A 113,632-nucleotide genomic window follows, 5' to 3' on the forward strand; every position below is an offset into this window, starting at 1 on the left:
CGACGGGGGCGGGCAGAGGAAGCTCGGCACCACCCCGGACAGCACCGGCACCAGGTCGGCGAGGAGCCGCCAGTCCACCCCGGCCAGTCGCGGCCGGGCCCGCTCGGCCCACGGCAGGTGCTCCGGGAACCGGTGCGGTTGCCGGATGACCCGGACGCTGGCCACCACCTCCCACAGCGGCGACACCGCGAACCGGGTGGTCGCCAGGTCACGCGCGCCCAACCCGACCAGCATCATCGGCGCCTCCGTCGGCAGGGCGGAGCCGGCGGCCCCGTGGATTTGGCGAGGACCAAATCTATCGCCCCGCGGCGCGAGCCGCCGGCACGGTGGTCGGCATGCTCACCGCTCCTCCCGTACCGCCCGCCGGCCAGCACCGGACCGGCCGCTGGCCCCGCCCGTTCCGGCTGCTCTACGCCGCCGCGCTCGTCCACGACCTCGGCTTCCACGTCGGCCAGTTGGCCGTACCCGTGCTCGCCGTCTCGCTGCTGGCGGCCACCCCCGGCCAGGTTGGGCTGCTCGGCGCCCTGAGCACCGCCGCGTTCCTGCTGATCGGCCTGCCGGCCGGCGTCTGGGTCGACCGGTTGCCCCGGCGCACCGTGCTGGTCAGCGCGGACCTGGCCCGGGCCGCGCTGGTGGGTTCCGTGCCGCTGGCCTGGTGGGCCGGCTGGCTGAGCATCGAACAGCTCTACCTGGTGGTGCTGCTGACCGGCGTCGGCACGGTCTTCGCCGACGTCGCCGCGCAGAGCTACCTGCCGGAGCTGGTCGGCCGGGAGCGCCTGGTCGCGGCGAACTCGCTGCTGATGGGCACCAGCGCGACCCTGCAGATCGCCGGCCGAGGGCTCGGCGGGCTGGCCGTGCAGGCGCTCACCGCCCCGGTCGCGATCGTGGTGGACGCGGTCGCCTTCGCGCTCTCCGCGGTGATCCTGCGACGGATCCCGGCTGGCCCGCCCCGCGCACCCTCCCGGCAGCCGGCCGGCGGCTTCGGCCGGCAGCTCGGCGCGGGCGTCCGGCACGTGCTCGGCAACCCGCTGCTGCGCCCGCTCGCCGTCTCGACCGCGGGCATCAACCTGACCATGCAGCTGACCACCACGATGCTCCCGGTGGTGTTCCTCCGCGAGCTGGGCCTGGGTGCCGCCGCCCTCGGCCTGTTCCTCGGCGCGGGCGGGGTCGGCGCGCTGCTCGGTGCGCTCACCGCCCGACCGCTGGCCGAGCGGATCGGCCACGGCCGCGCGCTGTGGCTGCCCGGCCTGCTCGTCGCCCCGCTCGGCGGGCTGGTCCCGCTGATCGACGGCGGGGCGATGCTGTGGCTGGCCGGCGTCGGGTGGCTGGCCCTGGCCTGGCGGACCGGGGTGGGCAACGTCATCGGGGTGAGCCTGCGCCAGGGCAGCACCCCGGACCGGCTGCTCGGGCGGATGAACGCGACCTTCCGCTTCCTGCTCACCGGGGCGCTCACCGTCGGCGCGGTCGTCGCCGGCCTGCTCGGCCAGTACGCCGACGTGCGCACCTCGCTGATCGTCGGCGCCGTCGCCAACGGCCTGACCTGGCTGCCGGTCTACTGCTCGCCGCTGCGCACGCTGCGCCGGCCGCCGGAGTCCGACCCGAACGCCTGACCCCGGCACCTGTTACCCCGGCGTTACGCCACGGCGAAGTCGCTGTGGCGGACCCGACCGACGGTGGACGCCGAGGCCACCGGCGACGAGGCCGACGAGGTGGCCCGAACGGGAACGACCCGAGGGGGAAGACGATGAGGATCAGGAGCGCGCTCACGGCGCTGGTGGTCGTGCTTGCCGGCCTGGTCGCCGGCGCGGGCACCGGCACCGCGGCGACCACCACCACCGCGGCGGCGACCGGGTCGCCGTACTGCGGGATCACCTGGGGCAGCGGGGCGAAGTCGGCCGGCACGCTGAGCACCGCCCCGCTGGTCGAGGTACGCACCGGCCGGCACGACTGCTACGACCGGGTGGTGTTCGAGTTCGACGGTGCGGTGACCGGCTACACGGTCACCTACGGCGAGACCTGGACCGAGGGCGAGGGGCTGCCGCTGTCGCCGTACACCGCCGGGGACGAGCTGCTGCGGGTCTCCCTGCAGGCCCCGGCGTACGACGACGAGCACCTGGCCACCGTGCCGTACCGGGTCGGCGAGCACGCGGCGAACGTGCTGCGCTACCGGACCCTGCGGGACGTGGTCTTCGGGGGCAGCTTCGAGGGCTACACCACATTCGCCGTCGGCGTGCGGGCCCGGCTGCCGTTCCGGGTGTTCGTGCTCAGCGGCCCCGGCACGCACAGCCGGATCGTGCTCGACGTCGCCCACCAGTGGCAGCAGTGAGCGAGCCGCACGGTGGAGGGCCCGGCGCCGCCCGGGCCCTCCACACCGTCCGTTGTGGCAGGTCGGCGCCGCCTCACGGCGGGACTAGTCTCGGATGATGGAGGGCCACGTGCTGGTGGTCGAGGACGACGCCTCCATCCGGGAGGTCACCGCCCTGGGGCTGCGCCGTGCCGGTTTCCGGGTCAGCACCGCCGTCGACGGCCGGGAGGCACTCGCGGCGTGGCGGGCCCGGCCGGTCGACCTGATCGTGCTCGACGTCATGCTCCCCGGCCTGGACGGCTTCGAGGTGTGCCGGGAGATCCGGCGCACCAGCCAGGTGCCCGTCCTGATGCTGACCGCCCGCACCGACACCATCGACGTGGTGGTCGGCCTGGAGTCCGGCGCCGACGACTACCTGCGCAAGCCGTTCGACCTGCCGGAGCTGGTGGCCCGGGTCCGCTCGGTGCTGCGCCGGGCCACCGCGCCGGCCGCGCCCGAGGTGTTCACCGTCGGCGGGCTGGAGATCGACCCGGCCAGCTTCGTCGCCCGCAAGGACGGCCGGGACCTGCCGCTGACCGCCACCGAGTTCCGGCTACTGCTGGAGCTGGCCCGCCGACCCGGGCAGGTCTTCACCCGGGAGCTGCTGCTGGAGCGGGTGTGGAACCACAGCTACCTCGGCGACAGCCGACTGGTCGACGTGGCGGTGCAGCGGCTGCGGGCCAAGGTCGAGGACGACCCGGCCCACCCCCGGCTGGTCCGCACCGTGCGCGGCGCCGGCTACAAGCTGTCCACGGCGTGAGGGAGGAGGCAGCGATGGCTCGCGACGCCGTCGCACCGGGCCGCCTGCGGCGCCGCCTGATGATCGCGTTCGTACTGGTCGCCGGGGTCTCCGCCGGCGTGCTCGCGAGCGGCTCCTACCTGCTGCTGCGGCAGGCCCGCCTCGACGGGTCGCTGCACCAGGCCGCCGCCGACGCCCGCTACCAACTGGTGCTCGCCGGGCAGTTCCTGCCGCTGACCGACCAGCGCCGCGCCGACCTGCTGACCAGCTTCGAGAGCAGCGGCCGGCACGTGGTGCTGGTGACCGGCGAGGCGCAGCCGTCCAACCCGGCGTACGCGCCGACGCTCGGCGGGCAGCTGCGGGCCACCGTCGCGGCCGGCCAACTCGGCTACGAACGCTCCGCGCCCGACGCCCGCCCCCGGCTGCTGGTGGTCGGCGGCCGGATCCCCGGCTCCACCGCCGAGCTGTACGTGGTCACCGTCGAGGACGCGGTCGTCGCCGACCTCGACCAGCTCCGCACCGCGCTGCTGGCCGGCTGGGTGCTGGTGGTGCTGCTCGCCGCCGGGGTGGGGCACGGCCTGGCCCGCCGCACCCTGGAACCGGTGGGCCGGGCCAGCCGCGCCGCCCGAGCGATCACCGAGGGGCTGCTCGCCACCCGGCTGCCGGTACGCGGCCGCGACGAGTTCAGCGCCTGGGCCGCCTCGTTCAACGAGATGGCCGAGGCGCTGGAGTCGAAGATCGAGGCGCTGTCCCGCGCCCAGGCCCGGGAGCGGCGGTTCACCGCCGACGTCGCGCACGAACTGCGTACCCCGGTCACCGCCCTGGTGGCCGCGGCCTCGCTGCTGCGCGACCACCTGGACCAGCTCCCGGGCGACGCCCGGCGCGCGGCCGAACTGCTGGTCACCGACGTGGTCCGGCTGCGCCGGCTGGTGGAGGACCTGATGGAGATCTCCCGGCTGGACGCCGGCCAGGAGCCGGTCGCCATCCGGCCGGTCGACCCACCCGCCCTGCTCGACGCCATCGTCGCCGCCCGCGGCTGGCGGGACCGGGTCACCGTCGACGCCGAACCGGTCGAGCTGCGCACCGACCCGCGACGGCTGGAACGGGTGCTGGCCAACCTGATCGCCAACGCGGTCGAGCACGGCGACGGCGACATCCGCGCCGCCGTCCGGCCGGCCGGGCCGATGGTCGTCTTCGAGGTCACCGACCGGGGGCCGGGCATCCCCGCCGAGCATCTGCCCCGGCTCTTCGACCGCTTCTACAAGGTCGACCCGGCCCGCTCCGGCCGGGGCAGCGGCCTCGGCCTGGCCATCGCCCGGGAGAACGCCCGCCTGCTCGGCGGGCGGCTGTCCGTACACAGTGAACCCGGCCGCGGCACCCGGTTCCGGCTGGAACTGCCCGCCACCGACCCGGCGCCGCCCCGCGACCCCGCCGACGCCGGCACCCGGCCGGCACCGCAGCCCGGGGGTGCCCGATGACCCGCCCCCCGACCCGGCACCCGGCCGGCCGCGCCCCGCTGGCCCGCAGCGGCGCCGCGCTGGCGGTCGTCCTGCTCCTGGCCGCCGGCTGCGCCGACCCGCGCGGCGGCTCGCTCGGCCCGGCGCCCACCGCGGCGTCGCCAGTCGCCACCGCGCCCACCGGCCCGACACCGCCACCCACCCCGGCGGGCACCGGCCCGCCGCCGGCCCCGCCGGCGACCAGCACCGCACCCCCGAGCACCGGCGCCACTCCCCGCCCGCAGAACCTGACCATCGAGCTGTGGTACGTCCGCGACGGGCGGATCACCCCGACCCGCCGCACCCGGCCAGCCACCCCGGCCACCTCCCGGCTGGCGCTGACCGAACTCGCCGCCGGGCCGACCACGGCGGAGGCCGCCACCGGCATGACCACCCTGCTGCCGGCCGGCGTCGAGGTCACCCGGATCGCCGACGGCGTCGCCACCCTCCCGCCGCTGCCGGCCGCGTCGGCAACCTCCCGACGACTGCGCGAGGCCCAGGTCGTCTACACCCTCACCCAGTTCCCCACCGTGCGGCGGGTCCGGTTCGGCACCGGCGACCCGGTCAACCGCGCCGACTACGCCGACCTGCTCCCACCGATCGTGGTGACCAGCCCCGTCGTCGGCCAGCGGGTCACCTCCCCGGTCACCGTCACCGGCACCGCCGACGTGTTCGAGGCGACCGTCAACGTCCGGATCCTCGACGCCGCCGGCCGGGAACTCGCCACCACCTTCACCACCGCCACCTGCGGCACCGGCTGCCGCGGTGACTACCGGGTCGGCGTCCGCTACCGGCTGACCCGGGAACAACGCGGCACCGTGGAGGTGTACGAGGTCTCCCCCGCCGACGGAAGCCGCACCAAGCTGGTCGCCGTGCCGGTGACGCTCGCCGCCACCGGCCGCTGACAGCAGGGACGCGGAGTCCGGGTGGTGCCCCACGGTTGACCATGGAAAGGCGTCGTGTCGGGCTGGATTCAAACCGGCGAACCCAGGATCTGGCGGCGGTGAGCGCATGTCGGCCGCGGTCACCCGGTCTACTGGCGTTCATACCGATCGGGCGCGGCTGATTTACTTCGTCGCTGCACTGCTTGCGCTGGCCGCGCCGTCTGTCTTATCCATCCGACGAAGCGGCGGTGCAGCGCGCCGGCCGGCGTCCAGGGCATGTCCTCGGCGGCTTGAACGAGGTAGGAACCGAGGTAGAGGGCCAGCGACACCGGGGCGCCGGCGTACTCCGCCCGTAGCTCCCGCTTGCGGGTCGGGCAGGGCCAGGGCAGGTCGCAGCCGCCACAGTTCCAGATCGGCATGACCGGGCCATGTGTGGTCACCCGACACCGCCCAGAAACCGGGTGGTGGTCGTCCGGGCCTGCCAGCTGGTCGCCCAGTCGACCTGCCAGTACGGGTACGGCACCAGTTGCGACCACCACGCCCGACAGCCGACGCACATGCCGTCGAGTCCGCGGACGTGCACCGCGAGGACCATGCGCTCCTGCCCGGCGCTCACCGCTCACCCTCCTGCGGCCAGTGGCCACGATTGATCGGAAGACGATGCCGCCGACGGCAGGGAAGGTCGGCTCCGCACCGGCAGACACGCCGCCACTTCCGCCAGGACCACACCGGACGATGCCGCCGCGCGAGGGTCAGCGCGGTGGCCGAGAGGTATTCGTCGTACGAGACGCGCCAGCCACCGGGTGTGAGCCGGCCAGGAGGCTCGTTCGCGAATCCGCTCATCGCAAACTCCCGGGCCCGGACCCGGCGCGTAGCTGCTTCGCATGGTCGAGAAGCCGTTGCCGCGCCACTGCCTGCTCGGCGTCCTGATGTCGCTGCCCGATTCCCCGCGGTGGCGGCTCGGGCTGCCGCCGCAGCCACCGCGACAGCGCTCGGACCAGGCCTCGGAGCAGCCGGTGCCGACGGAGCTCGGGCGGCCCGAGTGGCAAATTCTCGGCATCGAAGAGCATGCGGAGACCATCGCGCCGGCCGGGGCCTGGCGGCCATGTCGGCTGGTCATGTCACGGTGACATGGGCGGGCTCGACCTGCCCGGACCCCGCCCCTAGGCTCCAGGCTGAGCACCATGGGTAATCACGTGACGACGCCGGGAGCCGCTGTGCTGCTCGATCATCTTCGGATCCCCGACGACCTCTGGTCGCACGAGAACATGCGCACCGCACTCGGTACCCGCGACATCGGTGCTGTGTTCCGGCTGCTCGCCCGGCACACCGGCGCGAGCCAGACCCGCATCGGGGCAGCTGTCGGGCTGGAGCAGGGCTACATCAGTCGAATCATCGCCGGCCGGAAGGTCACCTCCATCGACGTGCTGGAGCGCATCGCCGACGGGTGCGGCATGCCTGACGAGGCCCGGATGACCCTAGGCCTAGCACCGCGCCGACAGGCATATCGCCCAGTCATGGCCAGCCGTCCGCCTGGCGGGCAGAGTGACGTGCCGGCCAACCGGTCCTGGCATGATGACGTCCGAGCCGCCGCGCAGCTATGGAAAGGCGACGTGAACCGTCGAGACATGCTTCGTCAGGCCGCGTTCGGCTCGGCCGGGTACACGCTGCCGGCCCTACGCTGGTTCACCGCCGCCACTCCGCAACCCGTAGCACAGGAGGGACGCCGGACGGTCGGTCAACCCGACATTGACACGATCCGCGAGGTGACCGCCACCTACCGGCGGCTTGACAACCAGTACGGCGGCGGCCACGCCCGCGACAACGTCGTCCGATATCTCCACCACGAGGTCACTCCGCTGGTGACCGAGGGCCGCTACGAGCCGGCGACCGGCAGCAGGCTATTGGCAGCCGTCGCCGAGCTGACGCAGCTCGCCGGCTGGCAGGCGTACGACATGGCCGAACATGGCCGCGCCCAGCGCTACCTCACTCACGCTCTCGATCTGGCCCGAGCTGCCGACGATGCCGGCCTGGGTGCCGAAATCCTCGCGGCGATGAGCCACCAAGTCACCTACCTGGGCCACACCGCCGCCGGCGTCGACCTCGCCCGCGCCGCCCGACAGACGGCACAGCGCGCCGGACTCACCGTGCTGACCGCCGAGGCACTGGTCATGGAAGCCCACGCCCACGCCGCCGCTCGCGACGAACGCGCCTGCGCCACCGCACTGCACCGGGCAGAACAAGCCCTCGACAGGGCCGACCGCAGCAGCGACCCACAGTGGCTCGGCTACTTCGATGAGGCGTACCTGTCAGCCAAGTTCGGCCACTGCTTCCACGCCCTCGGCCAACACCAACAGGCCGAGCGGTTTGCTGTCCGCTCCCTGCGCATGGACGAACGATACGTACGCGGCAAAGCGTTCAACCTCGCCCTTCTCGCCACGATCCACGCTCGCCGCGGCGAGGCCGATCGGGCCAGCGCCATCGGCGCGCAGGCCCTCACCCTGACCACACAGCTACGGTCAGCCCGAGCCGTCCGCTACCTACGCGATTTGCAAACACACCTCACCGCACACCGCCACCGACCCGCAGTACGACACTTCATCACGCGCGTTGACGCGGCCCTCGGTCGACGCCGCTGACTACAGCTCGCCCCGGGCCTTGCGTGCGACCAGTTCCAACACCGCGATCACCGTGCCGGCGCCCACGATCTCTCCCCTGGAGACCAGACGTCGCGCCTCCTCCAGCGGGATCCAGGCCACCCGCTCGGCCTCGTTGACATCCACCGGAGCACCGATGTACTCCGCTTTCCGGGCAAGGAACAACAGATTCTCCGCGTCCGCGGTCGCCACCCACGGCTGGAACGACAGCAACGGCACGACTGCACCCGGACGCCAACCGGTCTCCTCCTCAACCTCCCGGACCGCACACTTCGCCGGCTGCTCCTCGCCATCGACGTAGCCGCCCGGCAGCTCCCACACCCACCGATCGAACACGAACCGGTGCCGTCGCATCAGCAACAGGCGCTCCTGATCGTCAAGCACGGCCACCATGGCCGACCGGGGCGCCCGGATCACGTACTGCTCGAAGCGGACCCCGTCCGGCAGTTCCACATCGGCGATGCTCAACCGGGCCCGCCGGCTGCCGTCCACCACCCGCTCACGATGGATCGTCCACCGCGTCGACTCAGTAACCTGCTCCTCCGCCACCGGGCCAGTATCGGACCAACGCCGAGGCAGTGCCACGCCTCATCACGACCTTTCAAACCGAAGCGGCACTGAACCCCCCGCCCGGGATGCGTATACAGCGTGCCTGCCACTGCACCTGCTACCGACCTACGACGGGACTCGACGGTCTGTGAGGCGCGCGGCCAACGGCAGATCCGTGCACGCGAGCGTGGACTCTACGAGGCGACCCTGAACTAAGGATCAGCGCTCAAGCGATGTTTCCCCTTCAGCTACCGTCGCCAGATGCCCGGTGCCCGCACCGCCGTGACCGCCCTTGTCGCCCTCACGGTCGTTGACGTCTTCCACACCATCGTCGTCCTCGCAGCGTACGAGCACCGGATCGGCGTAGTGACCCACGACGGGTCCGGCACGGTGGACATGCTCGACACCGTCGTGCCGCTTCGCGAGCTGTCCGCAGCGATGTCTTGTCTGCTGTTTCTCACGCTGCTTACCGCATGGGCCGGCGTCGCCAACTGGGTCATCCTGGCCCGGCGCACCGGACCACCGGTCGCACCCACAGAGCCAGTGGCGTGGTGGTGGATGAGCGCCATCGTCGCCGTACCCCTCAACCTGATCGCAGCCGTGCAGTACCTGTACGCCACCGCGAACGGGGCCGAGTACATGCGCACTGTCCTGGCCGAGACCACCCTGCTACTGGTCGCCGCATCCGTGGCACTCGTGACCACCACGATCGCCGTTATCCAGGTCGTCCGGCACACCGCAGCAAACCAGCAGCGCACCGCCGGTGCCCGAGCCACAACGGCTTAGTCGTCCACGTGACGCACGGTCGGCGGCAAATCAGTATCCTGATCGAGGGACCACGGTCGAAAGGCTGTCCATTAGCCTAGGTTAGGCCGGGAATCGGACTTGGGAGAAGCTTGGCGATTCTTAGAAGGGCCTCGACGCTCTCTTGAAGGTTGTCGTCGGACAGAGTGTTGTGTGGGTTCTCTGGGTGATGAATCATGTTACGGACGGCACTGGGCAGGGTCGTCATCTGGTGAGTCACCGTGCCGTCCTGATTCATCCGCGAGTAGGGCGTCGATCGGTGAAGTCCGTGGTTTACGATAGTACCGGGTCCGAAGTAACCTCTCGCACCGCGGTAAGGCCGCGTACACCGACTTCAGGCTCATAGAACGAAGCATCGTTGGCCTCCACGACACCCTGCGCCGGTTACTTGCCAGCCAACTACCTCTGACTGACGCGGCGCGGCAGAGATTCGCGAGCGACGATCGAATGCTGGGGCCGATTTATGCGCAATTCCGAGAGCCGAAGTGATAGACCCGGCAGCCGATCACTAGGTTGGTAATCGCTCAGGCTCGGTGTAAAGACATCCCTGTACAGCCTTCTCGTCGGCCTCCGTGATAGGGACTGCTTTCGGAGGCCGTGTCGTCGAGTGCACCGACGAGGCGCGCAGACTAAGGGATGTCTCGTAACTCGGATTCCGACGGATCCCTGGGTCAACCACTGAGAAGATCCGTCCAGGCGCTCGTGCCACGCCAAGGGTCCCCAAGTAGTCTCAGTACTCTGAGCCGATGACCGCTTCGCCGCGTGGCTCCCGTCCTGAACCCTTGGCGGGGCTGGACTCGGTCGACTGGGCGAAGTTTCGACCGCGCAATCGCAGAGACGCCGAACGCGACGCGTGCGAGATTCCCGACCTGATCCGCGGCCTGGCAAGGGCGGAAGGCCGGGCGGTACACGAGTGGGGCGAGGCACTGAAGGGCGCCCTGATCCACGGCCACTCGGGTCTGTACTTCCGCACCGTCGAACCGGCCGCCCCGTTCCTGATCGAACTATGCCGCTCCGAACGGCCCGAGGTAGCCGCCGAAGCGCTCAGCATCCTGCTGAGCTGTATCGGCGACGGCCCATTCCACCCCGAGCCCCTGCGCCCCGATGACACGGAGCTGTCCGAGGTCGAAACCCGCACCTGGGCGATCATCCACGCCGGCCGGGCGGCCTACTACCCCTGGCTGCGTTCATCACATTGGGGCGCCAGGATCGGTGCGTTGGAACTCCTGGGCGTCCTCGAGCCCAAGGCACCAGAGTTCCAGCGAGAGCTCGCGCGGTTGGAAGCATCCGACGGAAACGTTGGAATTCAGCAGGCGATCCGAGAGATCCGGCTCGACCTCTAGCGGTGCCGCTATGAGAGGTTTCGCAACCCTGCGCCCGTCTGATGAGGACGATCGTCGAGGATGCCTGGGTGCAGGTGATGTCCACAGCGCGCTCCGAGTGGATCTTTCCGTTCACAGGACTGCAGCCGGCCCAGTTCCGCAGGCTGGTCCGCCTGGTCGCCGAGCGTGGCGGGGACACGATCGCCGACGGCCGGCCGGGGCGGCAGTGGCCCTCGACCTACCGGATCGGGTGCTGCTTGTAGCCGCGTACTGGCGAACCAACCTGACCATGCGTCAGATCGGCCCACTGTTCGGGGTCTCGCACTCGGCCGCGCACCGGGTCATCGACACCCTCGGACCACTGCTGGCCATGGCGCCTGTGCGCCGGCGCCCGGTCGACCAGATCGCCATCGTCGACGGCACGCTCATCCCCACCCGAGACCACCGCCTCGCGGCGCCGAGCAAGAACTACCGCTACTCGACCAACCTGCAGGTCGCTATCGACGCGAACACCCGCCTGGTCATCGCCGTCAGCGACCCGCAGCCCGGCAACCGCAACGACACGATCGTCTACCGCACCAGCGGGATCGACCAGAAGCTGGCAGGACGGCCGATCATGGCCGACGGCGGCTACCGTGGCAACCCCGAGGTGATCATCCCGTACCGCAAGAACCGCGACGGCGGTCCGCTTCCGGACTGGAAGGAGGACCTGAATGCCCAGCACCGCACCGTCCGCGCTCAGGTCGAACACGCCCTGGCCAGGATGAAGTGCTGGAAGATCCTGCGCGACTACCGGCGAGCCGCCAACACACTGGCCGACACCGCTTCCGGCATCGCTCACCTGCACAACATTACCCTTGCTCGCTGAGCACCAACCCGGTCACAGGCAACGCCTTCACGGAGTTGCGAGACGTCCCTTAAACACACGGTCGAGCAGCCGGGCACATCTGTAGGTGACAGCGGCGTGATCGCGGGCAGATGTCCCGTAAATAAGGCCACGGGACACGGTCGGCGCACTCAACTCGGCATGTCCGGGCACCGATCAGCGCAGCCCCTCGTGGCGCGCGCATCGCGGCAGTTGAGGATGACCTGGCTGGGGAGGTGTGGCAATCAGTCGTAACCGTCTTCTCGTGATCGGCGGAAGTAGGAAACCGTCGTTACGGCTAGCAGCACCGCGCCTATAAAGAAATAGCTGTTGACCCCAATGCCGGCCCAGAGCTCAGCCGTGGAGATGTCTTGCGCCCCCACAAAGCCGCCTCGGCGGATGCCTGTAGCCATCAGCAGGTTTTCGACCATCCCGGGAACCCCTCGGACGACGAGTAGCGTGCTGCCAAACCACAGTGGCGTGAGCAGTATCCATCGAGGGACGCGTCGTCCCCATGGCCGGACGGTGGCTACAACGACAGCTGCCCCGACGGCCGACATGAGGATGAGAGTGATGTTGAAGATCACGTATGCCCTTAGGCCCCAAGGTCCGTCGCCGGTCGGATCGTCACCGGGGAGGAACACCGCTACCACGTGGGACGCGACGAAGAAGATCAGCCACGCGAACGTGCCGTACGCCCAACGAGGGCTGCCCTGAACTCTCACACCATCAACATCGTCGACTCGGGCGCCATGACGCCTCCCACCCTGAGGGGACTCATCTCCCTCACTGGAGGGAGGCTCGAATTCTCGGGCACACGCAACTTCCGCATGACCGCGACGAGCGGCATGCGCCCGAACTGATGGCTAGTGCCTCGCGGGCGGCGGAGTCGGATTGCGGTTGGGCGTCGACCACGGTGGACATACTCAATTCGGCAGATCCGCGCACACTCAGCGGCAAAGCCGTGCACGCGATCTCATTAAGTGCCGGGTCGGTGGGCGAGCGGCCGGTGGCACCGTTATGTGGTCAGCGGTCCTCGATGTTGAGAGCCGCGATCAGCTCGGCAGCCGGGGTGCTGCGTGGCCGGTCGCTAACCTGGCCGTCGCCGATCTCGACGATTCGCCACCGACCATCGTCACGCAGTGCGAAATCCGCCGTCACGAACGGCAGGTCCAAGGCCCGCACCGAAGCTTCCACGGCCGTCAGGTCGAACTCCGCGGCTGGCTGGTGCTCCGGGGTATCCGGGTGCGCGGTGACCAGGCGGCAGGAACCCTCGACCCACCAGGTCCGCACCTCCGCCCCGACGAACGACTCGAACCGGCGCAGCACAAAGCCGCCGGCGTAGTCGTCACCACGCAACTGCCGAAACCGGCTGGCCACCCGCCATGCCGCGTCGCGATCAGCCACGTCCGGGATGAATGACGCCTTATGCCAATAATGCTTCATCGACTTGCTGTAGTCACGAAGCACCGCCGGGCCGGCGCCGAGGGCCGTGCACGCTTGGAGGAAGTCGCGGCGATCGTCGCCGGAAGTCCACACCGACTCGGGAGTGTGGCCCTCAATCGCGGAGTACCAACCAGGAAGCTCATGTGCCCGCCGGTACTGCTCGGGGCTGGTCCGCAGACTCACACCGCGACCCGCGACGGCACGCACCAATGCTGCGTACTGCTCACTCCGCAGCATCCACCCCCGATAAACCGCATCCGCACCCTCGGGGACCCTGCCGACCGCCGTCCCGTCCGCCTGCCCGCGAACAAAGGCGTCGTGATCGATCACCGCGACACCGATCCCGGCCTGCCGGGCCGCTTCGGCCTCGTCGGCGAAGTGCTCGTCCGGGCGGCGGGGACGCAACACATCGGCGGGCACCAACAACATCATGCAACAACGATCAGCTAAACAGCCGACCAACGCATCCGAGTATCCACCCGGGCTTGCTCAGCCGTTGGCGCCCGGCATCACTGCCTACCCACGGTAACGGTGCGCCGGCGGCAACCCCACCTCACCGCGGCATGAGCGTGCACATGGCTTGGGCGCCGCCAGGCGGCTTGACAGCGCCCCTGGCGCTTACGTCGCGGTTGGTCGATGCCGACAGTGTGGCCAGCGCCTAACGTACGGTTCATGACCGAAGACGGTTGGGCACCGGACCCCGAGTACGCGAAGCACCCGGACCATGATCTTCACGATGTTCCGCTAGTGGTGTTGGAGGCCGCGCGCACGTACATGCGGCAGGTGGCGAGTCTGGGAGACGTCGCCGAGGACGATGTTAAACCCTTGGCCGACGCGGTGATCGCAGCCGCCACGCCGGTGGTCCGGCAATGGCTGCGAAGTCATTACGCACAGTGAGGCGGCGCGCCTCGCGGCAGATCAGCGCACCGGCGGCGACAAACGATCTGGCTCTTGGTCAATTGAGCGATTTACGCATCTGTTGTGTCACGACGCGATAGCCGGAAGTCTCATACAGCCGGATCGCCCGGACGTTGTCGCGGAAGACGTTGAGCTCCAGGCGACCCACGCCACGGGAGCGCACCGCGTCCTCGGCAGCAGCCAGGAGCGCACGTCCGTAGCCGGCTCCGCGGTACGCCTCATCGATCTCGATGTCGTAGATGAACGCGCAGTCGGGCGCACCGCGCGGGTGCGTCAAGCCCAGCCACGACACGCCAACATAGGTGCCGTCGGGAAGCACGGCCCTCAAGAACAGCATTCCGGCAGTCGCAAAGCCATCCGGCAACAGGACGTCGTTTGCCTTGGTGGCCAACTCGAGGGCCTCGTCCGCGGACCAATTACCGGCTGCTACCTGCTCATCAGCGAATGATCGGATGGTACCGTCGCGCCACTCCTCGAACTCGTTCCTCGTCATGTCCCGTACGATCAACTCAGGCACGGCGTGATGGTCCCACACCGATCGGTGGACGGCTGCCCCCGTTGTCCGCGAGCCTCACGTCGGCCGCATGTGCTCATGACGGCGCACGGCGCTAGGCGCTACTAGCGCGCGGACAGCGGCCAGATCCGGAAACGAAGAAGCGGACTGCTATGTCGGTCCTCTAGGCTCGCTCGGATGACGAACCCGGCGCGTTATCGATCTTCGGAGGAAGACAGCGGCAGGTGGCTCGCTTTCCCGTTCCGGCGCGGCGATATCGTCATCAGCACCCGCTCGAAGAGCGGCACCACCTGGATGCAGATGATCTGCGCGCTGCTGATCTTCCAGACCGCCGACCTGCCGGCACCGTTGGCGCTACTGTCCCCCTGGCTCGACTGGCTGACCGCCCCACAGCGGCAGGTGTACGACCATCTCGCCGCGCAACAGCATCGGCGCTTCATCAAGACGCACACGCCACTGGACGGGGTACCGATCAAGCCCGACGTGTCGTACATCGTGGTGGCGCGGCACCCACTGGACATGGCGGTGTCCTTGTACCACCAGAGCGACAACATCGACCGGGAACGAGTGCGCCAGCTCACCGGCGACCCGCAGCCCAGCAGTGCGCCGCCGGCACGCCCTTCCCTGCGCTCCTGGTTGGTGCGGTGGACCGAGCGCGATCGCGATCCGCAGGAGGCGTTGGACTCGCTGCCCGGTGTGCTCTGGCATCTGACTGATGCCTGGCGACGCCGGGGGGAGCCGAATGTGCTGCTGGTGCACTATGACGATCTCTTGGCTGACCTCGGAGGACAGATGCGGCGGATCGCCGCCTGGCTAGGTATCGAGGTGCCAGCCGAGCGGTGGGCGACGTTGGTGGAGGCCGCCACGTTCGCCGCGATGCGTGAGCGGGCCCAGGTCCTGGTGCCCGATGCCCTCGGCGTGCTGAAAGACCATCAAGTCTTCTTCCGAGAGGGCCGGTCGGGTGCTGGACAAGCGCTCCTGAGCACCGAGGAACTCAGCCGTTACCACCGGCGCGCGGCTGAGATGGCCCCACCGGATCTGTTGGCCTGGCTGCACCGAGGACGTTAGCCCACCGGACCAGCCTCGGGAATCGGCTTGCTGTAGCCCAAGGCCGGGGCACCCTGGCGCCAACAATCCGACGCACTGTTTTCGGCTGACTGCGCATCGAGCGGCGAGAACGAACGCGCGGTTTGCGGCAAAAATGAGTACGGCTGGCCCGGCTGCGCCGGAGAGCCCCGGCAGCGCTGCACTGCGACCCTGGGCTACCGCACCCTGGCCACAGCTCAGGTAGGGGTAGCGGGTGCGTTTGATCGTGGTGACGGGCGTTGCCGGTGACGTGTGCTGGCGAACTTCTCGACGACGCCGTTGGCGTTGAGGCACGCAGTACTGCGGCTCTCCCGGGCCTGGTGACTGGCCGGGTGGTCGAGCAGCCTGCAGCGACCGTCGCACGCTACCTCGGCTGCGGTCTCACCTGAGCCCGTGCGCGATAGTGTCGGCGTATGGAACGCGGCGAGCTCTGGTGGGCCCAGTTCGACGACAAGCGGCCCGTCGTGCTGCTGTCGGGTGGTGCGGGGCCGGAGTTCCGGGCGGTGCAGATCGTCGCCCCGGCCACGCAGGTCGAGAAGCAGGGGTTTCTGCTGATGTCCGGTGAGCAGGCGGTCGACGCGGATGAGCGGCGCCGCGTCGTCGAGGCGGCCGGGCCGGACGTACGGGCGATCGGCATCGAAGTCTTCTTCGGGGCGCAGGAGGGTCTCGCCGAGGAAGGTGTCGTGCGGGTGGCGCTGCCCATGGATGGGAAGATTTTCTGCACTTGGATGCTGTCCCTCGGCGGGGAGTACCTGATCGAGCGGATCGGGGTCCTCTCTGCGGCGAAGCGGCGCGAGCTCGACGTCGCGATGGAGCTGTCCGGCGCCGAGTGACGGCGGCCCGGCTCACCGGGCCAGTGCGTCCCGTGCGGCGAGCATCGCGCGGTGTGGGAGGACCGGTCGCCGAGCCGGCGGGTAGTACCTGCGCGGAAGACTGACCCGGCCAGGCCAGTAAGGACAGCTAACGGGTGACCTCGTCGATATGTCCAGGGGCCAGGGGCCGCGCAGCCTTTTCGATCGCCGTGACGGCCCACGGCGTACGGCCGGGGAAGCCGGACCGCAGCTGGTAGACGTGCGGGTCATGGTCAAGTGCCCGCTCATCGGCAGATCAGGTCGCCGGACGGGCGCGCGGTCGGCGGCCAGAAGCGGATGCCGGAACATGTGCCGGGCGATCCGGCGGGTGGTTCGTCTAGACCGATGCACGCCGGCCGTGGACGTTCTCGACACGCCGCGCGACAGTGGCTGCTGCGGCTATGCCCGCTAGGTTCAGCGGTCCAGCTCCATCACAGTGAGTTCGCCGCCGCATCGGAGGCACGGCACGTTGAACGCCGAGTCGGCGTCGCCGAGCAGGCAGGGAACGCAGAACACCTCGTCGCAGGTCGTGCACTGCATGCCGACCTTGGGTGAGATCACGTTGACGTCGAAGGTCCCCGGCTCCGTCCGGTGCAGGGGCCGGTGGCACTCCCGGCAGTAGTCGATACCCCGCCGCCGCATGGTGGTCGCCGCTTGTGGGTGGCCGAGGCGCGCGGCGTGCACGATGTGCTCGTCGGCCTCCGCGAAGCGGCCGAGCTTGCCGAGGGCCATGCCGAGTGCGTTGTGCGCCTCGGAGTACTCCGGCCGCAGATCGAGGCACGCGCGCAGCGGCTCGAGTGCCTCCTCCCACCGACCGGCGTTGGTTAGCGAGACCCCGAGGAACAGTCGGCAGCTCGACGAGCCCGGATCGGCGTCGGCTGCCTCGGCGAACCCGTCGGCTGCCTCCGACCAGCGCTTCTGGTCGAACAGCGCCAGAGCGCGCTGGTACGTCGCCCGCGACTGCTCGACGTCGGAGCGATTGTCTCTGCTCTTGCGCGAGAACAAACCCACCGGGACCTCCTTCGACGACCGTCTGATCGTAGGCGTGGTGCCCGCGACGCTGGTTGATCTCCGGAAGCCCCAGAGCTGAGTTAGCTCCACTTCGGAGAACCCGTCCTGAACACCACGAATCCACCGCCCGAGCATCGACCGTCACCCTACGGACGGCGCGCTAGGTGTAGTGGGTGGACGGGTTCGGCGAAGCTTGCGGACTAGCATCCGTCGGCCACGGCATTCCGGGCCACGTTGCCCACCGTTCAGACCCGAACGCACTCAACTCGGCAGAAGCGGTTAGGCCAGCCCTCTCCGGCCGCCCCGGGTTGACACGGGGTAGCCAACGAGCCAGGGACCGCGTCACGCGTCAAGTGAAGCCACGACGTGTCGCATCAAGTGGAGGCCGACAGCTGGGCAACCGTCGACAGCCGACCGCCGGCACCGGTGCCCGTCGTTGCCATGGACGGCTACTCCGCTGGGGGCGGAGGGCTCGAACCTCCATCTACCGCTCCAGAGGCGGGTCGTGCTGCCGTTTGCACCAGCCCCCATCAGCCGCCCGACGCGATAGCGCCGGGCGGCGTACCACGTGCCCCGGCCAGGATTCGAACCTAGACCCTCCGGATTCGTAGACCGGCGCGCTCTCCGTTGCGCCACCGGGGCGTGCGGACCGGGCGCCCCAACCCCCCGGGGCGCCGGTCAGCGGTCATCCCTTCACGCAGACCACCTGCTTGAGGTGTGCCACCACCTCGACCAGGTCCTGCTGCTGGGCCATCACCTCGGTGATGTCCTTGTACGCGCCGGGGATCTCGTCGACCACCCCGGCGTCCTTGCGGCACTCCACCCCCGCGGTCTGCGCCGCCAGGTCGTCCGTGCTGAACGTCCGCTTGGCCTGCGCCCGGGACATCCGCCGCCCGGCCCCGTGCGAGGCCGAGCAGTACGCGTCCGGGTTGCCCTTGCCACGCACGATGTACGACCCGGTGCCCATCGACCCCGGGATGATGCCCAGGTCCCCCCGACCGGCCCGGATCGCCCCCTTGCGGGTCACCAGCACGTCCAAACCGCCGTAGCTCTCCTCCGCCACGTAGTTGTGGTGGCAGTTCCCGGTGAGGATGTTGCCCTCCAAGGCGAAGGAGTGCGTGCCGTCCACAACCGCGCAGTACACCTCCTCCACCACGTCGGTCTCCTGCACTTTCCGCACGGTCCAACCCCTCCGCTCGATAGCCTGGCGATTCGCTGACCAGCGTTCGCGATGGTTTTCGTGGACAAAGAACTCGGGAGTGAGATCAGCTCTGGAGATTCCCATCACGTAGATCGGTGAAGCAGGTTCCCCGAAGCCGCTGCGCATTCTCTGCCGAATCGGCAGCGTCCAGATACCAAGGACATCACAGGCGGCCTTGACGAACTCCAAGTCACGCCGATCGGCAGACCAGATCGACGGCCGCCCCGTCTTTCCCACGTCACCGTCCGCGGCGAAGTAGCCAGCGATCCAGCCGTACAGAACGGCTACGGGGCTCTCAAGCGACGGATACTCGCGCTTCCATTGCCGGGGAAGCCCACCCAGTCGCCGGTACGACGAGATCTCCCCGCTCGCAAGAGCGTGCTCCGTCACCTCGTGTTGAGGGACATGGCGCTTGCGGTTGGGCGACCGACGATCGTATGCGTAGTAGTAGGTGCGCAAACGGCCCATATCTTCGAAGAACGGAAGGAGGGCATCGTCCTTACACCCATAGAAGGTAGCGTGAGCCAGGCTGTCACCGGAGATCGAACCATCACCGTAAACGAACCCACGAGCGATGCCCTCACGCGACGGCCGAAGGCCTGGCAGCGGTCGTGGAAATGTGTATTCGAGACGGTCGCCGACTCGAAGGCCTACAGTGGTCGCTTCGGTCCGATTGTGTGCCACTTTCGGCCGGAGCAACCAGCGGTGCTCAGCGGTCGCTCGAATCACCTTCTCCTCGCCAAACCGACCAACGGTCACCTCGTAGATCCGTTGGCGACCGAATGAAGCCACTGGAGCCTTCACCCACTGACCGCCTGCCGTGAGTAGCGTGTGCCATCCGCCAGCGAGGTCACGAATGGGTCGGCAGCCCTGATCTGTAATGACCCGGGTTTCACCGGCGAAGCAGGAGATCGGCTCGTCGTAGCCGACCTGCGGGAACTGGTCGCGGACCACCTGGCAGAGCAGCGCGAGCATCACGGCCCGGTTGCGCCGCGCGTACTCCTGTGCCCAGAACAGGTCCCGCCGGTAGGCCGCCATCTCCGGCGTTCCGGCGAGGAAGACCGCGAGGTCCCGGTCGGGCAGGTCGGCGTTGTGCGGCAGCCGGCGGGCCACCCCGATGTGCCGCTCCGCCAGTTCCTTGCCGATGTTGCGGGAACCGGAGTGCAGCATCAGCCAGACCCGGCCGTCGTCGGCGCCGCCCTGCTCCAGGCAGACCTCGATGAAGTGGTTGCCGCCGCCGAGGGTGCCCAGCTGCCGCTGGGCCCGGGTCTCCAGCTGCGCCACCCGCTTGTCGAGGTCGGCGAAGCCACGCCAGAACACGTCCCAGCCGCCCTGCTCCAGGCCCCGCACCCGCCGCGGGTCGACCGCGGTGTCCCGCTGGGCGAAGCCGATCGGGATCGTCGCCTCGATCGCCGAACGCAGCCCGGCCAGGTCGTCGGGCAGGTCGGCCGCGGTGAGCGAGGTGCGCACCGCGGACATCCCGCAGCCGATGTCCACGCCGACCGCGGCCGGCGAGACGGCCTGCCGCATCGCGATCACCGAGCCGACGGTGGCGCCCTTGCCGAAGTGCACGTCCGGCATGACCGCGACGCCCTCCACCCAGGGGAGCGCGCCGATGTTGCGCAGCTGCCGCGCGGCCTGCGGCTCGATGCCGTACGGGTCGGTCCAGACCCGGACCGGCGCACGGGTGCCCGCGAGCGGGGTGAATGCCATCGTCGTCTCCTCGTTCGTCGGCTGGTCGCCGCCATCCTCGGCGGGACCGGAAGGATCGTGGACCGCCCGAGAATCGAACCCGGCGGGAGTGACGTGCAAAGCCTCTCTGCGCCCAGCGCCCAGCGCGCAGCCCGTGCCGGGCGCGGTGCCCGGTGGTCGAGCGGTTGGCCGGATTCGAACCGGCGATCTTCACCGTGGCGAGGTGACGCGCTGCCTGACTGCGCTACAACCGCGGGGTAATGCGCGACGCCGTCCGACGTCGCCACGCAGGCCGTACGGGGTTCGAACCCGTGACCTCCCGGCTGAGAACCGGGTGAGCTTCCAATTGCTCCAACGGCCCGTGCCGGGACGGGTCCGCTGCCCGTCCCGCCGTCCGGGACCGGGGAATCGAACCCCGTGTCTCTCGCGCCCAAAGCGAGCGGGTCAGCCAGCTCCCTCGTCCCGGTGGTGTGCCACCGCCCGGCCGGACCGGGGGTGGCGACTCATGCCGTCCACTATGGAGTTGAGAAGGATCGACGTCGCCGGCGCCCGGGACGCGGAAGTACGGAAAGGGAAACGAAAAAGCCGCCCGGCCCCGGTGGGGTGGGCGGCTGCGCGTACGCGCCGGCGCTAGTCGCGCCACCACCCCGGTCGCCGGCCCTGCTCGGCTCGGCACAGACCCCGGGCGGGTTCGCCCGCGGGCAGCAGGGCACCACCGCGCGGCATCAGCCACATGGCGTTGGTGCGGTTGCGCTGCGACACGGCGTACTCCAAAGGGGATCTGCTCGGTTGACCTTGCGACGAGGACGTTAGCGGGCCCGGCCGGGCACGGCAATGGATATTCCGTGGCCGGCCGGGCCGGTCGCTAACCCTCCCGGCGCCCGGCGACCCGTCGGACCACCGCCAGCAGGTACTTCCGGCGGTCCGTCGGGTCGTGGTCCCAGCGTTCCCGCACCGGGGCCGCGCCGCGTACCGGGCGGTGATGGTCGAAAGTAGACTCCAGCAGCCCCTCGCCGCGGGTCAGCGAGGGCAGCCGCTGCTCCAGCGCGTGCACCCGCCCGGCGGGGATGTCGCCCGCCACCACGTACGCCGCGCCCTGGGCGGTGGTCTGCCGGGGCACCGCGTCCAGGCCGGCCAGCACCGGCAGCACCGCGCCGAGCGCGTCGGCCGGCACCTCCAGCCGGAAGTGGTGCATCGGCTCCGCCACCCGGGTGCCGGCCTGCTGCAACGCCGCCATCAGCACCAGCGGGGTGAGGTTGCGGAAGTCCCCGGCGGTGCTGGACATGCTCTTGTCGAAGGTGCCGTGCGAGTGGCTCTGCCGCGCCCAGTAGCCGGAGTGGGTCATGGTGACCACGCAGTCGAGGACCTGCCACCCGTGCGGACCCTGGCGCAGCGTCTCGTGCACGGTCTCCTCGACGGCGGCGAAGAACGCCGGCGGCATGGAGCCGAGTTCCACGCCGAGCCGGAAGGTGGGCCCGCTGCCCGGCGGGCCGGGCTCGACCCGCAGCCCGACGGTGGCGAGGAACGGATTGGGCGGCACGCCGATGAACTCGACCGCCGCGCCGACCCCGACCACCCGCTCCACGTGCACGGTGGTGGTCTCCCGGAAGGTGACGGCCACGCCGTGGTCGTCGGCGAGGACCGCCTGGATGACCTCCTTCTGCACCTCGCCGTAGAGCGACACGGAGATCTCGCGGCGGATCGGGTCCTGCCGGACGTTGATCAGCGGATCCTGCTCGGCGAGCTGGGTGAGCGCCGCGTGCAGCGCCCCACGGTCGCCGGGCCGCTGCGGCAGCACGACGGTCTCCAGGGTGGGCGGCGGGAAGTGCCGGCGGCCACCCGGCGGCGGCGCGCCGACCGGATCGCCGACCCGGAGGTGGTCCAGCCCGCGCAGGATGGCGATCCGGCCGGCGGTCACCGCCTCGGCGCGGACGGCGGCGCCCTGGTCGAAGAGTTCGATGCCGGTCACCTTCGGCTGGTGGGCCGGGCCGGCGGGCACCCGATCGCGGGTGCGCAGCGTCCCGCCGAACAGCCGGACGTAGGCGAGCTTCTCGCCGGCCGGGCCGCGCTCGACCTTGAAGACCGTGCCGGAGACCGGCGCGTCGGCGGCACCGCTGGTCGCGGGCAGCAGCTCGGTCAGGGCGGCGACCAGCGCCTCGACGCCGGCGCCGGTGACCGCCGAGCCGGCGAGCACCGGGTGGACCAGCGCGCGGCGGGACTGCGCGGCGAGCGCCGTCCGCAGTCGCGGTGCGTCCACCGCCGCCTCGTCCTCGACGTACGCGGTCAGCAGCGCCTCGTCGTGCGCGGTGAGCACGTCGACCAGCCGGCCGGTGAGGGCCGGATCGGTGTCGGCGTACGGCACGAAGCGAGCGTCGGGGGTGCCGGGCCGCTCGACGGCGCCCATCGGCACGACGGCGGCGCAGAGCCGGGCGGCGATGTCCCGCAGGGTGCGGTCGGCGTCCGCGCCGGCCCGGTCGATCTTGTTGACGAAGATCAGGGTGGGCAGGCCCAGGCGCTGGAGCGTGCGCATCAGCACCCGGGTCTGCGCCTGTACGCCCTCGACGGCCGAGACCACCAGCACGGCGCCGTCGAGCACGCCGAGCGCGCGCTCCACCTCGGCGATGAAGTCCGGGTGGCCGGGGGTGTCGATCAGGTTGACCGTCACGTCGCCGATCTGGAACGACACGACGGCGGAGCGGATGGTGATGCCCCGCTGCCGCTCCAACGGCAACGAGTCGGTACGGGTGGTGCCCGCGTCCACGCTGCCGGGCTCGTCGATCACGCCGACGGCGTGCAGCAGACGTTCGGTCAGGCTGGTCTTTCCGGCGTCAACATGCGCCAGGATCCCTACGTTGAGCGTCTTCACGCCGCGTCATGTCCTTCGGGTCGAGAACGATTCCGAGCTGGTTGGACATGAACGTCGCGCGCATTCCGGGGATCCCTTCCGTTGTCGGCCGTGGTGACCAGTGCAGCAGCGCACCCGCCGGCCGGGCAACCGAATAACCCGAACGTGCGATCGGGGCGGAACCGGGTACCCCGGCGGGATGAGGCCGAACGCCGAGGGCGTGGACGTCGACGAGCCGCTCGCCGTCGACGTACCCCCCGCGCCGCACGACGCCAGCGGAGAGCGGGTGCCGATCCGTCAGCTGGCCGGGCTGGCGCCGGTGGCCCGCCCGGCGCGGCGCTGGACGCCCCGGCGGGTGGTCGCCACCCCGGCGGCGCTGGACCAGCCGCACGGACGGCGGATCGTGGAGCGGTTGGCGACCCTGGGCATCGAGGTCGAGCGGCTGCGCTCCAACCGGCTGGCCGGGGTGCGCGGCGACACCGAGCGGGAGACGTACGCCCGGGCGAAGTCGACCCTGGCGATCGTGGTGAGCCCGCCGTCGCGCCGGAAGCTGCAACCGATCGCGCCGAGCGCGGACTGGCGGTTCGACCTGGCCGAGGGCTGCCCGGCGCACTGCCAGTACTGCTACCTGGCCGGCTCGCTCTCCGGCCCTCCGGTGACCCGGGTCTACGCCGACCTCGACGAGATCCTGGCCGGGCTCGCCGGCTACGCCGGGCAGGGGACGGTGACCAGCCGCAACCCGCGCCGGGCCGGGGAGGGCACCACGTTCGAGGCGTCGTGCTACACCGACCCGCTCGCCCTGGAGCACCTGACCGGCAGTTGGCGGCGGGCGGTGGAGCACTTCGCCGGCTGGGACGCGCCGGTGCAGCTGCGCTGGACCACCAAGTACGCCGACGTGGACAGCTTCGTCGGGCTGCCACACGCCGGGCACACCCGGGTGCGGTTCAGCGTCAACTGCCGGCCGGTGAGCGAGCGGATGGAGGGCGGTACGGCCCGGGTCCCGGACCGACTGGCCGCGCTGCGCCGGCTCGCCCTGGACGGCTACCCGGTCGGCCTCACCATCGCCCCGATCATGCCGCTGCCCGACTGGCGGGCGCACTACGGCGAGCTGCTCGGCGCGGTCGCGGCGGCGGTCGACGGGGTGCCCGACCTGGACCTGACCGCCGAACTGATCACGCACCGGTTCACCCCGGGCAGCAAGGAGGTGCTGCTCGGCTGGTATCCGCGCACGAAGCTGGAGATGGACGAGACGCTGCGCAGCCGCCGGCACGGCCGGTTCGGCGCGGTCAAGTACGTCTACCCGCGCGACACGATGACCGAGTTGCGCTCCTGGTTCGAGCGCGAGCTGGCCGACCGGCTGCCGGCCTGCCGGATCCTCTACTGGACCTGATCGCCGCGTCGACTACGGTCGGGCACCGTGGCCCTGATGCGTGTCGACTTCTACTCCGAGGTGCTCACCCTCAGCACCTCGATGACGGTGATCCTGCCGCAGCGCACCACCTCGCAGATCGGCATGGCCGGCGGCGTCACCGCCGGCGATCCGCCGGTGCTGTACCTGCTGCACGGCCTGACCGACGACGACACCATCTGGCTGCGCCGCACTTCGATCGAGCGGTACGTCGCCCCGCTCGGCCTGGCCGTGGTGATGCCCCAGGTGTCCCGCAGCTTCTACAGCGACGAGGAGCACGGCAACCGGTACTGGACCTTCCTCAGCTCCGAGCTGCCGCAGGTCTGCTCGTCGTTCTTCCGGCTGTCCCAACGGCGCGAGGACACCTTCGTCGCCGGGCTGTCGATGGGCGGCTACGGCGCGGTGAAGTGGGCGCTGCGCGAGCCCGACCGGTTCGCCGCCGCGGCCAGCCTCTCCGGCGCGCTGGACGTGGCCACCCGCCGGCACCACCCGACCAGCCCGCTGGACCCGGCGGTCTGGCACACCGTGTTCGGCGAGCGCCGGGTGACCGGCACCGAGGACGACACGATCGCCCTGCTCGACCGGTACGGCGACGGCGGCGCCGACGCACCCGCGCTCTACGTCGCCTGCGGCACCGAGGACTTCCTGTACGAGGACAACGTCCACTTCGTCGAGACGGCCCGGCTTCGCGGGATCCCGCTCACCGTGGACTTCTCCCCCGGCACGCACGACTGGGCGTACTGGGACGCCAAGATCCAGGACGTGCTGGCCTGGTTGCCGCTGCGTGGGTGACCGCGCCGGCCGCCGTTGACGGCGTGCGCCGGCGGGGCGGTCGCCCCACCGGCGCACGTCCCCCGGTCAGCGGCTCAGCACCACCTTGAGCGCACCCGTCTCCGCCGGCCGGGCGAAGACGTCGTACGCGGCGAGGATCTCGTCGAGCGGGAACCGGTGGGTGACCAGGTGGCCGGTGTCCAGCTGCCCGGCGACCAGCATGTCGAGCAGCTTGGCGGTGGAGTGGGTGTCCACCAGGCCGGTGGTGATGGTGACGTTGCGGATCCACAGGTCTTCCAGGTGCAGCGTCACCGGCTTGCCGTGCACGCCGACGTTGGCCACGTGCCCGCCGGGGCGGACCAGGGTGGTGCAGAGTTCGAACGCGGCCGGGGTGCCGACGGCCTCGATCACCACGTCGGCCCCGAGGCCGCCGGTGACCTCACGGACCGCCGCCAGCGGGTCGGCGTCGGCGAGCACGGTGACGTCCGCGCCGAACTGCTTGGCCGCGTCCAGCCGGCTCTGCGCCCGGTCCACGGCCACCACCTGGGCCGGGGAGAACAGCTTCGCGGTGAGGATCGCGGCCAGCCCGATCGGGCCGGTGCCGACCACCACCACGGTGTCACCCGGGCGGACCCGCCCGTTGAGCACGCCCACCTCGTAGGACGTGGGCAGGATGTCGGCCAGCAGCACGGCCGCCTCGTCGGAGACCGTCGCCGGCAGCCGGTAGGTGGACAGGTCGGCGAACGGGATCCGGGCGTACTCGGCCTGGACGCCGTCGACGGTGTGGCCGAGCACCCAGCCACCGCCGCCGAGGCACTGGCCGTAGCTGCCCTCCCGGCAGTAGCGGCACACGCCGCAGGCGGAGATGCAGGACGCGAGCACCCGGTCGCCCACGGCCAGGTTGGTCACGCCGTCGCCGACCGACACCACGGTGCCGACCGCCTCGTGGCCCAGCACCCGGCCGGGCTGTACCGCGGGCACGTCGCCGCCCAGGATGTGCAGGTCGGTGCCGCAGATGGTCACCGCGTCGACCCGGATGATCGCGTCGCGCGGCGCCTCGATCGTGGGATCGGGAACGTCCTTCCAGGACTTCTTGCCCGGTCCGCCGTAGACGAGCGCCTTCATGGTGTCCTCCTCACGCCGTCGTCACCTCCCACGCTGCTCTGCGGGAGGCGCGGCGGGCAGGGTCGGACGGCCCGCCGGACGGGTCCCGAGGTCCCGGCTCCGGCGGGCGGCGTGGTCAGGCGCCGACGGTGCCGTCGATGCCCTCGCGGAGGAAGTCGGCGTGCCCGTTGTGCCGGGCGTACTCGTGGATCAGGTGCAGCATCACCAGCCGCAGCGAGACCCTCTGGTCCCAGCGGGCGTTGTAGCCGGTCACGTCCAGCGACTCCGCCTCCCGCTCGATCCGCTGGGAGTGCTCCACCTCCCGCTGCCAGGCGTCGAACGCCTCCGCCCGGGTGGACCCGGTGGGGTCGTACGCCTGCTGGTAGTCGCCGGAGTCCGACCAGACCAGCGGGATGTCCTCGCCGTTGATGACCCGACGGAACCAGGTGCGCTCCACCTCGGCCATGTGTCGCACCAACCCGAGCAGGGTGAGCGTCGACGGCGGCATGGAGCGCAGTCGCAACTGCTCGTCGGTGAGCCCGTCGCACTTCATGGCCAGGGTCGCCCGGTGGTAGTCGAGGAAGGCGCGGAGCATGGTGCGCTCGTCCCCGGTGACCGGTGGGCCGATCCGTTCGGTGGTCACTGTCGTCTCCCTCGTCCGGCGGGCACCCGCCGGTCCGAGGCTGATCATGCCCGGTGGTGGTCGGGCCGCCGCCGACCGGGTCAGCCGACCGACGCGCGGGCCACCGGTGCGTCGAAGTAGGTGTCCGGATACGGCTCGTCCCGGTAGCGGTAGTGCCACCACTCGCGGTCGTAGTTGACGAATCCCGCGTCGGTCATCAGCCGCCGGAGCAGCCGCCGGTTCTCCCGGGCGGGGTCGGTGACCCGGGGGTCGTCGGTGTGCGCGAGCGAGTCGAAGCAGTCGAACCCGGTGCCCATGTCGATGCTGTTGTCGGCGAACCGCTGTCCCACCGGCGCGGTGCAGGGGACCAGCGGCCGGCCCGGCGCGTACGGGGGTTGGCTGGGGGCGGGGACGTCGACCAGGGTCAGGTCGAGCGTGCTGCCCCGGCTGTGCGAGGTGGGCGTCCCGATGTAGCCCTGGTCGAACAGCGCCGACTTCGCCACCCGGGGGTAGAACTCCCCCTTCATCTGCTGCTCGCCCGGCCGCTTCGCCCAGGCGAGGAAGTCGTCGGCGGCCGGCTGAGGGCGGTAGCAGTCGTACACCTTGAGGCTGTGCCCGCCGGCCAGCGCGGCGTCCTGGACCTGGCGCAGCGCTTCCGCCGCCTCGCGGGTGAGCAGGCAGAGCGGTTCCCGGTAGCCGGCGATCGGCCGGCCGACGAAGTTGTGCGCCCCGGCGTACCGGATGTCGGTCAGGATGCGCGGGTCGACGTCGGCGAGCACCACGAAGCCCGGCAGGCGCGGCGCCGCGGCCGGCGCCGAGGTCGGGGCCGGCGGTGTGCTCGGCGCCGGTTCGGGCGAGGAGCGTCCGCAGCCTCCGGCGGACGCCGCGAGCACCCCGAGCGCCGCGACCACCGCGGCCGCCACGGCCGCCCGCCGTCCGGCCGGTGGCCCCGGGCGGACCGTGCCTGACCTGGTCACCCCTCCTGTGTATCAGGCCGCACGGCGGCCGGGACCCGGTCCGGCGACAGGTGGTCGCGCAGGAAGCGCAGCGCGGCCTCGTCGTCGTCGATTCCGCCGGCCTCGTGGCCGTTGTACCGCCAGACCGACAGCTCGGCCGGCCCCCGGTAGGCGTTGACCGCCGCGAAGACGGTCGACGGCGGCACGATCTCGTCCATCAGCGCGACGGAGAATCGGGCCGGCACCTCGGCGCGACGGGCGAAGTTGACGCCGTCGACGTAGCCGAGGGTGGTCAGCACCCGCTCCTCGGCGTGCCGGTGGATGGCCAGGTAGTCGCGGATCTCCCGGTACGGGTGGGCGTCGGTGACCAGCACGGCACGCGGGATGTCGCACAGGAACGGCACCCCCGCCACCAGGGCCGCCAGGTCGGGCGCCAGTGCGGCGACGGCCAGCGCGACCCCGCCGCCCTGGCTGTGCCCGAGGACCGCGATCCGCGCCGGGTCCACCGCCGGCAGGGTCCGGACGGCGTCGACCGCCCGGACCCCGTCGGCGATCAACCGCCGGTAGTAGTAGGTGCGCGGGTCCTCGATCCCCCGGGTGGTCACGCCCGGCGCCTCCGGTCCGGCGGCCGCCGGATCCGGGGTCTCCCCTCGACTCCAGCCCGACCCCTGCCCTCGGGTGTCCATCTGCAGGTGCGCGAAGCCGGCCGACGCCCACAACAGGTTCTCCAGCGGGTGCCCCCGGCCGCCGCCGTATCCGGCGTACTGCACCACTGCCGGCAGCGGCCGTGGGGCGTGGCGGGGCAGCCGCAGCCAGGCCCGCACCGGCTGCCCCGCGTACCCGGCGAAGGTGACGTCGAGGACGTCGACGGTGGCCAGGCGGGTCTCCGCCGGCGCGGTCCGCGTCGGCCACCCACAGCCGCGGGCCTCGGCGAGGGTGTCGGCCCAGAACCGGTCGAAGTCGTCCGGCGCCCGCACCTCGCTGCGGTACGCCCGCAGTTGCGCCTCGGGCAGGTCGGTGAGGACCATCGGCTACCGGGGCGCGGCGAGGACCGCCGCACCGGCCGAGACGGTACGGGTCAGGGGCACGTGACATCCTCTCGACGGTGTGGGAAACGACCGCCCGATGGGTCGAACGGCCGAAATGGTCCGATAAACTTCCGGAAGATCCCCGCAACTCGTCGAAACGCTAGGACCGACCTGCCATGTCGTCAACCCCCGTCGGTGGGGCAAGATGACCGTGCGGCGGACACGCCGTTCCGGGATTTTCGGTGGCGACGGTCGGCCCCGGCCCGACCGGTGAAGGAGACGCGGGTGGACGCGGACGAGGGACGCAGGGTGACCATCACCGCGATCGCGCGGGAGGCGGGTGTCTCGGTGCCCACCGTGTCGCGGGTGCTCAACGGGCGCTCGGACGTGGCCCCGGACACCCGGGAGCGAGTCGAGGAACTGCTGCGCCACCACGGCTACCGGCGCCGGGGCAGCCGCACCGTACGCCGCGCGGGCCTGGTCGACCTGGTCTTCAACGACCTCGACAGCCCCTGGGCGGTGGAGATCATCCGAGGGGTGGAGGACGTCGCGCACGGCGCCGGAGTGGGCACCGTGGTCTCCGCGATCCACCGGCAGTCGACCGCGGCCCGGCTGTGGCTGCAGAACCTGCGCGCCCGGGCCACCGACGGCGTCATCTTCGTGACCTCGCACCTGAGCCCGCCGCTGCACGCGCAGCTGCGCCGGCTCAACGTGCCCGTGGTGGTGGTCGACCCGGCCGGCGTGCCGGCCATCGACGTGCCGACGATCGGGGCCACCAACTGGGCCGGCGGGCTGGCCGCGACCGAGCACCTGCTCTCGCTCGGGCACCGGCGGATCGGGTTCGTGGCCGGGCCGAGCCAGCTGCTGTGCAGCCGCGCCCGGCTGGACGGCTACCGGGCGGCGCTGGAGGCCGCCGGGGTGCCGGTGGACGACCGGCTGGTGCAACCGGGCGACTTCTACCACGCCTCCGGCTTCGCCGGCGGAACCGCGCTGCTCGACCTGGACGAACCGCCGACGGCCATCTTCGCGGCCAGCGACCAGATGGCGTTCGGCGTCTACGAGGCGATCCGCCGCCGCGGTCTGCGGGTCGCCGACGACGTCAGCGTGGTCGGCTTCGACGACCTGCCGGAGGCCCGGTGGGCCTCACCGCCGCTGACCACCGTCCGGCAGCCGCTGGTGGAGATGGGCCGGCTGGCCGCCCGTACCGTGCTGCGGCTGGCGCAGGGCGAGGCGATCGACTCCCCCCGGGTGGAACTCGCCACCGATCTGGTGGTGCGGGACAGCTCCGCCGCCCCGCCGGCCCGGTAGCCCGGCCGGCCACACCTTTCTCGGCCGGCCGGCGACTCCGCTTCCGGTATCGACCCGATAGTTGCGGACCGCTCTCCGGCCCAGGTGCCGGCACGGAGAGCGGGCCGTCGGCGGTCAGCGGTGGTGGTGCCGCACCGCCCGGCAGATCTCCACCGGCAGTGCCGGTGCACCGTCCACCGGCGCCGGATCCTCGGCCGTCGGGGCGATGCCACCGGCTGCGATGCGGTCCAGCGTGGCCAGGCCCGCGGCGTCCACCGAGCCGAAGATTGTGTAGTGCGGCCGCAGCGCCGAGTTCGACTGCACCAGGAAGAACTGGCTGCCGTTGGTGTCCGGCCCGGCGTTGGCCATGGCGAGCACGCCGCGGGCGTAGACCTTGCGCTCCCCGGTCGGGTCGGTCGGCGCCGGCGGCAGGTCGGTGGGCAGTTCGTCGCGGTACCGGTAGCCGGGGCCGCCGGAACCGGTGCCGGACGGGTCGCCGCACTGCAACACCTTCAGCGTCGGGTACGCGGTCAGCCGGTGGCACGAGGTGCGGTCGTAGAAGCGGTGCCGCACCAGGTGCAGGAAGCTCTGCACGGTGCACGGCGCGGCGGCCCGGTCCAGGGTCAGGCCGATCGGCCCCTGGTTGGTGCGCAGGGTGACCCGGACCGTGCCACGGTCGGGGGTACGCCGCGGGTCGGGCGGCAGCGGGACGGGCCGGGCCGCCGGGTCCTCCGGCGTCTCGGTGTACGCGCACGGCCCGGGGGTGGTCCGCGGCCGCTCGCCCCCGGCGGTGGCGGTCGGCGTCGCGCCGCCCGGCGCGGCGGGGGCGGCCACCGCGGCGGTGCCGCCGGCGCCGACCAGCGCCCCGGCCAGCAGGGCCGCACCGGCGAGGCGGGCCAGCGTACGGGACGATCGGCCGGGCGTCGCGGTGCCGGACGGGACGGACTGCGGGCGGGGTTCGCTCGACACGGGCATCCTCCTGGGACTCGTGGTGCCAGAAAGACCGCAGTCTATGAAGCTGATAGCCGGTTGTCGATCGTCGACACACCGCCCGTCAGCGGACGCGGCGCCGAACCCCCGTCAGCGGACGCGGCGGCGGATCGCCCGTTGCCAGAGCAGTCCGCCGAGCAGCAGCACCCCGGCCCCGCCGAGCGCGACGCCCCACCACCGGCCCACCGACCCGTCGTCGACCGGGCCGCTCACCGCGGCCGGGCGCGGGTCGCCGGTGCCCGCCGGGGCGGGCGACGCCAGGTCGTCCAGCTCCCCCGGCTCGACCAGCCGACCGACCGCCGCGTCGCGGGGCAGCGAGAAGCCCCAGTCGAGCAGCGCCGCACCCTGCTCCCAGCCCCGGGCCGGCCGTGGCTCCGCGCCGAGCAGCGTCACCACCAGCCGACGCCCGTTCCGCTCGGCGGCCCCGACGTACGTGTGCCGGGCCAGGTCGGTGAAGCCGGTCTTGCCGCCCAGCGCACCCGGGTAGTGGTAGATCAGCTGGTTCTCGTTCTGGATCTCGAAGCCCCTGGCCTTGCGCGCGGGCTGGGCCGGGATCCGGGTCCGCTCGGTCAGCGCGTACCGGCGGAAGGTGGCGTCGGCGAAGCAGACCCGGGCGATCAGCGCCAGGTCGTACGCGCTGGTGAACTGGCCCGCGCCGTCCAGCCCGGACGGGGTGACCGCGTGCGTCTGGCGGGCGCCGAGGCGGCGCGCGTACTCGTTCATCGCGCGTACCCCGCCGGCCCGTCCCTCCGCGCCGCCGCCGAGGCGGGCCAGCAGGTTGGCCGCCTCGTTGCCGGACTGCAGCAGCAGCCCCAGCCAGACCGTCTCGATCGGATAGCGACCGCCCGGCACCAGGCCGACGGCGGACGATCCCGGCTCGATGTCCAGGTCCTCGTCGACGACCGTGACGACCTGTTTCGGGTCGAGCCGGGGCAGCATGGTCGCCGCCAGCAGCAGCTTCTGCACGCTCGCCGGGGTGCCGTACTCGTGCGGGCCGCAGCCACCGAGCACCTGCCCGGTGTCCAGGTCGGCGACCAGCCACGAGGTCGCGGTGAGCGCGGGCGGGGCCGCGACCCCGGCCGGGACGACCAGCCCGGCGGTGGCCAGCGCCGGGCCGCCCACCATCCGGTCCTCGGTCACCGCCGGCGGTGGCGACGGCCGCGGCGGTCGGGACACCTTCGGCGCCGGCGCCCGCGGGCAGGGCTGCGCCGGCGCGCCGGCCGCCGTGGCGGGCGCGGTGGGCGGTGTGGTCGCGGTGGGCGCGGCGGCCGCCGCCGGAGCGACCGCGCCGGCGGGCAGGAGTACGGCGGCCGCGGTGGCCGCCAGCAGCCGAACCTTCACGCCCGTCACCCTAACGGGCGGGATTTCCGGCGGCGCCGACCCGCGGGGACCGAGCCGCCGGCGCTGGTGCCGGAGGCCACCCGCCGTCCGGGACCATCGGCCCTGCCCGCCGGGCCACCCGTGGACGACGCTGGTGACCGGGTGCGGCAGCCGCCCGCCGGCGGGCGCACCCGCCCGAGCCCGTCCGCCCGAGTCCACGGAGGTCGACCATGGAGGTCCTGTCGCTGTCCCAGCTCGCCGAGGAGCACCTGACATCGGCACGCGAGGCGAGCAGCGGACGCAGCGGACGTTCCCTGCACCCCGGTGCGCACCACCGGCTGCGGCAGACCCTGGTGGCCCTGGTCGGCGGCCGGTCCCTGGACGAGCACGAGAGCCCGGGCGAGGCCACCCTGCAGGTGCTGCGGGGGCGGGTCCGGCTCACCGCCGGGGAGCAGTCGTGCGCGGGCGGACCGGGCGACCTGCTGGTCATCCCGCCGCGCCGGCACGCCCTGCACGCCGAGGAGGACGCGGTGGTGCTGTTGACCGTCACTCCCCGCCCCTGACCGGCACGCCCGGGCCCGGCGGCCCGGGACCCGCGGCGCGGTGACGCGATCACCGGTTCGGTACGGGCGGCCCGTCCGCGCGTACCGGCCGGTGGTCGTTTGGCTCACAAGCCGTTGCCCGCGGTGGCCGCGACCGACTAGAACCGGGTGACGATCGCCCGGACCGGCCGGCGACGGTGGCGAGGTGATGGCGTGGCTCTGATCTCCTTCGACGACACCGACGCGGCCGCCTTCGCCGCGACCCGCGAGCTGCCCCGCAACGGGCTGGACCGCTGGCGGCACGCGGTGGGCCAGCACCTGCGCCCCCGGGCCGGGATGACCGTGCTCGACCTCGGCGCCGGCACCGGCGCCTGGGCTGCCGCCTTCACCGACTGGTTCGGCGCCCGGGTGGTGGGGGTGGAGCCGGCCGAGGCGATGCGCGCCCGCACCACCCACCGCCCGCTGCTCGCCGGCGACGCGGTCGCGGTGCCGCTGCGCGACGCCACAGTGGACGCCGCCTGGCTGTCCACGATGATCCACCACGTCCCCGACCTGGATGCGGCGGCCCGCGAGCTGCGCCGGGTGCTCCGGCCGGGCGCGCCGGTGCTGATCCGCTCGCCGTTTCCCGGCCGGCACCACCGGATCGCCCTGTTCCACTGGTTCCCCGAGGCGGTCCGGGTCCTGGAGCGCTACCCCGACCTGGCCCGGGTGCGCTCGGCGTTCGCGGCGGCCGGGTTCCCGGTGAGCAGCGTCGAACCGGTCGCGCAGACCACCGCCGCCTCGCTGGCGCACTACGCGCAGCGGCTCGACCGCCGGGCGCACACCCCACTCCAGCTGATCAGCGACGACGAGTACGCGGCCGGGGTGGCCCGGCTGGCCGCCGCCGCCCGGGACGACAGCGGACCGGTCGTCGACCACCTCGACCTGCTCGTGCTGCGCTGAGCCGGGTCGCCACGCTGGCCGCTCGCGCCGCGACGCGGTCTGCTCCGGCGGCCGATGGCCACCCCCGCCGCCCGGCACCCCGGTCGCCTGCTGGCCGGCTGCGCCGCTCGCCAGCCGGGTCGCTCGCCGATTGGGTCAGCCGATCAGGCCCCGGTGGCGCAGGTAGTCGTGCAGCGCGGCGGAGCCGCCCAGCCGCCGCAGGCTGCGCCGGTGCAGGTCCTGCTCGCGCCGGGCGAGTTCGGCCCGGACCCGCTGCGGGCTGCCGGTGCTGCGCAGTTCGTCGAGGACGGCGGCGATGATGTCGAACGGATAGGCGCCCCGGCGCAGCAGCGCGACCACCTGCGCCGCCCGTAGTTCCGCCTCGTCGTACACCCGGTAGCGGGTGCCGCGCTCGCGTACCGGCCGGAGCAGTCCCCGCCCCTCCCAGAGCCGCAGCTGCGAGGTGCGGACCCCGACCAGCCTGGCGACCACGCCGATCCGCAGACCCCGCCGGGGGGCCGGCGCGGCGGTGGGCGGGGCGGCGGTGGGCGGGGCGGCGGTGGGCGGGGCGGCGACCACGGTCTCGAAAGCGCCGAGCACCCGCCGGATCTCGGCCCGCTCCCGGTCCAGCTCGGCATGCCCGGCGTCCAGCGTGGCCAGCGCCGCCGGCAGGTCACCGCGGTGCACCGCGGCCATGATCTCCCGGGTACGCGTCCAGCCGTGCCCCTCGGCCAGCCGCCGGGCCACGGCCAGCGCTCGGGCGTGCCCGGCGGTGAAGATCCGGTAGCCGGCCGGGGTGCGCTCGACCGGTGGCAGCACGCCGAGGTCGACGTAGTTGCGGACCTGCTGCACCGAGATGCCGGCGGTCGCCGCGAGGTCGACCGCCCGCAGCCGCCCGCTCCGATCGCCCACCGGCTCACCCTACCGCTTACATGCTGTTTGAGACTTTGCCGGCCTTTCTGGCGGGCCTCCCGCTGTGCTTCGCGGAAAACCCTCTACGTAGGCGTGAATGGGACAATTGAAGGCTGCCAGACCCGTAGAAGCTCGGGCGGGATTCATCCTGCCCACGATCTCGCGAAGGGTTCGCATGCCGCAGCCAGCACGGTCCGCCGCCGACAGCCACGACATGATCGAGGTACGCGGAGCGCGGGAGAACAACCTCGCCTCCGTCTCGGTCGACATCCCCAAGCGCCGACTGACCGTCTTCACCGGAGTGTCCGGGTCGGGGAAGTCCTCGCTGGTCTTCGGGACCATCGCCGCCGAGTCGCAGCGCATGATCAACGAGACCTACAGTGCCTTCCTCCAGTCGTTCATGCCGAGCCTGAGCCGCCCGGACGTCGACTCGCTGCGCAACCTCACCCCGGCCATCGTGGTCGACCAGGAGCGGATGGGCGCCAACTCCCGCTCGACCGTCGGCACCGCGACGGACGCGTACGCAATGCTGCGGATCGTGTTCAGCCGGCTGGGCAGCCCGCAGGTGGGCGGGGCGGGCGCGTTCAGCTTCAACCTCGCCGAGGGGATGTGCCCCACCTGCGAGGGCCTGGGCCGGATCTCCGACCTCGACGTGCACGAACTGGTCGACGTCGAGCGCTCGCTCAACGACGGCGCGATCAAGGTGCCCAACTTCGCCGTCGACTCGTGGTACTGGCAGACCATCGTCGGCTCGGGCCTGTTCGACCCGGACGCCAAGCTCCAGGACTACACGCCCCAGCAGTGGGAGGACTTCCTCCACAAACCGGCCACGAAGATCAAGATGGGCAGCAACAACTGGACGTACGAGGGCCTGGCGGTGAAGGTGCGCCGGCTCTACCTGACCAAGGACCGCGAGTCGATGCAGGCGCACATCCGCGCCTTCGTCGACCGGGCGGTCACCTTCACCACCTGCTCCGCCTGCGGTGGCACCCGGCTCAACGAGGCGGCACTGTCGTCCCGGATCGCCGGCCGCAACATCGCCGAGTGCTCCGCGATGCAGATCAGCGACCTGGCCGAGTTCGTCCGCGGCATCGACGACCCGTCGGTCGCGCCACTGGTCGGCAACCTGCGCGACCTTCTCGACTCGCTGGTCGAGATCGGCCTGGGCTACCTCAGCCTGGACCGCGAGTCGGCCACCCTCTCCGGCGGCGAGGCGCAGCGGGTGAAGATGGTCCGGCACCTCGGCTCCAGCCTCTCCGACGTCACGTACGTCTTCGACGAGCCGACCGTGGGCCTGCACCCGCACGACATCGCCCGGATGAACGACCTGCTGCTGCGTCTGCGCGACAAGGGCAACACGGTGCTGGTGGTCGAGCACAAGCCGGAGACCATCGCCATCGCCGACCACGTGGTCGACCTCGGGCCCGGGGCGGGCACCGCCGGCGGCCAGGTCTGCTACACCGGCGACGTCCCCGGCCTGCGCCGCTCCGGCACCCTCACCGGCCGGCACCTGGACCACCGGGTCCGACTGCGCGAGCAGGTACGCCGGCCCACCGGGCAGCTGCCGATCCGCAACGCCGACCTGCACAACCTGCAGGACGTCAGCGTCGACGTGCCGCTCGGCGTGCTGACCGTGGTGACCGGGGTGGCCGGCTCCGGCAAGAGCTCGCTGATCCACGGGTCGCTGCACCGCCGTGACGGCGTGGTGGTCGTCGACCAGTCGCCGATCCGCGGCTCCCGGCGCAGCAACCCGGCCACCTACACCGGGCTGCTCGACCCGATCCGGACGGCGTTCGCCAAGGCCAACGGGGTCAAGGCGGCGCTGTTCAGCGCCAACTCCGAGGGCGCCTGCCCGACCTGCAAGGGCATCGGCCTGGTCTACACCGACCTGGCCATGATGGCCGGCGTCGCCTCGGTCTGTGAGCGGTGCGAGGGTCGGCGCTTCACCGACGAGGTACTCACCTACCGGCTGCGCGGTAAGAACATCAGCGAGGTGCTCGCGATGTCGGCCACCGAGGCCCGGGACTTCTTCCCCAGCGGTCAGGCCCGGGTGATCCTCGACCGGCTGGTCGACGTCGGGCTCAGCTACCTCACCCTCGGCCAGCCGCTCAACACGCTCTCCGGGGGCGAGCGGCAGCGGCTCAAGCTGGCCATCCACATGGCCGACAAGGCGAGCACCTACGTGCTCGACGAACCCACCACCGGCCTGCACCTGGCCGACGTCGACCAGTTGCTCGCCCTGCTGGACCGGCTCGTGGACGCCGGCAACACGGTGATCGTCATCGAGCACCACCAGGCCGTGATGGCCCACGCCGACTGGCTGATCGACCTGGGGCCGGGTGCGGGGCACGACGGCGGCCGGATCGTCTTCACCGGCACGCCGGCCGACCTGGTCGCCCACGGCGACACCCTGACCGCCCAGCACCTGCGGGAGTACGTAGCGGCGTGAGCCCGTGGTCCCGGTGCCCCTGCACCGGGACCACGGCGGTCAGCGACCGGACGCGGCGCCGGCGGTCGGCACGGCGGGGCACGGCGGTCAGCGACCGGACGCGGCGCCGGCGGTCGGCACGGCGGTCAGCGGCCCGACGCGGCGCTCGCCGTCGACACGGTCGGGGCGTCGAGGTCGCGTAGCCAGGCGCGCAGGGGGCGCAGCGCCGCCGCGACCGGCGTGAGCAGGCCGACGGTGATCAGCAGCGCGTCGAGGAAGAGGACGGCGAGCACGCTGAGCACGGCCAGCGACGCGGCGGCCCGGGCGACGGGCGCCATCCGCGGGGCCGGCCGACGGTGAACGCCCTGGTAGCGGGGTGGTGCCATGGTGTTCCTGCCTAGGTTGTCCGACGAGGTGCCCCTCGTACCCCGGCGGAGCCGGACGAACCCCGTTCATGACCAGCACCACAGGCGCGGCCGGCTGGTGACCAGCGGGTTCAGCGGGGCAGGCGGCGTAGCCAACGCCGCTGCCAGGGTGTCTCCACCGCACGCGGACGGTAGTTCGCGCGTACCCACTGCACCGCCCGCTCGGCCGGCAGCCCATCGAGGATCGCGAGCGCCGCGATGGCGGTGCCCGTCCGGCCGGTACCGCCACGGCAGGCCACCTCGACCCGCTCACCGTCGTGCGCCCGGCGCAGCGCCTCCCGTAGCGCGTCGAGCGCGTCGGCCCGGTCGACCGGGATCCAGAAGTCCGGCCACCGGATCCACCGGTGCGGCCATTGCGGTGCCGGACCGGCCGCCAGCAGCAGGGCGAAGTCGGCCGGCGAGGCCGGATCACCGATCCGTCGGCCGCGCACCGTCACGCCGCTGGGCAGCGCGACCACTCCGGTCTGCTCGGTCCATACCTGCTCGACACTCATCCGGGCATTGTCCGCTCCCCCGCGCCCCTGCCGAGGCCCCGTTCGCCCTCGGCTGAGCGCGACCTCCGGCTTCGGCCGCTGCGCCGCGCCCGGCTCTCGGGCTTGGCCCGGCACGCGGGCTGGCGCGCTGGCTGGCTCTCGGGGTCGGCACGGGCAGACGAGACAGCGCCGCCCCCGGGCCCGGTGGGCTCGGGGGCGGCGCTGGGGTGTCGGTGTGCAGGTCGCCTCTCGGCGAGTGGCACGACGCGGCTCCAGCCGGACGGTATTCCGCGAAGGCAATATGGTGAGGCCCGGGGACACTGATCACACCGACACCTCCCTCAACCTACCGACCCCGGTTCTTGTTCCCGGCCAGGTGAGACGGAATTCTCGGTCCTGCCGGCCAGCCGGGACCGGTCAACGGGACTCGCGGTCGAGGGCCCGCTGGTGGCGGGCGAGCGCCCGGCGGTACGCGTGGTCGAGCAGCCGATCGACCTCCGGCAGCCGCCCGACGCCGGGATTGAGGACGCACGCCCAGCCGTGCAGCCCGTACGCGGGATGGGGCTGGATCTCGTCCACCCGGCTGAAGTCGACTTCCGACCGGCGGTCGGGCAACTCCGCCGGTGGGTAGCCGAACCGGCGCTGGAACTCGGCCCGGCCGAGCTCGACGTTCAGCCGGAAGACGCCCGGTCGGTCGAGCCGGGAGTCCTCGTCGAAGCCGGGCGTGTCGTGGTAGACGATCGTGGCGAACGGCCGCCGCCGGTCCGGCCCGACGAAGAAGAACCGGTCGCCCCAGTGCGTCTCGGGCACGCCCGACGTCTCGTCGGCCACCACCTGGGCGACGTCGGGCAGCGCGAGGATCCGCTCGACGAGCGCCTCGGCGGACACCGGCTCCCGTCCCTCGTCGCCGTACGACCAACCCGCCGATGATTCGCGTCCAGAAGTCATGGCCTCAACCGTATCCTTGAACTACCTTGTGAAAGTTCGATGGCGGGTGGCACAGGAGGGTCCAGCTGAAGTCTCAAACCGGAGTACATGCCGGGGCGGGTGGTCACCGGCCGGTGGACCTCGCCCGCGAGCACGGCATCTCCACCCAGGCGGTCCGCAACTACGAAGACGCCGGCGTCATCCCGGCGGCCCGCCGCACGCCGAGCGGGTACCGCCGTTACTCGGCCCGGCACGCAATAGCGCTGCGGGCGTACCTCGCGCTGATCCCGGCGCACGGCTACGCGACCAGCGGCGAGATCATGCGCGCCGTCAACGCAGATGACCTGGACACCGCCCTACGGGCGATCGACCGCAGCCATGCCCAGCTGCTACGGGACCGGGAGACGCTCGACGCCGTCGAGTCGGCCGTCGGCATCCTCGCGAACCCGCCGGCCACGGACCGGCCCGACCGCCCGCTGACGGTGGGTGCCCTCGCCCACCGGCTCGGGGTGACACCCGCGACGCTGCGGAAATGGGAACGAGCCGGCATCCTCGAGCCGATCCGCGACCGCGCCACCCACCACCGCCTGTACGGCCCGGAGGACGTGCGCGACGCCGACCTGGCCCACCTGCTCCGGCGCGGCGGCTATCTGCTGGAGCAGATTGCCACCGTCATGCGGCGGGTCCGCGACGCCGACGGGCCGGAGGCGCTGGCCGGCTCGTTGGAGGGCTGGCGCGCCCGGCTGGCCGCCCGCGGGCGCGCCATGCTCCTCGCCGCCGCCCGCCTCGCCGACTACCTCCACGTCGAGGACGACGAACGCCGGGGCGATGCCGCAACCACCGAGCCCGCACGCACGACCGGCTGAAACGACTCCGGCTCGAATGCCGGCCAGTCTGCTGCGGGTTGCGCTGCTGGCCGGCGCCTTCGGTCGGGGGTGGCGGGCAGCCTGCTGCGTCGGGGGCGCGGTTGGGGGTGGCGGGCAGCCTGCTGCGTCGGGGGCGCGGTTGGGGGTGGCGGGCAGCCTGCTGCGTCGGGGGCGCGGTTGGGAGTGTGGCCCCGCCGTGCCCGGCTCCGGGCGGTCAGGCTTGATCCCTGCGCCGGGCACGGCGGGCCACACCCCTGTCCCGGTCGAGCCTCGACCGCCGGTCGCGGTCGTGAGTCGGTGGCTCGCGCTGTCTGCGTGGGTGTGCGGGTCGCTGGTCGAGATCTTGGACAGTTTCGGTTAGCTGCGGACGGTAACTGTCCAAGATCTCCGCCAGGCCGCCGGTCGCCACTGGCCGGCACCCGTTGGTGGAGTGCCGGCCAGTGGCGGTGGATGTGCTGCTGGCCGACACCCGGTGTGGGTGTCGGCCAGCAGTCCTGCGTGTGTTGGGTTGGGTCAGCTGTTCCAGTGCTCGGCGACGAGGTCGGCGGCCTGCTGCTCCCACTGGGCGTAGTGGAACGGGTAGGCCGACACCTGCACCGTCTGGGCGGCCTTGGTCAGCGGCATGTCCTGCCAGCCGTCGACCTGCTTGAGGCCCTTCAGGAACGCCTTGGTCGAGTACTCGGGGTCGGTGATCTGCTCGACCGTGCCCCAACCGCTGGACGGGCGCTGCTGGAACAGACCCTGCGAGTCGTGGTCGTTGCGCTCACCCAGGTGACCCAGGTTCTCCAGCTTCGACTCCTGCAGCGCGGTAGCGATCGCCACCACGGCGGCCCGCTCGTCCATGTCGGACTTCTTCGTCGCCGCGATGATCGCCTTCACGTTCTCCACCTGCTCACCGTCGAGCTCGATGCGCGACTGCTCACCCTGCACACCATGCGGAACCAGCTTCGCCTTATCGACACCCGGCTTGTCAGCCTGCACCACGGCAACCGGCTTCACCGACTCGACCGACGCGGCCTCGGCGTTCGTGGCGGGGCCGGCGAAGATGCCACCGGCGAAGGCCAGACCAGCAATACCCAGAACGCTCTTACGCATGATCGTGTTCATCACAAAGCTCCTTCGGGGGATGACGCCACCAAACCCAAGGGGGACGGGCCACAGCAGCGCAAGCACCATCAGGCGCTCAAAAGACTCGGGGGGAAGAACTACTCGGCACTCTCGCCGGGGCGGGGGATGCCCTGGCCGGTGCCAGATGCCCGGCAAGACCAGCTGGGCGGGGGTGCCCTGCGCGGTGCCGGACTGTGTGTAACGACCGCCAGCCCACCATCATTCCGGGGCCAGAACCCTCACCCGGCTCTGCCGGGCGGGGTGTTGCTGCGATCGCCGGGGGATGCAACGACCGGCCGCCCGCCACCATTCCACCGGGCCCACGGGCCTCGCGGCCGGCCGGGCCGGCGGCGTGCCCTTGCTCGATCGTCCGCATGATGTAACGCCCCCGACCCGGCCCCGATTCCGCCACCGAGATGCCCCCGGTCACACCCACAAACCCGACAAACACCCCACCAACAGGTCTGACCACCGCTCGGCCGGAGGGCTCGCCGGCGTGACGACACCATGTCGCCGATATGGGGCCATCCCGGACGGGTCGACACCGCCACATCGGCGAAACGACGACAGGGCCCGCACGCTCACGGCGGGCCCGCACGCTCAAGGCCCCGGATGCGCGGAAAGTCCGGATGCCCGAAACCCGGGCTGAGGTTTCATCCAGCGTCACGGAGGGCCCGATGGGATCCCGACGGTGGGTGGGGTCATCAAGGAACGAGCGTGATACCTCAGGGGCATATTGATGACTGGGAGGTATCAACCTCTCGGACAACATGCCCAGCCTCCGACGACACGCCCGAACCGCCCAGCCGCCACCAACCAGCCGCCGAACCGCGCCGGACGGGACGAGCGCACGGGCGTTGACGAGGGCAGCTACGCACGGACCTGGGACCAGACAGAGAGTGCGCCCGGCCACGCGACCACGCGAGCGGTGGACCGCGACGACGGCAGTGCCCGTCGCGACCGCACGAACGGGACCGGACCACGACAACACTGGACTCGCCGTGACCACACCGACGGACCCCGACCACGACGAAGGTGGGGCCACCATGAACGTACGAGCGGAGCTGGACCACGGCGAGGGTGTGGCCCGCCGTGACCGGCGAAGGGATCAAGCCTGACCGCCCGGAGCCGGTCACGGCGGGCCACACCCCAACCGCAACCACCCACCCACCGCAAGCGGACGGCCGCGCCCCGACCCCGCCAACGCACGAACCGACAGCCACGAAGGCACGACTCAGCCCGGCCGCGATTGCCGGTGCAGCCCGACAGCATCAAAGGGCCGTTCAGACGCCCAGGTATCGCAGCACCGCGAGCACCCGCCGGCTGTACCCGGACGTCTGCGACAGGTCGAGCTTGTCGAAGATCGTGTTGATGTGCTTCTCGACGGCGCTCTGCGACACGTGCAACCGCTCGGCGATGGTGGCGTTCGTGTGCCCCTGGGCCATGTGGTGCAGCACGTCCCGTTCGCGGGCCGTCAGCCGGCTCAGCGGATCCGCCGGTTCCGCGCCGGCGAGGACCCGGCGGACCACCTCGGGGTCCAGCGCCGTGGCGCCGGCGGCCACCCGGTCGAGGGCGTCGAGGAAATCGTCGACCTGGGCGACCCGGTCCTTGAGCAGGTAGCCGACGCCCTCCGGGCGGTCGGCCAGCAGCCGCGTCGCGTACCGCCGTTCGACGTACTGGGAGAGCACCAGGACCGCGGTCGCCGGCCAGCGGCGCCGGATCTCCAGCGCCGACCGGAGGCCGTCGTCGGTGTTGGTGGGAGGCATCCGGACGTCGGTGACGACGACGTCGGGTCGGTGCCGTTCGACGGCGGTGACCAGTTCGTCGGCCGAGGCCACCGCGGCCACGACCTCGTGCCCCTCCTCGGCGAGCAGCCGGGCCAGCCCTTCTCGCAGCAACGCCGAGTCTTCCGCCAGCACTATCCGCACGGCAACTCCGCGAGCACCATGGTCGGCCCGCCGGGCGGGCTGTCCACCCGCAGCCGGCCGTCCAGGGCGGCCACCCGGCGGGCCAGGCCGGTCAGGCCGGCCCCGGTGGGGTCGGCGCCGCCAACGCCGTCGTCGTGCACCCGCAGCCGGATGGTCCCCGCCCGGCTCTCGACCTCCACGGTGATCAGCTTAGCCGCGGCGTGTTTCGCGGCGTTGGTGAGCGCCTCGCAGGCCACGAAGTAGAGCACCGTCTCGACCGGACGGTCGGGGCGGGTCGCCAGGTCGTAGCGGATGCGCACCGGAATGTCGGAGCGGTCCGCGACGACGCGGAGCACCTCCCCCAGGTCACCGTCGTCGAGCGCCGACGGGTAGACCCGCCAGGCCACCTCGCGCAACTCGCCGATGGCCCGCTGGGCATCCTGGTGCGCCTGGGCGATCAGCGCGGCGGCGCGTTCGGGGTCGCGGCTGCGCCGGGCCCGGCCGAGCAGCATGCCGAGGGCGACGAGGCGCTGCTGGAGACCGTCGTGCAGATCCCGTTCGATGCGCTGCCGTTCGGCGTCCACGGCGGCGACGACCTCGGCGCGGCTGGTGGTCAGCTCGCGGACCCGCCGTTCCAGTTCGGCCCGGGAGCCGGCGCCGAGCAGTCGGTGGGCGAGCCGGACGTCCAGCGCCGCGATGCTGGCGACGGCCTGGACGTTGACCAGCAGCAGCGCGGCGCCGATGACGACCTGCACCAGGGCGTCGGCGGGTTCGAGCGTGCCGCGCAGCACGGCCCACAGCACGATCACCGCCAGCACCACGCCGACGGCGAACAGCCCGTACGCCAGCGCGCCGAGCGCACCGGGCAGCAGCCGGGCGGCCAGGTAGCCGACGTCGCGCCAGCCCCGGGTCGCCGGCCCGCCCGGGGCCACCCCGGCGGTGAGGAAGCCGGCCAACCGGCGGCGTTCCAGCCGGACCAGCCCGGCGGCGTACCGCAGGATCGCGGCGTGCGCCCGGCGGCGGGCCGGCGGGACGACCGCCGCGACGGCGACCGCGACGGCCGCGACGACCAGGAACAGCAGTTCGCCGACGGCGGTCAGGATCCCGGCGGCGACACCGATCGGCACCCTGGCCACGCGTGGCAGCGCGGATCGGGGCCGCTCCGCGGGATTCACCGAACCCCGTCGTAATCCCAGCCGCTGTGCTGGCTGTCGGTGTAGGAGCTGCGGTAGATGGTGCCCCGCCCGCTCGGGTCGGGCACGCCGGCGGCCGGCGGCGCGGGCGGCGCCGGCGGCGCGACGGGCTCCGCGCCCGCCCGGGCCCGCCGGCGCAGCCGGGAGACGACGAACCAGCCGAAAGCGGCCACGCAGGCGACGATGACGACGTTCTGCAGGGCGCCGACGTACCCCTCGACGAGGTGCCAGTTGTCGCCAAGCAGGTAACCGGCGAGCACGAAGGTGCTGTTCCAGATCAGGCTGCCCAGCGTGGTGTAGACGACGAACGTCCAGACCGGCATCCGCTCCACGCCGGCGGGGATGGAGATCAGGCTGCGGAAGATCGGGATCATCCGCCCGAAGAAGACCGCCTTGACGCCGTGCTTCAGGAACCACTCCTCGGTCCGGTCGACGTCGCTGAGCTTGACCAGCGGTAGCCGTTCCGCGATGGCCCGGACCCGCTCCCGGCCCAGCGCGGCGCCGATCCAGTAGAGCGCGAGCGCGCCGAGCACCGAACCGAGGGTGGTCCAGAAGATCGCGCTGACCACGCTCATCCGGCCCTGACCGGCGACGAAGCCCGCCAGCGGCAGGATCACCTCGCTCGGGATCGGCGGGAACAGGTTCTCCAGGGCGACGGCCAGGCCGGCGCCCGGGCCGCCGAGCCGTTCCACCAGACCGGTGACGTAGCCGACCAGGCCGTCCTGGGGTGGTTCGGCCTGACCGGTGGCGGCGAGCAGGGCGTGCGGCGCGCTACGAATCATGGCCCACACGCTACGAACTGTTCCTGGGAGCCGGCCATGGGGCCGGCCGTCGATCCCGGCGGGGCGGTCCGCACCGGCCGGGGTGCGGAAAACCACAGGGTCGGCGCCTATCCTGCGGGTCCGCCGTGGAGAGGAGCCGCCATGCGTACGCCGTTGCGCATCGTCGTCGCGCAGCCGCCCTGTGTGGCGTACGACGTCGGGGTGAACGCGGCGACGCACGCCGCGACGGTGCGCGCGGCGGACGCCCGGGTGGTGGTCTTCCCCGAGCTCTCGCTGACCGGCTACCTGCTGGACGCCCCGCCGGTGGACGTCGACGACCCCCGGCTCGGGCCGCTGGTCGAGGCGTGCGCCGACACCGGCACGCTGGCTCTGGCGGGCGCCCCGGTACGCGGTGAGCACATCGCCATGCTGGCCGTGGACGGCACCGGGTCGCGGGTGGCGTACCGGAAGATGTGGCCCGGTGGGGCGGAGGGCGAGCGCTTCTCCCCCGGCCCGGCGCCGGCGGTGCTGGCGGTGGACGGCTGGCGGCTGGGGCTGGCGATCTGCCGGGACACCGGGATCGCTGAGCACGCGGCGCGGACCGTGGCGCTCGGCGTCGACGTCTACGTCGCGGGTGTCCTGGAGCACGCCCGGGACGCGGCCGTCACGCCCGAGCGGGCAGTCCGGATCGCCGCCACGCACCGGGTGCACGTGGCGGTGGCCAGCTTCGCGGGGTCGACGGGTGGCGGGTACGCCGAGGCGGCCGGCGGGTCGGCGATCTGGGCGCCGGACGGCACGGTGCTCGCGTGGGCCGGCGACGCGCCGGGCGAGACGGCCGGCGCGACCCTCGGCTGAGTCCGCACCTGGAGGGATGCCGGTCACCCGTGCCGGGCCGCCCGGGCCGCGACCGTCCGGGCCGTCTCGTGGTGCGCGGCGGCCCGCTCAGGGTGGCCCAGGGCGGCGGCGAGATCGCCGAGGTGTCGGGCCACCGGGCCGAGGCTGAGCACGCCGCTGCCCGCCCCGGCCAGCTCGCCGGCGGCGGGGAGCAGTTCGGCGTAGGCGTACCGCATGGTGGCCTGGTCGTCGAGGGCGAGCGCGGCGCGGGCGGCGAGGCAGAGCCGGGCCTCGCGGAGCAGGTCGTGCGGCGACTCGGGCAGGGCACGCAGCGCCTCGGCGGCCTCGTCGCGGCGGCCGGCCCGGAGCAGCACCAGCGGCCGGGCCCACGGCTGGTACGGCCCGAAGTCCCAGCCCGCCCAGTCGTCCGGGTCCCCTGGTCCGCCCGCTCCGGCGGCCGGCCGACCCGCCTCGTCGTCCGGCCCGGTCAGCCGCAGGCAGAGCAGCGCCAGGGCGAGCAGCCCCTGCTCCATGCCGGGCATCCCGCTGCCGGCGAGGCGGGCCTGGGCGGCGCGGTACCGGGCCTCCGCGGCGGCCGGTTGCCCGTCGACGGCCAGCCGCAGGGCCGCGTACCAGTCGGTGAAGACACCCACCAGCGGCAGGTCGTACCGCTCGGCGAGGCGGTCGGCGGCGTCGGCGTGGGCGTCCGCGGCGGCCAGGTCGGCGAGCGCGCAGTGGGCCTGGAGCAGGACGAGGTGACCGAGGACCTCGAAGCTCACCAGCTCGTGCCGGGCGGCCAGGTCGACCAGTTCGGCGCCGATCCGGGCGCGTTCGGCCGCGAGGCCGGTGCGGGCGAAGGTGTGCAGGTAGCGGGCGTTCAGCGCGACCGCCAGCAGCCCCGGGTCCGCCAGCCGCCGGGCGATGGCCTCCGCCTCGCCGGCCGCCTGCAGGCCCCGGTCCGTGGTGGTGCCGCGCAACTCCAGGGCGAGGGTGCTCAGCAGCCGGCTGCGCCGTTCCGGCCCGATTCCGCCGGGTGCGGCCAGCGCCCCCTCGGCGGCCCGGACCAGTTGCCGGGAGAGCTGCTCGTCGTCGTTGCGGGTCCAGCTGGCCGGCACGTCGTACGCGGTCAGCAGGCCGGTGGTCAGGTCGGGGTCGTCGAGCCCGGCGGCGGTGGCGAGCGCACCGGACCGGAGCCGGCGGGCCTCGGCGAGGTGACCGGTGACGGCGAGCGCCCGGCCCAGCCCCATCACGGCCGCCAGCCGCCCGCGTACGTCGGCGCCGCCCGCCCGGTCGTGGGCGGCGACCGCCTGCCGCCACAGCCGGGCCGCCTCGTGCGGGCTGAACCGGCGTTCGGCCTGCTCGGCGGCGGCCCGGGCGTAGCGCGCGGCGCGCGGCGCGGTGGCTCGGCCGGCGGCGTGGGTGAAGTGGTGCGCCAGGGTGGCGACGTCCTCCGGGTGCAGCCGTTCGACGGCCTCACCGGCGGCGGCGTGCCATCCGGCGCGGCGCGGCGCTGACAGGTCGCGGTAGAGCGTGTCCCGCACCAGGATGTGGGTGAACCGCAGCTGCCCGTCGGCGCCGTGTTCGGTGAGGAAACCGGCGTTCAGGGCGTGTTCCAGCGCGTCGAGCACGGTCGCCGGGTCACCGTTCAGCGCGGTCAGCACCTCCGGGTCGACGTCGCGGCCGAGGACGGCGGCCTGGCGCAGCACTGTCTGCGCGGCGTCCGGCAGCCGGCCCAGCCGGTGCCGGATGACGTCCCGCACCCCGGCGGGCACCTCACGCAGCGCCGCGTCACCCTCGGCGGCGAGCAGCCGCGCCAGTTCCCGGACGAAGAACGGGTTCCCGCCGCTGCGCTGGTGGATCAGGTGCACCACGGCCGGGTCGAGGTCCGGCCCGGCCACCGCGCGGGTCAGCTCGCCGGTCGCCGGCTCGGCGAGCCCGCCCAGGTAGACCCGGACCGGCTCGGTACGGGCGACCCGGGCCAGCGCCGCGGTCAGCTCGGGACCGATCTCGGCCGCCCGGTAGGTGCCGACGACCAGCACCGGCCCGGTGACCGGTTCGGGCTCACCGACCAGGGCGGTCAGCAGGTCCAGGGTGTCCGGATCGGCCCGGTGCAGGTCGTCGACGACCAGCAGCACCGGCGCCCGGGCGGCGGCCGCGGTCACCAGCGCGGCGACGGCCCGGTGCAGCCGGAACCGGCGCGCCGCCGGGTCCTCGACCCGGTCCGGACCGGGCTCCGGGACGCCACCCGCCGAAGGTGGACCGCCGGCCGGTGGGGTCGCCGGTCCGCCGGGCCCGGTCGGCGCCGGTCCGGGCACGGTCGTCCCCCGTGCGCCGGGCCCGGTCGGCGGCGGACCCGACATGGTGGTCGCCGGTCCGCCGGGCAGGGTCCGCGCCGGCTCGGGAGATCCGGCGGCTGCCGTGAGGGCGTCGGTGAGCTGGGTCCACGGTCCGGCGACGGGGGCGCCCTCGTACTCGGGGCTGCGGCCCCACGCGGTCGTCCAGCCGGCGGCCGACAGGTGGCGGGCGAGCGCGTCGGCGAGCGCTGTCTTGCCGGCGCCGGCGTCGCCGGAGACCAGCGCCAGCGCGGGCCGGCCCCGCTGGACGACCCGCTCGGCTGCCTGCCGCAGCCGGCCAAGTTCAGCACCCCGACCGACGAACGGCCGCCGGTCCGCCGGCTCCGTGACCGCCGGCGCCCGCCCCGCGACCTGCTCCGGGCCGCCGACCGGCGTCCGCCCCTCAGCCGGCCCCGGCCCGCCGACCGGTCCCGGCCCGCCGACCGGCCCCGGCCCACCGACCGGCCCCGGCCCACCGACCGGCCCCGGCCCACCGACCGGCCCCGGCCCACCGACCGGCCCTGGACCACCGGCCGGGGCCGGCTGGTGGGTGGGCGGGGCGGTGGGCGGTTCCGGCGGGTTCAGGTGCGGAGCCTGGGCGAGGATGTCCGCCTCAAGCTGCCGCAGCCGCGGGCCCGGGTCCACCCCGAGCTCGGTGACCAGGGTGTCGCGGGCCTGGCGCAGCGCGGCCAGCGCCTCGCCCTGGCGGCCGGACCGGTAGCGGGCCAGCGCCAGCAGCATCCAGGCGTCCTCGCGAAGCGGGTGCGCCTCGGCGTGGGTCCGCAGCTCGGTGGCGGCCTCGGCGGCCCGGCCCAGTGCCAGCAGCGCCTCGGCCCGGCGCTCCACCGCCAGTGTCCGCAGCTCGTCCAGGCGATTGATCTCCGCGCGGGCCCAGCCCTCGCCGGCGAACTCGGCGTACGCGGGGCCGCGCCACAGGGCGAGCGCGTCCGTCAGGCGGTCCAGCGCCGTACCGGCCTGGCCGGCGGCGAGCAGCCGGCCGGACTCGGCGACCGCGTCCTCGAACCGCCAGGCGTCGACCGCGTCCGGCGCGGCCCGCAGCGCGTAGCCGGGCGGGGCGGTGACCAGCATCCGGGCGGGTTGGCGGGGCCGCCGGTCGGGCTCCAGGGCCCGGCGCAGATCGGCGACGAACGTGCGGATCGCCGCCACCGCACCGTCGGAGGGCTCCGCCCAGAGATCACCGACGAGCCGCTCGACCGGCACCACCCGGCCCCGGGCGATCAGCAGCCGGGCCAGCACCGCACGCTGGCGGGGCCCCTTCAGCGGGACGGGGCCACCGGCGTCGACGGCGCGCACCGGCCCGAGCACGCCGAAGGCCACCCCGTCCGTCGCCGCCCCCGTCATGGCACCCAATCTAGGCGGGCGCCCGTGGCGAGGTGACCGCCCTGGTCGGCGGACGCGGCACTCATCCGCTGCTCATCCACCGCTGATTCCCACCGGTCACGCTCGACGGGTCCGACCGCCGGCGGCCCGCCGGCGACACCACACCTGACATCTAGGCAGGCCCATCGTGAACCAGAGGATCCGCGGATTCGACTACCGCCGGGTAACCGTCGCCGACGGCGTGGCGCTCAACGTGGCCGTCGGTGGCTCCGGCAGCCCGATCGTGCTGCTGCACGGCTTCCCGCAGACCCACCTCATGTGGCGGCACGTCGCCGCCGACCTCGCCGCCGACCACACCGTGATCTGCCCCGACCTGCGGGGCTACGGCGACAGCGACAAGCCCACCGACCCCGACGGGACCGGGTACTCCAAGCGGACGATGGCCGCCGACGTCGTCGCGCTGGCCCGGGCCCTGGGCCACGAGCGCTTCGCCCTGGCCGGGCACGACCGGGGTGCCCTGGTCGCCATCCGCGCCGGTCTCGACCACCCGGCCACGGTCACCCACCTCGCCTCGCTCGACGTGCTGCCCACCCTGGACATGTGGGAGGTGATGCGGGGCACCAGCGCCGCCGTCGGCTTCCACCTCTACCTGATGGCCCAGCCGCCCGGCCTGCCCGAGCAGCTGATCGGCGCCAGCCCGGACGCCTTCTTCGGCCACTTCCTCGACATCTGGACACGGGATCCGGAGGCCATCCCGTCGGAGGTGCGGGACGCGTACCTGGCGGCGTCCCGCGCGGCGGTTCCCTCGATCGTCGCCGACTACCGGGCGTCGGCCGGCATCGACGTGGCACACGACAAGGTCGACCGGGCGGCCGGCAACCGGCTGCGGATGCCGGTGACCGTGCTCCAGCAGGACTGGGGCGCGGCGCTGGGCTTCGACGCCGCCGGGCTGTGGCGGGCGTGGGCGGCGGACCTGGAGCACCGCACCGTCTCCTGCGGGCACTTCATGGCCGAGGAGGCCCCCGCCGAGGTCGTCGCCGCGCTGCGGGCCCTGCTGGCCCGGTAGCCGGCGCGGGGGGCGGGTGTCGCGGCGAGCCGGCCCGGCGCGGGGCGGGTGTCGCCGCGAGGCGGCCCGGCGCGGGGCGGGTGTCGCGGGGAACCGGCGCCGGCGCGGGGCGGGTGTCGCGGCGAGCCGGCCCGCGGGGCGGCAGCGGCGACGCCGCCCGGTTACGGTGGCGGCGTGAGCGCGTCACCTCCCCTCGCCTCCGGCCGTGACGCCGATGTCTATCCGCTCGGCGACGGGCGGGTGCTGCGCCGCTACCGGCGCGGTGGTGACGTCCGGGACGAGGCGGCGGTGATGACGTACCTGCACCGGCTCGGCTATCCGGTGCCCGAGGTGTACCAGGCGGACGGGCCGGACCTGGTCATGCGCCGACTGACGGGTCCGACCCTCGCCGCGGCGGCCGCCACGGGCAGCACCGACGTCCGGTCCGCCGGCCGGATCCTGGCCGACCTGCTGCACCGGTTGCACGCGCTGCCCGCGCGGCGGTCCATCGACCCGGCGGACCGGGTCCTGCACCTCGACCTGCACCCGGAGAACGTCATGCTGACCCCGGACGGCCCGGTGGTCGTCGACTGGCGGAACACCGCCGAGGGGCCGCCCGGGTTGGACCTGGCCGTCACCGCGTTGATCGTCGGTGAGGTCGCCACCGACCCGGCCCACGACCTGACCGGGCCGGCCCGGGGCCTGCTCGGCGCGTACCTGGCCGAGGTCGGGCCGCTGGATCTGCTGGCGGAGGCGGTCGCCGTCCGGGCGCGGCTCGGCCCGTACGGCGCCGACCGGGTGGCCGAGGCGGCTGCCCTGGTCCGGGCCGGGGCGACCGGATGACCGGGCGGCTGGCCCAGCTCTGGCGGTACCCGGTCAAGTCGATGCTGGGCGAGCGGCTGACCGCGGCCGAGGTGACCGCGACGGGTGTGGCCGGCGACCGGGGGCTCGCCCCGGTGCACCGGGAGACCGGCCGGGTGGCCAGCGCGAAGCACCCGCGACACTGGCGGGGCCTGCTCACCCTCCGGGCGTCCGGCGCCGCGCCCGGGCCGGTCCGGATCATCCTCCCCGACGGGCGGACGGTGTCGAGCGTGGACGCCGAGGTGGACGAGGTGCTGTCCCGGGTGCTCGGCGCGCCGGTGACGCTGACCGGCACGCCACCCGACGGGGCGGTGCTGGACCGGGCCCGGCCGGAGGCGGTGCTGGACGCCGGCGTCACCGCGGACGTGCCGGTGGACCTGAGCCCGCTCGGCACCGCCGCGCCGGGGACGTTCTTCGACTTCGCCCCGATCCACCTGGTCACCACCGCGACCCTGCGCCGGCTGGCCGCCGAGACCGCCGAACCCCGAGGCGGCGCCACCGGCCGGGACGGCGGCGAAGGGTCGGGCGACGGCTTCGAGCCGGTGCGCTACCGGCCGAACCTGGTGATCGACGTCCCGGCGGACGGGTTTGTGGAGAACGAGTGGGTGGGTCGGGAGCTGCGGATCGGTGACGCGCTGGTGCTGCGGGTGCTGGCGGCCACGCCGCGCTGCGCGGTGCCGACCCTGGCGCACGGCGAGTTGCCCCGTCAGGTGACGGCGCTGCGGGCTCCGGCGCGGCTCAACCGGGTCGCGCCCCTGCCCCAGCTCGACCCGCAGCCCTGCGTCGGTGCGTACGCGCTGGTGGTGCGGGCCGGGCGGGTTGCGCAGGGGGCGCTGGTCGAGGTCGGCTGAGCGGGTTCAGTCGTTGTCCTCGTCGTCGCCGGGCACCCCGGTGACCCGGTCGAGCAGGTCGTTCAGGCGGTCCGCGGCGTCCGGCGAGATCCGCTCCCGCTCCTCCGCCTCGGCGATGCGCTCGCGCAGGTCCTCGATCCGCTTGGCGCGGTCCTTCGGCTTGCCCCGGGCCAGGTCGACGAGCTTGTCCCGCAGTTCCTCGACGGTCCGCCGGTCGATCTCGCCCCGGGCCTGGAGCTGGGCGAGCAGCGCGGCGAACTCGGCGGCCAGTTGCCGGAACCCGACCGGCTGCGCTCCGTTGCTGGTCGACGGTGGGGCGCTGCTCGGCTCCGGCGCGGGCTCGCTGCTGGTGGGCGGTGCGGCCGGGGCGGTGGCGGACGGACCGGCCGTGCTGGGCGCGGTGCCGTCGCCGTCGGCGAGCACGAGCACCCCGACCAGGCCGAGCAGCAGCGCCAGGCCGGCCGCGACCAGCCCGGTCAGCGCCCGGTTCGACCGGTCGGGAGCCCGCTGCGGCCCCGTCGGGCCCGGCGTCGCGCCCGCGGCGGGCCGGGGGTACGCCAGGGACCGCTCGACCAGGGTGGGCGGGTGCCCGGCCGGCGGGCGGGCGGCGCCGGCGGGAACGGTCGGCAGGATGGCGGTGGGCGGGTCGGCCGGCTGGCCGGTGGCGAACCGGTTGGCCAGTTGCACCGCGGTGGGGCGGCGGGCCGGGTCGGCGGCGAGGCAGGCCAGGGTCAGCTCGGCGATGTCGGCGGGCAGGCCGGGGATCCGCAGCGGTGGCACCGGCGTGTGCCGGGCGTGCACCTCCATCGCGTCCTCCCAGGTCTGCACGGGCAGCGGGGCCCGACCGGTGAGGGTGCGGTAGAGCAGCGCGCCGAGGGCGTAGACGTCGCTGGCCGGGTCCGGCGCGCCGGAGGTCATCCGCTCCGGCGCGAAGTACGCCGGCGTGCCCATCAGCAGCTCGCCGGTCTGCCCGGCGCGCGGGCCGGCGAGGGCGGCGATGCCGAAGTCGAGCACCTTGGCGCCGGTGTCGGTGAGCATCACGTTGCCCGGCTTGATGTCACGGTGCACCACGCCGATGCGGTGGGCGGCGGTGAGCGCGGCGGCGACCTGGCCGGCCATCCGCACCGCGTCGGGCCAGGCGAGCGGGCCGGCGGTGAGGCGGTCGGCGAGGTTGCGCCCCTCGACCAGCTCCATCACGAGGTACGGCACCACCGTGCCGCCGGCCAGGGTCGCCTCGCCGTAGTCGTACACCTGGGTGACGTGCGGGTGGGTGAGCCGGGCGGCGGCGCGGGCCTCGCGCTGGATGGTGGCCCGCAGCTGCGGGTCGGCCGCCAGTTCGCCGGCGAGCGCCTTCACCGCGACGGGGCGCCCGAGCACGTCGTCGTCGGCGCGCCACACCTCGGACATCCCGCCGAGCCCGATGCGCTCGCGCAGGACGTACCGGTCGTGCAGCCGGAGGCTGGGAGTGAACGGCGACATAGGCGTCCAGTCTGCCTGGCCCGCCGGACCGGCCACCAGCCGCGGTGCCCGGTCCGGCCTCGGGCGTGCCGGATCGTGCCGGTACGTCCGGTGTCGCGGGTGGCGGCCGCCACCCGCAGCCGGGCTACGAGCAGCGCGGAGGTGCCGGCAGCGGAGCCGGCTGGATCCGGTCGGCGAGCCGGCGCAGGGCGGCGGCGGTGGCCCGCCGGGTGGGTGCGAGCCGGACGGCCCGGGGCCGCTCGGGTTGGACCGGCGCGTCCGGCCGGGCCGAGTTGACGTGTCGGGTCACCGCGTCGATGGCGAAGATGTAGCCGGTGGGCTGTTCCATGGTCAACTCCTCGGGACAGGTCCGGTGGTCGACCGGACGACGAGTGCGGTGGGCAGCAGGACGTGCCCCGCGGTGGGCTCAGCGGGCGGGTCGAGCAGCAGTTCGGCGGCGATGCGCCCCTTCTCCTCGGCCGGCTGGCGGACGGTGGTGAGGCCGACCTCGGCGGCCTCGGCGATGTCGTCGAAGCCGGTCACCGAGACCGGTGGTCGGTCGGCGTCGCGGTGGGCGGCGAGCGCGTCGAGCACGCCCAGCGCCAGCACGTCGGAGCAGGCCAGCACGGCGGTCGGGGGGTCGGCCGCGGCGAGCGTGTCGGTCACCGCCGCGGCGGCGGCCGCCCGGCTGTTGTCGGCGGCGCTGAGCACGGTCAGCGCGGACCAGTCGACGCCGACCTCGGCGAAGGCGTCGGCGAACCCGGCGAGCCGGCCGCGGGTGGTGGGTTGCGGTGCGTCGTCCGGCCCGGCGAGCCGCAGCGGGCCGGGCGTCGCACCCGGCAGCACGCCGTCGCCGAGCAGCGCCACCCGCCGGTGGCCGAGCCCGGCCACGTGGGCGGCGATCGACCGGGCCGCGGCGCGCTCGTCGATGCCGACGTACCGGTCGGTGGGGCCGGCGTCCGGGCGGGGCACGGTGGTGACAATCGGCAGGCCCCGCTCGCGGAGCACGTCGACCACCCAGCCCTCGTCGCCCACGCAGTAGACGCAGAACCCGTCGACCGCGGCGTTCTCCACCGCCCGCCGGGCGGCCGCCTCGTCCGGCGGCACCGGCACGAGCAGCAGGCTGGTGCCGTGCCGCTCGGCCGCGGCGGCGACGCCGGCCAGGAAGCGGACCGCGAACGGGTCGGTGAAGGCGTACGACAGCTCCGGCTCGAAGAGCACGCCGATCGCGCCGACGTAGCCGCGCCGCAGCGACCGCGCGGTGGGGTTGGGGCCGGGGTAGCCGATCCGCTGGGCGGTTTCCAGGATCCGCCGGCGCAGCTCCGCGGAGAGCTGGTCGGGACGGCTGTAGGCGTTGGAGACGGTGCTGCGGGAGACGCCGACGGCGTCCGCCACGGCCTGCAGGGTCGGCTTCACCGGCACCCCCTTCTGGATCGATTCAGTCTGGATCGATTCAGAGACTAGCCGGACGACGCACATCGGTCAATGCGAAAGCGAGAAAGCGCCGGCCGGGCTGGCGGGGCGGCGGTCAGGGCTTGCGGGCGACCGCTCCGTACATGCTGACCTCGGCGGCCGACGGGCGGGGCCGCGGCTCGGCCTCGGCCCGCCACTCGGCGACCGAGGTGAGGCCGGGCTCGGCCAGTTCGAGGCCGGCGAAGAAGCGGGCCACCTCGGCCCGGCTGCGCAGGGCGATCAGGCCGTGCGGGCCGCCGCCCCGCCCGGCCGCCTTCGCCTCCGCGGCCACCTCGGGCGGCAGGTGGTCGGCGGTGGCGTGCGACGCGGCCAGGTAACTGCCCGCGGGCAGGGCGTCGAGCAGCCGGCCGACCAGGCCCCCCGGGTCGTCGGAGTCCGGGACGAAGTGCAGGATCGCCACCAGCATCAGCCCGACCGGTCGGGACAGGTCGATGGTGCGCCGCAGGTCGGGGTGGGCCAGGATCCGCTCCGGGTCTCGGAGGTCCGCGTCGAGGTACGCGGTGGCTCCCTCGGCCGAGCTGGTGAGCAGCGCCCGGGCGTGGGCGAGCACGATCGGGTCGTTGTCGACGTAGACCACCCGGGACTCGGGCGCGATGGCCTGGGCGACCTCGTGGGTGTTGTCGGCGGTCGGGATGCCGGTGCCGATGTCGAGGAACTGGCGGATGCCCGCCTCGCGCGCGAGGTGGCCGACGGCGCGCTGGAGGAAGCGGCGGTTCTCCAGCGCGGTGGTGCGGATGGTCGGGAAGGCCGCCGCGATGGCGTCACCGGAGTCCCGGTCGGCCTGGAAGTTGTCCTTGCCGCCGAGCCAGTAGTTGTAGCGGCGGGCCGGGTGGGCCACCGAGATGTCGATGCGGTCGCCGGGTTTGTTCACTGCGGATACAGCTCGTCGCGGATCCGGGCGAGCAGCTCCGGCGTCCGCTCCGGCGGCTCGGCCTCGACGCAGAGCCGTTCCATCGCCACCGCGTAGTAGTCGAGGTCGTCGCGCTTGTCGAGGTAGAGCGCGCTGGTGAGCTGCTCGATGTAGACGATGTCGGGCAGGTCCTGGTCGCCGAAGCGCAGGATGCTGAAGGCGCCCCCGGCCGCGGCGTGGCCACCGGCGGTGAACGGGACGACCTGCAACCGGATGTTCGGCGCCGACGTCGCCTCGATCAGCGCGGTCAGCTGCTCGCGCATCACCGCCGGCCCGCCGATCGGCCGGCGCAGCGCGGCCTCGTCGACCACCGCCCAGAGCTGGGGCGGCCGCGGGCGGCGCAGCAGCTGCTGGCGGCGCATCCGCAGGTCGACCCGGCGGTCGACCTCCGCGGCGTCGGCGCGGGGGTGGCCGAGCAGCACCACGGCCCGGGCGTACGCCGGAGTCTGCAACAGGCCGGGTACGAACTGCACCTCGTAGGTACGGATCAGCGCGGCGGCCGCCTCCAGCCCGAGGTAGGACTGGAACCAGCTGGGCAGCACGTCGCCGTACCGGTGCCACCAGCCCGGGCTGTTGGCGTCCCGGGCGAGCTTGAGCAGCGGCTCCCGCTCCTCGGCCGCGGTGACCCCGTAGAGGGTGAGCAGGTCGGCGACGTCGCGCTCCTTGAACCCGACCCGGCCCAGCTCCATCCGGCTGATCTTGGATTCGGAGGCCCGGATCTCCCAGCCGGCGCCCTCCCGGGTCACCCCGCTGGCCTCCCGCAGCCGCCGCAACTGGGCGCCGAGCAGCATCCGCAGCACGGTCGGGCCGGTCGCCGGACCGCCCTCTGCGGAAACCATGGTCATGTGCCGCCCTCCGCACCCCGACCGGACGCCCCCGCCCGGCCGACGTGTAAGCATGCCATGAACCCTGAGTGAGGTGAACTCCTCCGAAGCGGTGGATCCGGTCCGGTCGACGGGACGGCCGGTCAGCCGATGAGGTGGTCGAAGTCGCCGTCCCGGGCGCCGAGCACGAAGGCGGCGATTTCGTCCACTGTGTAGATCAGTGCCGGCCCCTCGGGGTGCCGGGAGTTGCGCACCGCGATGCCGGCCCCTTCGGGCAGCTGGGCCAACTCGACGCAGTTGCCGCTGGGGTTGCTCCGCCGGCTCTTCTGCCAGGTGAGCGGGGGCAGCTGGTTGATCGGAACGCCGTTGGGTGGCTGCTGCATCAAGCGGTGTCTTTCTCTCTGGGAGCCCACGAGGCCGGCCGGGGGTTGCCATGGCGGTCGACGAAGGGCTTCCTGCACGTGCATCTGCTCTTGCATCTGCATCGGACGGCGAGCATGATAACGCACGTGAATGGTGCTCAGCTGTTCACGCTGAGTTACTCCGAGCCGGGTGCTGGCCCGGCCGGATGCAGCCGTCCGGCCGCTCGCCGGAGGCGGTGCGGCGATGGGAGGGTTCGTGCCGGATCCGATGTCCGTGGCGTCCGGCATCTGCGCCGCTGGCGCGCTCCTCACCTCCTGGCAGCTGCGGCAGCGGGCGCTGCGCGCAGAGGCCGAGATCGAGCACCTCCAGGCCGAGTTGGCGGCTGAACGGCACGCGGCCAGCCACGACCCGCTCACCGGCCTGCCCAACCGCCGCGCCTTCTACCGGCTGGCCGCCACCCTGCTCACCCGGGCGGACGGCCGGACGCTGATCGCGGTCGTCGTCGACCTGGACGACTTCAAGCAGGTCAACGACCGCTTCGGGCACGCCGCCGGCGACCAGGTGCTGATCATCGTCGCCGAGCGGTTGACCGCGTTCGCCGGCGACAACCTGGTGGCCCGGCTCGGCGGCGACGAGTTCGCCGGCCTGCTGGCCAGTCCGACCGTCGACCGGCGGTGGATCGACCACGCCACCCGGCGGCTCGGCGAGACGCTCGGCGCGCCCATCCCGCTCGGCGGGCGCAGCGTACGGGTCACCGCGTCGGTCGGGCTTGCCCCGGTCGCCGGCCCGGCGCAGCTCACCGAGGCGCTCGGTCGGGCCGACGCCGCCATGTACCGGGCGAAGAGCCTCGGCACCGGCCGGCCACCCCGGCAGCTGGTGGACAGCCCCCGCCTCGCCGAGTGCTGACGACGACCGACGGCAGGCGGCGGCCGTCGGGGCGGATCAGTCCAACGAACGGGCCAACGAACGGGCAAGTTCGTCAGCCAGGTCGTCCGTCGCCTCGAAGTGGAGGAAGGTCCACACGTCCGGCTGGGCGTCCGACACCGACGTGGAGACGTCTTGCCGGCTGATCCGCGTGACGCCGAGCCCCGCGATCCTGAGATCCGCGTCGTCGCGCAGGCTCTCGCGATTCGAGTCCCTCGAAGCATGGACCGAGCCGGTCAGGCTCGCCCGACACTTGCTCGAGGACGACCCTGACCCCCACTCCGGCCGGTCCTCGGGGATCATGGCGGCCATGACCTCACCAGCACCCGACAGGAACCGGCCGATCGGTGAGCGGCATGTCAAGGTCTGGTTCCGGTTCACCCCCCGCGAAGGGTGGCTTCCCTATGACCGGGAGGGACTGTGGGGCGTGACCGTCGGCCCCGACACCGCCCGCATCTGCAATGTCCCGTTCCTGCAGGACGGCGTGGCCGAAGGCGACGTCGTGCGCTTCCTGACAGACGCCCATGGAGCTCATTGGGCGGCGGAGCGAGTCGAGCCCTCGGGCAATTGCACGGTCAGGGTCCTCCCGGTCCCCACCGGCCCACTCGGGCGAAGCGCGCAGGCCGTGCACGATCGGCTGGCGCCTTTCGGCCTGGGCGGCGAGACGTTCAGCCCGGAGCTGCCGCTCGTCGCGCTCACGGTGCCCGCCGACGCGGACCTTCCGGCGATCAAGGCGACCCTGCTCCGTGGCCAGGCGGAGGGCTGGTGGCATTTCGAGGCCGCGTGCGTGACCGACGCATGGCGAGCGGCCTGACCTGCCCGTCCTGGTCGCACACCTGCGGCTGCGTCTGCGGCACCGGGCTCACCTGGCCTCCGGCGGCCGGCCCAGCTTGCGCAGGGCGGCGCGGGCCAGGGTGACCAGGCCGTCCGGTGAGATCAACCCCCGCACGATGTCCAGCGCCTGCTGCCGCTCCCCCTCGGCCCGCGCCACGTCGAGCACCTGCCCGGCCCAGTCGCCCAGGTCGTCCAGCGCACGGACGGTGAGGAACCAGGCCAGCCGGGCCGGATCGGGCTCGGTGGGGCCGTAGCCGACGCGGAACGCGGCCTGCTGCGCCGCGGTGACCGGGGCGAAGGCCAGCACCCCGCCGAAGACGAACATCAGGTCGCACTCGGGCGGGGCGAGCACGGCGTCGTCCCAGTCGATCAGCCAGATCCGCCCGGCCGGACCGAGCAGCAGGTTGCCCAGGTGCGGGTCACCGTGGCAGACCACGGCCCGCCCCGGCCGGTCGCGCAGCTCGGCGCCGAGCGGCTCCACCGCGGCGGTCAGCTCGGCCACCGGGCCGGCGGCGGTCGACCAGATCCGGGCCAGCTCGTCGGCGAGCCGGTCACCCGGCCGGTGCCGGCACAACCGTTCGTCGACCGCGCGCAGGGTGGCGAGCACCGCCGGGTGGGTGCCGCCGCCGGGCGGCAGCAGGCCGGCCAGCTCGTCGGTCACCTCCGCCGCGTGCACCCGGGCCAGCACCTGGCCGTACGACCGCCAGTGGGCGTCGGTCATCGCACCGCCGAGCGCCCGGTCGTCGGAGACCCAGGGCAGGACGGAGAGGCGGCGGCCGTCCCGGACGGTCCACGCTCGACCGTCGGGGCCGGGCAGCGGTGCGGGGATTCCCGGCACGCCCTGGCCGGCGAGGTGCGCCGACACGATCAGCCCGGCCGGCGTGCCGCCGCCGCTCAGCTTGACCGCGTACCGGCCGCCGTCGGCGGACTCGGCCCGCCAGAGCAGGGCGCGCCGGTCGGCGCCGAGGTCGACCGGCTCGGTGACGGTGAGGCGCACCCCGAAATCGTGGTGCACCCAGTCGGTCAGCGGCAGCGGGTCGTCGGCCATCGGCACACCCTGCCAGCGGTGGCGCGGACGGGCGTACCGAATTTCCGTGCCGTGCGGCGCCGCGGCCGGTGCCGGCCGCGGCGCCACTCCGGTTCAGGCCAGGGTCTTCAGGTACTCCGCGAGCGCGTTGTAGGACTCGGCGGCGCCCTGCTCCATGCCGGAGCTGACCATGCCGTCGCGCTCCTCCTTGGTGTCGAAGCGGGTGGTCCCGGTGACCACGGTCCGGCCGTCCTGCTCGGTGAAGACCAGCGTCTCCACCGCGACGTGCCCCGGCATGCCCTCGTACTCGAAGGTCTGCACGATCCGCTCCGGCGCCTCGATCTCGCGGAACTCGCCGCGGAAGCCGTAGGAGTTGCCGTCCTGGGCGTGCTCCACGAAGCGGTAGCGGCCGCCCACCCGGAAGTCGATCTCGACGTCGAGCGGGTTGCCCCGTCCCCACCAGCGCTTCAGGTGCTCCGCCTGGGTGTGCGCGGCGAAGACCAGGTCGCGCGGGGCGTCGAAGGCGCGGGTGAGGGTGATCTCGTGGTCGGTGGGAAGCTCCACGACCAGGTCACTGAGCTGACTCATCGCTGTTCTCCTTCAGTTCTCGCAGGTAGCTGTCCAACGTGTCGTAACGGTCGTCCCAGAGCCGGCGGTACTGGTCGACCCACTCGGCGAGCGTGCGCAGCGGCGCCGGGTCCAGGCGGCAGCGGCGCCACTGCGCCTCCCGGGTGCGAACGATCAACCCGGCCCGCTCCAGCACGTTGAGGTGCTTGGAGATGGCCTGGACGCTCACCGGGAACGGCTCCGCCAACTCGTTGACGGTCGCCTCGCCGGCCGCCAGCCGGGCCAGGATGGCCCGCCGGGTCGGGTCCGCGAGGGCGGCGAAGACGGTGCTGACCGGATCTGCTGACATCATCACTCTCAACCAACTGGTTTATAAACCGATAGGTTGAGCATACTCGCCGACACGCCGGTGTCAAGGCGGTTCGGGAAAACTCGCCGGGGAGATTCGAAGTGTTCCACGCCGGCCGTCGGGTATGTCGCTCTCAACCCGCCCCCGACTGAAGGACCCCACGTGGCGATCCGGGCCCTGCTGCTCAACTGCACGCTGAAGCGGTCACCCGCGCCGTCGAGTTCCGACCTGCTCGGGCGCGAGGTGCTCGCCGCCCTCGCCGAGCAGGGCGTCGAGGGCGAAGTGGTCCGCGTCGTCGACCACGACGTGCGGTTCGGGGTCTCCACCGACGAGGGCGACGGCGACGGGTGGCCGGCGCTACGGGCCAAGCTGCTGGCGGCGCAGATCCTCATCATCGCCACGCCGATCTGGCTCGGCCAGCCGTCCAGCGTGTGCAAGATGGTGCTCGAACGGCTCGACGCGGAACTGTCCGAAACCGACGCCGAGGGCCGCCTGTGCACGTACGGGAAGGTCGCCGGCGTGGCGGTGGTCGGCAATGAGGACGGCGCGCACCACACCATCGGCCAGGTGCAGCAGGCGCTCAACGAGGTCGGGTTCACCTGCCCCGCCGCGGGCGCCACCTACTGGGTCGGCGAGGCGCTGCACAAGCTCGACTACCGCGACGCCGGCCCGAAGCCGGACACCACCGGCCGCACCACCAAGGCGCTCGCGCTCAACGCCGCGCACCTGGCCCGGCTGCTGGCCGAGCAGCCGTACCCGCCACCGGAGACGAATAACGCCGGGGTCGGCCCCAGCCGGGAGCCCGCCTGACCACGGCGCCGGTCAGCGCCACCCGTAGCCGGCGCGCAGCGCCCGCCCCACCCGATCGAAGCGGGCCCGATCCAGCACCGCGCCCTCGCGCCGGATGCTGTCCTCGCGCATGGTCAGCACCCGGTCCAGCCGCACCCAACTGGGCCGGCTGTCCCGGTCCCAGGCACCCGGGCCGAGGGCCAGCCAGTGCCGCTGCCCGTCCCGCTCGCTCTGGCTGGACAGCATCAGCCCGAACAGCGTCCGGCTGTGCCGGCCCACCACCAGCACCGGGCGATCCTTGCCCTGGCGCGGGTCGTCCTCGTACGGCACCCAGGTCCAGACGACCTCCCCCGGGTCGGCGTGCCCGTCCAGCTCCGGCGCGTACGTCAACTCGCGGCGCTGGAGCGCGGCGACCTGACGCCGGCGGGCGACCTGGGCCGGCGCGGGCCCGGAACGCCGGGGACGCGGGACGACCGCGCCGCCCACCCGGCTGATGCGCGCCGCCACGTTCCTCAACAGACCTGCCACGGCGGGCAGCCTATCCTCCGCCCCCGGCGGCTCGGCGGAGGCCGTCGGCAATCCGGTGGCACTCGCCCGCGGTCCCGTCGATGATCGTCGGCATGTCCGTGCCCGCTCACCAGGTCCGCGCCCGCTACTCGGCGGAGACCATCACCGTCTACCAGGCCTACCCGCCGGAGATCGCCCGCGCCGCGCTGGCCGCCGGACGCTTCGTACCACCGTTCAAGCGGGAGCGGATGACCTGGATCAAGCCGTCATTCCGCTGGATGCTGTACCGCTGCGGCTGGGCCACCAAGCCGGGACAGGAACGCGTGCTGGCCGTCGAGATCACCCGCGCCGGGTTCGAGTGGGCACTGGCGCACGCCTGCCTGAGCAGCTACGACCCGCACCGGTACGCCGACCGGGCCGCCTGGTCGCGTCAGTTGCGGGCCAGCCCGGTCCGGGTGCAGTGGGACCCGGAGCGCTCACTGCGGCTGGCCCCGCTGCCCCACCGGTCGGTGCAGGTCGGACTCTCCGGCGAGGCGGTGCGGCGGTACGTCGACGAGTGGCTGGTCAGCCTGACCGACGTGACCCCGACCGCCCGCGCCATCCGCGAGCTGCTCGATGCCGGCGACGACCCGGCCGCCGAGGCGCTGCTGCCGCCCGAGCGCCCGTACCCGTTGCCGCCCGAGGTCGCCGCCGTGGTCGGCGCGACGACGCCGTGACGGACTCCGACCGGTGATGACACTGCGCGGGTGTCGATCCGCTCGCGGCGCCTGTGCGCGGCCGGCGCGTGCTTGACTGGGGCGGTCGGTGCCGGAACGGGCGAGGACGGTGGCAGATGACCTTCGAGGTACGGACGCGGAGCCTGCCCGGCAGGCCGGCGGCGATCGGCTCCGCCGGGGCGTACACCCTGGTGGTGGACCGCCCGGTCGACGGCGGCGGCGACGGCCTGGGGTTCAACGGGGGCCAGCTGCTCTACCTGGCGGTGGCCGGCTGCGTCTCCAACGACCTGTTCCGCGAGGCACGGGCGGCCGGCATCGAGCTGTGGCGGGTGGAGGTGACCGTGCGCGGCGACTTCACCGGCGAGCCGGCGGTCTCGACGGAGATCACCTACGACGTACGGGTCGAGGGGAACGCCCCCGCGGAACGGCTCGGCGAGCTGGTCGGCCGGGTGGACGCGATCGCGGAGATCCCCAACTCGCTGCGCGCGGGCACGCCGGTGCGGCTGGGCCGGGCTGACGTGGTGGGCGGAATCGGCGGCGGCGTCGGTGCCTGATCCGGCGCTCCGCAGTGGGACTGGCGGTGCCGGCCCATCCCGCCGGACCGCCGCTGGCGCCGTTCTCGCGCTGACCCTGCTGGCCGGCTGCACCGACGGCGGGTCGCCGGGCGGAACGCCCGCCGCCGGACCGTCGGCGGTCGCCACCACCGCGACGCCGGGCCCGTCGGTCGCCGCGCCGGTGGTCGAGACCCGCGACGACCTCGCCGGCCTGTTCCAGCAGGCCGGGCTGCGCGGCACCTTCGTGCTGTACGACGTGTCGGCCGGCCGCGTCGTCATGGTGGATCGGGAGCGGGCCGAACGCCGGTTGATCCCCGCGTCGACCTTCAAGATTCCACACAGCCTGATCGCGCTGGAGACCGGCGTGGTCCGCGACGAGCACGAGAAGATCCCGTACGGCGGCCGGCCGCAGCGCGTCGCCGCCTGGGAGCGGGACATGGGGCTGCGGGACGCGATCCGGGTCTCCAACGTCCCGGTGTTTCAGGAACTGGCCCGGCGGATCGGCCCGGAGCGCGAGCGGGAGTGGCTGAACCGGCTCGGCTACGGCAACGGCGAGGTCGGCCCGGCGGTGGACCGGTTCTGGCTCAACGGACCGCTGGAGATCTCGGCCGACGAGCAGGCCCGGTGGCTGGCCCGGCTGGCCCGCGGCGAGCTGCCGGCCAACCCGGCCCACCAGGCGACCGTCCGGGACATCCTGCGTCTGGAGCGCACCGCCGAGCACAGCCTGTACGGCAAGACCGGCCTGACCGACGCCACCGAACCCGGCACCGGCTGGTGGGTCGGCTGGGTCGAGCGCGGCGACCGGCTCTACACGTTCGCGCTGAACGTCGACGTCACCACCGACGCCGCCGCCGAGCAGCGGCTGCCGCTGGGCCGGCGGCTGCTGCACCGCCTCGGCGCCCTGCCCACCGCCTGACCTCGGAGGAAGCCCACGTGGACGGCCACCGCCTGCACCTGTTCCGCTTCCTCGACTGAACCGCCCGGATTTCAACGTCGTCAAGCGACCCGGCCGGGCAGTCAGCGCCGTGGCTCTCCTAGTCCAGATCGGACCGCTTCTCGGCGACCCACTTCTCGACGTCCTCGGCGAGCCAGACGTTCCCCATGGCCAGCTGCGCCACCGGTTCGGGAAAGTCGCGGCGGTTGGTGATCTGGTAGACCCGCTGGCGGGAGATCCCACCCAGCATGACGCGGATCTCTGCCGAGCCGACCAGCCTGAGCCGCTTCATGGCGGGGACACTAGGTGCCTGCCTACTAGTCGTGAGTCAACTTTACGCACGCCTACTAGACGGATGCTCTAGTCGTGTACTCTGAGCGCGAGGTCGAAGCCGAGCGGGATCGGAGTGACCGGTGAGCGATGACGGCCGGGAGACAGTGCTGCTGCCACGAACGCCACAGGTGTTCGCCCTCTACCGCTGCGACAGCATCAGCAACTCGATGCACGACGTCCTCGGCTGGATCCTGGCCCTGCCAGGCGGAGAGATCCTCATGGTCCGGGGGCTACCTGGAGCACGAGAGGTGATCTGGTCAGAATCGCTCAGTCAGGTCGAGAGCTTCTGGGCACCGATGGCCGGCGCCGACGTCGTGCTGGTCACGGAGACAAGGGACGGAGAGCCATCAGGCAGGCAGCGCTAACCGTATGCGTTGACCCGACGACCGGGCGAACCGGCGTAGGCCGGCACGTCGATCCGGCGGGGCGGGCATCACTCGGTCCGAACGACCGACGAGGCGTAGCGAGCCTCGAGGGTCATCTGAACCGGTCATGCCCGCCCCTGGTACCACCAGCAGGAGCGCGTCCACCCCGGACGGGTCGAGCCGGACGCCCTCACCACCGTGCCGCTTGCGAGGCGTTCAGTTGCTGACTGGCCAGCGAACGCTCTTGAGGCGCTGCCCGTCGACCCAGTACGTGCGCTGCCCGTCGAGAACCAACCAGTTGCCCTTGGCGTTGGGGACCACGAAGAGCTCGCGCTGGCCGACCGGCTTGATCCGAACCACGGTGTCGCCAACGGATCCGTACAGATAGCCGTCCGCGGCGTTGTAGCTGAGCGTGTCGGCCTGCCAGGTGCCGCCCGAGAAGTTGTCCCAGTCGAAGGCCCTGACCGTCTTGCTGTAGGTCTGGCGCCCGGTGTTGCGCTCGAACGCGAACAGGGTGCCGTTGGTAGCCGCCCAGACCTGACTACCGGATGTCACCGCCGCGGCGGTCACCTGGGCGTGCCCGACGACCTCCTGGCTCCACAGCAGCTCGCGGGTGGCCATGGAGAAGGCGAAGACCCGTGCGTTCTGCTGGGTCGGGGCGATGCCGTTGCCGCCGTAGATGGACGTGCCGCCGTAGAGGATTCCGTCGGCGTAGGTCAGCGTCAGGATGCTCTGATCCTTGATCAGGTCGAAGTACGTGTCCACCTTGCCGGTCGCGGGGTCGTAGATCGTCAGGCTGGACTGCAGTTGGCCGTAGCCCGGGACCGTCCCGACAGCAAGGAGGCCGCCGGCATCAGCCATGGCGAACGGACGGTCCTGACCGGACGCCGTGAGATCGAAGACCTGGGCCGGATTCCCGTTGGTGAGTGGCCGCGTCGGGTCGACCTCGAAGATCTTGGCGCCTGGGTAGACGCCGGCGTACAGGCGGTCGCCGACCGTCACCAGGTTCTCCGCCTGGCCCAGCCTCGGGTCGAACGTCCACGTGTCCTGACCCGGCGAGTAGCTCGCGAACCCACCGGAGAAGTAGCCGCCGACGTGGACCTGGCCGGTGGGCCCCAAGGTTGCCGATCGCGGGGCCACCGGCGTCCCTTGCAGCGCCGGTGCCAGTTCAGCGTGGTCGCCCGTCGTCAGGTTGTAGTACTGCAGGACCTTGCCGTACGCGCCGACGACGTACTCGGCACCGCCAGAGGTCACGACACCCACCTTGGTGCCCATCTTCACGCCGAGGTTGGTCAGCGTGCCGTCGGGGGCGTATCGGTGCAGGACCGGAACACCGCCGTCGAGGAGCGCGATGTAGGTGTTGCCGGCACTGTCACGTCCGACGCGCTGCATCAGGTAGTCGTTCCACGGCCCGGCCTTCCAGCTACCGGTGACGGTGTCGTAGACGTAACCGATGTTCTTCTTCGTGCATTCGAACCGGACGAACAAGTCAGTTCCGGAGGTGGCCAGCTCGTAGGTGAACTGGCAATCGGCGCGGCCGTCCGGCAGCGGGATCTGTCGCTTGTCCCCGCTGGCGATGTCGATCTCGAAGAGCGCGGCCTGCGTCCCGGTGCCGGCGTAGACCTTGTCGCCGACGACCGCGGTCGACCGCACGTAGGTGTACTGGTCCCCCAAGATGCCGTAGTCGCGCCACCGGCCGGTTGACTTGTCGTAGGCCACGACGTGGGCGCCCGGCAGCGTCGATCCCCCGGCGAAGCCCTCGAAAGTGCCCGTGTACGCCACGCCGTTGGCGTCGGTGTCCACCTGCCAGAGGAAACTCGTGTCGGGAGTGGCCTGGCCGGCCTTCACCGCGGCAGCTGCCTGGTAAGGCAGGTAGTAGAGGTTCCCGTTTCCGTAGCTCGCGACCCAGACCGTGCCGTCTGCGGCGATCTCGACACCCCAGGCACCGCCCGCGCCGTCGAGCGGGTAGGTGGCGATCACGTTGCCCGTGAGTGGGTCGATCTCGGCCAGGTAGGCCGGCTCACCGGAGACCACCGTCCACGTGCGAGCACTGCCATCCGGCATGTTCCCGGAGGCGGCCCCGGCGGCGGTCACGGCGGTCAGCGGAATGACACCGTGGTCCTCCACCGTGACGGGTGGCGTCGGGGCGGCCGAGGCCGTGGCGGGCGTCAGGAGTGTCGAGACCATCGTGGTGGCCGCGGCCAAAGCGATCAAAGTGCTGCGATAGCGCATCCTACCTCCGGCGCAAGTCATCTTCCCGAGGATTACGCCAAGGACCGTAACCTGCCGACATCGATACGTCCATGGCCTTGGATCGCCGAATCAACGGCGACGGCGACGGCGGTTTACTTTTCGGTCATGGGCGGAACGGCGTTGGGGATCCTGAGTCCGTGCCCGGCCGAGCACGTCGAGCCGGTCCTGGTCGAGGAGTCAGCGATCTCGGCGGGCGCCCGCCTCTGGGCCGGATCGCTCAACGCGTGGCGGAACGGAGTGCGGGCCGGGTGTGCGTCGAGTTCTCCGGCCCGCCCGGCGCGGACCTGCTCAACGTCCTGAATGCACTTGCGGCGCATCCGGTCGACCTTGAGCGGAACCTACCGGCCCCGTCCGGAACGCTGGCGGACGGGGCAGGCTACGGTCGAACCGCCAAGCTGGCGATGCTGCGCCCACCCCAGGGGGGAACATGGTCGAACTGCCCAATGACCTGCCGGTCTTCGAGCGCAGCGCGGTACGGCTGGTGGTGCTCGACGGCGACGACCGGGTGCTGCTGTTTCACACCCGCGACCCGGACCACCCCCGGCTGGGCACCTGGTGGGAGCTGCCCGGCGGCGGGATGGACCCCGGCGAGACGTACCTGGACACGGCGGTGCGCGAGCTGCGCGAGGAGACCGGCATCGTGGCCGATCCCGCGCAGATCGGCCCGCCCACCTGGCGGCGGCGGGCCAGCTTCGTGCACCGGCAGCGGCGGCACCTCCAGGACGAGGTGATCGTCCCGGTGCGGCTGGCCGGCCCCGGGCCGGACGTGGACGAGACAGACCGGCTCGACTACGAGCTGGAGGACTACTTCGGGTTCCGGTGGTGGCCGATCGCCGAGGTGGTCGCCAGCGGCGAGCGCTTCTATCCCGGCCAGTTGCCCGCCCTGCTGACCGGCTTCCTGGCCGGCGACGAGATCGACGAACCGTTCGAGCTGTGGTCGTGACGGCGTGGCACCGGCCGGGCACAGTGGTGCGATGACTGACATTCACGGTCCACTGGCCCGCTACGCCGAACGGATGCACACGGTGATCGGCGACCGGCACCACGTCGCCTCTCCCCTCGGCGCGTGGCTGCTGCTGGCCCTCGCTGGCCCCGCCACCGCCGGTGCGGACCGCGCGGAACTGGAGGACGTGCTCGGTACGGACGTGGTCAACGCCGGGGAGGCGGCCCGCGCACTGCTGGAGGCGCCGCACCCGCTGGTGGCGGCGGCGACCGCCGTGTGGCACCGCCCGGGGCTCGATGTCGGCGCCCTGGACCGCTGGCGGGCGACCCTGCCCGGAACGACCGGGACCGGCCCGCTACCGGACCAGGCGGCATTGGACGACTGGGCCCGGGAGCACACGCTGGGCCTGATCGACCAGTTCCCGGTGTCCGTGACGTCGGAGACGCTGCTGCTCCTGGCCAGCGCGCTGGCCACCCGGATCTCCTGGGAGAATCCGTTCGACGTGACGACGGCCGGCGACCTGGGCCCGGCCAGCCCGTGGGCGGGCCGGCTGCGCCGGACCCTGCGCAGCCCCGAACACGGCCACCAGTGCTGGATCGCGGGCAGCCGCAGAGCCGGCGACGTGGCGGTACACAGCGCGTCCTCCGGTCAGGTGGCCACCGCCGACGGCCAGGCCGGGCTGGTCGTCGTCTCGGTCGCCGCCGCCCCCGACGTCGCCCCCGTCGACGTCCTCGCCACGGCGTACGAGTTGGCCACGGCCGCCGTCCAGGCGCCGGACGGGGAGGAACCGCGCGGGAAACGCCGGCACAAGGCGGCCCGGGCCGGGGGACGGCGCTCCCTGTTCGACCTGCCGCTGGGCGACACCGCGCTGTGGACGCTGCGCGAGGAGCCGACCGTGACGTACGCGCCCGACGGTCGGGAGGAGCGGATCCGGGCGGTGCTGCCCTGCTGGTCGGCCGAGAGCCGAATCGAACTCAACGAGGACCGCCTCGGCTTTCCCGTCGCCACCTGGGCGTTCGGCGAGCTGCTGGACACCCCGGAACTGGCGGCCGAGGTGGTACAGAAGGCGGTGGCCCGGTACAGCCGGTACGGCTTCGAGGCCGCGGCGGTCACCGGCTGGGCCATGGCGACCAGCATGCCGCCGGAGGGGGTCGCGCGGATTGCCGAGCTGCGCTTCGGCCATCCGTACGCCGTGGTGGCCGTCGCCACCGACACCCGGAGCGACGGCACGGCCGGGCCCTGGCACGGCGTGCCGGTCTTCTCCGCCTGGGTCGCCGAGCCGGACGAACTGCCCGAGGCCGACCTGGCCGACCGGTACGAGTGACCCCGGGGGCCCGCCGCGCGGGCCCCCGGAACCACTCACGCCGCGACCGGCGCCTTCTTCTCCGCGCGCTCGGCGGCGCGGGCGGCGAGGCGCCGTTCCCGCTCCTGCGCGCCGATCAGGTCGTCCGGCAGCGAGTCGGGCACCTCGACGTCGAACCGGCGCAGCAGCCGGATCGCGAACCCGCCGAGGGTGACCAGCACCAGCGCCGCGCCGAAGCAGACGTACGCGAAGCCGATGCCGCGGCCCTCACCGGTGCCGATCACCGCGCCCACCGAACCGGCCAGCGCCCCGCCCGGGGCGAGCATCGGCTCGAACAGCGCGGTGGCCCCTGGCGCCAGCAGCGCGAAACCGATCGGCAGGGTCGACCAGGAGATGGTCTGGTTCAGGCTGAACACCCGGCCGTGGAACCGCTGCGGCACCTTGACCTGGACGATGGTGGCGTAGATGGACTGCGCCGTGGTCATCGCCATGGCCAGCCAGAACGCGCCCACGCAGATCATCGCGACGGAGGCGTCCAGGCCGATCAGCACGCAGCCGACCGCGGTGCCCAGGTTGCCGATCAGCACGCCGATCATCCGCCGGTGCCGGGGCCCGCCCCAGATCGACATGAGCACCCCGCCGGCCACCGCGCCGCACGCCTCGGCCAGCGCCACCTGGGCCACCTGCGTCGCGGTGCCGAAGGACAGCACCAGCGGCGTGGTGAGCACCAGCGCGGGCGCCAGGAAGATGTTCCCCACCGCGAAGTAGCCGAGCATCAACCGGAAGCCCCGGTGCTGCCAGGAGTAGCGCAGGCCGTTGGCGATGGCCACCAGCAGCCGCTCCTTGGGTCGCCAGCCGAGCAGGTCCGGGAACCGGACCACCGCCAGGGTCAGTACCGCCACCAGGTAGCTCGCCACGTCGATCAGCAGGATGCCCTTGAGCTCGATGGCGGCGAGCAGCCCGGCCGCGAAGACCGGCATCAGCAGCATCGCGAAGCCGTTGGAGAGCTGGGTGATGCCCATCGCGTGGCCGAGGTAGCGCTTGGGCACCAGCTGCGGCACCGCCGACTGGAACGCGATGCGTTGGAACGACCCGGCGACCTGACTCAACGCGACCAGGCCGTAGATGTGCCAGAGTGCCAGGCTGTCGGTCCACAGCAGCACGGCCAGGACCACCTGCACCGAGCCGGCGCTGCTGCTGGCGATCATCATGATCTTCCGGCGGCTGACCCGGTCGGTGATCGCCCCGGCGACCGGCAGCATCAGCACGCCGCAGATCAGCGCGAGCGCCCAGAGCAGCCCCAGGTTGGCCACCGACCCGGTCTGGGTGAACAGCCAGATCGGCAGGGCGAACGCGGTGAGCGCCGACCCGGTCGTGGAGACCAGCTGCCCGACGGTGATCGCGACGAACCGGGCCATCGACGGCTTGACCGTCGTCCCCGCCGGCCGGTCGGCCACGCCGACCCGCTGCTGGGCGGCGAGCACCCAGCCGGCGTCCTCGCCCCGCGCCTGCGGGCCGAGGTCCGCGACGTCGCCGGCCGCGACGGCCGGATGGGTGCGGGTGACGATCTCGGCCAGCTCGTCGGCGCGGTACTTCAGGAAGAAGTGCCCGGCCTGGTCGAGCACCACCAGCGCCAGGGTGTCGCTGAGGAACTGCCACTCGGCGTACCGCTCGGTGTGGTAGTCGGTGACCGGGTCCTCCGAGCCCACCACCGAGATGATCGGGGTACGCAGCTTCGCCGCCCCCCGGTCCAGCAGCCCGGTGAAGTACTCCTCCGACGCCCGGGAGTCGGCCCGCATGTTGCTGATGATCCGGTCGGCCTGCTCCGGGTCCAGCTCGTCGGTGTCCACCCCCATGGACTTCAGCCAGCTGGCGTAGTGCCGGTTGCTGCGCAGCCGCTCCAGCCGGTTGCGCAGCGCGGCGAACGCCCCCTTCGGCCGGGCGAACGGGAACATCGCGCCGATGTAGAGCGCCGCCAGGTCCCGCCCGGCTGCCTCCACCTTGCGGGCCACCTCGGCGACGATCGCGCTGCCCACGCCGCAGTGGCCGTAGAGGGCGATCGGCCCCTCGATCCGCTCCAGGATCTCCTCGGCCACCCGGGTGGTCAGCTCGTCGAACGGCAGCGCGTCCTCGCTGAGCCCGACGTCGTGGCCGGGGATGGCCAGCGACCAGAGCGCGTGCCCGGCGGGCAGCGCGTCGGCGAGCGGCTGGTAGACGATGGCGCTGCCGCCGCCGTACGGGACGCAGACGTAGGTGAGCACCCGCTGGGCGGCCGGGATGGGCTTGGTCAGCTCGTAGAGCAGCCGGCGCGGGCCCTCGGCCTCGCCGGTGCCGGCCATGAACGCGGCCAGGTCGCGGATGGTCCGCTGCTGGAACAGGTCCATCACGCCGACCGGCCGGCCGCCGTGCTCCGCCTTGCGGATCTTGGCGACCACCTGGGTGGCGAGCATCGAGTGCCCGCCGAGGTCGAAGAAGTCGTCGTCGATGCCGAGCGTGTCGACGCCGAGCACCTCCGACCAGATGCCGGCCAGCAGCCGTTCGGTGTCGTCGCGCGGCTCGACCAGCGCGACGGACGCCTCCCGGGTGACCACCGGCGCGGGCAGCGCGCGGCGGTCCAGCTTGCCGTTCGGGCTCAGCGGCAGCGCGTCCAGGGTGACGAACGCGTTCGGCACCATGTACTCGGGCAGGGTCTCCTTCAACGCCGCCTTCAACGCCGCGGGCTCGGCCGCACCGACCAGGTACGCGGTCAGCCGCTTGTCGCCCGGGCTGTCCTCGCGGACGATCACCGCCGCCTCGGTCACCCCCGGCTGCTCGCGCAGCGCGCTCTCGATCTCGCCCAGCTCGATCCGCAGGCCGCGCAGCTTGACCTGGTGGTCGATCCGGCCGAGGAACTCGATGACGCCACGGTGGTCCGCGCCGGGCGCGGTGCGCCAGCGGGCCAGGTCACCGGTGCGGTACAGCCGGGCGCCCGGCTCGCCGGAGAACGGGTCCGGCACGAACCGCTCGGCGGTGAGCGCCGGCCGGCGGTGGTAGCCGCGGGCCAACCCCACCCCGCCGATGTGCAGCTCACCGGCCACCCCGACCGGGCACTCGTTGCCGGCCGGGTCGAGCACGTGCAGTCGCAGGTTGGCGATCGGCGCGCCGATCGGCACGCTGGTCAGCCCGGCCAGCAGCGCCGGGTCGCAGTGCCAGGAGCTGACGTCGATGGCCGCCTCGGTGGGGCCGTACAGGTTGTGCAGCCCGCACCACGGCAGCCGGGCGGTGAAGTCCACCGCCGAGGCCAGCGGCAACTCCTCACCGGAGCAGATCACCCGGCGCAGCGCGGTCGCCGCCTCGACGCCGTCCTCGGCGAGGAAGACGGTCAGCATCGACGGCACGAAGTGGGCGGTGGTGACCCGCTCGGCGACCAGCAGGTCCCGCAGGTAGCCGGCGTCCTTGTGCCCGCCGGGCTTCGCCACCACCAGCCGGGCGCCCTCGCGCAGCGGCCAGAAGAACTCCCACACCGACACGTCGAAGCTGGCCGGGGTCTTCTGCAGCACCGCGTCGTCGACGCCGAGCCGGTAGGTCTGCTGCATCCAGTCGAGCCGGTTGACGATGCCCCGGTGGGTGTTCGGCACCCCCTTCGGCCGGCCGGTGGAGCCGGAGGTGTAGATGACGTACGCCAGGTGCTCCGGGCCGGCCGTCGGCGCCGGGTCCACGGTCGGCTGGTCGGCCCAGACGGCCTCGTCGTCGAGGGCGAGGACGGTGGCGCCGGTGTCCGGCAGCACGTCGCGCAGGTGCCGCTGCACCAGCACCACCGGCGCGGCCGCGTCGGTGACCATGAACGCCAGCCGGTCGGCCGGGTACTCCGGGTCCAGCGGCAGGTAGGCGCCGCCGGCCTTCAGCACGCCGAGCAGCCCGGCGACGAGCTCGACCGACCGCTCGGCGCAGACGCCGACCAGGGTCTCCGGTCCCACCCCGGCCGCGCGCAGCCGGTGCGCGATCCGGTTCGCGGCGGCGTTCAGCTCGGCGTACGTCACCGAGCGGCCCTCGAAGGTGACCGCCACCGCGTCCGGGGTGGCGGCGGCCCGCTCCTCGATCGGCCCGTGCAGGGTCTGCTCGCGCGGGAAGTCGGCGGCGGTGTCGTTCCAGCTGGCCAGCAGCCGTCGCTCGGCCGGGGCGAGCAGGTCGAGCGCGGAGATCGGGGTGTCCGGGGCGGCGACCACCGCGTGCAGCAGCGCGGCCAGCCGCTCGGCCATCCGCTCGACGGTGGGCCGGGTGAACAGGTCGGTGTTGAAGACCAGCTTGGCGTAGAGCCCGTCGACAGTCTCCACCGCGTGCAGTTCGAAGTCGAAGCGGGTGGCCCGCAGCTCCATCGGCTTCCAGTCGAAGGTGACGTCGCTGGCGTCGGAGACCTCGTTGAACCGGCCGATCTCGTAGTTCTGCAGCACGAACATCGCCTGGAACACCGGGGAGCGGCTCACGTCGCGGGGCAGCCCCAGCTCGTGCACCACCTTCGCGAACGGCACCTCGGCGTGCTCCAGGCCGTCCAGCACGCTGCGCCGGGTGCGCTCCAGCAGCTCGGCGAAGGTCGGGTCGCCGGCCAGCTCGGCGCGCAGCGGCACCATGTTGATGAACATGCCGACGACGTCTTCCAGCTCCGGCGCGGAGCGGCCGGCGACCGACGCCCCGACGGCGAAGTCGTCCTGCCCGGCGTGCCGGGCCAGGAACACCTGGTAAGCGGCGAGCAGCGTCATGAACAGGGTGCCGCCGTAGGAGCGGGTCAGCGCGAGCAGCCCGTCCGTGGCGGCCTGGTCCAGCCGCAGCTCCACGAAGTCGCCGGTGTAGGTCTGGGTGGCCGGGCGGGGCAGGTCCAGCGGCAACTCCAGCGGAGTGATGCCGGCCAACCGCTGCTTCCACCAGTCCAGGTGCCGGCGGGCCGCCGGCCCCTCCAGCTCCCGCGCCTCCCAGTGGGCGAAGTCGCCGTACTGGATCGGCAGGGCCGGCAGCTCTCCACCCCGGTAGAGGGTGATCAGGTCACGCAGCAGCACGTCCACCGACCAGCCGTCGCCGACGATGTGGTGCTTGCTGAGGAACAGCACGTGGTCGTCGACGGACAGCCGGATCAGCAGGGCCCGCAGCAGCGGCCCCTCGGCCAGGTCGAACGGCTCCCCCGCGGCCGCCTCCACCAGCGCCTGCGCGGTCGCCTCGTCCGGCGCGTCCACGATGGTCAGCGGCACCTCGACGGCGTCCTGTACCACCACGGTCGGCCGGCCGTCGGCGTCGGCCGGGAACCGGGTGCGCAGCGACTCGTGCCGGCGGGTCAACTCGGCCAGCGCGGCGCGCAGCGCCGCGACGTCGAGCGGTCCGCGCACCCGCAGCGGCACCGCGATGTGGTACGCCGCCTCGCCCGGAGCGAGCTGGTCCATGAACCAGACCCGCTCCTGGGCGTACGACAGCGGCACCTCGGCGTCCGGCGGACGCGGACCGATCCGGGCCGCGGGCGCGGCGGACTGCCGCTTGCGCAGCCGCTGGGCGATCAACGCCTGGCGGGCCGCGTCCCGGGCCGGATCCTTCAGGTCGGTCATCGGGGATTGTCCTTCTCCGCCGCGAGCAGCGCGGCGACCTCGGTTTCGGAGAGCTCGTCGAGTTCGGCGGCGATCCGCTGCTCGATCTGGGCGGCCAGGTCGGCCACCACCGGGCTGCTGAACAGCGCCCGCATCGGCAGGTCGACGTCCACCTCGGCCCGGATCCGGGCCATCGCCCGCATGCCGCGCAGCGAGTTGCCGCCCAGGGCGAAGAAGTCGTCCAGGGCGCCGACCTTGTCCACCTGGAGGATCTCGGCGTACACCTCGGCGACCAGCGCCTCGGCGTCGGTGCGCGGGGCGAGGAACCCGTCGGCGGCCGGCTCGGCGGCGGCCGGGGCGGGCAGCGCGGCGGTGTCCAGCTTGCCGTTCGGGGTCAGCGGCAGCGCGTCGAGCCGGACGAACGCCGACGGCACCAGGTGCGCCGGCAGTTCCCGGGCCAGGTCGGCGGCGAGGGTCGCCTCGTCGGCCGTGCCCACCAGGTAGCCGACCAGGGTCGGCTCCCCGGAGTCGGAACGGACCACGACCGCCGCCGCGGTGACGTCCGGCCGGGCCAGCAGCGCCGACTCGATCTCGCCCAGCTCGATCCGCATGCCCCGGACCTTGACCTGGTTGTCGCGGCGGCCGAGGTACTCCAGCGTGCCGTCGGGGCGCCAGCGGGCCAGGTCGCCGGTGCGGTACATCCGCTGCCCGGCCGGCCCGTACGGGCAGGGCAGGAAGCGCTCGGCGGTGAGGCCGGGCCGGCGCAGGTAGCCCCGGGCCAGCTGGTCGCCGGCCACGTACAGCTCGCCGACCACCCCCGGCGGCACCGGGTTCAGCGCCCCGTCGAGCAGGTACGCCCGGGTGTTCCAGCTGGGCCGGCCGATCGGCACCGCGCCGGCGGGCAGCTTTTCGCCCGGCGCGATCCGGGCGGCCACGCAGCCGACGGTCGCCTCGGTCGGGCCGTACTCGTTGACCACCGCCACGTTGCCGTGGGTGGCCCGCCACACGGCGAGCTGCTCACCGGTGAGCGCCTCGCCGCCGATCACCAGGTCTGTGGTCGGCGACAGCTCGGCGTCGAGCAGCGGCAGGTGGCTGGGGGTGACCTTGAGGAAGGTCGGCCGACCGCCGGCCCGCGCGGCCGGCTCGTCGATCGCCGCGAGCCGGACCGTGCCGCCCGCGGTGAGCGGGCCGAGCAGCCCGGTGACGGTCAGGTCGAACGACACCGGCGAGTGCAGCAGCGCGGTCCCGGCCAACCCCGGGTAGGTGTCCCGGGCCCAGGCGAGGTACGCGGTCACCGCCCGGTGCTCCACCACCACGCCCTTCGGCCGGCCGGTGGAGCCGGAGGTGTAGAGCACGTACGCCGGGTGCTCCGGGCGCAGCGGGGCGCTGCGGTCGGCGTCGGTCAGGTCGCCGCCGTCGCCGTCGAGCGGACCGTCGAGCACCAGCGCGCCGGCCGGCACCAGCGCGGCGGTGTCCGGGGTGGCCAGCACCAGCGCCGGCTCGGCGTCGGCGAGCAGGTAGGCGATCCGGCCGGCCGGGTAGCCGGTGTCCACCGGCACGTACGCGGCGCCGGACTTGAGCACCGCGAGGATGGCGACCACCAGCTCCACCGAGCGGGGCAGCGCCAGCGCGACCCGCGACTCCGGGCCGGCGCCGCGGGCCACCAGCACCCGGGCCAGCCGGTTGGCGTCGGCGTTCAGCCGGGCGTACGTCAGCTCGGCGCCGTCGCGGATCAGTGCGGGCGCGTCCGGGGTGGCCGCCGCCTGCCGCTCGAACTCCGCCACCAGCGTGCTGGGAGGCACGTCGTGGGCGGTGTCGTTCCAGGTGGACAGCACCAGTTCCCGCTCGGCGTCGGCGAGCAGCGGCAGCGCCGACACCCGCTGGGCCGGGTCGGCGACGGCGGCGGTGAGCAGCCGCACGTACCGGGCGACGACCGTCTCGGCGGTGGCCCGGTCGAACAGCGCCGTCCGGTACAGCAGCCGGCTGGTGCCGGTGGTGATGTCGAAGGCCAGGTCGTCCTTGGTGGTGCCGAGCGGCGCCGGGTCGAGGCCGGAGTCCGGGATGTAGTTCAGCGCGGTCTGGAAGACCGGCTGCACCGACGGGTCCCGCTGCGGGTCGATCGCCTCGACGATCCGCTGGAACGGCGTGCCGCCGTGCTCCATCGCATCGACCAGCCGGTCGCGCACCCGGACCAGCAGCTCGGCGAAGCTCGGGTCGCCGGCCAGGTCGCAGCGCAGCGCCACCGGGTTGACGAACATGCCGATCAGCCGGGTCAGCTCCGGGTTGTCCCGACCGGCGGTGGAGACGCCCACCACCACGTCCTCGTCGCCGGAGATCCGGGACAGCAGCGCGGTGAACGCGGCCAGCAGCACCATGTACGGGGTGGCCGCCGAGCCGGCGGCGAGCTGGCCGACCCGGTCCAGCAACCCGGCCGGCAGGTCGAAGCGCACCTCGTCGCCGGCGAAGCCCAGCTGCGCCGGGCGGGGCCGGTCCAGCGGAAGGGCGGTCACCGCCGGCGCGCCGGCCAGCTGCTGGCGCCAGAAGTCCAGCTGCCGGTCCAGCTCCGGGCCGGCGAGCTGGTCGCGCTGCCAGACCGCGTAGTCGGCGTACTGGATGGGCAGCTCGGGCACGTCGGCGGGCGCGCCGGTCAGCGCGGCCCGGCTGAGCGCGGCCAACTCCTCGGTGAACAGCACCGCCGAGTGGCTGTCGAACACCGCGTGGTGCACCACGAAGAGCAGCGTGAGCTGGTCGTCGGTGAGCCGGAGCAGCCGCGCCCGCCACAGCGGCGGCGCGTCCAGCGCGATCGGCGTGCGGGCCAGCTCGGTCAGCAGGTCGCGGGCGTGCCGGTCGCGCTCCGCCGCCGGCAGGTGCCGCAGGTCGGTCTCGGGCAGGTCGACCGGCTCCGCGGCGCGAACCACCTGGACCAGGTCACCGTCCTGCGTGCGCAGGTGGGTGCGGAGCGACTCGTGCCGGGCGACGATCTGCCCGAGCACCGCGTTGGCCTGCTCCCGGCCGAGGCCGACCGGGAACCGGCACGGGCTGGAGACGTTGTAGACCGGTGAGCCGGCGTCGAGCTGGTTGGCCAGCCACACCCGCTCCTGGGCGAAGGATGCCGGAAACGTCCACTCGCGGGGCTCGGTCATGACGCGGCCTCGCGGACCGAGCGGGGACGCATGTCCGTCCAGACGGTGTCGATGTGCGCCAGGCACTCCTCCCGGGTGCCGGCGAAACCGGCCTCGTGCCACCCCGCGGGGAGGTCGCGCTCGGCCGACCAGATCGAGTACTGCTCCTCGTCGTTGCGGACGACCAGGAATCGGGTTTCGGCCATCACTTCGCTCCGTTGCTCTCGGGGGTGTGCGGTTCGGCCATCGCCACAGCGATCTGGCGAGGGCCGGTGAACGGCTCCCGCCCGTGCGCGGCGGTCATGTTGTCCACCACCAGCACGTCGTCGCGCTGGTAGTCGAAGCGGACGCTGGCCGCCCGGTACGCGGCCCGCAGGTGCTCCATCACGTCGGCGGGGATCTCCCCGCCGTCGCCGTAGTAGGTGTTCGACGGCAGCTCGTCGGCGCCGAACATGGCCAGCAGCCCCTCCTGGTAGTCCTTCGGCAGGGTGCTGATGTGGAAGAAGGTGGCGTGGTTGAACCAGCGCGGGGTGTCCGAGCCGGGCCGGTGGTGCACCACGTCCCGCACCGCCCGGGTCCGCAGCCCGTCCTTGCCGCGCCACTCCAGCTCGATCCGGTTCGCCGCCGCGTACGCCTCGACCTCGGCCCGGTCGTCGGTGTTGAACACGTCCTGCCAGCGGGTGCCGAAGTCGGCGTGGAAGTTGCGCACCAGCATCCACCGGCGGCGCACGAACTCCTCCCGCACCGCCGGGTCGATCTCGGCGTACACCCGGCGCACGTCGGCCAGCGGGGTCGCGCCCTGCGTCTGCGGCGGGGTGATGCAGTAGAAGAACAGGGTCAGCGGCCAGCGCGCCTGGTACGAGTTCTCGTTGTGCAGGAAGATCTCCTCGTCCGGCGGGTAGTCGGTCGAGGTGTAGACGCGCCCCTTGATGGCATGCCGGGGCGAGGACCGTTCGGTGTAGACCAGCGGTTCGCCGGACAGCGCCCGGACCACCCGGTCGAAGCCGTCCACCCCGCCGACGTCGAAGCCGCGGAACAGCAGTCCGCCGTGCTCGACCAACGTCGCGCGCAGTTCCGCGCGGCGGGCGTCGATCAACTCGGTCAGCTCCCGGCCGTCGTTCTCGACGACCACCGGCAGCGTGGCGATCGTGTCGCTCATTGCTTCGTCACTCCTGGTTTCTCGGTGCTCACGCGCGGGGCAGCCGCGGGATGGCGGGGATGGTGGCCGGAGCGGCCGGCTCGTCGGTGGGGGCGGCGGTGGCCCGCAGCTCCTCGATCCGGGCGGCGAGACCGGCGACGGTCGGCGTCTCGAAGAGGCTGCGCATCGGCAACCGCACCCCGGTCGCCTTGCGCATCGCCGCGATCAGCTGGACCGCGACCAGCGAGTTGCCGCCGAGGGCGAAGAAGTCGTCGTCGACGCCGATCTCCGGCACGCCCAGCGCGTCCCGCCAGACCCCGGCGATGGTGACCTCCAGTTCGGTGCTCGGCGCGGCCGAGCCGCCCCCGGTCACCGCCGGCGTGGCGGCCGCCGGCTCCGGCTCGTTCTCCAGGCTCCCGGTGGTCACCCGACCGGCCCGGTCGCGGATGTCCGCCACCGTCCGGGTGGCGATCACCACCTGGGCGCCGAGCCCGGCGGTGAGGCTGCGCCGGAACGCCTCCGCGCCGTCCACCGGCCGGATGTCCTCGGTCGGCCCGGCCGCCGCCGCGGCGGTGTCGGCCGGCGCGGCGGTGGCCAGCCCGCCGGTGACCGCGCCCTGGTCGACCCGGCGCAGCACGAAGTCGCTGATCGCGACGAGTTCCCGGCCGGCCGGGTCGAGCAGAGTCAGGTCGGCGGCCACCACCTCGTCGGTGGCGCTGTCCCGGTGCCGCAGGTGGCTGAGGAACTCGGCCGGCAGCGACCCGCGCACCACGATCCGCCCGTAGGACAGCGGCAGGTAGGTGCCCGAGCCCTGCCCCCGGCCGAACGCGGTCGCCACGTCCAGCAGCGCCGGGTGCAACCCCCACGCCGGCAGGTCACCGACAGCCTCGGCGGGGGCCGCGATCCGGGCCAGTTCCTGGCCGTCGCCGAGGTGGTGCTCGCGCAGCGCGGCCCAGCGCGGCCCGAAGGTCAGCATGCTGGTGCGGCCACGGCCGAACGACGCGTCGTCGTCCACCCGGCGGCCGGCGACGGCCGGCTCCCGCGCCGGCGGGGCCGGCTCCACGGTCCAGCCCGCCGAGCCGCGCACGTGGGTACGGGTCTGCCCGGCGGCGAGGCTGCGCACCGCGAAGTCGGCGCCGTCCTCGCTCGGGGTCAGCTCCACCCGGTACTGGGCGACGGTGCCGTCCGGCACCGAGAACGGCTCCAGGAACACCACGTCGCGCAGTTCCACGCAGGCGCCCTCGGCGGGGGCGGGCAGCGCGGCGGCCACCGCCGCGCGAACCGACTCCAGGTGGGCGGTGCCCGGCACCACCGGCACCCCGCCGATGCGGTGCTCGTCGAGCAGCCAGTGGGTGGCCGCGGAGACCAGGCCGTGCAGCACGAAGCCGTCCGGGCCGGTCACCTTGGTGGTGAGCACCGGGTGCTCGACCGGGGTGGTGACGGTGTCCCGCCCCGCGGCCCGGAACCCGGCCGGGGCGTTGGTCTCCACCGCCATGCCCACCTCGGCCCAGCCGCCCCAGTTCTGCGACACCACCGGCGCCCGCCAGCCCAGCCCGGAGCGGGCGTAGGCGTCGAGCGCGTTGTTGGCCGCGCAGTAGTCGACCTGGCCGAAGCCGCCGATCACCGCGGTGATCGACGAGCAGAGCACCACGAAGTCCAGCGGCAGGTCGCCGAAGACCTGGGCCAGCGCGAGGGTGCCGGCGAGCTTGGGCGCCAGCACCCGCTCCGCCTCGGTCCGCTCCTTGATCTCGGCCATGCCGCCGCCGGGCAGGCCGGCCGCGTGCACGATGCCGTCGATCCCGCCGTACGCGGCCTCGGCCGCCGCGCGTACCCGGTGCAGGTCGGCCGGGTCGGTGACGTCAGCGGCGAGCACCAGCACCTCGGCCCCGGCCGCCTCCATCCGGCGGATCGCCGCGATCGCCCGGCCGGTGCGGTCCGCGCTGCCGTGCACGGTCAGGTGCGCGTCCCACTCCTCGCGCGCGGGCAGCCCGGAGCGGGCCAGCAGCACCAGCTTCGCCCGGGCCCGCTGGGCGAAGTCCTCGGCCAGGGTGATGCCGATGCCGCCGAGGCCACCGGTGATGACGTACCGGCCGCCCTCGCGCAGCGCCCCCGGCTCGCCCTCGGCGTCCACGGTGACCTGCTCGTAGCCGGTCACCCAGCGGCGGCCGCCGCGCAGCGCCACCTCGGGCCGCTCCGGGTCGACCGGGCGGCGCAGCTCGGCCAGCAGCGCCCGCCCGCCGTCGTCGGCCGGGTCGGCGTCGAGCAGTCGGACGGTCAGCCCGGGCAGTTCCACCGGGAGCACCCGGGCCAGCCCGGCCAGCGTGGCGTGCTCCGGCCGGCGCAGGTCGGCGCCGCTGACGTCGCCGATGCCGGTGGTCACCAGGTCCAGGGTGAGCGCGCCGTCGGCACCGGTCAGGCCGGCGCCGGCCAGCGCCTGCACCAGGTGCAGGGCGCTGAAGAAGCCGCGGTCCTGGGCCGCCCAGGTGGCCGCGATGTCGGTGCCGGCCGGTTCGCCGTCGAGGACGAACGCGTGCACCAGCCGGGCCGGCACGCCGTCGGCGGCCAGCGCGGCCACCAGCGCGTCGTAGTCGTCCCGCACGCCGGGGCGCAGCCGCCAGCCGTCGCCGTCGACGGCGAAGGCGTCGCCGGGGCGTACCACCAGCGGCTGCTCCCCCGCGGCCCGCAGCGCCGCGACCAGCGCGTCGCCGCGCGGGCCGTCGACCAGGACCAGGCAGCGGCCCAGCGGCTCGGTGCGCGGCTCCGGCGCGGCCTGCCGCCACACCGGCACCGCGAACCACTCCGGCAGCGGCCGCGGCCCGGTCTCGACCGGCGCGGCGGCGACCTGCTCCACCGGGTCCGGGTCGACCCAGTAGCGACGCCGCTCGAACGGGTACGTCGGCAGCGGCACCCGCCGGGCGTCCGGGTCGGAGCCCAGCCGCACCGGGGTGCCCTGGCACCAGAGCGCGGCGGCGGCGCCGAGCAGGGTGGCCAGGTCGCCGGTGGCGTCGCCCGGGCCGGGCAGGCTGCCCAGCGGGGTGAGCTTGCGCTGCGCCTCGGCCGCCTTGGCCACCTGCATCCGGGCCAGGTTGGCCAGCTGCTTACCGGGGCCGCACTCGACGAGCTGCCAGGTGCCCTCGCCGAGCAGGGTGGCGACGCAGGCCCCGAAGCGCACCGGCTGGCGCAGGTGCGCCGCCCAGTACGCCGGGTCGGTGGCCTGCTGGTCGGTGATCCAGGTGCCGGTGACGTTGGACAGGAACGGGATCGCCGGCGCGCGCAGCGGCACCCCGGCCATCAGCGCGGTGAACTCGGCGAGGATCGGCTCCATCATCGGCGAGTGGAAGGCGTGCGAGGTGCGCAGCGGCTTGGCCTTGCCCTTGAGCGTCTCGGCGAACGCGGCGACCGCCTCGGCGGGACCGGCCACCACGCAGGTGCCGGGGCCATTCACGGTGGCCACGGCCAGCCCGTCGGGGAGCCGCTCGGCGACCACCGACTCGTCCAGCGCGACGGCCAGCATGGCCCCCGGCGGCATGGACTGCATCAGCCGGCCCCGGGCAGCGACCACCCGCAGCGCGTCCGGCAGGCTCAGCACGCCGGCCACGGTGGCGGCGACGTACTCGCCGATCGAGTGGCCGATCATCGCGGCCGGCCGCACCCCGGCGGACTGCCAGAGCGTGGCCAGGGCGTACTCGACGACGAACAGGGCGGGCTGGGTGTAGCGGGTCTCGGTGAGCGTCTCCTGGGCCTGCGGGTCACGGCCGAGGATCAGGTCGCGGATGTCCAGCCCCAGCTCGGGGCGGAGCAGCTCGGCGCATTCGTCCACGGTGGCCCGATAGCTCGGCTCCTCGGCGTAGAGCTGCGCGCCCATGCCCGCGTACTGGGCGCCCTGGCCGGAGAAGAGGAAGGCCGGCCGGGGCGCCGGTCCCTCGGCCACCCCGGCCTGCCGGCGGCGCGGAGTGTTCAGCGCGGTCACCGCGTCGGCCAGGTCGGTGGCCACCACGGCGACCCGGTGCGGGTACTCCTGCCGGCCGATCCGCAGCGTGTGCGCCACGTCGGCGAGGTGTTCCGGCCCTCGGTCGGCGGCGGACTCCAGGTGCTCGGCGAGCCGCCGTACGGCGGTGTCCAGCGCGGTGGGGGTCTTCGCCGACACGTGCAGCAGCTGCGCCGGGCGGACCCGCCGGGACGGGCGGTGCGCCGCCGGGGCCTCCTCCAGCACCACGTGGGCGTTGGTGCCGCCGATACCGAACGAGCTGACCCCGGCCCGTCGGGGTACCCCGTCGGTGTCCCACTTGGTCAGCGTGTTGGTCACGTAGAACGGGGTGTCGGCGAACTCGATGGCCGGGTTCGGCGTCTCGTAGTTGATGGTCGGCGGGATCAGCCCGTGCTCCATCGCCAGCACCGTCTTGATCACGCTGACGATGCCGGAGGGCTGGCTCAGGTGGCCGATGTTGGACTTCACCGAGCCGATGCCGCACCAGCCCCGGTCGTCGGTGTCCTTGGTGTAGACGGTGGAGAGCGCGGCCACCTCGATCGGGTCGCCCATCGCGGTGCCGGTGCCGTGCGCCTCGACGTAGCTGATGGTGCGCGGATCGACGTCGGCCATCGCGACGGCCTGGGCGATCGCCTCCATCTGCCCGTCCATGCTGGGGGCGGTGAAGCCGACCTTGCCGGCGCCGTCGTTGTTGATCGCGTTGCCGAGCACCACGGCGCGGATCGTGTCGCCGTCGGCGATCGCGTCGGAGAGGCGCTTGAGCAGGGTCACCCCGACCCCGCTGCCCCAGACGGTGCCGTTGGCGCCGGCGTCGAACGGGCGGCACCGGCCGTCGGGCGAGGTGAAGCCATCCATGCCGAGGTAGCCGACGTGCGGCAGTTCGATGTTCGCCCCGCCCGCGAGGGCCATGTCGCACTCGCCGTTGCGCAGCGCCTCGCAGGCCAGGTGGAACGCGACCAGCGAGGTGGAGCAGGCGGTGTGCACGGTCAGGCTCGGCCCGCGCAGGTCCAGCCGGTACGACACGTTGGTGGCGATGTAGTTGGGCGAGTTGCCGGTGGCGATGGAGACCGCGCCGTGCGGGCTGCCGCCGACCCGCTTGTTCCGGTACACGTAGCGGTGCAGGTAGAGGTTGCCGCCGGTGCCGGCGTACACGCCGACCGAACCGTCGTAGCGGCCCGGGTCGTAGCCGGCGTCCTGCAACGCGGTGTAGCAGGACTCCAGGAACAGCCGGTGCTGCGGGTCGGTGATCTCCGCCTCCCGGGCGGTCATGCCGAACAGCCCCGCGTCGAACTCGTCGTACCCGTCGACCAGCGGCGCGCGGTTGACCCAGCCCGGGTCGTCGACCTCCGCCTCGGTGGCGCCCCGGGCGAGCTGCTCCTCCCGGGTGAGTTCGGTGCTCGACTCGACCCCGTCGACCAGGTTGCGCCAGAACTCGTTCACGTCGGCCGCGCCGGGCAGGCGGGCGGCCATCCCGACGATGGCGATCGGTTCGATGCCGTCGTCGGGCAGGTCGGTTGCGGTCGGGTTGCTCATCAGGCTGTCCTTCGTCACGCGGTGCCGCCGGGGCGGCGGGGTGGGTTACGGCGGGTACGGCTGCGTCGGGCGGCGGCGCGCAGCGCGGCGCGGGCCAGCTCCGGCCGGTCGGCGGCGCCGTCGAGGCTGGCGGCGAGCGCCCGGATGGTGGGGTGGCGGAAGAGGTCGAGCATCTTGATCGAGCGGCCGGTGGCGGCGGTCAGCCGGGCGTGCACGGCGGCCAGGGCGAGCGAGTGCCCGCCGATGTCGAAGAAGTTGTCGGTGACCCCGACCTGGTCGCGGTCCAGCACCTCGCGCCAGATGCCGGCGATCAGTTCCTCGGTGTCGGTCAGGCCGTCCGGGCCGGCGGGCAGCACGCCGCGCGGCGGCTCGGCGGCCGCCACGCTCATCGCGCCGAGCTGGGGGGTGGCCACGGTCGGCCGGGGCAGCTCGGCGGCCACCCGGTCCGCGGGGGCGTCCGGCGTGGCGGCCAGGGCGCCGACCAGCGCCACCAGGTCGGCGAGCAGCCCCTCGACCCGTTCGGCGTCGAACAGGTCCGGGTTGTAGACCACCTCGACACCCCAGCGGCCGTCCCGCTCGACCACGTAGACGGTGATGTCGAACGGGGACCCCGGCTTCGGCACGGCGACCGGCTCCGCGGTCAGCCCGGCCAGCGCGAGCCGCGGCGCGGCGAAGTTGAGCACGTTGAACAGCACCTGCACCAGCGGGGCGCGGGCGGTGTCCCGGCCCACCCCGAGGGCCTCGACGATCTTCTCCAGCGGCGCCCCCGGGTGGGCGGTCGCCTCGTGCAGTTCGGTCGCGCACCGGTCGACCAGCTCGGCGAAGCTGGCCGCGCCGCCGCGTACCCGCACCGGCACGGTGTCGATGAAGAAGCCGACCACGTCGTCGAAGGCGGCCAGCCGCCGGTCGGCGACGATCGCGCCGAGCACGTGGTCGGCGCCGCCGGTGAGCCGGCGCAGCAGTTCGCCGAAGCCGGCCAGCAGCACCGCGGCGACGGTGGTGCCGCGCCGTTCGGCCAGCGCGCGCACGGCCCGGCCGGTGGCCTCGGGCAACCGCACGGCCGCCTCGGCGCCGGTGTAGGTCGCCACCGCCGGCCGGGGCCGGTCGCGGGGCAGTTCGAGGACGGTCGGGGCGTCCCGCAGGTGCTCGCGCCACCAGGCCAGGTCGGCCGCGCCGCGGTGCCGGTCCCGCTCGGCCCGCCACACCGCGTAGTCGGCGTACGTGGCGGCCAGCGCCGGCAGCCGCGGCGTCCGCCCGGCGACCGCCTGGGCGTACGCCGCCGCGAGGTCGTCGTAGAGCAGCTTCTCCGACCAGCCGTCGAAGACCGCGTGGTGCAGGGTGATCGCCAGGACGTGCTCGTCCACGCCGAGCCGGTAGACGGTCACCTGCCAGGGCGGCCCGGTGGCCAGGTCGAAGGCGTGCGCCGCACCGGCGGCCAGCATCCCGGCCAGCTCCGCCGCGGCGTCGGCGCCGCCGGTCAGGTCGACCACCGGCACGGCCACGTCGGTCGGCTCCTCGCGGACCGCGTACGGCACGCCGGCGGTCTGCGGGATCCGCCAGCGCAGCACGTCGTGCCGTTCGGCGACGGCGCGCAGCGCCGCGCCCAGGGCGGCGGTGTCCAGCGGGCCGCGCAGCCGGTGCGCCACCGCGATGTTGTACGGCGCGCTGGACGGGGCGAGCTGGTCGACGAACCAGAGCCGCCGCTGCGGCGGGGAGAGGGTGGGCGGGTTGCCGGTGGTCAGCCCGTCGCCGTCGGCGGGAGCCGCGGCGCGGACCCGCTCGACGAGCCCGGCCAGGGTCCGCCCGGTGAAGACGTCCCGGGCGTCGACCTGCCGGCCGAGTTCGGCGCGGAGCGCGGCGACCAGCCGCATCGCGGCGATCGAGTTGCCGCCGGCGGCCAGGAAGTCGCTGGTCGGGTCGGGTGCGGCGCTGAGCAGCCGGCCCCAGATCCGGGCCACCCCGGCCGCCAGCGGCTCGTCCGCGCCGGCCGGGTCGGCCGCTGCGACCGGCTCGGCGGGGCGGCCGGCGGCGGCCAGCGCGCGCAGCGCCGCCCGGTCCAGCTTGCCGCTGGTCGGGCTGACCGGCAGCTCGGCCAGGCGCAGCACCCGGGCCGGCAGCATCGCGGCGGTCAGCCGCGGCCCGGCGTACGCCCGCAGCAGCTCGTCGTCGGGCGCGTCGGCGGGGGTGAGGAACGCGACCAGCTCGGTGCCGGCCGGGCCGGGCAGCGCCTCCACCGCGACCCGCTCCACCCCGGGCAGGTCGGCCAGCACCGCCTCCACCTCACCCAGTTCGATCCGCTGGCCGCGGACCTTCACCTGCCGGTCGGCGCGGCCCAGGTAGACGATCCGGCCGTCCGGGTCCTGCCGCACCAGGTCACCGGTGCGGTAGAGCCGCTCGCCGGGCAGGTCGGAGAACGGGTCGGGGACGAACCGTTCGGCGGTCAGCGCGGGCCGGTTGAGATAGCCGTCGGCCAGGCCCGGGCCGCCGATCAGCAGCTCGCCGGTCTCCCCCGGCGGCACCGGGCGCAGCCGCTCGTCCACCACGTACGCCCGGTGGTTGGGCAGCGGGCGGCCGATCGGCACCGGGTCGCGATCGGCGGCGGTCAGCTCGCCGCTGACCGCGAGCACGGTGGTCTCGGTGGGCCCGTAGCCGTTCAGGAGGAGCCGTCCAGGCGCCCAGCGGGCGGCCAGCTCGGCGGGCACCGCCTCACCGCCGCAGAGCACCACCCGCCAGGCCGGCAGCTCGGCCGGGTCGAGCATGGACAGCACGGTCGGGGTGATGAACCCCCAGTTCACCTCGTGCGCGGCGATGAACCGGGCGAGCCGTACCGGGTCGGCCCGGTCGTCGGCGCCGAGCAGCTGGACGGCGCCGCCGAGCAGCAGCGGCAGGAACAGGTCCATGGTGGCCGCGTCGAAGCCGAGCGAGGCGATGCCGAGGCTGCGCACCCCGGCGTCGGCGCCGGTCAGCGCGGCGCAGCCGGTGACGAACTCGACCACGTTGCGGTGGGTGGTGAGCACCCCCTTGGGTCGGCCGGTGGAGCCGGAGGTGAACAGCACGTACGCCGGGTCGCCGGGGCGCGCCGGGCAGGGGGCCAGCGGGGCGGGGCCGGGCAGGCCGACCGCCTCGACGCCGGGCACGTCGCCGAACTCCGCCTCGGCGGCGTCGCCGACCACCACGGTCACCCCGGCGTCGGCGGCGATCTCCCGCAGCCGCCGGCGCGGCCCGCCCGGCTCCAGCGGCACGTAGCAGGCGCCGGCGAGCAGCACCCCGACCACGGTGACCACCAGGTTGGGGGTACGGGCGCCGCAGACACCGACCCGCGTCTGCCGGCCGACGCCGCGCTCGCGCAGCGCGGCGGCAACCCCGGCGGCCCGGGCCAGCAGTTCGCCGTAGCTGAGCCGGGTGTCCCACTGGCGCACCGCTACCGCGTCCGGGGTGCGGGCGGCCTGGGCGGCGATCAGCTCGGCCAGCGTGGCGTCCGGCCAGGGCAGGTCTTCCCCGTGCACGGCGCTGATGGACAGGATGTCGGTCACCCGTTCACTCCCCGGTGGCTCACTGGATCGGTGATCTGCATCCGCAGCTCGCTGACGTAGCCGCGGCCCCGCGCGTCGGTCACCCAGGCGTCCGCCGGGTCCGGCAGCAGCTCGCTCACGGTGACCGTGACGTCCGGGCCGGTCTTCGCGGCGGCGTCGACCATCGCGCAGAGCGACTGCGCGTGCAGCGGGCCGGTGAGGTCGACGTAGCAGGGCTTGACCTCGGTGCCGACCTTGACGAAGACCCGCTCGGGCAGTCCGAGCCGCGCCCGCCAGCGGCGAACCGCGAGGAACCGCTCGGCCTCGCCGGTGACCCCGGCCAGGCCGGTCTCCGCCACCGTGGTCCGCCAGGTACGCCGGGCCACGACCAGCCGGTCGATGGTGATCCGGGGTGTGTGCGCGGCCGGGGCGAGCAGCTTGAACGCGTCCAGCAGTAGCGCGCCGAGCAGGGTCGCGAAGATCTCCATCACCGGCCAGCGGGTCCCGTCGGGCAGCACCGCGACCCACCCGTCGGCGCCGGGCTCGACCACCGCCTCGGTGGCCCGCACCAGCCGGTCGACGTCCGCGCCGTGTGCCGTGTCGATGCCGAACTGCCGGTCGGCGGGCCCGTCCAGCGCGTACGTCATCCGGGTGCTGTGCCGCGGGAAGCTCTCCGGATAGAGCACCCGGGCCCGGGCCGGGCCGAGGTCGGCGTCCAGGGCGGCCCGCAGCGCCGCCCGGTCGGGGTGGAACGGGGTCAGCACCGCGCTGTCGAACGGGACGTACGCCGGGTGCAGTTCGCCGAGGACGAGCAGGAAGTCGCCCCGGTCGACCGCGTCCAGGCCGGCGGCGCTGACCTGCACGTCGGGGCTGTGGATCCGGGCGGACGGCCAGCCGGGTCGGTCGGCGCCGAACAGGGCGCGGGCCCGCTCGGCCAGGTCGGCGCTGCGCAGCCGCAGCTCGGCCTGGCCGGGGGCGGCCGTGTCCAGGCCGACCAGCTCCGCCCAGCGGGCGGTCAGTTCCGCGCCGGCGCTGGCGATCGGACCGTCCGGGGCGAGCAGCAACCCCTGCGCGAGGGCCCAGACGTCGGCCAGCCGCACCGGCCCGTCGCCGCGCAGTTCGGCGTGCAGGTCGGCCACGATCCGCTCACCGGCCGCGCCGACCTCGGCGGTCAGCCAGCGGGCGGCGGTCAGCACGATCGCCAGCGGTTCGGCCAGGGCCTCCAGCACCCGGGAGCCGACCGTGACGTCCAGGTCGCGGGCGGTCTCCTCGTAGAGCACCGTGCGGCCGACGTACATCTGGCCGGCCTGGCGGGTGGCGGGCCGGCCGGTGACGGCGGTGAACTCGGTGTTCAGCGCGGCGAGCGCGGTGCCGAGCCGGTCCGGGTCCCCCGCGGCCTCGGCCACCGCGTCGCGCGCCGCGCGCAGCCGGTCGAACGCGGCGGCCACCTCGGCGCGGACCGGCGGGTCGCCGATCGCGGCGATCCGCTCCGCCAGCACGCGCTCGGCCACGGGACTGACCGGCAGGCCGGCGTCCCAGGTCAGCAGGTTCCGCTCGACCAGCCGGTCGAGCAGCAGGCAGCCGTCGTCCGGGCTGCGCAGCTTTCCGTCGGCGCACAGCCGCCGCACCAGCTCGGCCGCCGGGGTACGCCCGTCGCAGGCGGCCAGCAGCCGCGCCTCCACGGCGGACAGCTCGGTCGGCGGCAGCAGCGGCCGGGTGACCTGCCGGCCGGAGAGGCTCAGGTGCGGCGGCAGGGCCGGCGCCCACCAGCGGCGCACCGCCAGGTCGTCGGCGAGCCGGTCGGCGTACGCGATCAGCGCCCACGCCTCGAAGTGGACCTCGCGCCGGGACACCAGCGCCGGACCGGGCCGCAGCCGGGTGGTCGGCTGGTCGGGGTCGAGCCGACCCCAGCAGACCGGCCCGAAGAACCCGATCGTCTCGGCCTTGCCGCAGTAGCGCTGCCAGTAGCGCAGCAGGCTCAACTCGCGCTTGCGGCGGCGGACGTTGCGGACCGTTGGGTCGGTACGCAGCAGGCCGTCCAGCGCGATCAGCATCTCCGGGTTCTGCCAGGTGACCGCCTCACGTAGCAGCGGGTCGGCGGCGATCTCGCCGCACACCGCCGAGCTGTCGGCGAGCGCCGCCGTGAACGCCTTGTCGAACAGGTCGGCGGTGTCCTCGCCGGCGAGCAGAGCGTCGGCGGCGGCGGCGACCTCGGGGGCGGCGAAGGCGTCCAGCCCGGCCGCCGGGAAACCGGCGGTACGCAGCACGACGTCGCGCCACACCGACCAGCCGGTGTCGCCGAGCGGAACCCGGTGGCTCATGACGCTCATCGAGCGGCCTCCCGCTCGTCGGCGTCGACGATGTGCAGCCGCAGTTCGCTGAAGTAGCGCCGGCCGGCCGCGTCGGGCACCCAGGCGTCCGCCACCGTGGGCAGCATCTCGCTGATCACCAGCGAGGTGTCGTCGCCGCCGTCGGTGCGGGCGGCCCGCACCATGGCGCAGAACATGTTGCCGAAGGCCGGGCTGCTCAGGTCGACGAAGCAGGGCTTGGTCTCGGTGCCGAGCTTGACGTAGACCTGCTCGGGCAGGCCGAGCCGGCGGCGCCAGTCCCGGACGGCGAGGAACCGGTCGCGCTCGCCGGTGACGGTGGCCAGACCGCTGCCGCCGACCGTGGTACGCCAGGTCTGCCGCGCCACCACCAGCTCGCCGACGGTGATCCGCGGGGTGTACGGCGCGGCCGCGACCAGCTTGAACCCGTCCACGGCGTGCGCGCTGAGCAGCGGCGAGAAGACCTCGGTCAGCGTCCAGCGCTGCCCGTCCGGGGCGACGGCGAACAGCTCGCCGCCCTCGTCGGCAACGGTCAGCTCCACGGTCGGCAGCACCCGGTCCGGGTCGGCGCCGGGCGCCGGCGCGAAGGCCAGCTGCCGGTCGGTCGGACCGGCCAGCGCCTCGGCGACCCGACTGGTGCGCCGGGGCCAGTCGGTCGGGAAGAGCAGCCGGATCCGGCGCTCGCCGAGGTCGGCGGTGAGCGCGTCACGCAGCCGTCCCACGTCGGGGTGCGCCGGGGTGAAGACCTGGCAGTCGAAGGACGCCCAGGCGGCGTGCAGCTCGCCGAGCACCACCGTGTAGTCGCCGCGGGCCAGCGCCTCCGCGTCGGCGGCGCAGATCTGCAGGTCGGGGCTGTGCAGCCGGGCGTTGGGCCAGGCCGGCCGGTCGGCCGGGAAGACCTCGGCGACCCGGGCGGCGAGGTCGGCCACCGGCAGCCGGACCTCGGTGGCCCCGGGTGGCAGCCGGTCCAGGCCGAACAGTCCGGCCCAGCGGCCGGCGAACTCGGCGGCGACCGCGTCGACCGGCCGGGTCCCGTCGCCCCAGAACAGGCCCTGGGCCAGGAACCACAGGTCGGACAGGGCGACCGGGGCGCCGCCGGACTCGGCGCGCAGCTCGTCGTGCAGTTCCCGGAACGCCGCGCCGTACGCCCGCTCCAGCGCGTCGACCAGCCAGCGGGCGGCCTGGAGCAGCACCGCGAGCGGGGCGGCGATCCGGTCCAGCAGCGGCTGGCCGAAGACCACGTCGAGGTCCCGGCTGGTGTCCTCGTAGCAGAGGGTGCGGCCGGCGTACATCTCGCCGGCCCGGCGGCGCGGCGGCTGCCCGGTCAGCTCGGTGAAGGTGGTGTCCAGCGTGTCCAGCGCTGTACGCAGCCGTACGGGGTCGCCGGCCGCGGCGGCCACCGCGTCCCGGGCAGCGCGGAGCCGGTCGAAGCCGGCGCGGGCGTCCCGCCGCGCGGTCTCGTCACCGATCGCGTCGATCCGCCGGAGCAGCACGTCCTCGGCGTCCGGGCTCACCGGCAGCGCGGCGTCCCAGGTGACCAGTTCGCGCTCGACCAGCCGGTCCAGCAGCGCGTAGCCGTCCTCCGGGCGGCGCAGCCCGATCGCCGGGTCGGTGACCAGCTCGCGGGCCGGGCGCCGGCCGTCAGCGGCGGCCAGCAGCGCCGCCTCCACCCCGGTGAGCGTCACCGGCGGTCGGCCGGGCCGGCGGACGGTGCGGTCGACGAGGCTCAGCTGGGGGCAGAGCATCGGCGCCCACCAGCTGCGCACCGCGAGGTCCCGGCCGATCCGGTCGGCGTACGCGGTCAGCGCCCAGGACTCGAACCACACCCAGCGGCGCCGGGTCAGGCCGGGGCCGGGGCGCACGTCGGCAGTCTCCTCGCGGGCCGGGTCGAGGGTGACCCAGCAGCTCGGGCCGAAGAAGCCGACTGTCTCGTTCTTGCCGCAGTACCGCTGCCAGTACTTGAGCAGGGCGCGTTCCCGGTCGCGGCGCCGCACGTTGCGGGCCGGATCGGGGCCGCCGCGGGCGAGGCCGTCCAGGGCGAGCAGGGCGCCCCGGTTCTGCCAGGTGACCGCCTCCCGCAGCAGCGGATCGCCGGCCAGCTCGGTGAGCCGGCGGCCGGTGGCCGTCACCGCCTCGGCGAACTCCTTGTCGAACTGCTCCACGCCGGCGCCGGTCGCCAGCAGGTCGTCGGCGGCCGCGGCGGCCTGCGGCGCGGCGAACAGGGCCAGCCCGTCGGCGGGGAACCCGGTGGTGCGCAGGATGGCGTCCCGCCACACCGACCAGCCGGTGGCGCCGAGCGGCACCCGGTGCCCCTTGGACACCGCCGTGGCCGCCGGGCCGCCGGACGGACCAGCCGCCACGGGTGTTCCACCTCCGGACGGTCCAGCCGCCGTGGCTACCGCGGGGCCCTGCGTCACCGCCACGTCGGCCAGCGCCGCGCCGGCGAGCGTGGTGTCGGCGAGCGTGGTGTCGGCGAGGGCCGTGTCGAGGTCGGCGCGGATCAGGGCGAGCAGGTCGGGCAGCCGTTCGTGCAGGAAGAAGTGCCCGCCGTCGATGTCGTGCAGGATGAAGCCGGCGGCGGTGTGCTCGCGCCACGCCGCGCTGTGCGCCCGGGTGACCGCCCGGTCGTGCCGGCCGCTGAACGCCACGATCGGCACCGGCAGCGGCTCCTCGGGGACGTAGCGATAGCTGTCCACCCGGCCGAAGTCGGCGCGCAGCAGCGGCAGCAGCAGTTCGACCAGCTCCGGGTGGTCGAGCAGCTCGGCCGGCAGCCCGCCGCCCGCGCCGAGCCGGCGCAGCAGCTCGTCGTCGTCCACCCGGGACAGTCCGTCGAAGAGGCTGGGAGCGGTGACGTGCGGGGCGCGGGCGCCGCCGACGTACAGCCGCAGCGGCAGCGGCAGGCCGGCCCGGCGCAGCTCGCGGACCACCTCGAAGCCGACCCGGCCGCCCATCGAGTGGCCGTAGACGGCGTACCGGCCGGTGGCGCGCCCGGCGATGGCGTGCGCGACGTCGGCCACCCGGAACCGCGGGTCCTCGCTGATCCGGTTCTCCCGGCCCGGCAGCTGCACCGGCAGCACCTCGACGCCCGGGCCGAGGCCGTCCTGCCAGCGCCGGAACGCGCTGGCGCCCGCACCGGCGTAGGGCAGGCAGAACAGCTGGACCGGTGCCGGTTCCCGGCGGCCGGCGGAGACGAACCAGTTCACCGCGCGCCTTTCTGAGGGGGGTCGATCCAGTACCGCTGGCGCTGGAACGGGTAGGTGGGCAGTCCGGTCCGCCGGAGGGTGCCCTCGGGGTGCAACGCCGCCCAGTCCACGTCCCGGCCGGCGACCCAGGCCGCGGCCAGTTCGCGTAGCTCTCCCGCCGGCCCGGCCACCCGGGCGTCGGTGCCGAGCAGTTCGTCCAGCGCGGCGACGGCGCCGGCCGGGTCGGTCGCCACCACGGCCGCCCGGCAGCCGAAGGCCCGCCGGCCCAGCGCCAGCGTGGCGGCCACCTCGGCCAGCACCGGGGCGGTGCCGGCGAGGTGCTGGCGCAGCCGGGTCAGCGCCGCCCGCAGCGCGACCGGGTCCCGGGCGGAGACCGGCAGCAGGTACGCCGCGTCCGGGACGTCGACCGGCTCGACCGGCGGGGGTTGCTCCACCACGACGTGGGCGTTGGTGCCGCCGACCCCGAACGAGCTGACCCCGGCGACCCGGCGCGCCGCGTCCGGCCAGTCCCGCGCCTTGGTCGGCACGTAGAACGGGCCGGCGGCCAGGTCGACCTCGGGATGCGGGCGGGTGAAGTGCAGGTTGGGCGGGATCACCCCGTGCTGCACGGCGAGCACCGCCTTGATCAGCCCGGCGATGCCGGCGGCGGCGTCCAGGTGACCGATGTTGGTCTTCACCGAACCGAGCGCGCAGGTCTCCGCGGGGCCGGCGCCGGCGTACACCTCGTGCAGCGCGGCGACCTCGATGGCGTCGCCGAGCGGCGTACCGCTGCCGTGCGCCTCGATGAAGCGAACCTCGCCCGGCGCGACCTCGGCGGCGGCGAGCGCGTTGGCCACCGCGGCGGCCTGCCCGGCCGGCCCGGGCACGGCGAAGCCGGCCCGGTCGGCGCCGTCGTTGGTGACGCCCCAACCGGGCAGCACCGCGTAGATCCGGTCGCCGTCGGCCTGCGCGTCGGCGAGCCGGCGCAGCGCCACCACGCCGACACCCGAGCCGAAGCCGGCGCCGTTGGCCGCCTCGTCGAACGCGCGGCACCGGCCGTCCGGCGAGGCCAGCCCGCCCGGCGTGTGTCGGTAGCGGGGCCAGGTCACGTTCACCCCGCCGGCCAGCGCGATGTCGCACTGGTAGTCGGCCAGGCTCTGAGCGGCGAGGCAGACCGCGACCAGTGAGCTGGAGCAGGCACTCTGCACGGCGACCGCCGGCCCGGTCAACCCCAGCCGGTACGCCACCTGCCCGGGCAGGTGGTCGGTGAACTGCCGGCCGATCAGCCGGGCCTCCCAGTCGTCCGGGTCAACGTCGCCGACCACTGCCGGGTTGTCCATGAGGTGGAACAGGAAGTAGCGGTTGGCCGAGGTGGCCGCGTAGACCCCGACCAGCCCGGGGAACCGGGTCGGGTCGTGACCGGCGTCCTCCAGTGCCTCCCAGGCGGTCTCCAGGAATAGTCGGTGCTGCGGGTCGGTACGCGCCGCCTCCTGCTCGCCGAAGGAGAAGAAGCCGGCGTCGAAGTCGGCCACCCCGTCCAGCCGGCCGGCCGCCCGGACGTGCCGGGGGTCGTTGCGCAGCCGCGGCCCGATGCCGAGTGCGGCCAGTTCCTCGTCGGTGTGGTCGTGGATCGAGTCGACGCCGGCGCAGAGGTTCCACCAGAAGGTGGCCGCGTCGGGGGCGCCCGGGAAGCGGCCGGCCAGGCCGACCACCGCGATCTCGTCGCCGGTGTACTCGCGGGCGGCGGTGGTCGGTGCGGCCGGCGGCAGCATCGGCGCGCGCACCGGTTCCAGCGGCGCGTCGATCAGCCGGGCCTGGTCGGCCACCGTGGGGTGGTCGAAGAGGCGCAGCAGCGGCAGCCGCACCCCGAACCGCTCGGCCAGCCGCTGCTGCACCTGACCGAGCAGCAGCGACTGCCCGCCGACGTCGAAGAAGCTGGCGGTGCGGCCGACCGCGGCACGGCCGAGCACCGCGCACCAGATGTCGTGCACGATCCGCTCGGTGGGCGTGCTCGGCGCCTCGCTCGGCGGCACGTCGGCGGCCGGGTCGGGCAGCGCCCGCTCGTCGACCTTGCCGGTGACGGTGAGCGGGAACTCCTCGACCACCACCACCGCGCGCGGCAGCGCGTAGTCCGGCAGCCGCCGGGCGAGGGCCGCGCGCAGGGCCGCCGGGTCGAGCGACCCGCCGGCAGGTCGGGCGTACGCGAGCAGCTCGCCGTCGCGGGCGATGGCGCGGACCGCGGCGACACCCGGCTGTTCGGCGAGCACCGCCTCGATCTCGGTCAGCTCGACCCGGAACCCGCGTACCTTGACCTGCCGGTCGAGCCGGCCGAGGCAGACCAGCTCGCCGCCGGGCAGCCGCTCGGCCAGGTCGCCGGTGCGGTACGTCGGCACCCCGTCGGGGTCCACACCGAACCGGTCGCTGTGCTGGTCGAGATAGCCGGGGGCGAGGTGCCGGCTGCGCACCACGAGTTCGCCGTCCGGGGCCAGCCGTAGCTCGTAGCCGGGCAGCGCGGCGCCGATCGGCAGCGGCCCGGTGGCGGCCGGATCGGCCGCGGCCAGCGGCAGCGTGTACCGGGCCGCGAAGGTCAGCTCGGTCGCGCCGTAGCCGTTGACCAGCAGGCAGTCCGGGGCGAACCGGTCGCGGCCGCGCGCGGCGTCGGCGTGGGTGGCCTGCTCGCCGCCGAGCAGCACCACCCGGACGTGGTCGAGCCGGCGCTCGCCGAGGGTGTCGAGCAGGAACCGGTAGACGGTGGGGGTGGAGTGGTAGACGGTGACCCGGTGCCGGGCGAGCTGCTCGACGGCGTGCGCCAGGCCGTGCCGGCGTAGTTCCACCGGTACGACCGCGGCGCCGGCCAGCAGGGCCGGGTAGAGGTCCGGGATGGCCGCGTCGAAGCTGAACGAGGCGAGCAGGCTGAGCCGGTCGGCCGGGCCGAGGTCGAGGGTGGCGATCTGGTTGTCGACGACGTGCAGCAGGTTGCGGTGGGTCTGTCCGACCGCCTTGGGCACGCCGGTGGAACCCGAGGTGAACAGCACGTACGCCAGCGCGTCCGGCTCGACCGGCACCGGGCGCAGCGGGGCGGGCGGCGGCGGAGCGTCCACGGTGAGCACCCGGGCCTCGGGCCGGTCGGCGGTGAGCCGGCGCGCCGCCTCGGCGTGCTCGGCTCCACTCAGGACGGTGCCGACCCCGGCGGCGGCGAGCATGTGCCGCAGCCGCTGCTCGGGGAAACCGGGATCCAGCGGCACGTACGCGCAGCCGGCCGCGAGGGTGCCGAGGATGGCCGCGATGGTGGGCGTGCCGTGCGCGGTGAGCAGAGCGACCCGGTCGCCCGGCCGGACGCCGGCGGCGGTGAGCGCCGCGGCGTACCCGCCGGCCGCACCGGCCAGGTCGGTGTAGCTGAGCTGTTCGGACTCGCCGAGCACGGCCGGCAGTTCGGGACGCTGGGTGGCGACAGCGCCAAACCGATGGATGACCGTCGATTGTTCCATGTCAGACTACGGACGTCGCCCCACAACAGGACAGCAAACAGGGTTCGACAAGGCCGATCATGATCCCCCCCAGGACTCAACAGTGGATTGAGCATATGGCTCAATACCTGGGAAGAAAGATCATCGATTAGAGTCGGGCCGAAGAGCCGAACGGGCCCTCGGACGAGGGACGAAGAAAATCGTCCGATCATCCCCCTAGCGCGTAGAGGACCTACCGCCTAAGGGCTTACCGTCAAGTAATCTTACGGTAAAACAGGGCCGAGACCGCGAAACTTCCCGAAATGCGGGCCATGTCCACAGTCCGACATGGCCTCCGCCGATGCCCGACTGCTCACCCGTCGTACGGCGGTACCGGCTCGATCGTGCCGTCGAGACCGCGCGGAAGCCGGGCCACCATTTCCCGGAACTCGCCGACCGTCACCGCCTGCCGAAGCGTCGCGAAGACCGCGCCGGCACCGACTCGGGCGGTCGCCTCGTCGACCCCGGCCCGCTCCCCCACCCGGCGTAGGAATGCCGCCGGCCCGAACGCGGCCGACCGGCCCTCGATTGCCTCGGTGCCCGGCGCCAGGTAGTCGCCCAACTCGTCCGGGAGCTGCCCGGCCAGGTCGTCCGCCTCGCCGCCGGTCACCCGCTCGGCCATCGTCTGCAGCACGGCCCGGGCGATCGCGGCTGCCTGCTCGGGCGGTAGTCCGGAGCGGCGGGACACCGCGTCCACGAAACGGGGAAAGCGCACGGCGCCTCCTGTCGTCACCGGCCCCGCGGATACCCCCGCCCCGCGCCGGCAAACGCCGGGCACCAGCGTGGCGGACACCATCGCGACCGGTCAGCGCCGGGCCAGCCACACCGCACGGCGTTGTCGCGGCGGGTCAGCGCAGCCCGGCGGACGCCCGCAGGTGGTCGAAGATGAGCTGGTCCACCGGCGAGACCCGGTGCCGGTCGGCGTATCCGAGCCAGCCGACCTCGGCGATCTCGTTGGCCGCTCGCAGGGTGCCCCGATACTCCGCCGAGTAACAGGTCATCCGGACCATTGTGCCCGCCGAATGGCCGTGCGCCTGCGCGGTGAAGGTGCCGACGTGCACGGCGCTCTCCGGCAGCACGACGACGCTCAGCTCCTCGGCGATCTCCCGACAGAGCGTCGCCAGGTCGGTCTCGCCCGGCTCCCGCTTGCCGCCCGGCAGGTACCAGACGTCCCGCCCCCGCGAGCGGGTGCTGAGCACCCGGCCATCCTCCAGGCGGATCCAGGCGATCTTGTCGACGTATCCCACAGCCCTCCCCCTCCCTCTCAACCCACCGACTCATGATCGGCTGATGCGGAGCAGGGCGACACGCCGGGTCATCCCCTGCGGAACGTCATCCGATCATGAGAGGTGCCCACCCGCGCGGGTGAGCACGCCGGCGGCGGCGAGGGCGCAGCAGCCGGCGACGGCCGCGAGCAGCGCGCCGTAGCCGGTGCGGTGCAGCAGGAGCGCGCCGGCCAGCGGCGCCGTGGCCTTGGCCAGCGTGACCGGCGCGGCGAGCAGGCCGGCGACGGCGGCGTAGCCGACGGTGCCGTAGCGGTCGGCCAGCAAAGCCGGGACGGCCAGGCTGGCGACACCGAACCCGAGCCCGAACGCGGCGACGCCGAGGACCGCGCCGACCCGGGTACCGCCGGCCGCCGCCAGACCGAGCGCGGCGGCCGCCTGGAGCGCGAAGATCACCGCGAGCACGGTGGGCACGGACAGCCGCCGCCGAGCCCCGGTGAGGACGAGCCGACCGGTGACCGACAGGATGCCGAGCAGACCGGCCACCGTGGTGGCGAAGGTCGCGGCGTGGCCGCGGTCGGTGAGGAAACCGACGAGGTGCACGGTCATCGTGCTGGTGGCCGCCCCGTGGACGACGAAGGTGGACACCAGGATCCAGAACCGGGCGTCCCGCACCGCCCGCCGCGTCGCGCCCCGTGGCCGGTCCGGTCGCCCCTGGCCGCCAGCGTACCGGGACGCGGCGCGGTCGGGGTGCGGGCCGGGTGGCCGGCGCACGGCGGCGGCGTGCAACGGCACGGTGGACGCGTGCACAACGGCCAGGACGAGCAGCGCGCCGCGCCAGTCCAGCCGCGCGACCAGCAGCCCGGTGAGTGGCAGGAAGATCGTGCTGGCGAAGCCCGCGACGATGGTGACGGCGAGCAGGGCCGGGTCCCGGCGGGGTGGCGCGTACCAGGAGACGATGACCGCGAACGCCGGTTCGTAGAGGACCATCGCACCGGTGACGCCGATGCCGATCATCACCGCGTAGAGCTGCCCGACGGTGTCCACCTGGGACCAGGCGATCAGCAGCGCCGTGGCGGCCAGCGACCCGCCGGTCATCAGGCCGCGCCCGCCGTGGCGGTCGAGCCACCGTCCGACCGGGACGGCGGCGAGCGCCCCGGCGATCACGGACGCGGTCAACGCGCCGGTCACGGCTGCGGTGGACGCGCCGAGGGCCGCCGCCATCGGCTCCAGCAGCACCGCGTACGCGTAGTAAAGGGTGCCGTAGCCGATGGTCTGGGTGACGGCCAGCGCGGCGACCATCCGGCCCGGCCGCCCCGCGGGGCGCCCGCCGATCCCGGCGTCGGCGGGCACCCCGGTGGCCGTGGCCATCAGCCGCCGCAGCAGCCGGCGTCGCCGCCGACGGTGGCCAGCGGGATCAGGTTGACCGGCGCGGCGAGCAGGCCACCGCTGACCCCGGTGGCCAGCCCGCGGCCCGCTGGCCCGGCAGCCGATGCGGTGCCGCAGCAGCTGTCGCCGCTCACCGCTTCCGCCGGGTCGCTGTTGCACACCCCGGTCTCCGGGAGTTCCAGCCGCACGTCGCGGGCCGCCGCCCAGTCGCCGGCCAGCGCGGCGACCACCGAGCGGACCTGCTCGTAGCCGGTGGCCATCAGGAACGTCGGCGCCCGCCCGTAGCTCTTCATGCCCACCGCGTAGTAGCCGGGCTCCGGGTGGGCGAGCTCGTCGACGCCGTGCGGCGGGACGGTGCCGCAGGAGTGCTCGTTCGGGTCGATCAGCGGAGCGAGCGCCCGGGTGGCGCCGAGCACGGGGTCGAGGTCCAGCCGCAGCTCGCCGGCGATGGAGTGGTCGGGGCGGAAGCCGGTGGCGGCGACGATCCGATCCACCACGATGGACTCCGTACCGCCGTCGGCGGCCCGCACCACCACGGCGACCCGCCCGTCGGCCGGGTCGAGCGCGTGCACGGAGAAGCCGGTGAGCAACCGGATCCGACCGGCCTCGACGTGCTCGCGCAGCCGGGAGCCGAGGGCGCCCCGCGCCGGCAGCGCGTCCGCGTCACCGCCGCCGTAGGTCCGTGCCGGGCTGGCGCTGCGGATCGCCCAGGTCACCTCGGTGCCGGGCGCGCCGATCGCCAGCTCGGCCAGGGACAGCAGCGTGTTCGCCGCCGAGTGTCCCGCCCCGACCACCAGCGTGTGCCGGCCGGCGAACCGGTCCCGGTCGGCGCCGAGCACGTCCGGCAGCGCGTGCTCCAGGTACGGCGCGGCCTCGCCCTCGCCGCGGGCGGGCAGGCCGGAGGCGCCGAGCACGTTCGGCGTATTCCAGGTGCCGGAGGCGTCGATCACCGCGCGGGCGAGCAGGTCCTCGCCGTCGGCGAGCCGGACCAGGAAGGGGGTCTGCTCGCGGCCGGCGGTGCGCAGCCGGTCCAGGCCGAGCCGGCTGATCGCCACCACCCGGGCGCCGTACCGCAGGTGCGGCTTGAGCTGCGGCAGCTCGGCCAGCGGCTGGAGGTAGTCGGCGGCAAGCTCGGCGCCGGTCGGCAGGGCGTCCAGGTCGGGGGCGACCCAACCGGCCGCGTCGAGCAGCCGCCGGCCGGCGGCGTCGAGGTTGTACCGCCACGGGGAGAAGACCCGCACGTGACCCCACTGGCGCACCGCCGCGGCGGCGGTGTCGCCGGCCTCCAGCACGGTGAAGGGCAGGCCGCGCTCGTGCAGGTGGGCGGCCGCGGCCAGCCCGACCGGCCCGGCGCCGACGACCACGACGGGCAGCTCGTCCAGGACGTTCATCAGGAAACTCCTCTGTCTTGACAATGATCGAAACAAAAGGGCGGACGGTGGCCCGGGCGGGCCGCGCGTACGACGGTCAGGTGATGGCGGGGCTGCGGCGTTCCAGCAGCACGACGTCGCGCCACCGGCCGTGGTGCCGACCGACGCGCTCCCGCACGCCGATCACCCGGAAGCCGGCCCGCTCGTGCAGGGCCAGGCTGGCGGCGTTCTCCGGGAAGATGCCGGACTGGATGGTCCAGATGCCGGCCGCCTCGGTCGAGGCGACGAGCGTGTCGAGCAGCAGCCGGGCCACCCCGCGCCCCTGCGCGGCGGGGTCGACGTAGATCGAGTGCTCCACCACCCCGGCGTAGACCGCGCGGGTGGAGGTCGGCGTGACCGCGATCCAGCCGAGGACCGTGTCGTCACCGTCGACGGCCACGAAGCGGTGCGCGGGCAACCGGCCGGTGTCGAACCCGGCCCAGGTCGGTGCCACGGTCTCGAAGCTGGCGTTGCCGCCGTCGAGGCCCGCCTGGTAGATCGCCAGCACCCGGTCGGCGTCCTCGGGTCGCATCGGTCGGACGGTGAGGTCGGCCATCAGCAGGCTCCGTTCGGGCTGGGGGCCGGTCGGCCCATCACCACGTCCGCGGCGGACGGGAAGCAGTCGACACAGGCGTCGTTGACGCGGTAGAGCCGGGCGGTGCCGGCCGGCTCGGCGAACACGAACCGGACCTCGGTGAGGACCTTCAGGTGCTGGGAGACGGTGGACTGGGCCAGCCCGACCGCCGCGACGATCTCCCCGACGCTCATCGGCCGGGCCTGGCGGGCCAGGTACTCCACGATCTGCACCCGGGTCGGGTCCGCCAGCGCCCGGAACCACGACGCGTACGTCCGCGCCGTCGCCCGGTCCAGCAGGTCTGCCATTCCCGTTTCCTCTATCGTTAATCGCCGATCGGCGATGAAAGTGTAGCCGGTGCCGATGCGGCCAGCCGCACGGTGGCCACCACCAGCCGCGCCAGGGCGGTCAGGGTGGCCGGTTCGACCCGCTCGGCGGTGTCCGCCGGGCTGTGGTAGCCGGCCATGCCGGCACCGATGCCGACGGCGGCGAAGCCGGCGCCGCCGTAGCGCCGGTTGTCCGAGGCCACCGGCCCGGCCACCAGCGGTACGCCCACCTGCCGCCCGGCCTGGTCCAGCAGCGCGAGCAGCCGGTGGGCGGGCCCGCCCGCCTCGACCGCCGCCGCCCGGTCCAGCCGGCCGGCGCCGTCGACGTTGACGACGAGCGGGTCGGCGCCGGCGGCGCGCAGCCGACGGGCGTGTCGCGCGGAGCCGAGCGCGCCGATCTCCTCGGCGTCGAGCAGGGCGACGGAGAGCCCGACGCCGTCCCCGGCCTCGGCGGCCAGGATCCGGGCCGCCTCGAGCACCACCGCGACGCCGCTGGCGTTGTCCGACGCGCCCGGCTGCCGCAGTCCGGGGTGGTCGCCCACGCCGTCGTAGTGCGCGGTGAGCAGCACGTCGGGCCCGCCCGGCGCCGCCCGGCGGACGGTGGCGTGGAGGTTGGTGCCGGTGACGTCGAGCCGGCGCAGCGGGGCGTCGGCGGCCAGCCACCCCTGCTCGCCGGCCGCGGCGAGGAGCGCGCGGTGCGTGGCGGGGTCGAGGGTGAGGGCCGGCAACGGCCCCGGGTCCGGGCCGGCGAGGGTGGTGTACTGCCAGCCGTCCGCGTCGACGGGGCGGCTCAGCAGCAGGCCCGTTGCCCCGTGGGCGTACCCGTAGGCGTCGAAGAGGCTCATCCCCGCCGGCACCACCAACCACCGGCCGGCCGGGTCCCCGGCGCCGGCCACCCCCAGCCGACCCCGCCGGACCTCGGCGGTGTACGCGGACGCGAGGTGGACGGCGACCTGCCGACCGGCGGTGAGCCGGTGCGCGCTGGTGCCGGCGCCCCAGGTCACCGTGGGCGCGGCGGCCAGCTCGGGCACCGCCCGCAGGGGGAACTCGTCGGTCTCCACCGTCGCGCCGAGCACGACCAGCTGATCGGCGAGCCAGCCCCGGGCGGCCGCCCCGCCGGCGGAGCCGACCCGCCGGCCGGCGAAATCGTCCGCGGCGAGGGCGGCGACGGTGGCGACCATCCGGTCACCGGAGATCTCCCCCGGCGGCGCGGTCGGGTCCGCGGGGATCATCCGCAGCACCCCTGGCCGGCGTCGACGGCGGCGGTCTTCGCCTCGGCACCGCAGCAGGCGCCCACGGCTTCGGCCTCCTGCCGGGTGCCGCAACACGGGCCGGACGTCGCGGGCGGGCCGGCGGGCGGCAGGATCGAGCCGACCGCCTGGGCCGGGCTGCCGCAGCAGCCGCCGGATCCGGTGACCGCCAGGGCGGCGGCCGGGTCGCCGGCGAACCCGCCGGTCGGTTGGATGTGCTCGCTCATCGTGGTCGCCGTCCCGTCGCTCATCGAGGGCTGATCAGGGTGTGGATGCTGGTGCGAACGCGGTCGTAGCGCCGCTCCGCGCGCTGGTTGGCGGTGGACACCTGGGCGCAGGAGTCGCAGAAGCGCACTCCCGCCCGAGCCGCCACCGACCGCCGGGCCTTGCCGAACATGACGATCCCCTTCCGACGGAGCCTGTCTTGACGTCCGTCTAAGCAGAGACTTGCACGCTGATTAGAGAGATGTCAACCTAGAGGAATGTCAAAGCAGCCGACGCCACTGACCGTGCTGGACGCCGAGACGCCGTGCTGCCCACCACTGGCGCAGCGCCGGGTGCCGGCGGAGACGGCCGCCGTCCTCGCCCCCGCCTTCAAGGCCCTCGGCGACCCGGTCCGGCTCCAGCTGATGTCCATGATCGCCTCCGCCGAGGACGGAGAGGCGTGCGTCTGTGACCTCACCCCCGCCTTCGACCTCAGCGGGCCGACCATCTCCCACCACCTGCGGACGCTGCGCGAGGCTGGTCTGGTGGACGCGGAGCGACGGGGCACCTGGGTCTACTACCGGGCCCGCCCGGGCGTGCTGCGCCAACTCGCGGCCCTGCTCACCATCGAGCCGACCCCTGCCAGATAGCCGACCCCACCCGACTCACGGCCGGCCGCTTGCAGCCGCGCGCCGGGCAGCCGGCCGGCGTCGTGACCGGCCCGACACGTGTGCGGCGAGCGCGGCCGTCACGTACGCCGCGTCGCGCCCCACCCCGCGCAGCGTGTTCGACGAGAACGACCGCTGGAACTCCAGGCCGAGGTAGCCGAGCCCGGGATGGGTGGTGGAGATCCCGGCACGCTGCCGGGGCAGGCCGCGGTCGAGGGTTCCGAGCGGTGCCAGGTAGTCCAGGTGCGGACGGTAGCCGGTGGCGAAGACGACGGCGTCCACCCGCTCGGTCCTGCCGTCACTCCAGACCACCCCGTCGTCGGTGAAGGCGGTGAACATCGCCCGGCGGGCCGGTGCGCCGGCGGCGATTGCGTCGCGGTAGATCCCGGTGTCGAGCACGGCGGCGTGCCGGACCAGCCGGGTGAGCACCGGGCGCGGCAGCAGGTCGGCGCCGGTGACGCGGAGCCAGTGGTGCAGATCCCGGCCCCGGATGCGCTGCGGCAGGAACCGGACGGGCGCGCGGGTGGCCAGGGTGACGTCCGCGTACCCGGCGAGTTCGTGGGCCACCTGCACCGCCGAGTTGCCGGCCCCCACGACCACGACCCGCCGTCCCGCGTACGGGTCGGGCCGGCGGTAGTCGGCGACGTGACACAGCTCCCCCGCGTACCGCTCCTGGCTGGGCAGGACCGGCAGGTAGGGGTTGCCGAACGACCCGCTGGCGGCAACCACGCCGGCGGCCGCGAGTTCGTCACCGGCGTCGGTGTGGACCAGGTAGCCGCCGTCGGGACGCGACCGCACGGCGGTGACCCGGACTCCGGTGCGGACGTCGGCGTCGAGACCGGCGGCGTAGCGCCGCAGGTACGCCACCACCTCGTCGCGGCTCGGGTAGCGCTCCGGGTCGCCGCCGAAGTCGAGGCCGGGCAGGGCGCTGTAGCGCGCCGGCGAGAAGAGGGTGAGGCTGTCGTAGTAGTCGGGCCAGGAGCCGACCGGCTCCACGCCGGCATGCAGGACGACGGGACGAAGGCCGGCGGTCAGCCCGGCCCGAGCGGCGGCCAGGCCGGACTGGCCCCCGCCGACGATGACCACGGGTTCGGTTCGAGGAGTCACGTGGACGATCATATCGTCGTTTTGTTGAATGACAATATGATGATGGTGGGGGAAGGTGGGAGGCATGCAGCAGGCGACGTCCGGACGGCCGGCCCCCTCGACCGCGAGCCAGGTCGACGCCCCGTCCGGGCTGGCACCGCAGACGCAGGAGTTCCTCAAGGCGCTGGGCAGCCCGACCCGGCAGCGGATCATGATGCTGTTCGCGCGGGGCGCCGAACTGTCGGTGGGCGAGGTGGCCGAGCGTACGGGCATCAGCCAGGCCACCGCGTCCCAGCAGCTGACGCTGCTGCGCAGAGGCCGGGTGGTCACGTCGCGGCGCGACGGGAAGACGGTCTACTACCGGGCGGACCGCGATGGCGCCCTCGCCGCCCTCGCCGAACTGCAGTCCTACCTGGCGACCTGCTGCTGAGCATCCGACCACGCCACGTCGGCCAGCCGGCGAGCCCGCACGACCCCGGACGCCACCCCGGCTTGACATCGCGCCGATTGCTCAGCGATAGTTGAGTCAATGAGCATTGAGCCTTCTTCTCTGATCGAGCGAGCGCGGGTCCACGCCGCCCTCGGCGACCCGGCGCGGCTGGCGATCGTGGACGCGCTCACCCTCGGCGACGCCTCCCCCGGCGAGATCGCCCACGCCCTCGACATGCCGACCAACCTGGTGGCTCATCACGTCAAGGTGCTCACCGAAGCCGGGCTCCTCGTCCGCACCCGGTCCGAGGGCGACCGGCGCCGCACCTACCTGCGGCTGCGGCCGGAGACCCTGGCCACCCTCGGCGCGCCCCCGCTGCCCGGGGTGGGCCGGGTCGTCTTCGTCTGCACCCACAACTCCGCCCGCTCGCAGCTCGCCGCGGCGCTCTGGCGGCACCGTACGCACGGCCCCGCCGCCTCGGCCGGCACGAGGCCCGCCGCCCGGGTCCACCCCCGGGCGATCGCCGTGGCGCACCGCCACCGGCTCGACCTCGACCCCACCGGCACCGCCCACGTCACGGACGTGGTCCGCGACGGCGACCTGGTGATCGCGGTCTGCGACAACGCCCACGAGGACCTCACCGGCCCGGTCCGGCCCCGGCTGCACTGGTCGGTGCCCGACCCGGTCCGGGTCGACACCGACGAGGCGTTCGAGGCCGCCTACACCGAGCTCGCCCACCGCGTCGAGCGGCTCGCCCCCGCCGTCACTCCCGCCGCCGGAGCCCACCGTGCCTGACACCCGCCCCCACCCGCGCGAGGACCTCGCCGTCGACCAGCACCTCGCCCTGCGTACCGCCGCGAGCCGGCTCGCCGCCGAATTCACCGGCAGCTACGGCATCGAGACCATCGAGCGGTTCCTGCACACCAGCTACGACCAGCTCGCCACGGCCGCCAGCATCCGCAACCACCTCCCGCTGCTCGCCGAGCGTTTCGCCCGCCAGCGCCTGCGGGCGCTGGCCCGCGTCGAAGGGCACCACCGCGACGGCCGCCCGGTCGTGCTGTTCCTGTGCACCCACAACGCCGGGCGCTCCCAGATGGCTCTCGGCTTCCTCAGCCACCTCGCCGGCGAGCGGGCCGTCGCCTGGTCCGGCGGCAGCGAGCCCGGCACCGAGGTCAACCCGGCCGCCGTCGCGGCGATGGCCGAACGCGGCATCGACATCTCGGCGGAGTTCCCCAAGCCGTGGACGGACGAGGTCGTCCGGGCCGCCGACGTGGTGGTCACCATGGGCTGCGGCGACGCCTGCCCCGTCTTCCCCGGCACGCGCTACGAGAACTGGGACATCGACGATCCTGCCGGCCTGACCGTGGCCGACGTACGGCCGATCCGTGACGCGGTCGAACGCCGGGTCCGCCGCCTTCTCGACGAGCTTCAGATCCCGACCCGATAACCCATCCCGCCGGGTCACCCCCGCTCGGGACGTCACCCTGAGGAAGAGCAGAGACTGATGACCATCGCCCTCCGGCGGCGCCTGCTGGCCGAGTTCCTCGGCACCGCCCTGCTGGTCACCGCCGTGGTCGGCTCCGGCATCATGGCCGCCACCCTCTCCCCCGGCGACGTCGGCCTCCAGTTGCTGGAGAACTCGATCGCCACCGCCCTCGCCCTGGGCGCCCTCATCCTGATCTTCGGCCCGGTCTCCGGGGCGCACTTCAACCCGGTCGTCTCCGCCGCCGACTGGTTCCTCGGCCGCCGCGCCGGCACCGGGCTGACCGGCCGCGACCTCGCCGGCTACACCGTCGCCCAGGTCACCGGGGCGGTCGCCGGATCGGTCCTGGCGAACCTGATGTTCGACCTCGCCGCCGTCGACCTGTCGGGCAAGGATCGCGCCGGGGCGCACCTCTGGCTGGGTGAGGTCGTCGCCACCATCGGCCTGATCCTGCTGATCTTCGCGCTGGCCCGCTCCGGGCGCGCACCCGTCGCACCGGCCGCCGTCGGCGCCTACATCGGCGCCGCCTACTGGTTCACCTCGTCGACCTCGTTCGCCAACCCGGCGGTGACCATCGGGCGGGCGTTCACCGACACCTTCGCCGGGATCGCGCCCGCCTCGGTGCCGGCGTTCGTCCTGGCCCAGCTGGTCGGGCTGGCCGCCGGCGTGGGCCTGCTCGCCGCGCTGTATCCCGACGCCGGCACCGCCGCGGACCAGGTCGTCGTCCCCGCCGGCGACCGGGCCGCCGCCGACCAGACACGTTGACCAGGCCGGACATCAACCGGCCACCACAGGAGAGGCACCCCCGATGAGCGACAAACCCAGCGTCCTGTTCGTCTGCGTACACAACGCCGGCCGGTCGCAGATGGCCGCCGGCTGGCTGCGCCACCTCGCCGGGGACGCCGTCGAGGTGCGCTCCGCCGGTTCGGCGCCCGCCGAGACGGTCAACCCGGCCGCCGTCGCGGCGATGCGGGAGGTGGGCGTCGACCTCACCGACCAGACGCCGAAGCTGCTGGAGTACGCCACCGCCGAGTCCTCCGACGTGATCGTCACGATGGGCTGCGGCGACGCCTGCCCGGTCTTTCCCGGCAAGCGGTACGAGGACTGGAAGCTCGACGACCCGGCGGGCAAGGGTGTCGAGGCGGTGCGCCCGATCCGCGACGAGATCCGCAGGCGGGTGGAGACGCTCCTCGCCGAGCTGACCCACGGTCGCTGACGGCCGGCGCGGTCAGCGGTCGTCGGCGAGCACGTCGAGCAGCAGAGCTGCGGTCCAGCCGAACGCCGGCGAGCCCAGGCCGGCCCCGGTGTCCGGATGGAAGTACTCGTGGCAGCCGGCCCGGGCCACCAGGTCCAGCATCGACCGGCGCAGTCCGGCGGCCAGCTCGGGCCGGTCGTGGGTGAGCAGCCCGTGCCGCACCAGCCAGGCCATGTTCAACCAGCTCGGTCCGCGCCAGTAGCGCAGCGGCTCGAAGTCCGGCGCCGTCCGGTCGTAGCTGGGCAGCGGGCGGTCCATCCGGCCGGTCACCCCGAACCGCGCCGAACACGCCTCCACCACCAGCGCGTCGACCTGCCGGGCGGGCAGGTCGGGCAGGGCCAGCGGGGCGAGGCCGAGCACCGTCCGGGCCGGGACGAGCCGGCCGGTGCGCAGGTCGAGCGGCTGGAACGTGCCCGTCGCCGGGTCGTGCAACCGCCACACCAGCGCCTCGGTGATCCGGGCCGCCCGCTCCCGGTGCGGGCCCGGATCGGCGCCGAGCACCGCGGCGATCCGGGCGAGCGCGTGCTCGGCCAGGCCCAGCGCCGCGTTGAACAGCGGGCACTCCACCAGGAACGGGTGCCCGCCGGCCAACCCGTCATCGCGGTAGCCGTGGTCCCGGTAGGCGGCGACGATCGCCAGGTAGCGCGCGTAATCCAGGTCCGTGGGGCGATGCGCGGCGTCGGCGTGCGCGGTGTCGTGCCGGCGGTACGCCCGCATCACCGCCGCCTCGGCGCGCACCGCCGCCATCGGGGCGTCCCAGGCGGGGCTGTTGTCCAGCCCGGACTCCCACGGATGCACGATCGCCGCCAGCCCACCCCCGCCCACGTCGCGCCGCTCCGTGAGATAGCGCTGCTGGGCCACCAGCCGCGGGTAGAGCCGCCCCAGCGCCGCCCGGGCGGCCGGGCTGGGGTCGCGGCGGTGCACCAGCCAGGCGGCGAGCGCGTGCACCGGCGGCTGGACCAGCCCGGAGGTGGCCACGGCCGGCGCGGCGGCGGCCACCTCGGTACGCCAGAAGTCCGGCCCGGGAAAGTACGCGCCGACCCGCATCGCCGGGTTGAACACGATGTGCGGCACCCGCCCGTCGGCCCACTGGGCCCGGAACAGGCTGTCCAGCTCCCGCCAGGCGCGCTCGGGACGTACGTGCGCCAGCCCGATCGCGATGAAGGCCGAGTCCCAGCTCCACTGGTGCGGGTAGAGCGTGCGCGACGGCACCGTGTGGTCGTGCTCCCAGTTGCCGTCCAGGGTAGCCAGCGCGAGGCGGCGCAGCCGGGTGAGCGTGCCCGCGCCGGCCGTACCCGCGCTCATGCCGACACTCCGCTTCGCTCCGCGCCGGCCTGAGACACCATCGCGCCGCACCGACGATTCGCTCGCTGCCGCTCACTCATGCCGCCGCCTGACGGGGTTGGGCGTGGCGCAGCACCGTGGCCGCCTGCTGGAGGGCGCGTACCGGGTCGCCGCGCAGCCGGCACTCCAACGCCAGCCAGCCCCGGTAGTCGATCTCCAGCAGGGTACGCAGCAGCGCCGGCCAGTCGAGGTGCCCGGCGCCGGGCTGGTAGCGGTTGGAGTCACTGACCTGCACGTGCCCCAGATAGGGGGCGGCGGCGCGCAACGCCCGGTGCACGTCGTCCTCCTCGATGTTCATGTGGAAGGTGTCGGCGACCACCCGCACCGACGGCAGCCCGACCACGGCGCAGAGCATGACCGCCTCGTCGAGCCGGTTGACCATGTGGTCCTCGTACCGGTTGAGCGGCTCCAGGAAGAGGGCCACCCCCTCGGCGCGGGCGTGCTCGCCCAGCTCGCCGAGGGTGTCGACGAGCAGTTGCCGGTCGCCGGCGGGCGAGCGGGGCGGGTCGAACGGTGGCAGCCGCCGGGAGAACATCCCCCACGCCGCCGGGGTCATCGCGCCCACCCCACCGAGCTCGGCGATCACCGACAGTTGCGAGCGCAGGTTGCGCACGGCGTCGCGGGACCGCTCGGCGTCGAAGTCGCCGATGAAGTGGTCCATCTCGACGCAGACGGTCGGCATCACCACCCCGGCGGCGCGGGCCCGGCGCAGTTCGGGCAGCCGGCGGGCGAGGGCGAGGTCACCTCGGCCGCGCAACTCGATGGCGTCGTAGCCGAGCGCGGTGGCCAGGGCGTACTTCTGGATCAGGTCGGTGCCCGGCAGGAGCTGCTCCTGGCAGGCGATCGGAATGGTCATCTCGTTTGCGGCGTGGATCCCAGCTCTTCAGTGCCGGGGGAACGCCGCTCCCTCCCCTCGGGCAACGTCTTGTCTGGACTGCCGGCATGATCTGGGGTGTGGGTGTGGTGGTGAAGCGGGCGTACAGGTACCGCTTCTATCCGACGGTTGAGCAGGCTGATCAGCTCAACCGCACCTTCGGCTGCGTGCGTAAGGTCTACAACCTCGCCCTGCAGGCGCGCACCCGCGCATGGTCGGTCGACGGACAGCGCAGCACCTACGTGCAGTCCTCGGCCTGGCTGACCGAGTGGAAACGCACCGACGATCTGGCGTTTCTCAACGAGGTGTCGTCCGTGCCGCTGCAACAGACGCTGCGGCACCTGCAGGCCGCCTTCGCGGCGTTCTGGAGCAAGCGTGCCCGCTACCCGCGGTTCAAGTCCAAGCGCAAGTCCCGGGCGTCGGCGGAATACACCCGCTCGGCGTTCCGCTGGCGCGACGGACAGCTCACCCTCGCCAAGATGGACGCGCCGCTGGCCATCGCGTGGTCGCGGCCCCTGCCAGCCGAGCCGTCGACGGTCACCGTGTCCCGCGATTCGGCCGGCCGGTGGCACATGGCGATCCTGGTCGAGGATCCCGGCGTGCAGCCCCTGCCCCCGCAGGCCACGGCGGTCGGCGTGGACGCGGGCATCACCAGCCTGCTCACCCTCTCCACCGGCGAGAAGATCACTAACCCGCGACATGAGCGCGTCGACCGGCGCAAGCTGGCCAGCGCACAGCGCAACCTGTCTCGCAAGACCAAGGGCTCCGCCAACCGGGCCAAGGCCCGCCTGGCGGTGGCCCGCATCCACGCCCGCATCGCCGACCGGCGGCGCGATCACCTGCACAAGCTGTCGACTCGACTCGTCCGCGAGAACCAAACAGTCGTGATCGAGGACCTCAGCGTGCGCAACATGCTGCGCAACCACCGCCTGGCCCGCGCCATCTCCGACGCAGCCTGGTCGGAACTGCGCCACATGCTGGAATACAAAGCCGCCTGGTACGGGCGCACCGTGATAGCCATCGACCGCTGGCATCCGAGCACGAGGACCTGCTCGGCATGCGGACGGATCAACACCACGATGACCCTCGCCATGCGCGTCTGGACGTGCCCGGGCTGCGGCTCGGAACACGACCGGGACGTCAACGCCGCCAACAACATCCTCGCCGCCGGGCTGACGGAGAGGTAAAACGCCTGTGGAGGGCCGGTAAGACCCCACCCGCGCATGCGGCGAAGGCACGACCCAGCGAAGCAGGAACCCCCTCGGGCGACCGAGGGAATCCCCGCCCTTCAGGGCTGCGGAAGATGTCAACAGAACCTCAGTACGACTTGGAGGGCAGCAGCGTCACCGCGGTCGAGCAGCGCCAGCGCGTCGGCCACCGCGCTGGCGTCCACGACGTGGCTCACCAGCGGCAGCGGATCGACGCTGCCCTCGGCCACCAGGTCCATGAAGGTGTGTGCGACGCGGGCACCGGTCCACCGGCCGGCCATGCCGGGCGCCGGCGTCGGCCCGGACACCTGGGCCGCCACCAGCTGGATCCGGTTGTGGTGGAACTCCTCGCCCAGGCCGAGCCCGTCGGCCTGGCCCTGGTAGAAGCCGGCGGCCACGACGCGGCCGGCGTGGGTGGTGGCCCGGATCGCCTCGTGCAGCGCCGGGTACGCGCCGGACAGTTCCAGGCAGACGTCGGCGCCGCTGCCGCCGGTGGCCCGGCGCAGCACGTCGGCGGCGGACTCGGTGGCCGCGTCGACGACCAGCCGGGCGCCGAACCGCCGGGCGTGCGCCAGCCGGCCGGCCACCCGGTCGACGGCGACCACCCGGGCGCCGGAGAGGGTGGCGAGCCGGGTGGCGAGCAGCCCGATCACGCCCTGCCCGAAGACCCCCACCCAGTCGCCGAGGTGCAGGTCGCCGGCGAGCACGGCGGTGAGCGCGATGGCGCCGGGCCGGGCGAAGACGGCGGCGAGGGGGTCCAGGCCGGCGGGGAGCGGATGCACCAGGTCGGCCGGCACCACCGCCTCGGCGCGATGCCCCCAGATGCCCCAGACGAGCTGCCCGGGCTGCCGGTCGGTGACCTCGGGCGCGACCTCGACGACCTCGCCGACCTCCTCGTAGCCGAAGCCGACCAGCGGATAGGGCACGGTGGTCTGCCGGGGCACGAACATCCGGGTGACGTCGTCCCAGTCCTTGCTCAGCCGCGGATTGCTGCCCCGGTAGAGGGTGAGCTCGGTGCCGGCCGAGATGCCGGAGTAACAGGTGCGGACCCGGACCTGGCCGGGCCCGAGCGGATCCGGGGGGCAGGGCTCGAGGCTGATCCTGCGCGGCCCGGCCAAGGAGACAACCCAGTTGACCATGAGTCACATCCCGGTAGCACTGGGTTCCATCCTAGAACAAAAAATCGGTATAT

At 73.6% G+C, this 113,632-nt stretch carries 98 protein-coding genes, 5 tRNA genes and 3 pseudogenes (1 of these 106 only partly in view); 40 read left to right on the forward strand and 66 right to left on the reverse strand.

The annotated features are described in order from the left end of the window. On the reverse strand, window positions 1-237 hold the start of the coding sequence (locus tag GA0070609_RS15165) for an ArsR/SmtB family transcription factor (RefSeq protein WP_088994415.1). The gene continues 729 nt to the left of window position 1, outside the view; the window shows 237 of its 966 coding nt (coding positions 1-237); the start codon lies at window positions 235-237; the stop codon falls past the left edge of the window. 98 nt (window positions 238-335) lie between these two features. On the opposite strand from GA0070609_RS15165, the gene GA0070609_RS15170 reads away from it, so the two are divergent. The 5 genes from GA0070609_RS15170 (at window position 336) to GA0070609_RS15190 (ending at window position 5,484) form a co-directional block, all read left to right on the forward strand. After that, window positions 336-1,610, forward strand: a complete 1,275-nt coding sequence (locus GA0070609_RS15170) for an MFS transporter (protein WP_088994416.1) — start codon at window positions 336-338, stop codon at window positions 1,608-1,610. A gap of 134 nt (window positions 1,611-1,744) precedes the next feature. Then, on the forward strand, window positions 1,745-2,326 hold the full coding sequence (locus GA0070609_RS15175) for an AMIN-like domain-containing (lipo)protein (RefSeq protein WP_088994417.1): 582 nt from the start codon (window positions 1,745-1,747) through the stop codon (window positions 2,324-2,326). A gap of 97 nt (window positions 2,327-2,423) precedes the next feature. Then, on the forward strand, window positions 2,424-3,104 hold the full coding sequence (locus GA0070609_RS15180; RefSeq protein ID WP_088997748.1) for a response regulator transcription factor: 681 nt from the start codon (window positions 2,424-2,426) through the stop codon (window positions 3,102-3,104). Window positions 3,105-3,118: 14 nt separating this feature from the next. Continuing rightward, a complete protein-coding gene (locus GA0070609_RS15185; RefSeq protein ID WP_088994418.1) occupies window positions 3,119-4,561 on the forward strand; it encodes a sensor histidine kinase in 1,443 nt (480 codons plus the stop codon). Next, window positions 4,558-5,484: a Gmad2 immunoglobulin-like domain-containing protein gene (locus GA0070609_RS15190; protein ID WP_088994419.1), complete on the forward strand. Its 927-nt coding sequence runs from the start codon at window positions 4,558-4,560 to the stop codon at window positions 5,482-5,484. The genes GA0070609_RS15185 and GA0070609_RS15190 overlap by 4 nt, the downstream gene beginning before the upstream one ends. Window positions 5,485-5,612: 128 nt before the next feature. Here GA0070609_RS15190 and GA0070609_RS15195 read toward each other — a convergent pair whose 3' ends face one another. Together GA0070609_RS15195 and GA0070609_RS15200 are read right to left on the reverse strand one after the other, a co-directional pair. After that, on the reverse strand, window positions 5,613-5,903 hold the full coding sequence (locus tag GA0070609_RS15195) for a hypothetical protein (RefSeq protein ID WP_088994420.1): 291 nt from the start codon (window positions 5,901-5,903) through the stop codon (window positions 5,613-5,615). After that, complete coding sequence (locus GA0070609_RS15200; RefSeq protein ID WP_088994421.1) at window positions 5,900-6,079, reverse strand: hypothetical protein; 180 nt, start codon at window positions 6,077-6,079, stop codon at window positions 5,900-5,902. The genes GA0070609_RS15195 and GA0070609_RS15200 overlap by 4 nt, the downstream gene beginning before the upstream one ends. A gap of 268 nt (window positions 6,080-6,347) precedes the next feature. Between GA0070609_RS15200 and GA0070609_RS15210 the strand changes: the two genes are divergently transcribed. Together GA0070609_RS15210 and GA0070609_RS15215 are read left to right on the forward strand one after the other, a co-directional pair. After that, window positions 6,348-6,593 carry a hypothetical protein gene (locus tag GA0070609_RS15210; protein ID WP_088994423.1) on the forward strand — a complete coding sequence of 82 codons (246 nt, stop codon included), beginning with the start codon at window positions 6,348-6,350 and terminating at the stop codon, window positions 6,591-6,593. An 87-nt stretch (window positions 6,594-6,680) separates the two neighbouring features. Further along, a complete protein-coding gene (locus tag GA0070609_RS15215; protein ID WP_088994424.1) occupies window positions 6,681-8,102 on the forward strand; it encodes a helix-turn-helix domain-containing protein in 1,422 nt (473 codons plus the stop codon). On the opposite strand, the gene GA0070609_RS15220 is transcribed toward GA0070609_RS15215, so the two are convergent. Then, window positions 8,103-8,669 (reverse strand): NUDIX hydrolase, encoded by a 567-nt coding sequence (locus tag GA0070609_RS15220; protein ID WP_088994425.1) that lies wholly within the window; start codon window positions 8,667-8,669, stop codon window positions 8,103-8,105. It abuts the gene before it with no gap. Window positions 8,670-8,930: 261 nt separating this feature from the next. Here GA0070609_RS15220 and GA0070609_RS15225 point away from each other — a divergent pair, with 261 nt between their 5' ends. The 3 genes and pseudogenes from GA0070609_RS15225 (at window position 8,931) to GA0070609_RS15235 (ending at window position 11,663) form a co-directional block, all read left to right on the forward strand. Further along, a complete protein-coding gene (locus tag GA0070609_RS15225; RefSeq protein ID WP_197700298.1) occupies window positions 8,931-9,455 on the forward strand; it encodes a hypothetical protein in 525 nt (174 codons plus the stop codon). Between the two features lie 764 nt (window positions 9,456-10,219). Then, the gene (locus GA0070609_RS15230; protein ID WP_157748177.1) at window positions 10,220-10,816 is read left to right on the forward strand and encodes a hypothetical protein; all 597 of its coding nucleotides are present in this window, start codon (window positions 10,220-10,222) and stop codon (window positions 10,814-10,816) included. A gap of 68 nt (window positions 10,817-10,884) precedes the next feature. Further along, window positions 10,885-11,663: pseudogene (locus GA0070609_RS15235) on the forward strand (transposase family protein). Window positions 11,664-11,905: 242 nt separating this feature from the next. Here the strand turns inward: GA0070609_RS15235 and GA0070609_RS34340 are convergent. Further along, window positions 11,906-12,091: a hypothetical protein gene (locus GA0070609_RS34340; RefSeq protein WP_231928785.1), complete on the reverse strand. Its 186-nt coding sequence runs from the start codon at window positions 12,089-12,091 to the stop codon at window positions 11,906-11,908. Between the two features lie 595 nt (window positions 12,092-12,686). Beyond that, window positions 12,687-13,538 carry an ATP-grasp domain-containing protein gene (locus GA0070609_RS15245; RefSeq protein ID WP_088994428.1) on the reverse strand — a complete coding sequence of 284 codons (852 nt, stop codon included), beginning with the start codon at window positions 13,536-13,538 and terminating at the stop codon, window positions 12,687-12,689. A gap of 240 nt (window positions 13,539-13,778) precedes the next feature. Between GA0070609_RS15245 and GA0070609_RS33220 the strand changes: the two genes are divergently transcribed. Beyond that, window positions 13,779-14,003 (forward strand): hypothetical protein, encoded by a 225-nt coding sequence (locus GA0070609_RS33220; protein ID WP_157748178.1) that lies wholly within the window; start codon window positions 13,779-13,781, stop codon window positions 14,001-14,003. Between the two features lie 58 nt (window positions 14,004-14,061). Here the strand turns inward: GA0070609_RS33220 and GA0070609_RS15250 are convergent, their stop codons facing one another. Continuing rightward, window positions 14,062-14,541, reverse strand: coding sequence for a GNAT family N-acetyltransferase (locus GA0070609_RS15250; protein ID WP_088997749.1), 480 nt, complete (start codon window positions 14,539-14,541; stop codon window positions 14,062-14,064). A 174-nt stretch (window positions 14,542-14,715) separates the two neighbouring features. Here GA0070609_RS15250 and GA0070609_RS15255 point away from each other — a divergent pair, with 174 nt between their 5' ends. After that, entirely contained in the window at window positions 14,716-15,606 is an 891-nt protein-coding gene (locus GA0070609_RS15255; protein WP_088994429.1) for a sulfotransferase domain-containing protein, read from the forward strand. A 431-nt stretch (window positions 15,607-16,037) separates the two neighbouring features. Next, window positions 16,038-16,457, forward strand: coding sequence for a hypothetical protein (locus GA0070609_RS15260; RefSeq protein ID WP_088994430.1), 420 nt, complete (start codon window positions 16,038-16,040; stop codon window positions 16,455-16,457). Window positions 16,458-16,889: 432 nt separating this feature from the next. Here GA0070609_RS15260 and GA0070609_RS15265 read toward each other — a convergent pair whose 3' ends face one another. From GA0070609_RS15265 to GA0070609_RS15300, 9 genes and pseudogenes are all read right to left on the reverse strand, one after another. Beyond that, a complete protein-coding gene (locus GA0070609_RS15265; protein ID WP_157748179.1) occupies window positions 16,890-17,486 on the reverse strand; it encodes a tetratricopeptide repeat protein in 597 nt (198 codons plus the stop codon). A 457-nt stretch (window positions 17,487-17,943) separates the two neighbouring features. Next, a tRNA-Gln gene (locus GA0070609_RS15270) sits at window positions 17,944-18,016 on the reverse strand. Between the two features lie 39 nt (window positions 18,017-18,055). Beyond that, window positions 18,056-18,128 (reverse strand) — tRNA-Arg (locus tag GA0070609_RS15275). Between the two features lie 43 nt (window positions 18,129-18,171). Further along, window positions 18,172-18,567: pseudogene (locus tag GA0070609_RS15280) on the reverse strand (RtcB family protein); the annotation flags it as partial. A 1,023-nt stretch (window positions 18,568-19,590) separates the two neighbouring features. Continuing rightward, a pseudogene (locus GA0070609_RS15285) lies at window positions 19,591-20,400 on the reverse strand (RtcB family protein); the annotation flags it as partial. 159 nt (window positions 20,401-20,559) lie between these two features. Continuing rightward, window positions 20,560-20,633, reverse strand: a tRNA-Gly gene (locus GA0070609_RS15290). A 34-nt stretch (window positions 20,634-20,667) separates the two neighbouring features. Next, window positions 20,668-20,740 (reverse strand) — tRNA-Glu (locus GA0070609_RS15295). Between the two features lie 32 nt (window positions 20,741-20,772). Next, window positions 20,773-20,845, reverse strand: a tRNA-Pro gene (locus GA0070609_RS33225). A gap of 399 nt (window positions 20,846-21,244) precedes the next feature. Continuing rightward, entirely contained in the window at window positions 21,245-23,245 is a 2,001-nt protein-coding gene (locus GA0070609_RS15300) for an elongation factor G (protein ID WP_088994432.1), read from the reverse strand. 178 nt (window positions 23,246-23,423) lie between these two features. Between GA0070609_RS15300 and GA0070609_RS15305 the strand changes: the two genes are divergently transcribed. Together GA0070609_RS15305 and GA0070609_RS15310 are read left to right on the forward strand one after the other, a co-directional pair. Next, window positions 23,424-24,614: a spore photoproduct lyase family protein gene (locus GA0070609_RS15305; RefSeq protein ID WP_197700299.1), complete on the forward strand. Its 1,191-nt coding sequence runs from the start codon at window positions 23,424-23,426 to the stop codon at window positions 24,612-24,614. 27 nt (window positions 24,615-24,641) lie between these two features. Further along, complete coding sequence (locus tag GA0070609_RS15310) at window positions 24,642-25,424, forward strand: alpha/beta hydrolase (protein ID WP_088994433.1); 783 nt, start codon at window positions 24,642-24,644, stop codon at window positions 25,422-25,424. Window positions 25,425-25,490: 66 nt separating this feature from the next. On the opposite strand, the gene GA0070609_RS15315 is transcribed toward GA0070609_RS15310, so the two are convergent. The 4 genes from GA0070609_RS15315 to GA0070609_RS15330 form a co-directional block, all read right to left on the reverse strand. Next, a complete protein-coding gene (locus tag GA0070609_RS15315; protein ID WP_088994434.1) occupies window positions 25,491-26,528 on the reverse strand; it encodes a zinc-dependent alcohol dehydrogenase family protein in 1,038 nt (345 codons plus the stop codon). A 115-nt stretch (window positions 26,529-26,643) separates the two neighbouring features. After that, window positions 26,644-27,150 carry a DinB family protein gene (locus GA0070609_RS15320; RefSeq protein WP_088994435.1) on the reverse strand — a complete coding sequence of 169 codons (507 nt, stop codon included), beginning with the start codon at window positions 27,148-27,150 and terminating at the stop codon, window positions 26,644-26,646. Between the two features lie 80 nt (window positions 27,151-27,230). Then, entirely contained in the window at window positions 27,231-28,040 is an 810-nt protein-coding gene (locus tag GA0070609_RS15325; protein ID WP_088997751.1) for a M15 family metallopeptidase, read from the reverse strand. 62 nt (window positions 28,041-28,102) lie between these two features. Beyond that, complete coding sequence (locus GA0070609_RS15330) at window positions 28,103-29,113, reverse strand: acetylxylan esterase (protein WP_088994436.1); 1,011 nt, start codon at window positions 29,111-29,113, stop codon at window positions 28,103-28,105. A gap of 285 nt (window positions 29,114-29,398) precedes the next feature. Between GA0070609_RS15330 and GA0070609_RS15335 the strand changes: the two genes are divergently transcribed. After that, a complete protein-coding gene (locus tag GA0070609_RS15335; protein WP_088994437.1) occupies window positions 29,399-30,421 on the forward strand; it encodes a LacI family DNA-binding transcriptional regulator in 1,023 nt (340 codons plus the stop codon). Window positions 30,422-30,535: 114 nt separating this feature from the next. On the opposite strand, the gene GA0070609_RS15340 is transcribed toward GA0070609_RS15335, so the two are convergent. Both GA0070609_RS15340 and GA0070609_RS15345 read right to left on the reverse strand, forming a co-directional pair. Continuing rightward, window positions 30,536-31,300 (reverse strand): peptidylprolyl isomerase, encoded by a 765-nt coding sequence (locus GA0070609_RS15340; protein ID WP_231928876.1) that lies wholly within the window; start codon window positions 31,298-31,300, stop codon window positions 30,536-30,538. 180 nt (window positions 31,301-31,480) lie between these two features. Continuing rightward, entirely contained in the window at window positions 31,481-32,731 is a 1,251-nt protein-coding gene (locus tag GA0070609_RS15345) for a D-alanyl-D-alanine carboxypeptidase family protein (protein WP_088994439.1), read from the reverse strand. 209 nt (window positions 32,732-32,940) lie between these two features. On the opposite strand from GA0070609_RS15345, the gene GA0070609_RS15350 reads away from it, so the two are divergent. Next, window positions 32,941-33,273 (forward strand): cupin domain-containing protein, encoded by a 333-nt coding sequence (locus GA0070609_RS15350; RefSeq protein ID WP_088994440.1) that lies wholly within the window; start codon window positions 32,941-32,943, stop codon window positions 33,271-33,273. Between the two features lie 192 nt (window positions 33,274-33,465). Beyond that, window positions 33,466-34,194: a class I SAM-dependent methyltransferase gene (locus GA0070609_RS15355; protein WP_088994441.1), complete on the forward strand. Its 729-nt coding sequence runs from the start codon at window positions 33,466-33,468 to the stop codon at window positions 34,192-34,194. Window positions 34,195-34,329: 135 nt separating this feature from the next. Here the strand turns inward: GA0070609_RS15355 and GA0070609_RS15360 are convergent, their stop codons facing one another. Continuing rightward, on the reverse strand, window positions 34,330-35,085 hold the full coding sequence (locus tag GA0070609_RS15360) for a MerR family transcriptional regulator (protein WP_088994442.1): 756 nt from the start codon (window positions 35,083-35,085) through the stop codon (window positions 34,330-34,332). 175 nt (window positions 35,086-35,260) lie between these two features. On the opposite strand from GA0070609_RS15360, the gene GA0070609_RS15365 reads away from it, so the two are divergent. Further along, window positions 35,261-37,534, forward strand: a complete 2,274-nt coding sequence (locus tag GA0070609_RS15365; protein ID WP_088994443.1) for an ATP-binding cassette domain-containing protein — start codon at window positions 35,261-35,263, stop codon at window positions 37,532-37,534. Window positions 37,535-37,659: 125 nt separating this feature from the next. On the opposite strand, the gene GA0070609_RS15370 is transcribed toward GA0070609_RS15365, so the two are convergent. The 3 genes from GA0070609_RS15370 to GA0070609_RS15380 all read right to left on the reverse strand — a co-directional run bounded on the left by GA0070609_RS15370 (window position 37,660) and on the right by GA0070609_RS15380 (window position 39,359). Beyond that, on the reverse strand, window positions 37,660-37,899 hold the full coding sequence (locus GA0070609_RS15370) for a hypothetical protein (RefSeq protein WP_157748180.1): 240 nt from the start codon (window positions 37,897-37,899) through the stop codon (window positions 37,660-37,662). Between the two features lie 110 nt (window positions 37,900-38,009). Beyond that, window positions 38,010-38,432, reverse strand: coding sequence for a protein-tyrosine phosphatase family protein (locus GA0070609_RS15375; protein WP_088994445.1), 423 nt, complete (start codon window positions 38,430-38,432; stop codon window positions 38,010-38,012). Between the two features lie 396 nt (window positions 38,433-38,828). Continuing rightward, the gene (locus tag GA0070609_RS15380) at window positions 38,829-39,359 is read right to left on the reverse strand and encodes a DUF6194 family protein (protein ID WP_088994446.1); all 531 of its coding nucleotides are present in this window, start codon (window positions 39,357-39,359) and stop codon (window positions 38,829-38,831) included. Window positions 39,360-39,472: 113 nt separating this feature from the next. On the opposite strand from GA0070609_RS15380, the gene GA0070609_RS15385 reads away from it, so the two are divergent. Beyond that, the gene (locus GA0070609_RS15385) at window positions 39,473-40,204 is read left to right on the forward strand and encodes a MerR family DNA-binding transcriptional regulator (protein WP_231928787.1); all 732 of its coding nucleotides are present in this window, start codon (window positions 39,473-39,475) and stop codon (window positions 40,202-40,204) included. A 513-nt stretch (window positions 40,205-40,717) separates the two neighbouring features. Here the strand turns inward: GA0070609_RS15385 and GA0070609_RS15390 are convergent. The 4 genes from GA0070609_RS15390 to GA0070609_RS15405 all read right to left on the reverse strand — a co-directional run bounded on the left by GA0070609_RS15390 (window position 40,718) and on the right by GA0070609_RS15405 (window position 45,193). Beyond that, window positions 40,718-41,311 carry a hypothetical protein gene (locus GA0070609_RS15390; protein ID WP_088994448.1) on the reverse strand — a complete coding sequence of 198 codons (594 nt, stop codon included), beginning with the start codon at window positions 41,309-41,311 and terminating at the stop codon, window positions 40,718-40,720. 1,283 nt (window positions 41,312-42,594) lie between these two features. Continuing rightward, window positions 42,595-43,239 (reverse strand): response regulator, encoded by a 645-nt coding sequence (locus GA0070609_RS15395; protein WP_088994449.1) that lies wholly within the window; start codon window positions 43,237-43,239, stop codon window positions 42,595-42,597. Continuing rightward, the gene (locus tag GA0070609_RS15400) at window positions 43,230-44,354 is read right to left on the reverse strand and encodes a sensor histidine kinase (RefSeq protein WP_231928789.1); all 1,125 of its coding nucleotides are present in this window, start codon (window positions 44,352-44,354) and stop codon (window positions 43,230-43,232) included. Before GA0070609_RS15400 ends, GA0070609_RS15395 begins: the two co-directional genes overlap by 10 nt. A 35-nt stretch (window positions 44,355-44,389) precedes the next feature. Next, window positions 44,390-45,193: a DedA family protein gene (locus tag GA0070609_RS15405; protein WP_088997752.1), complete on the reverse strand. Its 804-nt coding sequence runs from the start codon at window positions 45,191-45,193 to the stop codon at window positions 44,390-44,392. 141 nt (window positions 45,194-45,334) lie between these two features. On the opposite strand from GA0070609_RS15405, the gene GA0070609_RS15410 reads away from it, so the two are divergent. Beyond that, window positions 45,335-46,027 carry a carbon-nitrogen hydrolase family protein gene (locus GA0070609_RS15410; RefSeq protein ID WP_088994451.1) on the forward strand — a complete coding sequence of 231 codons (693 nt, stop codon included), beginning with the start codon at window positions 45,335-45,337 and terminating at the stop codon, window positions 46,025-46,027. A 23-nt stretch (window positions 46,028-46,050) separates the two neighbouring features. Here GA0070609_RS15410 and GA0070609_RS15415 read toward each other — a convergent pair whose 3' ends face one another. After that, complete coding sequence (locus tag GA0070609_RS15415; protein ID WP_088994452.1) at window positions 46,051-49,701, reverse strand: BTAD domain-containing putative transcriptional regulator; 3,651 nt, start codon at window positions 49,699-49,701, stop codon at window positions 46,051-46,053. Between the two features lie 166 nt (window positions 49,702-49,867). Between GA0070609_RS15415 and GA0070609_RS15420 the strand changes: the two genes are divergently transcribed. From GA0070609_RS15420 to GA0070609_RS15430, 3 genes are all read left to right on the forward strand, one after another. Continuing rightward, window positions 49,868-50,746 carry an alpha/beta fold hydrolase gene (locus tag GA0070609_RS15420; protein ID WP_088994453.1) on the forward strand — a complete coding sequence of 293 codons (879 nt, stop codon included), beginning with the start codon at window positions 49,868-49,870 and terminating at the stop codon, window positions 50,744-50,746. Window positions 50,747-50,920: 174 nt separating this feature from the next. Beyond that, the gene (locus GA0070609_RS15425) at window positions 50,921-51,568 is read left to right on the forward strand and encodes a phosphotransferase (RefSeq protein WP_088994454.1); all 648 of its coding nucleotides are present in this window, start codon (window positions 50,921-50,923) and stop codon (window positions 51,566-51,568) included. Then, window positions 51,565-52,437: an MOSC domain-containing protein gene (locus tag GA0070609_RS15430; protein ID WP_088994455.1), complete on the forward strand. Its 873-nt coding sequence runs from the start codon at window positions 51,565-51,567 to the stop codon at window positions 52,435-52,437. The genes GA0070609_RS15425 and GA0070609_RS15430 overlap by 4 nt, the downstream gene beginning before the upstream one ends. A gap of 6 nt (window positions 52,438-52,443) precedes the next feature. Here GA0070609_RS15430 and GA0070609_RS34900 read toward each other — a convergent pair whose 3' ends face one another. The 6 genes from GA0070609_RS34900 to GA0070609_RS15460 all read right to left on the reverse strand — a co-directional run bounded on the left by GA0070609_RS34900 (window position 52,444) and on the right by GA0070609_RS15460 (window position 57,485). Next, entirely contained in the window at window positions 52,444-53,916 is a 1,473-nt protein-coding gene (locus GA0070609_RS34900) for a serine/threonine-protein kinase (protein ID WP_088994456.1), read from the reverse strand. A gap of 124 nt (window positions 53,917-54,040) precedes the next feature. Beyond that, on the reverse strand, window positions 54,041-54,244 hold the full coding sequence (locus GA0070609_RS15440) for a hypothetical protein (RefSeq protein ID WP_088994457.1): 204 nt from the start codon (window positions 54,242-54,244) through the stop codon (window positions 54,041-54,043). Between the two features lie 2 nt (window positions 54,245-54,246). Next, the gene (locus tag GA0070609_RS15445) at window positions 54,247-55,311 is read right to left on the reverse strand and encodes a LacI family DNA-binding transcriptional regulator (protein WP_088997753.1); all 1,065 of its coding nucleotides are present in this window, start codon (window positions 55,309-55,311) and stop codon (window positions 54,247-54,249) included. A 112-nt stretch (window positions 55,312-55,423) separates the two neighbouring features. Then, window positions 55,424-56,239: an SAM-dependent methyltransferase gene (locus GA0070609_RS15450; RefSeq protein ID WP_088994458.1), complete on the reverse strand. Its 816-nt coding sequence runs from the start codon at window positions 56,237-56,239 to the stop codon at window positions 55,424-55,426. After that, window positions 56,236-57,123: a helix-turn-helix domain-containing protein gene (locus GA0070609_RS15455; RefSeq protein ID WP_088994459.1), complete on the reverse strand. Its 888-nt coding sequence runs from the start codon at window positions 57,121-57,123 to the stop codon at window positions 56,236-56,238. The genes GA0070609_RS15450 and GA0070609_RS15455 overlap by 4 nt, the downstream gene beginning before the upstream one ends. Before the next feature lie 122 nt (window positions 57,124-57,245). Beyond that, complete coding sequence (locus GA0070609_RS15460; RefSeq protein ID WP_088994460.1) at window positions 57,246-57,485, reverse strand: DUF397 domain-containing protein; 240 nt, start codon at window positions 57,483-57,485, stop codon at window positions 57,246-57,248. A gap of 235 nt (window positions 57,486-57,720) precedes the next feature. Here GA0070609_RS15460 and GA0070609_RS15465 point away from each other — a divergent pair, with 235 nt between their 5' ends. Continuing rightward, window positions 57,721-58,371 (forward strand): GGDEF domain-containing protein, encoded by a 651-nt coding sequence (locus tag GA0070609_RS15465; RefSeq protein WP_088997754.1) that lies wholly within the window; start codon window positions 57,721-57,723, stop codon window positions 58,369-58,371. A gap of 36 nt (window positions 58,372-58,407) precedes the next feature. Here GA0070609_RS15465 and GA0070609_RS15470 read toward each other — a convergent pair whose 3' ends face one another. After that, window positions 58,408-58,701 (reverse strand): hypothetical protein, encoded by a 294-nt coding sequence (locus GA0070609_RS15470; protein ID WP_088994461.1) that lies wholly within the window; start codon window positions 58,699-58,701, stop codon window positions 58,408-58,410. Here GA0070609_RS15470 and GA0070609_RS15475 point away from each other — a divergent pair. Then, the gene (locus tag GA0070609_RS15475; protein WP_088997755.1) at window positions 58,700-59,203 is read left to right on the forward strand and encodes a DUF4265 domain-containing protein; all 504 of its coding nucleotides are present in this window, start codon (window positions 58,700-58,702) and stop codon (window positions 59,201-59,203) included. The genes GA0070609_RS15470 and GA0070609_RS15475 overlap by 2 nt on opposite strands. A gap of 48 nt (window positions 59,204-59,251) precedes the next feature. Here the strand turns inward: GA0070609_RS15475 and GA0070609_RS15480 are convergent, their stop codons facing one another. From GA0070609_RS15480 to GA0070609_RS15490, 3 genes are all read right to left on the reverse strand, one after another. Beyond that, on the reverse strand, window positions 59,252-60,271 hold the full coding sequence (locus tag GA0070609_RS15480; RefSeq protein ID WP_088997756.1) for a phosphotransferase enzyme family protein: 1,020 nt from the start codon (window positions 60,269-60,271) through the stop codon (window positions 59,252-59,254). A 93-nt stretch (window positions 60,272-60,364) separates the two neighbouring features. After that, complete coding sequence (locus tag GA0070609_RS15485; RefSeq protein ID WP_088994462.1) at window positions 60,365-60,838, reverse strand: SRPBCC family protein; 474 nt, start codon at window positions 60,836-60,838, stop codon at window positions 60,365-60,367. After that, a complete protein-coding gene (locus GA0070609_RS15490) occupies window positions 60,822-61,166 on the reverse strand; it encodes an ArsR/SmtB family transcription factor (protein WP_088994463.1) in 345 nt (114 codons plus the stop codon). The genes GA0070609_RS15485 and GA0070609_RS15490 overlap by 17 nt, the downstream gene beginning before the upstream one ends. A 162-nt stretch (window positions 61,167-61,328) precedes the next feature. On the opposite strand from GA0070609_RS15490, the gene GA0070609_RS15495 reads away from it, so the two are divergent. Continuing rightward, on the forward strand, window positions 61,329-61,976 hold the full coding sequence (locus tag GA0070609_RS15495) for a flavodoxin family protein (protein ID WP_231928791.1): 648 nt from the start codon (window positions 61,329-61,331) through the stop codon (window positions 61,974-61,976). 12 nt (window positions 61,977-61,988) lie between these two features. Here GA0070609_RS15495 and GA0070609_RS15500 read toward each other — a convergent pair whose 3' ends face one another. After that, complete coding sequence (locus tag GA0070609_RS15500) at window positions 61,989-62,483, reverse strand: type II toxin-antitoxin system PemK/MazF family toxin (protein WP_088994464.1); 495 nt, start codon at window positions 62,481-62,483, stop codon at window positions 61,989-61,991. A 92-nt stretch (window positions 62,484-62,575) separates the two neighbouring features. Here GA0070609_RS15500 and GA0070609_RS15505 point away from each other — a divergent pair, with 92 nt between their 5' ends. The 3 genes from GA0070609_RS15505 to blaOXA all read left to right on the forward strand — a co-directional run bounded on the left by GA0070609_RS15505 (window position 62,576) and on the right by blaOXA (window position 64,648). Next, window positions 62,576-63,178 carry a DUF4291 domain-containing protein gene (locus GA0070609_RS15505; protein ID WP_088994465.1) on the forward strand — a complete coding sequence of 201 codons (603 nt, stop codon included), beginning with the start codon at window positions 62,576-62,578 and terminating at the stop codon, window positions 63,176-63,178. A 116-nt stretch (window positions 63,179-63,294) separates the two neighbouring features. Continuing rightward, the gene (locus GA0070609_RS15510; protein ID WP_088994466.1) at window positions 63,295-63,732 is read left to right on the forward strand and encodes an OsmC family protein; all 438 of its coding nucleotides are present in this window, start codon (window positions 63,295-63,297) and stop codon (window positions 63,730-63,732) included. Continuing rightward, window positions 63,725-64,648 carry a class D beta-lactamase gene (blaOXA, locus tag GA0070609_RS15515; protein ID WP_197700301.1) on the forward strand — a complete coding sequence of 308 codons (924 nt, stop codon included), beginning with the start codon at window positions 63,725-63,727 and terminating at the stop codon, window positions 64,646-64,648. The genes GA0070609_RS15510 and blaOXA overlap by 8 nt, the downstream gene beginning before the upstream one ends. A gap of 118 nt (window positions 64,649-64,766) precedes the next feature. On the opposite strand, the gene GA0070609_RS15520 is transcribed toward blaOXA, so the two are convergent. Continuing rightward, window positions 64,767-64,958: an AlpA family phage regulatory protein gene (locus GA0070609_RS15520; protein WP_088994467.1), complete on the reverse strand. Its 192-nt coding sequence runs from the start codon at window positions 64,956-64,958 to the stop codon at window positions 64,767-64,769. 121 nt (window positions 64,959-65,079) lie between these two features. Here GA0070609_RS15520 and GA0070609_RS15525 point away from each other — a divergent pair, with 121 nt between their 5' ends. After that, window positions 65,080-65,364: a hypothetical protein gene (locus GA0070609_RS15525; protein WP_157748181.1), complete on the forward strand. Its 285-nt coding sequence runs from the start codon at window positions 65,080-65,082 to the stop codon at window positions 65,362-65,364. A 216-nt stretch (window positions 65,365-65,580) separates the two neighbouring features. Here the strand turns inward: GA0070609_RS15525 and GA0070609_RS15530 are convergent, their stop codons facing one another. Continuing rightward, window positions 65,581-67,596: an NHL repeat-containing protein gene (locus GA0070609_RS15530; protein WP_157748182.1), complete on the reverse strand. Its 2,016-nt coding sequence runs from the start codon at window positions 67,594-67,596 to the stop codon at window positions 65,581-65,583. Window positions 67,597-68,044: 448 nt separating this feature from the next. Between GA0070609_RS15530 and GA0070609_RS15540 the strand changes: the two genes are divergently transcribed. After that, on the forward strand, window positions 68,045-68,560 hold the full coding sequence (locus GA0070609_RS15540; protein WP_088994471.1) for an NUDIX hydrolase: 516 nt from the start codon (window positions 68,045-68,047) through the stop codon (window positions 68,558-68,560). 31 nt (window positions 68,561-68,591) lie between these two features. Next, complete coding sequence (locus tag GA0070609_RS15545; protein WP_088994472.1) at window positions 68,592-69,884, forward strand: serpin family protein; 1,293 nt, start codon at window positions 68,592-68,594, stop codon at window positions 69,882-69,884. A 35-nt stretch (window positions 69,885-69,919) separates the two neighbouring features. Here GA0070609_RS15545 and GA0070609_RS15550 read toward each other — a convergent pair whose 3' ends face one another. The 18 genes from GA0070609_RS15550 to GA0070609_RS33615 all read right to left on the reverse strand — a co-directional run bounded on the left by GA0070609_RS15550 (window position 69,920) and on the right by GA0070609_RS33615 (window position 104,285). After that, entirely contained in the window at window positions 69,920-75,430 is a 5,511-nt protein-coding gene (locus GA0070609_RS15550; RefSeq protein ID WP_088994473.1) for a non-ribosomal peptide synthetase/MFS transporter, read from the reverse strand. Further along, the gene (locus GA0070609_RS15555) at window positions 75,427-78,552 is read right to left on the reverse strand and encodes a non-ribosomal peptide synthetase (protein ID WP_088994474.1); all 3,126 of its coding nucleotides are present in this window, start codon (window positions 78,550-78,552) and stop codon (window positions 75,427-75,429) included. The genes GA0070609_RS15550 and GA0070609_RS15555 overlap by 4 nt, the downstream gene beginning before the upstream one ends. Then, window positions 78,549-78,737 carry an MbtH family protein gene (locus tag GA0070609_RS15560; RefSeq protein WP_088994475.1) on the reverse strand — a complete coding sequence of 63 codons (189 nt, stop codon included), beginning with the start codon at window positions 78,735-78,737 and terminating at the stop codon, window positions 78,549-78,551. The genes GA0070609_RS15555 and GA0070609_RS15560 overlap by 4 nt, the downstream gene beginning before the upstream one ends. Next, a complete protein-coding gene (locus GA0070609_RS15565) occupies window positions 78,737-79,690 on the reverse strand; it encodes a TauD/TfdA family dioxygenase (RefSeq protein WP_088994476.1) in 954 nt (317 codons plus the stop codon). The genes GA0070609_RS15560 and GA0070609_RS15565 overlap by 1 nt, the downstream gene beginning before the upstream one ends. Before the next feature lie 28 nt (window positions 79,691-79,718). Then, complete coding sequence (locus GA0070609_RS15570; RefSeq protein WP_088994477.1) at window positions 79,719-85,190, reverse strand: type I polyketide synthase; 5,472 nt, start codon at window positions 85,188-85,190, stop codon at window positions 79,719-79,721. Between the two features lie 14 nt (window positions 85,191-85,204). After that, window positions 85,205-88,723 (reverse strand): non-ribosomal peptide synthetase, encoded by a 3,519-nt coding sequence (locus GA0070609_RS15575; protein ID WP_088994478.1) that lies wholly within the window; start codon window positions 88,721-88,723, stop codon window positions 85,205-85,207. Further along, window positions 88,720-91,032 carry a lantibiotic dehydratase gene (locus GA0070609_RS15580; RefSeq protein WP_231928793.1) on the reverse strand — a complete coding sequence of 771 codons (2,313 nt, stop codon included), beginning with the start codon at window positions 91,030-91,032 and terminating at the stop codon, window positions 88,720-88,722. The genes GA0070609_RS15575 and GA0070609_RS15580 overlap by 4 nt, the downstream gene beginning before the upstream one ends. Further along, window positions 91,029-94,232, reverse strand: coding sequence for a thioesterase domain-containing protein (locus GA0070609_RS15585; protein ID WP_088994480.1), 3,204 nt, complete (start codon window positions 94,230-94,232; stop codon window positions 91,029-91,031). Before GA0070609_RS15585 ends, GA0070609_RS15580 begins: the two co-directional genes overlap by 4 nt. After that, entirely contained in the window at window positions 94,229-97,699 is a 3,471-nt protein-coding gene (locus tag GA0070609_RS15590) for an AMP-binding protein (RefSeq protein WP_088994481.1), read from the reverse strand. Before GA0070609_RS15590 ends, GA0070609_RS15585 begins: the two co-directional genes overlap by 4 nt. 331 nt (window positions 97,700-98,030) lie before the next feature. Continuing rightward, on the reverse strand, window positions 98,031-98,432 hold the full coding sequence (locus GA0070609_RS15595) for a DUF2267 domain-containing protein (protein WP_088994482.1): 402 nt from the start codon (window positions 98,430-98,432) through the stop codon (window positions 98,031-98,033). Between the two features lie 133 nt (window positions 98,433-98,565). Further along, window positions 98,566-98,964, reverse strand: a complete 399-nt coding sequence (locus GA0070609_RS15600; RefSeq protein ID WP_088994483.1) for an NUDIX hydrolase — start codon at window positions 98,962-98,964, stop codon at window positions 98,566-98,568. 93 nt (window positions 98,965-99,057) lie between these two features. Beyond that, a complete protein-coding gene (locus GA0070609_RS15605; RefSeq protein ID WP_088994484.1) occupies window positions 99,058-100,311 on the reverse strand; it encodes an MFS transporter in 1,254 nt (417 codons plus the stop codon). Further along, on the reverse strand, window positions 100,311-101,720 hold the full coding sequence (locus GA0070609_RS15610; protein ID WP_088994485.1) for an FAD-dependent oxidoreductase: 1,410 nt from the start codon (window positions 101,718-101,720) through the stop codon (window positions 100,311-100,313). The genes GA0070609_RS15605 and GA0070609_RS15610 overlap by 1 nt, the downstream gene beginning before the upstream one ends. Before the next feature lie 76 nt (window positions 101,721-101,796). Beyond that, the gene (locus GA0070609_RS15615; protein ID WP_088994486.1) at window positions 101,797-102,294 is read right to left on the reverse strand and encodes a GNAT family N-acetyltransferase; all 498 of its coding nucleotides are present in this window, start codon (window positions 102,292-102,294) and stop codon (window positions 101,797-101,799) included. Then, entirely contained in the window at window positions 102,294-102,620 is a 327-nt protein-coding gene (locus GA0070609_RS15620; RefSeq protein ID WP_088994487.1) for an ArsR/SmtB family transcription factor, read from the reverse strand. Before GA0070609_RS15620 ends, GA0070609_RS15615 begins: the two co-directional genes overlap by 1 nt. A gap of 17 nt (window positions 102,621-102,637) precedes the next feature. Beyond that, a complete protein-coding gene (locus GA0070609_RS15625; RefSeq protein ID WP_197700302.1) occupies window positions 102,638-103,870 on the reverse strand; it encodes a M28 family metallopeptidase in 1,233 nt (410 codons plus the stop codon). After that, the gene (locus GA0070609_RS15630; protein WP_231928795.1) at window positions 103,867-104,139 is read right to left on the reverse strand and encodes a hypothetical protein; all 273 of its coding nucleotides are present in this window, start codon (window positions 104,137-104,139) and stop codon (window positions 103,867-103,869) included. The genes GA0070609_RS15625 and GA0070609_RS15630 overlap by 4 nt, the downstream gene beginning before the upstream one ends. Beyond that, window positions 104,136-104,285, reverse strand: a complete 150-nt coding sequence (locus tag GA0070609_RS33615) for a hypothetical protein (RefSeq protein WP_172899340.1) — start codon at window positions 104,283-104,285, stop codon at window positions 104,136-104,138. The genes GA0070609_RS15630 and GA0070609_RS33615 overlap by 4 nt, the downstream gene beginning before the upstream one ends. A gap of 85 nt (window positions 104,286-104,370) precedes the next feature. Here GA0070609_RS33615 and GA0070609_RS15635 point away from each other — a divergent pair, with 85 nt between their 5' ends. Next, entirely contained in the window at window positions 104,371-104,742 is a 372-nt protein-coding gene (locus GA0070609_RS15635) for an ArsR/SmtB family transcription factor (protein WP_088994488.1), read from the forward strand. A gap of 15 nt (window positions 104,743-104,757) precedes the next feature. Here the strand turns inward: GA0070609_RS15635 and GA0070609_RS15640 are convergent, their stop codons facing one another. Then, window positions 104,758-105,867 carry a flavin-containing monooxygenase gene (locus GA0070609_RS15640; RefSeq protein ID WP_231928797.1) on the reverse strand — a complete coding sequence of 370 codons (1,110 nt, stop codon included), beginning with the start codon at window positions 105,865-105,867 and terminating at the stop codon, window positions 104,758-104,760. Window positions 105,868-105,931: 64 nt separating this feature from the next. On the opposite strand from GA0070609_RS15640, the gene GA0070609_RS15645 reads away from it, so the two are divergent. The 5 genes from GA0070609_RS15645 (at window position 105,932) to GA0070609_RS15665 (ending at window position 108,975) form a co-directional block, all read left to right on the forward strand. Next, window positions 105,932-106,276: an ArsR/SmtB family transcription factor gene (locus GA0070609_RS15645; RefSeq protein WP_088994490.1), complete on the forward strand. Its 345-nt coding sequence runs from the start codon at window positions 105,932-105,934 to the stop codon at window positions 106,274-106,276. A gap of 99 nt (window positions 106,277-106,375) precedes the next feature. Beyond that, window positions 106,376-107,071, forward strand: coding sequence for an arsenate reductase/protein-tyrosine-phosphatase family protein (locus GA0070609_RS15650; RefSeq protein WP_088994491.1), 696 nt, complete (start codon window positions 106,376-106,378; stop codon window positions 107,069-107,071). Beyond that, on the forward strand, window positions 107,064-107,723 hold the full coding sequence (locus GA0070609_RS35025) for an arsenate reductase ArsC (RefSeq protein ID WP_088994492.1): 660 nt from the start codon (window positions 107,064-107,066) through the stop codon (window positions 107,721-107,723). The genes GA0070609_RS15650 and GA0070609_RS35025 overlap by 8 nt, the downstream gene beginning before the upstream one ends. Before the next feature lie 57 nt (window positions 107,724-107,780). Then, window positions 107,781-108,524, forward strand: a complete 744-nt coding sequence (locus GA0070609_RS15660; protein WP_088994493.1) for an aquaporin — start codon at window positions 107,781-107,783, stop codon at window positions 108,522-108,524. 43 nt (window positions 108,525-108,567) lie between these two features. Beyond that, window positions 108,568-108,975, forward strand: a complete 408-nt coding sequence (locus GA0070609_RS15665; protein WP_088994494.1) for an arsenate reductase ArsC — start codon at window positions 108,568-108,570, stop codon at window positions 108,973-108,975. Between the two features lie 12 nt (window positions 108,976-108,987). On the opposite strand, the gene GA0070609_RS15670 is transcribed toward GA0070609_RS15665, so the two are convergent. Beyond that, window positions 108,988-110,319 carry an MGH1-like glycoside hydrolase domain-containing protein gene (locus GA0070609_RS15670; protein ID WP_088994495.1) on the reverse strand — a complete coding sequence of 444 codons (1,332 nt, stop codon included), beginning with the start codon at window positions 110,317-110,319 and terminating at the stop codon, window positions 108,988-108,990. Window positions 110,320-110,395: 76 nt separating this feature from the next. Continuing rightward, the gene (locus GA0070609_RS15675; RefSeq protein WP_088994496.1) at window positions 110,396-111,214 is read right to left on the reverse strand and encodes a sugar phosphate isomerase/epimerase family protein; all 819 of its coding nucleotides are present in this window, start codon (window positions 111,212-111,214) and stop codon (window positions 110,396-110,398) included. An 86-nt stretch (window positions 111,215-111,300) separates the two neighbouring features. Here GA0070609_RS15675 and GA0070609_RS15680 point away from each other — a divergent pair, with 86 nt between their 5' ends. Next, window positions 111,301-112,419: an RNA-guided endonuclease InsQ/TnpB family protein gene (locus GA0070609_RS15680; protein WP_172899341.1), complete on the forward strand. Its 1,119-nt coding sequence runs from the start codon at window positions 111,301-111,303 to the stop codon at window positions 112,417-112,419. Between the two features lie 119 nt (window positions 112,420-112,538). Here the strand turns inward: GA0070609_RS15680 and GA0070609_RS15685 are convergent, their stop codons facing one another. After that, window positions 112,539-113,579, reverse strand: a complete 1,041-nt coding sequence (locus tag GA0070609_RS15685; protein ID WP_088994498.1) for a zinc-dependent alcohol dehydrogenase — start codon at window positions 113,577-113,579, stop codon at window positions 112,539-112,541. Between the last annotated feature and the right edge of the window lie 53 nt (window positions 113,580-113,632).

Source organism: Micromonospora echinaurantiaca (assembly GCF_900090235.1).
Lineage (GTDB): Bacteria > Actinomycetota > Actinomycetes > Mycobacteriales > Micromonosporaceae > Micromonospora > Micromonospora echinaurantiaca.

Bases quoted from the DNA above. Each gene is read 5' to 3' on its own strand.
- GA0070609_RS15170 (WP_088994416.1), top strand. From the start codon at position 336: ATGCTCACCGCTCCTCCCGTACCGCCCGCCGGCCAGCACCGGACCGGC.
- GA0070609_RS15175 (WP_088994417.1), top strand. From the start codon at position 1,745: ATGAGGATCAGGAGCGCGCTCACGGCGCTGGTGGTCGTGCTTGCCGGC.
- GA0070609_RS15180 (WP_088997748.1), top strand. From the start codon at position 2,424: ATGGAGGGCCACGTGCTGGTGGTCGAGGACGACGCCTCCATCCGGGAG.
- GA0070609_RS15185 (WP_088994418.1), top strand. From the start codon at position 3,119: ATGGCTCGCGACGCCGTCGCACCGGGCCGCCTGCGGCGCCGCCTGATG.
- GA0070609_RS15190 (WP_088994419.1), top strand. From the start codon at position 4,558: ATGACCCGCCCCCCGACCCGGCACCCGGCCGGCCGCGCCCCGCTGGCC.
- GA0070609_RS15210 (WP_088994423.1), top strand. From the start codon at position 6,348: ATGGTCGAGAAGCCGTTGCCGCGCCACTGCCTGCTCGGCGTCCTGATG.
- GA0070609_RS15225 (WP_197700298.1), top strand. From the start codon at position 8,931: ATGCCCGGTGCCCGCACCGCCGTGACCGCCCTTGTCGCCCTCACGGTC.
- GA0070609_RS15230 (WP_157748177.1), top strand. From the start codon at position 10,220: ATGACCGCTTCGCCGCGTGGCTCCCGTCCTGAACCCTTGGCGGGGCTG.
- GA0070609_RS34340 (WP_231928785.1), bottom strand. From the start codon at position 12,091: ATGGTCGAAAACCTGCTGATGGCTACAGGCATCCGCCGAGGCGGCTTT.
- GA0070609_RS15245 (WP_088994428.1), bottom strand. From the start codon at position 13,538: ATGATGTTGTTGGTGCCCGCCGATGTGTTGCGTCCCCGCCGCCCGGAC.
- GA0070609_RS33220 (WP_157748178.1), top strand. From the start codon at position 13,779: ATGACCGAAGACGGTTGGGCACCGGACCCCGAGTACGCGAAGCACCCG.
- GA0070609_RS15255 (WP_088994429.1), top strand. From the start codon at position 14,716: ATGACGAACCCGGCGCGTTATCGATCTTCGGAGGAAGACAGCGGCAGG.
- GA0070609_RS15260 (WP_088994430.1), top strand. From the start codon at position 16,038: ATGGAACGCGGCGAGCTCTGGTGGGCCCAGTTCGACGACAAGCGGCCC.
- GA0070609_RS15305 (WP_197700299.1), top strand. From the start codon at position 23,424: ATGAGGCCGAACGCCGAGGGCGTGGACGTCGACGAGCCGCTCGCCGTC.
- GA0070609_RS15315 (WP_088994434.1), bottom strand. From the start codon at position 26,528: ATGAAGGCGCTCGTCTACGGCGGACCGGGCAAGAAGTCCTGGAAGGAC.
- GA0070609_RS15330 (WP_088994436.1), bottom strand. From the start codon at position 29,113: ATGGTCCTCACCGACCTGCCCGAGGCGCAACTGCGGGCGTACCGCAGC.
- GA0070609_RS15350 (WP_088994440.1), top strand. From the start codon at position 32,941: ATGGAGGTCCTGTCGCTGTCCCAGCTCGCCGAGGAGCACCTGACATCG.
- GA0070609_RS15365 (WP_088994443.1), top strand. From the start codon at position 35,261: ATGCCGCAGCCAGCACGGTCCGCCGCCGACAGCCACGACATGATCGAG.
- GA0070609_RS15370 (WP_157748180.1), bottom strand. From the start codon at position 37,899: ATGGCACCACCCCGCTACCAGGGCGTTCACCGTCGGCCGGCCCCGCGG.
- GA0070609_RS15375 (WP_088994445.1), bottom strand. From the start codon at position 38,432: ATGAGTGTCGAGCAGGTATGGACCGAGCAGACCGGAGTGGTCGCGCTG.
- GA0070609_RS15380 (WP_088994446.1), bottom strand. From the start codon at position 39,359: ATGACTTCTGGACGCGAATCATCGGCGGGTTGGTCGTACGGCGACGAG.
- GA0070609_RS15390 (WP_088994448.1), bottom strand. From the start codon at position 41,311: ATGAACACGATCATGCGTAAGAGCGTTCTGGGTATTGCTGGTCTGGCC.
- GA0070609_RS15405 (WP_088997752.1), bottom strand. From the start codon at position 45,193: ATGATTCGTAGCGCGCCGCACGCCCTGCTCGCCGCCACCGGTCAGGCC.
- GA0070609_RS15410 (WP_088994451.1), top strand. From the start codon at position 45,335: ATGCGTACGCCGTTGCGCATCGTCGTCGCGCAGCCGCCCTGTGTGGCG.
- GA0070609_RS15415 (WP_088994452.1), bottom strand. From the start codon at position 49,701: ATGACGGGGGCGGCGACGGACGGGGTGGCCTTCGGCGTGCTCGGGCCG.
- GA0070609_RS15430 (WP_088994455.1), top strand. From the start codon at position 51,565: ATGACCGGGCGGCTGGCCCAGCTCTGGCGGTACCCGGTCAAGTCGATG.
- GA0070609_RS34900 (WP_088994456.1), bottom strand. From the start codon at position 53,916: ATGTCGCCGTTCACTCCCAGCCTCCGGCTGCACGACCGGTACGTCCTG.
- GA0070609_RS15440 (WP_088994457.1), bottom strand. From the start codon at position 54,244: ATGGAACAGCCCACCGGCTACATCTTCGCCATCGACGCGGTGACCCGA.
- GA0070609_RS15455 (WP_088994459.1), bottom strand. From the start codon at position 57,123: ATGACCATGGTTTCCGCAGAGGGCGGTCCGGCGACCGGCCCGACCGTG.
- GA0070609_RS15460 (WP_088994460.1), bottom strand. From the start codon at position 57,485: ATGCAGCAGCCACCCAACGGCGTTCCGATCAACCAGCTGCCCCCGCTC.
- GA0070609_RS15475 (WP_088997755.1), top strand. From the start codon at position 58,700: ATGACCTCACCAGCACCCGACAGGAACCGGCCGATCGGTGAGCGGCAT.
- GA0070609_RS15470 (WP_088994461.1), bottom strand. From the start codon at position 58,701: ATGGCCGCCATGATCCCCGAGGACCGGCCGGAGTGGGGGTCAGGGTCG.
- GA0070609_RS15480 (WP_088997756.1), bottom strand. From the start codon at position 60,271: ATGGCCGACGACCCGCTGCCGCTGACCGACTGGGTGCACCACGATTTC.
- GA0070609_RS15485 (WP_088994462.1), bottom strand. From the start codon at position 60,838: ATGAGTCAGCTCAGTGACCTGGTCGTGGAGCTTCCCACCGACCACGAG.
- GA0070609_RS15490 (WP_088994463.1), bottom strand. From the start codon at position 61,166: ATGTCAGCAGATCCGGTCAGCACCGTCTTCGCCGCCCTCGCGGACCCG.
- GA0070609_RS15505 (WP_088994465.1), top strand. From the start codon at position 62,576: ATGTCCGTGCCCGCTCACCAGGTCCGCGCCCGCTACTCGGCGGAGACC.
- GA0070609_RS15510 (WP_088994466.1), top strand. From the start codon at position 63,295: ATGACCTTCGAGGTACGGACGCGGAGCCTGCCCGGCAGGCCGGCGGCG.
- GA0070609_RS15520 (WP_088994467.1), bottom strand. From the start codon at position 64,958: ATGAAGCGGCTCAGGCTGGTCGGCTCGGCAGAGATCCGCGTCATGCTG.
- GA0070609_RS15530 (WP_157748182.1), bottom strand. From the start codon at position 67,596: ATGCGCTATCGCAGCACTTTGATCGCTTTGGCCGCGGCCACCACGATG.
- GA0070609_RS15540 (WP_088994471.1), top strand. From the start codon at position 68,045: ATGGTCGAACTGCCCAATGACCTGCCGGTCTTCGAGCGCAGCGCGGTA.
- GA0070609_RS15545 (WP_088994472.1), top strand. From the start codon at position 68,592: ATGACTGACATTCACGGTCCACTGGCCCGCTACGCCGAACGGATGCAC.
- GA0070609_RS15550 (WP_088994473.1), bottom strand. From the start codon at position 75,430: ATGACCGACCTGAAGGATCCGGCCCGGGACGCGGCCCGCCAGGCGTTG.
- GA0070609_RS15555 (WP_088994474.1), bottom strand. From the start codon at position 78,552: ATGACCGAGCCCCGCGAGTGGACGTTTCCGGCATCCTTCGCCCAGGAG.
- GA0070609_RS15560 (WP_088994475.1), bottom strand. From the start codon at position 78,737: ATGGCCGAAACCCGATTCCTGGTCGTCCGCAACGACGAGGAGCAGTAC.
- GA0070609_RS15565 (WP_088994476.1), bottom strand. From the start codon at position 79,690: ATGAGCGACACGATCGCCACGCTGCCGGTGGTCGTCGAGAACGACGGC.
- GA0070609_RS15570 (WP_088994477.1), bottom strand. From the start codon at position 85,190: ATGAGCAACCCGACCGCAACCGACCTGCCCGACGACGGCATCGAACCG.
- GA0070609_RS15580 (WP_231928793.1), bottom strand. From the start codon at position 91,032: ATGAGCGTCATGAGCCACCGGGTTCCGCTCGGCGACACCGGCTGGTCG.
- GA0070609_RS15590 (WP_088994481.1), bottom strand. From the start codon at position 97,699: ATGGAACAATCGACGGTCATCCATCGGTTTGGCGCTGTCGCCACCCAG.
- GA0070609_RS15605 (WP_088994484.1), bottom strand. From the start codon at position 100,311: ATGGCCACGGCCACCGGGGTGCCCGCCGACGCCGGGATCGGCGGGCGC.
- GA0070609_RS15610 (WP_088994485.1), bottom strand. From the start codon at position 101,720: ATGAACGTCCTGGACGAGCTGCCCGTCGTGGTCGTCGGCGCCGGGCCG.
- GA0070609_RS15615 (WP_088994486.1), bottom strand. From the start codon at position 102,294: ATGGCCGACCTCACCGTCCGACCGATGCGACCCGAGGACGCCGACCGG.
- GA0070609_RS15620 (WP_088994487.1), bottom strand. From the start codon at position 102,620: ATGGCAGACCTGCTGGACCGGGCGACGGCGCGGACGTACGCGTCGTGG.
- GA0070609_RS15625 (WP_197700302.1), bottom strand. From the start codon at position 103,870: ATGATCCCCGCGGACCCGACCGCGCCGCCGGGGGAGATCTCCGGTGAC.
- GA0070609_RS15630 (WP_231928795.1), bottom strand. From the start codon at position 104,139: ATGAGCGACGGGACGGCGACCACGATGAGCGAGCACATCCAACCGACC.
- GA0070609_RS33615 (WP_172899340.1), bottom strand. From the start codon at position 104,285: ATGTTCGGCAAGGCCCGGCGGTCGGTGGCGGCTCGGGCGGGAGTGCGC.
- GA0070609_RS15635 (WP_088994488.1), top strand. From the start codon at position 104,371: ATGTCAAAGCAGCCGACGCCACTGACCGTGCTGGACGCCGAGACGCCG.
- GA0070609_RS15645 (WP_088994490.1), top strand. From the start codon at position 105,932: ATGCAGCAGGCGACGTCCGGACGGCCGGCCCCCTCGACCGCGAGCCAG.
- GA0070609_RS15650 (WP_088994491.1), top strand. From the start codon at position 106,376: ATGAGCATTGAGCCTTCTTCTCTGATCGAGCGAGCGCGGGTCCACGCC.
- GA0070609_RS15660 (WP_088994493.1), top strand. From the start codon at position 107,781: ATGACCATCGCCCTCCGGCGGCGCCTGCTGGCCGAGTTCCTCGGCACC.
- GA0070609_RS15665 (WP_088994494.1), top strand. From the start codon at position 108,568: ATGAGCGACAAACCCAGCGTCCTGTTCGTCTGCGTACACAACGCCGGC.
- GA0070609_RS15670 (WP_088994495.1), bottom strand. From the start codon at position 110,319: ATGAGCGCGGGTACGGCCGGCGCGGGCACGCTCACCCGGCTGCGCCGC.
- GA0070609_RS15675 (WP_088994496.1), bottom strand. From the start codon at position 111,214: ATGACCATTCCGATCGCCTGCCAGGAGCAGCTCCTGCCGGGCACCGAC.
- GA0070609_RS15680 (WP_172899341.1), top strand. From the start codon at position 111,301: ATGATCTGGGGTGTGGGTGTGGTGGTGAAGCGGGCGTACAGGTACCGC.
- GA0070609_RS15685 (WP_088994498.1), bottom strand. From the start codon at position 113,579: ATGGTCAACTGGGTTGTCTCCTTGGCCGGGCCGCGCAGGATCAGCCTC.